Source organism: Neopusillimonas maritima (genome assembly GCF_003576595.1).
Taxonomy (GTDB): Bacteria; Pseudomonadota; Gammaproteobacteria; order Burkholderiales; family Burkholderiaceae_B; genus Neopusillimonas; species Neopusillimonas maritima.
In genome coordinates this window covers 230,687-346,029 of record NZ_NQOU01000002.1, presented here as the reverse complement: position 1 = coordinate 346,029, position 115,343 = coordinate 230,687, and the positions used below count along the sequence as shown (strand labels likewise).

106 protein-coding genes and 3 pseudogenes (2 of these 109 running past the window's edge) are annotated in these 115,343 nt (G+C 53.4%); 76 read left to right on the top strand and 33 right to left on the bottom strand.

Annotated elements, in window-relative coordinates:
- Positions 1-1,716, top strand: partial view of a glutamine--fructose-6-phosphate transaminase (isomerizing) gene (glmS, locus tag CJO09_RS06650; protein WP_119441663.1) — the 3' portion only. The gene continues 117 nt to the left of window position 1, outside the view; the window shows 1,716 of its 1,833 coding nt (coding positions 118-1,833); its start codon lies beyond the left edge, outside the window; it ends in the stop codon at positions 1,714-1,716.
- A 1,108-nt stretch (positions 1,717-2,824) separates the two neighbouring features.
- Here glmS and CJO09_RS06640 read toward each other — a convergent pair.
- Positions 2,825-3,526, bottom strand: coding sequence for a TetR/AcrR family transcriptional regulator (locus tag CJO09_RS06640; protein ID WP_119441661.1), 702 nt, complete (start codon positions 3,524-3,526; stop codon positions 2,825-2,827).
- Between the two features lie 147 nt (positions 3,527-3,673).
- On the opposite strand from CJO09_RS06640, the gene CJO09_RS06635 reads away from it, so the two are divergent.
- The 13 genes from CJO09_RS06635 (at position 3,674) to CJO09_RS06575 (ending at position 21,864) form a co-directional block, all read left to right on the top strand.
- Complete coding sequence (locus tag CJO09_RS06635) at positions 3,674-4,957, top strand: alpha/beta hydrolase (RefSeq protein ID WP_119441660.1); 1,284 nt, start codon at positions 3,674-3,676, stop codon at positions 4,955-4,957.
- A gap of 53 nt (positions 4,958-5,010) precedes the next feature.
- Positions 5,011-5,877: a VOC family protein gene (locus CJO09_RS06630; protein ID WP_119441659.1), complete on the top strand. Its 867-nt coding sequence runs from the start codon at positions 5,011-5,013 to the stop codon at positions 5,875-5,877.
- 24 nt (positions 5,878-5,901) lie between these two features.
- The gene (locus CJO09_RS06625) at positions 5,902-7,569 is read left to right on the top strand and encodes an AMP-binding protein (protein WP_119441658.1); all 1,668 of its coding nucleotides are present in this window, start codon (positions 5,902-5,904) and stop codon (positions 7,567-7,569) included.
- A 31-nt stretch (positions 7,570-7,600) separates the two neighbouring features.
- A complete protein-coding gene (locus CJO09_RS06620; RefSeq protein WP_119441657.1) occupies positions 7,601-8,770 on the top strand; it encodes an ABC transporter substrate-binding protein in 1,170 nt (389 codons plus the stop codon).
- A 21-nt stretch (positions 8,771-8,791) separates the two neighbouring features.
- The gene (locus tag CJO09_RS06615) at positions 8,792-9,688 is read left to right on the top strand and encodes a branched-chain amino acid ABC transporter permease (protein WP_119441656.1); all 897 of its coding nucleotides are present in this window, start codon (positions 8,792-8,794) and stop codon (positions 9,686-9,688) included.
- Positions 9,688-10,668, top strand: a complete 981-nt coding sequence (locus tag CJO09_RS06610; RefSeq protein WP_119441655.1) for a branched-chain amino acid ABC transporter permease — start codon at positions 9,688-9,690, stop codon at positions 10,666-10,668. The genes CJO09_RS06615 and CJO09_RS06610 overlap by 1 nt, the downstream gene beginning before the upstream one ends.
- Positions 10,668-11,423 (top strand): ABC transporter ATP-binding protein, encoded by a 756-nt coding sequence (locus CJO09_RS06605; RefSeq protein WP_119441654.1) that lies wholly within the window; start codon positions 10,668-10,670, stop codon positions 11,421-11,423. Before CJO09_RS06610 ends, CJO09_RS06605 begins: the two co-directional genes overlap by 1 nt.
- 22 nt (positions 11,424-11,445) lie before the next feature.
- Positions 11,446-12,147: an ABC transporter ATP-binding protein gene (locus CJO09_RS06600; protein ID WP_119441975.1), complete on the top strand. Its 702-nt coding sequence runs from the start codon at positions 11,446-11,448 to the stop codon at positions 12,145-12,147.
- A gap of 9 nt (positions 12,148-12,156) precedes the next feature.
- A complete protein-coding gene (locus CJO09_RS06595; RefSeq protein WP_119441653.1) occupies positions 12,157-13,287 on the top strand; it encodes an FAD-dependent monooxygenase in 1,131 nt (376 codons plus the stop codon).
- A 1,058-nt stretch (positions 13,288-14,345) separates the two neighbouring features.
- Positions 14,346-16,322 (top strand): type I restriction-modification system subunit M, encoded by a 1,977-nt coding sequence (locus tag CJO09_RS06590; protein ID WP_119441652.1) that lies wholly within the window; start codon positions 14,346-14,348, stop codon positions 16,320-16,322.
- On the top strand, positions 16,319-17,680 hold the full coding sequence (locus CJO09_RS06585; RefSeq protein WP_119441651.1) for a restriction endonuclease subunit S: 1,362 nt from the start codon (positions 16,319-16,321) through the stop codon (positions 17,678-17,680). The genes CJO09_RS06590 and CJO09_RS06585 overlap by 4 nt, the downstream gene beginning before the upstream one ends.
- Complete coding sequence (locus CJO09_RS06580; RefSeq protein WP_119441650.1) at positions 17,677-18,633, top strand: GIY-YIG nuclease family protein; 957 nt, start codon at positions 17,677-17,679, stop codon at positions 18,631-18,633. Before CJO09_RS06585 ends, CJO09_RS06580 begins: the two co-directional genes overlap by 4 nt.
- A gap of 57 nt (positions 18,634-18,690) precedes the next feature.
- On the top strand, positions 18,691-21,864 hold the full coding sequence (locus CJO09_RS06575; RefSeq protein ID WP_119441649.1) for a type I restriction endonuclease subunit R: 3,174 nt from the start codon (positions 18,691-18,693) through the stop codon (positions 21,862-21,864).
- A 615-nt stretch (positions 21,865-22,479) separates the two neighbouring features.
- Here the strand turns inward: CJO09_RS06575 and CJO09_RS06570 are convergent.
- The 6 genes from CJO09_RS06570 to CJO09_RS06540 form a co-directional block, all read right to left on the bottom strand.
- The gene (locus CJO09_RS06570; protein ID WP_119441648.1) at positions 22,480-23,499 is read right to left on the bottom strand and encodes a TniQ family protein; all 1,020 of its coding nucleotides are present in this window, start codon (positions 23,497-23,499) and stop codon (positions 22,480-22,482) included.
- Complete coding sequence (locus CJO09_RS06565; RefSeq protein ID WP_119441647.1) at positions 23,493-25,229, bottom strand: TnsD family Tn7-like transposition protein; 1,737 nt, start codon at positions 25,227-25,229, stop codon at positions 23,493-23,495. The genes CJO09_RS06570 and CJO09_RS06565 overlap by 7 nt, the downstream gene beginning before the upstream one ends.
- A 12-nt stretch (positions 25,230-25,241) precedes the next feature.
- Positions 25,242-26,591, bottom strand: coding sequence for an ATP-binding protein (locus tag CJO09_RS06560; protein WP_119441646.1), 1,350 nt, complete (start codon positions 26,589-26,591; stop codon positions 25,242-25,244).
- Positions 26,584-28,617, bottom strand: a complete 2,034-nt coding sequence (locus CJO09_RS06555; RefSeq protein WP_119441645.1) for a hypothetical protein — start codon at positions 28,615-28,617, stop codon at positions 26,584-26,586. The genes CJO09_RS06560 and CJO09_RS06555 overlap by 8 nt, the downstream gene beginning before the upstream one ends.
- Before the next feature lies 1 nt (position 28,618).
- Entirely contained in the window at positions 28,619-29,506 is an 888-nt protein-coding gene (locus tag CJO09_RS06550) for a PDDEXK family nuclease (RefSeq protein WP_147404906.1), read from the bottom strand.
- A gap of 716 nt (positions 29,507-30,222) precedes the next feature.
- Complete coding sequence (locus tag CJO09_RS06540) at positions 30,223-30,633, bottom strand: hypothetical protein (RefSeq protein WP_119441642.1); 411 nt, start codon at positions 30,631-30,633, stop codon at positions 30,223-30,225.
- A 941-nt stretch (positions 30,634-31,574) separates the two neighbouring features.
- Here CJO09_RS06540 and CJO09_RS06535 point away from each other — a divergent pair.
- From CJO09_RS06535 to tnpC, 8 genes and pseudogenes are all read left to right on the top strand, one after another.
- Positions 31,575-33,329: an AAA family ATPase gene (locus tag CJO09_RS06535; RefSeq protein ID WP_158582725.1), complete on the top strand. Its 1,755-nt coding sequence runs from the start codon at positions 31,575-31,577 to the stop codon at positions 33,327-33,329.
- Positions 33,330-33,353: 24 nt separating this feature from the next.
- Positions 33,354-33,566, top strand: a complete 213-nt coding sequence (locus tag CJO09_RS06530; RefSeq protein WP_119441640.1) for a hypothetical protein — start codon at positions 33,354-33,356, stop codon at positions 33,564-33,566.
- A gap of 564 nt (positions 33,567-34,130) precedes the next feature.
- Complete coding sequence (locus tag CJO09_RS06520) at positions 34,131-36,113, top strand: ATP-binding protein (RefSeq protein ID WP_245961249.1); 1,983 nt, start codon at positions 34,131-34,133, stop codon at positions 36,111-36,113.
- 309 nt (positions 36,114-36,422) lie between these two features.
- Positions 36,423-37,112 carry a restriction endonuclease gene (locus CJO09_RS06515; RefSeq protein WP_158582724.1) on the top strand — a complete coding sequence of 230 codons (690 nt, stop codon included), beginning with the start codon at positions 36,423-36,425 and terminating at the stop codon, positions 37,110-37,112.
- A gap of 211 nt (positions 37,113-37,323) precedes the next feature.
- A pseudogene (locus CJO09_RS06510) lies at positions 37,324-37,704 on the top strand (site-specific integrase); the annotation flags it as partial.
- A gap of 114 nt (positions 37,705-37,818) precedes the next feature.
- Positions 37,819-38,196 (top strand): IS66-like element accessory protein TnpA, encoded by a 378-nt coding sequence (gene tnpA / locus CJO09_RS06505; protein WP_158582723.1) that lies wholly within the window; start codon positions 37,819-37,821, stop codon positions 38,194-38,196.
- Positions 38,193-38,537, top strand: coding sequence for an IS66 family insertion sequence element accessory protein TnpB (gene tnpB, locus CJO09_RS06500; protein ID WP_119441638.1), 345 nt, complete (start codon positions 38,193-38,195; stop codon positions 38,535-38,537). The genes tnpA and tnpB overlap by 4 nt, the downstream gene beginning before the upstream one ends.
- 91 nt (positions 38,538-38,628) lie before the next feature.
- Entirely contained in the window at positions 38,629-40,203 is a 1,575-nt protein-coding gene (gene tnpC, locus CJO09_RS06495; RefSeq protein WP_119441973.1) for an IS66 family transposase, read from the top strand.
- An 18-nt stretch (positions 40,204-40,221) separates the two neighbouring features.
- Here the strand turns inward: tnpC and CJO09_RS06490 are convergent, their stop codons facing one another.
- Positions 40,222-40,593, bottom strand: a complete 372-nt coding sequence (locus CJO09_RS06490; RefSeq protein WP_013741951.1) for a hypothetical protein — start codon at positions 40,591-40,593, stop codon at positions 40,222-40,224.
- Positions 40,594-40,727: 134 nt separating this feature from the next.
- Between CJO09_RS06490 and CJO09_RS15695 the strand changes: the two genes are divergently transcribed.
- The gene (locus CJO09_RS15695) at positions 40,728-41,102 is read left to right on the top strand and encodes a hypothetical protein (RefSeq protein WP_218961037.1); all 375 of its coding nucleotides are present in this window, start codon (positions 40,728-40,730) and stop codon (positions 41,100-41,102) included.
- 102 nt (positions 41,103-41,204) lie between these two features.
- Here the strand turns inward: CJO09_RS15695 and CJO09_RS06475 are convergent, their stop codons facing one another.
- A complete protein-coding gene (locus CJO09_RS06475) occupies positions 41,205-42,257 on the bottom strand; it encodes a LysR substrate-binding domain-containing protein (RefSeq protein WP_245961248.1) in 1,053 nt (350 codons plus the stop codon).
- Positions 42,258-42,371: 114 nt separating this feature from the next.
- Here CJO09_RS06475 and ligA point away from each other — a divergent pair, with 114 nt between their 5' ends.
- The 9 genes from ligA to CJO09_RS06430 all read left to right on the top strand — a co-directional run bounded on the left by ligA (position 42,372) and on the right by CJO09_RS06430 (position 51,585).
- Positions 42,372-42,764 carry a protocatechuate 4,5-dioxygenase subunit alpha gene (ligA, locus tag CJO09_RS06470; protein WP_119441635.1) on the top strand — a complete coding sequence of 131 codons (393 nt, stop codon included), beginning with the start codon at positions 42,372-42,374 and terminating at the stop codon, positions 42,762-42,764.
- A 3-nt stretch (positions 42,765-42,767) separates the two neighbouring features.
- Positions 42,768-43,607, top strand: coding sequence for a class III extradiol dioxygenase subunit beta (locus CJO09_RS06465; RefSeq protein WP_119441634.1), 840 nt, complete (start codon positions 42,768-42,770; stop codon positions 43,605-43,607).
- Between the two features lie 104 nt (positions 43,608-43,711).
- The gene (locus CJO09_RS06460) at positions 43,712-44,944 is read left to right on the top strand and encodes a Rieske 2Fe-2S domain-containing protein (RefSeq protein WP_245961247.1); all 1,233 of its coding nucleotides are present in this window, start codon (positions 43,712-43,714) and stop codon (positions 44,942-44,944) included.
- Positions 44,941-46,275: a peptidase dimerization domain-containing protein gene (locus CJO09_RS06455; protein WP_119441633.1), complete on the top strand. Its 1,335-nt coding sequence runs from the start codon at positions 44,941-44,943 to the stop codon at positions 46,273-46,275. Before CJO09_RS06460 ends, CJO09_RS06455 begins: the two co-directional genes overlap by 4 nt.
- Before the next feature lie 185 nt (positions 46,276-46,460).
- Positions 46,461-47,963 carry a carboxylesterase/lipase family protein gene (locus CJO09_RS06450; protein WP_119441632.1) on the top strand — a complete coding sequence of 501 codons (1,503 nt, stop codon included), beginning with the start codon at positions 46,461-46,463 and terminating at the stop codon, positions 47,961-47,963.
- Positions 47,964-48,023: 60 nt separating this feature from the next.
- The gene (locus tag CJO09_RS06445; protein ID WP_119441631.1) at positions 48,024-49,190 is read left to right on the top strand and encodes an ABC transporter substrate-binding protein; all 1,167 of its coding nucleotides are present in this window, start codon (positions 48,024-48,026) and stop codon (positions 49,188-49,190) included.
- A gap of 34 nt (positions 49,191-49,224) precedes the next feature.
- Complete coding sequence (locus CJO09_RS06440; RefSeq protein WP_119441630.1) at positions 49,225-50,214, top strand: PDR/VanB family oxidoreductase; 990 nt, start codon at positions 49,225-49,227, stop codon at positions 50,212-50,214.
- Positions 50,215-50,250: 36 nt separating this feature from the next.
- Entirely contained in the window at positions 50,251-50,652 is a 402-nt protein-coding gene (locus CJO09_RS06435) for a RidA family protein (RefSeq protein ID WP_119441629.1), read from the top strand.
- 66 nt (positions 50,653-50,718) lie between these two features.
- Complete coding sequence (locus CJO09_RS06430) at positions 50,719-51,585, top strand: branched-chain amino acid ABC transporter permease (RefSeq protein ID WP_119441628.1); 867 nt, start codon at positions 50,719-50,721, stop codon at positions 51,583-51,585.
- A gap of 8 nt (positions 51,586-51,593) precedes the next feature.
- Here CJO09_RS06430 and CJO09_RS06425 read toward each other — a convergent pair whose 3' ends face one another.
- Entirely contained in the window at positions 51,594-52,490 is an 897-nt protein-coding gene (locus CJO09_RS06425) for a transposase (protein WP_158582721.1), read from the bottom strand.
- 96 nt (positions 52,491-52,586) lie between these two features.
- Here CJO09_RS06425 and CJO09_RS06420 point away from each other — a divergent pair, with 96 nt between their 5' ends.
- Positions 52,587-52,859 (top strand): HIT family protein, encoded by a 273-nt coding sequence (locus CJO09_RS06420; RefSeq protein ID WP_119441626.1) that lies wholly within the window; start codon positions 52,587-52,589, stop codon positions 52,857-52,859.
- A 25-nt stretch (positions 52,860-52,884) separates the two neighbouring features.
- Here CJO09_RS06420 and CJO09_RS06415 read toward each other — a convergent pair whose 3' ends face one another.
- Positions 52,885-53,712, bottom strand: a complete 828-nt coding sequence (locus tag CJO09_RS06415) for an SDR family NAD(P)-dependent oxidoreductase (protein ID WP_119441625.1) — start codon at positions 53,710-53,712, stop codon at positions 52,885-52,887.
- A 360-nt stretch (positions 53,713-54,072) separates the two neighbouring features.
- On the opposite strand from CJO09_RS06415, the gene CJO09_RS06410 reads away from it, so the two are divergent.
- Together CJO09_RS06410 and CJO09_RS06405 are read left to right on the top strand one after the other, a co-directional pair.
- Positions 54,073-55,278, top strand: a complete 1,206-nt coding sequence (locus tag CJO09_RS06410) for a thiolase family protein (protein ID WP_119441624.1) — start codon at positions 54,073-54,075, stop codon at positions 55,276-55,278.
- An 83-nt stretch (positions 55,279-55,361) separates the two neighbouring features.
- Positions 55,362-56,036, top strand: a complete 675-nt coding sequence (locus tag CJO09_RS06405) for a TetR/AcrR family transcriptional regulator (protein WP_119441623.1) — start codon at positions 55,362-55,364, stop codon at positions 56,034-56,036.
- Positions 56,037-56,135: 99 nt separating this feature from the next.
- Here the strand turns inward: CJO09_RS06405 and CJO09_RS06400 are convergent.
- Positions 56,136-56,468: pseudogene (locus CJO09_RS06400) on the bottom strand (ABC transporter substrate-binding protein); the annotation flags it as partial.
- On the opposite strand from CJO09_RS06400, the pseudogene metK reads away from it, so the two are divergent.
- From metK to CJO09_RS06325, 15 genes and pseudogenes are all read left to right on the top strand, one after another.
- Positions 56,463-57,068, top strand: a pseudogene (gene metK / locus CJO09_RS06395) (methionine adenosyltransferase); the annotation flags it as partial. The pseudogenes CJO09_RS06400 and metK sit on opposite strands and share 6 nt — an antisense overlap.
- Positions 57,069-57,315: 247 nt before the next feature.
- Positions 57,316-57,549, top strand: coding sequence for a DUF1289 domain-containing protein (locus tag CJO09_RS06390; RefSeq protein ID WP_119441622.1), 234 nt, complete (start codon positions 57,316-57,318; stop codon positions 57,547-57,549).
- A gap of 205 nt (positions 57,550-57,754) precedes the next feature.
- Positions 57,755-58,294: an MFS transporter gene (locus tag CJO09_RS15635; RefSeq protein ID WP_179950518.1), complete on the top strand. Its 540-nt coding sequence runs from the start codon at positions 57,755-57,757 to the stop codon at positions 58,292-58,294.
- Between the two features lie 193 nt (positions 58,295-58,487).
- Positions 58,488-58,889, top strand: coding sequence for an FAS1-like dehydratase domain-containing protein (locus CJO09_RS06380; RefSeq protein ID WP_119441621.1), 402 nt, complete (start codon positions 58,488-58,490; stop codon positions 58,887-58,889).
- 2 nt (positions 58,890-58,891) lie between these two features.
- Positions 58,892-59,290, top strand: a complete 399-nt coding sequence (locus tag CJO09_RS06375) for a MaoC family dehydratase (protein ID WP_119441620.1) — start codon at positions 58,892-58,894, stop codon at positions 59,288-59,290.
- Positions 59,287-60,453: a thiolase family protein gene (locus tag CJO09_RS06370; RefSeq protein ID WP_119441619.1), complete on the top strand. Its 1,167-nt coding sequence runs from the start codon at positions 59,287-59,289 to the stop codon at positions 60,451-60,453. Before CJO09_RS06375 ends, CJO09_RS06370 begins: the two co-directional genes overlap by 4 nt.
- Before the next feature lie 10 nt (positions 60,454-60,463).
- Positions 60,464-61,960 (top strand): aldehyde dehydrogenase family protein, encoded by a 1,497-nt coding sequence (locus CJO09_RS06365; protein ID WP_119441618.1) that lies wholly within the window; start codon positions 60,464-60,466, stop codon positions 61,958-61,960.
- Positions 61,961-62,001: 41 nt separating this feature from the next.
- Positions 62,002-62,754: a Phenylacetic acid catabolic protein gene (locus CJO09_RS06360; RefSeq protein WP_119441617.1), complete on the top strand. Its 753-nt coding sequence runs from the start codon at positions 62,002-62,004 to the stop codon at positions 62,752-62,754.
- 28 nt (positions 62,755-62,782) lie between these two features.
- A complete protein-coding gene (locus tag CJO09_RS06355) occupies positions 62,783-63,793 on the top strand; it encodes a 2Fe-2S iron-sulfur cluster-binding protein (RefSeq protein WP_158582719.1) in 1,011 nt (336 codons plus the stop codon).
- A gap of 15 nt (positions 63,794-63,808) precedes the next feature.
- A complete protein-coding gene (locus CJO09_RS06350; RefSeq protein ID WP_119441615.1) occupies positions 63,809-65,419 on the top strand; it encodes a benzoate-CoA ligase family protein in 1,611 nt (536 codons plus the stop codon).
- Between the two features lie 83 nt (positions 65,420-65,502).
- Positions 65,503-66,711 (top strand): ABC transporter substrate-binding protein, encoded by a 1,209-nt coding sequence (locus CJO09_RS06345; protein ID WP_119441614.1) that lies wholly within the window; start codon positions 65,503-65,505, stop codon positions 66,709-66,711.
- A 68-nt stretch (positions 66,712-66,779) separates the two neighbouring features.
- A complete protein-coding gene (locus CJO09_RS06340; RefSeq protein ID WP_119441613.1) occupies positions 66,780-67,658 on the top strand; it encodes a branched-chain amino acid ABC transporter permease in 879 nt (292 codons plus the stop codon).
- Positions 67,659-67,672: 14 nt separating this feature from the next.
- Positions 67,673-68,671, top strand: a complete 999-nt coding sequence (locus CJO09_RS06335) for a branched-chain amino acid ABC transporter permease (protein WP_119441612.1) — start codon at positions 67,673-67,675, stop codon at positions 68,669-68,671.
- A 10-nt stretch (positions 68,672-68,681) separates the two neighbouring features.
- Positions 68,682-69,428 carry an ABC transporter ATP-binding protein gene (locus CJO09_RS06330; protein WP_119441611.1) on the top strand — a complete coding sequence of 249 codons (747 nt, stop codon included), beginning with the start codon at positions 68,682-68,684 and terminating at the stop codon, positions 69,426-69,428.
- The gene (locus CJO09_RS06325) at positions 69,425-70,135 is read left to right on the top strand and encodes an ABC transporter ATP-binding protein (protein ID WP_119441610.1); all 711 of its coding nucleotides are present in this window, start codon (positions 69,425-69,427) and stop codon (positions 70,133-70,135) included. Before CJO09_RS06330 ends, CJO09_RS06325 begins: the two co-directional genes overlap by 4 nt.
- A 741-nt stretch (positions 70,136-70,876) precedes the next feature.
- Here the strand turns inward: CJO09_RS06325 and merR are convergent.
- Entirely contained in the window at positions 70,877-71,332 is a 456-nt protein-coding gene (gene merR / locus CJO09_RS06315) for a mercury resistance transcriptional regulator MerR (protein WP_001166628.1), read from the bottom strand.
- Between the two features lie 71 nt (positions 71,333-71,403).
- On the opposite strand from merR, the gene CJO09_RS06310 reads away from it, so the two are divergent.
- The 9 genes from CJO09_RS06310 to CJO09_RS06260 all read left to right on the top strand — a co-directional run bounded on the left by CJO09_RS06310 (position 71,404) and on the right by CJO09_RS06260 (position 78,757).
- Entirely contained in the window at positions 71,404-71,754 is a 351-nt protein-coding gene (locus CJO09_RS06310) for a mercuric transport protein MerT (protein WP_001294660.1), read from the top strand.
- Positions 71,755-71,769: 15 nt separating this feature from the next.
- The gene (gene merP / locus CJO09_RS06305; RefSeq protein WP_000732276.1) at positions 71,770-72,045 is read left to right on the top strand and encodes a mercury resistance system periplasmic binding protein MerP; all 276 of its coding nucleotides are present in this window, start codon (positions 71,770-71,772) and stop codon (positions 72,043-72,045) included.
- 27 nt (positions 72,046-72,072) lie between these two features.
- Positions 72,073-72,480 carry an organomercurial transporter MerC gene (gene merC / locus CJO09_RS06300; protein ID WP_000522993.1) on the top strand — a complete coding sequence of 136 codons (408 nt, stop codon included), beginning with the start codon at positions 72,073-72,075 and terminating at the stop codon, positions 72,478-72,480.
- A gap of 38 nt (positions 72,481-72,518) precedes the next feature.
- Entirely contained in the window at positions 72,519-74,201 is a 1,683-nt protein-coding gene (gene merA, locus CJO09_RS06295) for a mercury(II) reductase (RefSeq protein WP_003055149.1), read from the top strand.
- Positions 74,202-74,218: 17 nt separating this feature from the next.
- The gene (gene merD, locus CJO09_RS06290; protein WP_001277463.1) at positions 74,219-74,584 is read left to right on the top strand and encodes a mercury resistance co-regulator MerD; all 366 of its coding nucleotides are present in this window, start codon (positions 74,219-74,221) and stop codon (positions 74,582-74,584) included.
- Positions 74,581-74,817, top strand: a complete 237-nt coding sequence (merE, locus tag CJO09_RS06285) for a broad-spectrum mercury transporter MerE (protein WP_001087807.1) — start codon at positions 74,581-74,583, stop codon at positions 74,815-74,817. The genes merD and merE overlap by 4 nt, the downstream gene beginning before the upstream one ends.
- Positions 74,818-74,882: 65 nt before the next feature.
- Positions 74,883-75,095 carry a DUF3330 domain-containing protein gene (locus CJO09_RS06275; RefSeq protein ID WP_000993245.1) on the top strand — a complete coding sequence of 71 codons (213 nt, stop codon included), beginning with the start codon at positions 74,883-74,885 and terminating at the stop codon, positions 75,093-75,095.
- A 129-nt stretch (positions 75,096-75,224) separates the two neighbouring features.
- Positions 75,225-75,782, top strand: coding sequence for a recombinase family protein (locus CJO09_RS06265; RefSeq protein WP_001162012.1), 558 nt, complete (start codon positions 75,225-75,227; stop codon positions 75,780-75,782).
- A gap of 2 nt (positions 75,783-75,784) precedes the next feature.
- On the top strand, positions 75,785-78,757 hold the full coding sequence (locus CJO09_RS06260; protein WP_119441608.1) for a Tn3 family transposase: 2,973 nt from the start codon (positions 75,785-75,787) through the stop codon (positions 78,755-78,757).
- A gap of 127 nt (positions 78,758-78,884) precedes the next feature.
- Here the strand turns inward: CJO09_RS06260 and CJO09_RS06255 are convergent, their stop codons facing one another.
- The 6 genes from CJO09_RS06255 to CJO09_RS06230 all read right to left on the bottom strand — a co-directional run bounded on the left by CJO09_RS06255 (position 78,885) and on the right by CJO09_RS06230 (position 83,218).
- Positions 78,885-79,109 carry a hypothetical protein gene (locus CJO09_RS06255; protein WP_245961246.1) on the bottom strand — a complete coding sequence of 75 codons (225 nt, stop codon included), beginning with the start codon at positions 79,107-79,109 and terminating at the stop codon, positions 78,885-78,887.
- A 68-nt stretch (positions 79,110-79,177) separates the two neighbouring features.
- Positions 79,178-79,819 carry a purine nucleoside phosphorylase YfiH/LACC1 family protein gene (locus CJO09_RS06250; protein WP_119441606.1) on the bottom strand — a complete coding sequence of 214 codons (642 nt, stop codon included), beginning with the start codon at positions 79,817-79,819 and terminating at the stop codon, positions 79,178-79,180.
- Complete coding sequence (locus tag CJO09_RS06245; RefSeq protein WP_119441605.1) at positions 79,816-80,508, bottom strand: HNH endonuclease; 693 nt, start codon at positions 80,506-80,508, stop codon at positions 79,816-79,818. Before CJO09_RS06245 ends, CJO09_RS06250 begins: the two co-directional genes overlap by 4 nt.
- 241 nt (positions 80,509-80,749) lie before the next feature.
- Positions 80,750-81,256 carry a hypothetical protein gene (locus tag CJO09_RS06240; protein WP_119441604.1) on the bottom strand — a complete coding sequence of 169 codons (507 nt, stop codon included), beginning with the start codon at positions 81,254-81,256 and terminating at the stop codon, positions 80,750-80,752.
- 239 nt (positions 81,257-81,495) lie between these two features.
- Positions 81,496-82,008 carry a hypothetical protein gene (locus CJO09_RS06235; protein ID WP_119441603.1) on the bottom strand — a complete coding sequence of 171 codons (513 nt, stop codon included), beginning with the start codon at positions 82,006-82,008 and terminating at the stop codon, positions 81,496-81,498.
- A 694-nt stretch (positions 82,009-82,702) separates the two neighbouring features.
- A complete protein-coding gene (locus tag CJO09_RS06230) occupies positions 82,703-83,218 on the bottom strand; it encodes a MarR family winged helix-turn-helix transcriptional regulator (RefSeq protein WP_119441602.1) in 516 nt (171 codons plus the stop codon).
- 199 nt (positions 83,219-83,417) lie between these two features.
- Here CJO09_RS06230 and CJO09_RS06225 point away from each other — a divergent pair, with 199 nt between their 5' ends.
- Entirely contained in the window at positions 83,418-83,708 is a 291-nt protein-coding gene (locus CJO09_RS06225; RefSeq protein ID WP_119441601.1) for a YciI family protein, read from the top strand.
- A gap of 22 nt (positions 83,709-83,730) precedes the next feature.
- Complete coding sequence (locus CJO09_RS06220) at positions 83,731-84,171, top strand: cupin domain-containing protein (protein ID WP_218961036.1); 441 nt, start codon at positions 83,731-83,733, stop codon at positions 84,169-84,171.
- Positions 84,172-84,276: 105 nt separating this feature from the next.
- Here the strand turns inward: CJO09_RS06220 and CJO09_RS06215 are convergent, their stop codons facing one another.
- Positions 84,277-84,579 carry a monooxygenase gene (locus CJO09_RS06215; RefSeq protein WP_119441599.1) on the bottom strand — a complete coding sequence of 101 codons (303 nt, stop codon included), beginning with the start codon at positions 84,577-84,579 and terminating at the stop codon, positions 84,277-84,279.
- Positions 84,580-84,664: 85 nt separating this feature from the next.
- Complete coding sequence (locus CJO09_RS06210; protein ID WP_119441598.1) at positions 84,665-85,213, bottom strand: DUF1003 domain-containing protein; 549 nt, start codon at positions 85,211-85,213, stop codon at positions 84,665-84,667.
- A 303-nt stretch (positions 85,214-85,516) separates the two neighbouring features.
- Between CJO09_RS06210 and CJO09_RS06205 the strand changes: the two genes are divergently transcribed.
- Entirely contained in the window at positions 85,517-85,984 is a 468-nt protein-coding gene (locus CJO09_RS06205; RefSeq protein WP_119441597.1) for a host attachment protein, read from the top strand.
- Positions 85,985-86,015: 31 nt separating this feature from the next.
- Here CJO09_RS06205 and CJO09_RS06200 read toward each other — a convergent pair whose 3' ends face one another.
- Both CJO09_RS06200 and CJO09_RS06195 read right to left on the bottom strand, forming a co-directional pair.
- Positions 86,016-87,278: a flavin-dependent oxidoreductase gene (locus CJO09_RS06200; RefSeq protein ID WP_119441596.1), complete on the bottom strand. Its 1,263-nt coding sequence runs from the start codon at positions 87,276-87,278 to the stop codon at positions 86,016-86,018.
- Positions 87,279-87,411: 133 nt separating this feature from the next.
- Positions 87,412-87,777, bottom strand: coding sequence for a 5-carboxymethyl-2-hydroxymuconate Delta-isomerase (locus tag CJO09_RS06195; protein WP_119441595.1), 366 nt, complete (start codon positions 87,775-87,777; stop codon positions 87,412-87,414).
- A 78-nt stretch (positions 87,778-87,855) separates the two neighbouring features.
- On the opposite strand from CJO09_RS06195, the gene CJO09_RS06190 reads away from it, so the two are divergent.
- The 4 genes from CJO09_RS06190 to CJO09_RS06175 all read left to right on the top strand — a co-directional run bounded on the left by CJO09_RS06190 (position 87,856) and on the right by CJO09_RS06175 (position 91,027).
- Positions 87,856-88,605, top strand: a complete 750-nt coding sequence (locus CJO09_RS06190; RefSeq protein WP_119441594.1) for a sulfite exporter TauE/SafE family protein — start codon at positions 87,856-87,858, stop codon at positions 88,603-88,605.
- Positions 88,606-88,758: 153 nt separating this feature from the next.
- Positions 88,759-89,991: an aromatic ring-hydroxylating oxygenase subunit alpha gene (locus CJO09_RS06185; protein ID WP_119441593.1), complete on the top strand. Its 1,233-nt coding sequence runs from the start codon at positions 88,759-88,761 to the stop codon at positions 89,989-89,991.
- A complete protein-coding gene (locus CJO09_RS06180) occupies positions 89,981-90,439 on the top strand; it encodes a nuclear transport factor 2 family protein (RefSeq protein ID WP_158582718.1) in 459 nt (152 codons plus the stop codon). Before CJO09_RS06185 ends, CJO09_RS06180 begins: the two co-directional genes overlap by 11 nt.
- 42 nt (positions 90,440-90,481) lie before the next feature.
- Positions 90,482-91,027 (top strand): VOC family protein, encoded by a 546-nt coding sequence (locus CJO09_RS06175; protein ID WP_119441591.1) that lies wholly within the window; start codon positions 90,482-90,484, stop codon positions 91,025-91,027.
- Positions 91,028-91,031: 4 nt separating this feature from the next.
- Here CJO09_RS06175 and CJO09_RS06170 read toward each other — a convergent pair whose 3' ends face one another.
- Positions 91,032-92,090, bottom strand: a complete 1,059-nt coding sequence (locus CJO09_RS06170) for a YeiH family protein (protein WP_119441590.1) — start codon at positions 92,088-92,090, stop codon at positions 91,032-91,034.
- 97 nt (positions 92,091-92,187) lie between these two features.
- On the opposite strand from CJO09_RS06170, the gene CJO09_RS06165 reads away from it, so the two are divergent.
- The gene (locus CJO09_RS06165) at positions 92,188-93,117 is read left to right on the top strand and encodes a LysR family transcriptional regulator (RefSeq protein WP_119441589.1); all 930 of its coding nucleotides are present in this window, start codon (positions 92,188-92,190) and stop codon (positions 93,115-93,117) included.
- Positions 93,118-93,142: 25 nt separating this feature from the next.
- Positions 93,143-93,895, top strand: a complete 753-nt coding sequence (locus CJO09_RS06160; RefSeq protein WP_119441588.1) for an IclR family transcriptional regulator — start codon at positions 93,143-93,145, stop codon at positions 93,893-93,895.
- A 63-nt stretch (positions 93,896-93,958) separates the two neighbouring features.
- On the opposite strand, the gene CJO09_RS06155 is transcribed toward CJO09_RS06160, so the two are convergent.
- The 3 genes from CJO09_RS06155 to CJO09_RS06145 are packed head-to-tail and all read right to left on the bottom strand — an operon-like array spanning position 93,959 to position 96,813.
- On the bottom strand, positions 93,959-95,260 hold the full coding sequence (locus CJO09_RS06155) for a TRAP transporter large permease (RefSeq protein ID WP_119441587.1): 1,302 nt from the start codon (positions 95,258-95,260) through the stop codon (positions 93,959-93,961).
- A gap of 27 nt (positions 95,261-95,287) precedes the next feature.
- Positions 95,288-95,803, bottom strand: a complete 516-nt coding sequence (locus tag CJO09_RS06150) for a TRAP transporter small permease subunit (protein WP_158582717.1) — start codon at positions 95,801-95,803, stop codon at positions 95,288-95,290.
- Positions 95,803-96,813 carry a TRAP transporter substrate-binding protein gene (locus tag CJO09_RS06145; protein ID WP_119441586.1) on the bottom strand — a complete coding sequence of 337 codons (1,011 nt, stop codon included), beginning with the start codon at positions 96,811-96,813 and terminating at the stop codon, positions 95,803-95,805. Before CJO09_RS06145 ends, CJO09_RS06150 begins: the two co-directional genes overlap by 1 nt.
- A gap of 314 nt (positions 96,814-97,127) precedes the next feature.
- Between CJO09_RS06145 and CJO09_RS06140 the strand changes: the two genes are divergently transcribed.
- Positions 97,128-98,219 (top strand): linear amide C-N hydrolase, encoded by a 1,092-nt coding sequence (locus CJO09_RS06140; RefSeq protein WP_119441585.1) that lies wholly within the window; start codon positions 97,128-97,130, stop codon positions 98,217-98,219.
- On the opposite strand, the gene CJO09_RS06135 is transcribed toward CJO09_RS06140, so the two are convergent.
- The gene (locus CJO09_RS06135; RefSeq protein WP_114419362.1) at positions 98,216-98,512 is read right to left on the bottom strand and encodes an acylphosphatase; all 297 of its coding nucleotides are present in this window, start codon (positions 98,510-98,512) and stop codon (positions 98,216-98,218) included. The two genes, CJO09_RS06140 and CJO09_RS06135, sit on opposite strands and share 4 nt — an antisense overlap.
- Before the next feature lie 158 nt (positions 98,513-98,670).
- Here CJO09_RS06135 and CJO09_RS06130 point away from each other — a divergent pair, with 158 nt between their 5' ends.
- Positions 98,671-101,025, top strand: a complete 2,355-nt coding sequence (locus CJO09_RS06130) for a mechanosensitive ion channel domain-containing protein (protein ID WP_119441584.1) — start codon at positions 98,671-98,673, stop codon at positions 101,023-101,025.
- Positions 101,026-101,078: 53 nt separating this feature from the next.
- Here the strand turns inward: CJO09_RS06130 and CJO09_RS06125 are convergent, their stop codons facing one another.
- Positions 101,079-102,086: an AraC family transcriptional regulator gene (locus CJO09_RS06125; RefSeq protein WP_218961035.1), complete on the bottom strand. Its 1,008-nt coding sequence runs from the start codon at positions 102,084-102,086 to the stop codon at positions 101,079-101,081.
- 195 nt (positions 102,087-102,281) lie between these two features.
- Here CJO09_RS06125 and CJO09_RS06120 point away from each other — a divergent pair, with 195 nt between their 5' ends.
- From CJO09_RS06120 to CJO09_RS06095, 6 genes are all read left to right on the top strand, one after another.
- Complete coding sequence (locus tag CJO09_RS06120) at positions 102,282-102,878, top strand: cysteine hydrolase family protein (RefSeq protein ID WP_119441582.1); 597 nt, start codon at positions 102,282-102,284, stop codon at positions 102,876-102,878.
- Positions 102,879-102,981: 103 nt separating this feature from the next.
- Entirely contained in the window at positions 102,982-104,307 is a 1,326-nt protein-coding gene (locus tag CJO09_RS06115) for an aromatic ring-hydroxylating dioxygenase subunit alpha (RefSeq protein ID WP_119441581.1), read from the top strand.
- Position 104,308: 1 nt separating this feature from the next.
- Positions 104,309-104,842: an aromatic-ring-hydroxylating dioxygenase subunit beta gene (locus CJO09_RS06110; RefSeq protein WP_119441580.1), complete on the top strand. Its 534-nt coding sequence runs from the start codon at positions 104,309-104,311 to the stop codon at positions 104,840-104,842.
- A gap of 32 nt (positions 104,843-104,874) precedes the next feature.
- Positions 104,875-105,699 carry an SDR family oxidoreductase gene (locus tag CJO09_RS06105; RefSeq protein ID WP_119441579.1) on the top strand — a complete coding sequence of 275 codons (825 nt, stop codon included), beginning with the start codon at positions 104,875-104,877 and terminating at the stop codon, positions 105,697-105,699.
- 250 nt (positions 105,700-105,949) lie between these two features.
- Positions 105,950-107,269: an MFS transporter gene (locus CJO09_RS06100; protein WP_119441578.1), complete on the top strand. Its 1,320-nt coding sequence runs from the start codon at positions 105,950-105,952 to the stop codon at positions 107,267-107,269.
- A 37-nt stretch (positions 107,270-107,306) separates the two neighbouring features.
- Positions 107,307-111,422 carry a bifunctional nitrate reductase/sulfite reductase flavoprotein subunit alpha gene (locus CJO09_RS06095; protein WP_119441577.1) on the top strand — a complete coding sequence of 1,372 codons (4,116 nt, stop codon included), beginning with the start codon at positions 107,307-107,309 and terminating at the stop codon, positions 111,420-111,422.
- Positions 111,423-111,441: 19 nt separating this feature from the next.
- On the opposite strand, the gene CJO09_RS06090 is transcribed toward CJO09_RS06095, so the two are convergent.
- The 4 genes in view from CJO09_RS06090 to nirB are tightly spaced (at most 10 nt apart) and all read right to left on the bottom strand, a layout consistent with a single transcriptional unit that may run on beyond the window.
- Complete coding sequence (locus CJO09_RS06090; RefSeq protein WP_119441576.1) at positions 111,442-112,449, bottom strand: siroheme synthase; 1,008 nt, start codon at positions 112,447-112,449, stop codon at positions 111,442-111,444.
- Entirely contained in the window at positions 112,437-113,270 is an 834-nt protein-coding gene (gene cobA / locus CJO09_RS06085; RefSeq protein WP_228276165.1) for a uroporphyrinogen-III C-methyltransferase, read from the bottom strand. The genes CJO09_RS06090 and cobA overlap by 13 nt, the downstream gene beginning before the upstream one ends.
- Entirely contained in the window at positions 113,251-113,640 is a 390-nt protein-coding gene (gene nirD / locus CJO09_RS06080; RefSeq protein WP_119441574.1) for a nitrite reductase small subunit NirD, read from the bottom strand. The genes cobA and nirD overlap by 20 nt, the downstream gene beginning before the upstream one ends.
- A 10-nt stretch (positions 113,641-113,650) precedes the next feature.
- On the bottom strand, positions 113,651-115,343 hold the 3' portion of the coding sequence (nirB, locus tag CJO09_RS06075; RefSeq protein ID WP_119441573.1) for a nitrite reductase large subunit NirB. 872 nt of this gene lie beyond the right edge of the window; only the last 1,693 of its 2,565 coding nucleotides appear in the window; its start codon lies off the right edge, out of view; its stop codon occupies positions 113,651-113,653.

The following is a 115,343-nucleotide window of genomic DNA, read 5'->3' as shown; positions in this document are numbered from 1 at the left end:
GGCGACTTGCAGCGCGCCCGCAGCACGCATCGTGTGGCGGAACTGGAGCGCGAGGTGCAAGACACCGCGCTGGCCGGCTTTACCGGAATTGCGCATACGCGCTGGGCAACGCACGGTGCACCCGCCACCCACAACGCCCACCCGCATTTTTCCGGCCAAAGTCGTGGAAAAGCCCGCATTGCCCTGGTGCATAACGGCATTATTGAAAACCACGACGAACTGCGCGAAGAGCTGGAAGCGGCCGGTTATGTGTTCGAAAGCCAGACCGACACCGAGGTGATTGCGCATTTAATCGATCATCTGTATTCGGCCGACTTGTTCGAAGCCGTGCAAGCGGCGGTACGCCGTTTGGAAGGCGCCTACGCCATTGCTGTGTTCTGCCAAGACGAGCCGCACCGCGTGGTGGGTGCACGGCAAGGCTCGCCGCTGGTGGTGGGGTGTGGTCAGAATGAAAACTTTCTGGCGTCGGATGCGCTGGCGCTGGCCGGCACCACCGACCAGATCATTTACCTGGAAGACGGCGACGTAGTGGATTTGCAGTTGTCGCGTGTATGGATTGTGGATGCGCAGGGCAATGAGGTGAAGCGCGAAGTGCACACCGTACAAATTCATACCGGCGCGGCTGAGTTGGGCCCTTACCGCCATTACATGCAGAAGGAAATTTTCGAGCAGCCGCGCGCGGTGGGCGACACCCTGCAAGACATTCAAAGCATTACGCCGGAATTGTTCGGTGACGGCGCCTACGACGTATTCAAAACCATTGACCGCGTGTTGATTCTGGCGTGCGGCACCAGTTACTACGCCGGGATGACCGCGCGTTACTGGATTGAATCGGTGGCCAAGATTCCCGTAAACGTGGAAATTGCCAGCGAATATCGCTATCGCGACAGTGTGCCCGACCCGCGTACGTTGGTGGTGACCATTTCACAATCGGGCGAAACGGCCGATACCCTGGCGGCGTTGAAGCACGCGCAAAGCCAGGGTATGGAACATACGCTGACGATTTGCAATGTGGGTACCAGCGCCATGGTGCGCGAGTGCAAGTTGTCGTACCTGACGCGTGCGGGGGTTGAGATTGGCGTGGCGTCGACCAAGGCGTTTACCACGCAACTTACCGGCTTGTTTCTGCTGACGCTTGCTCTGGCGCAGGTGAAGGGCCGCATTAACGAAACCCAGGAGCACGATTACCTGAAAGCGTTGCGGCATTTGCCCGTGGCTATTACTGCCGTGCTGGCGCTAGAGCCGCAAATTATGGCGTGGGCCGACCGTTTTGCCAGTAAAGAGAATGCGCTGTTCCTGGGCCGTGGTATGCATTACCCCATTGCTATGGAGGGGGCGCTGAAGCTGAAAGAGATCAGCTATATTCACGCGGAAGCGTATCCGGCCGGGGAGTTGAAGCACGGGCCGCTGGCGCTGGTGACCGACCAGATGCCGGTGGTAACGATTGCGCCGCGCGATGAGTTGCTGGAGAAGTTGAAGTCGAATATGCAGGAGGTGCGTGCGCGTGGCGGTGAGTTGTATGTGTTTGCGGATGCGGATACGCGGATTACGGCCAGCCCTGGGATGCATGTGATTCGGATGCCGGAGAACTATGGGAAGTTGTCACCGATTCTGCATACGATTCCGTTGCAGTTGCTGGCGTATCATGCGGCGTGTGCGCGGGGGACGGATGTGGATAAGCCGCGGAATTTGGCTAAGAGTGTGACGGTGGAGTGATTGGTTGCTTGCTTGTCGCTGGTGAAGATTGAAAATAAAGTCTGTCGGAAGGGAATAAAGTCTGTCGATCTTTGGGTGGGCTCAACTTCTTCCAAAACCGGCTATCTTTCAATTATCTTCGGTCTTTTTTTTGTTCTTAAGGCGATGCAGCCATAGTAAAATAGCAGGCAATTTGAGAACGATTGGAAGGTCCGGACGATGTTTTCGTTTTCGGTAGTATTTGTGTCGGCTCTCGTTCACTGAACAAGGGGGGTTGGAAGCACGTTTATAGTATTCTGAGTGAAATAACCCAACAGAAGCAAAGCAAGGCTGGACGCGCGAAGTAATCATTGAACTTTACCCCTGTTAGGGCGCGTTTACATTTATGGTTGTTTGTCGCGGACGTAATAAAAGTGATTGGAAACCTTCTCGTCCCAGCCATAATTGCATTGCACCTCGATGCGGCTAAGCCATAGGGCTCCGAGTGTCCGTGGTTGTAGCACCGTCTGATGCCAGTAGAACGAGATTTGCTAAAGCTCGTCCGATCTGCATTGTTTCCGGACTGACAGTAATCACTCGCCAGAACAGCTCCAGGGGGGCTTAGGGTGTTTCATTGTATCAATGGTCCGATCGCTGTCATCATTGACGATATCGCTCGTTTTGTCCGTTTTGATGCATTGTCGTTCAATCACTCAGTTGAGTCCCAGTTTGCCGTTTACCGCATATTCATAGGCTTAGAGCGGAATGTCCTTGACGTTGATTTTGCTGTTGTAATGCAGGGTAGTCAGATCTTTCTTGGCACCATGCTTTATCTTCCTAACGTGATAATCATCATCAGTCTTGACGGTACTGATGACCGTAGCGAGGTAGGTGGGTAGCAGCAAGGATCTCCCGTGGAGTTGACCCACCAGCGTGGCTTGCTGCTTATCGTTTAGCGTGACTGCGACCTCAGGTAAGTTTCACTTCTTTTCAAGGTCTTTGGTTACGCCTTTAATCAAGAAGGGTGAGTGCTTAGGTCCTGATACAGGAAAATGTACGGGCCTAAGTTGCGCACACCTATTTTTTCTGGTCGTGCTGCATGCGTTTTTTGTAGGTATTGACGGTTTCGAGCATTGTCTTTCCTAACCGTTTATTTCTTCTGCAGCCGCATTTCCAACAAGTTTATATCCTCGCGCAGTTGACGCATCGTTTCGTCGATACTGCCAGTGTGTAGTCGTCTGTTCTCCTCTCGCACGACAGCGTTTAAAGCCAAGTCGGCAATTGAATCCACCACTTGTTCAAGCGGGATTTTACCCTTTGGGTTGAACCACCAAGCACACCAGTTGCACATGCCCAGTAAGGCAAAGGCTGTCACCTTTGGCTCGGAGTCTCGAAACTGACCGGCAGCAATGCCTGCCTCAATAACCGTAACGAAGCGGTCAAGTACCAGTCGTCGGGAGTCTCTTGATTTCTTTCGCAAAATTGGCGCTAGAAGCTCTTCGTTGCGTTCGACAACTCTGAACTGCAGCGGGAGGCTCAAGACTAGCCTGGCATGCTTGCGAACCAATCCTTCTAGCGCTTCAATTGGCTCAGGTGTTTGCTCAAGCGTGTCGGAGGCAATTCTCCCCGCCATACCGGTAATTTCGGATGTTAACTCACGAAGTATGTCGTCTTTGTTTCGGAAATAGTAGTAAATGGCCGTTCGCGTTACACCCATGGCTTTAGCGATATCACCCATGCTCGTACCTTGAAACCCCAATTGTATGAATAGCGTTGATGCTACTTCTAGAATTGATTCTTTCAGCAGTTCTCGGCGAGTAGATTTTGTGCTTACTGATGAGTTTCTGACCATGCCCGACGTGCGTCTTTAGTTTTAGCTAGTAGCCAATTATATGAGTTAGCCCCGTTTTCCTGCCTAGGTGTTTATACTATATAGACAATTTTTTAACATAAGTGTCAAAATATATATTAGAAGTAATCTATTAAAGGAGATCAAGGCATGAGTGTGGGTATAGCGGGTCGAAATGGGTCTAAAGGCGAGCAAGTAACGGCGGGCTTTCTCAACACCGATTGGACGCCACGCGATCTTCCTATGGGCGCAACCACGCGCAATGTCGTGCTGCGAACCAAAGATAACGCCGCGACAGGCGGTGCGTTGTATTGCCCTGAAGCTGGTTCGGAAACCGTCATTTGCATTATGCACCCACGAGAGTTTATGGCGTGTCATTATTTAATTCCCGATATTGTCGAGGCGGGTTATGCGGCATGGTCTCAGTGGCCGCGCTCCGTCGGCAACGACTTAAGGTTGGAGCATGAAATTGCGTTATACGATGTCGCGGCTTCAATGTCGTATTTGCGGGCTGTAGGTTTTCGGAATGTCATCGTGTTAGGCAATTCGGGTGGAACCGGTTTGTATAGTTTGTATGTCGAGCAGGCGGCATTGCCGCCTTCCGAGAGAATTGCGAAAACGCCGGGTGGCCGGCCGACTGGTTTGGCTGAGCTTGAGATGCCGCAAGTCGATGGTTCGATATTGGTGGCGCCTCATCCAGGTCAGGGGGCCTTGTTGCTTAAGTGCATCGACCCTTCCGTCCTTAATGAGAACGATGCGCTTTCTACTGATCCAGAACTAGATCCTTTCTCAACTAAAAATGGTTACATCTCGCGTAAAGATGGCGCAAAGTATTCAGCTGAGTTCGTGGAACGATATCGACTGGCGCAGCATGAGCGTGTCGAACGGCTTGACGCGGTTGCTCATAAATTAATTGCGCAGCGTATGGAAGCTAGAGCCAAATTGAAAGCCGGGAACGCCAATGAGTACGAGAAGAGGATGGCAACACACACTCCTATCATGACTGTTTGGCGAACCGACGCTGACCTTGATTGTTTTGATCGCTCGCTCGACCCGTCGGATCGGGAGCTTGGGTCGGTTTGGGGAAATAATCCGTTCGCATCTAATTACGGTTCAGTTGGGTTTGCGCGGATGTGTTCTCCTGAGAGCTGGTTGTCCACATGGTCAGGGCTGTCGTCCAATGCATTATTCAAAAAGACTGCATCTGCCTTAAAACAGCCAACGCTGCTTATCGAGTACACCGGAGACCAAGCATGCATGCCGTCCACAATACGGACAATTTTTAATGACATTGCGGCAGAAGACAAGCATCACGAACGCGTAAAAGGCGACCATCATGGCCGAGCGCTTGCAGCCGATGAGGAGGCTGGCCGATACCTTGCAGGACGCTTAATTCAAAAATGGCTAAGAGAACGATTCCCAAGCTCTGCGTGAAGCGTCGTCTTTTTGTGCCTATTCACAGGTTAAACCTTTCAAGGAGGTGGAATATGACTGCTTCATCAGGCCGTCTTGTATTAAAGGGCGTAGACCATACCGCGCGCCCCACATGGAAGCTCAAAGAAACTATTGAGTTTTATCGCGACATATTGGGTTTAGATCTCGTTCACGCTATATCGGCGCGAGGGTGGGGGCCGGCAACGCACCCCGACTTTCTTCATTTTTTCTTCGATAGCGGACGGGCAAGCACGATTGCGTTTTTCTACTATCTTGGAACGAAAGCACCAGATGAAATGACAGGGCGTGAAGCGACTAAACCGTGGCCAGAGGATTTTGTAACGGACGCGAATCACACAGCTTGGCAGGTTGATAGCGAGGAAGAGCTACATTCTTGGAAAGAGCGGTTGCAGGATAAGGGTGTAGATGTGTCAGTCGAAACGCGTCATGAGGTGATTGAGTCTATTTATTTTCGTGATCCTAACGGGTACTTCTTAGAGATTACACGTAAATTGAGAGCATTAAACCCGAGTGATTATCATGATGCCGAGCGCACCGTTGAGGCCGCGATTTCTCTGGAGAGTGAACGCGAAGGAGGAGTTGCCGGTATTGCATCAATAGATGAGATATGGCGTCGAAAAGCGAACAAGCTATTGCCAGACCTTCCCTCGGGCAGTGTTGGTCTGCCTGTATTGAAGGTGCCAGAATTCCAAGCGTTGGTTGATGCTGCCGCTGAAAATAGCGATTGTCGAGTTAGTGACCTAAATAACGATTACTGGCTTGTTCAGGCGTCGGTTCCCCTTGAGTTTAAACGCAAGGCGTTAGGTTTAAAGCCAGCGATTTGGTACGGCTTATTTACGGGCGGAGTCGCTGGAACTATTTCCGTTTTTGACAGAGATACCGTACGTATTGAACCGTGAGTGAACAGACAGGAGGAGACAGGCGTGTCTAGAATAGAAAACCCCATTGAAGGGGTTGTTTACCAGACTGAAGATAAAGCTGATTTTTACCTGAGCACAGGCGCTTGGGTTAATAGTACGGTTGGCGAAACTTTGCGCTCAACCGCAGCCAAGTTTCCAGATCGGTCCGCGTTTGTCAGTGACGAACGAACGCTTACATTTAGAGAGCTGGATGAACAGACAGACCTCATTGCGGGAGGGTTGCTTGATATCGGGTTAATGTCCGGTGATCGCGTGCTTTTTCAACTGGGCACGACTATTGAAACGGTTCTTGTGGCTTTTAGTTGCTACAAAGCGGGCATTGTTCCCGTGTGTACTATCCCGCAATACAGAGAAGTTGAAATAGATGCTTTAGGGAAAACTAGCAAAGCGAAAGCACATTTCGTACAAGCGGATTTTAGTGGATTCGACTTAATCAAATTCGCGCAAGAAGTACAGCAGAAGAATTCGAATATTGAACACATCATCGTCGTTAGGGGCAAGGCGCCAGATGGTACTCATGCCCTTGACGCATTAAGCAGTCGTTTGTCCTTAGCCGCCGCGCGGGAACGCTTAACATCGGTTTCTATCAGTCCGCGCGATGTATTGAGCTTTCAATTGTCAGGAGGCTCTACCGGTTTACCAAAAATCATCCCTCGATTTCATGCAGAGTACATAGGGCATGCTGTTGGGTGGTCAACGCGATATCAAATAGACTGTTCATCATGCATTATTTGGTCGCTCCCGTTGATCCACAATGCTGGTCAGTCATATGCATTATTGCCGCCCATTATTTTTGGTCTTACGGCGGTGTTGATGCCCAAGGTCGACATTCAGCGGATGCTGGAGTTAATCGAAATACATAAAGTGACACATGGGCTATCGATTGGCCCCATTGCGCCACAACTTATTGCGTACACCGGCATTAATAAACATGATCTTTCATCGTTGAAATTGTTTTCGACAATGAGTCGAGCCGATAAGCTCGAAGCTCACTTGGGTGTGCCTTGTTCGAACCTATATGGCATTACAGAAGGGTTGGTACTGGGCTCGCCGGCCGATGATCCTGATTTTGTTCGCCATCATACGCAAGGTGCAACGGGCACGCCGTGTAACGAGATTCGTGTGCTGGATCCAGATAGCGAGGACGTCATTACACTGGGGAATGTTGGCGAACTTTGTTTCCGCGGCCCGTATAGTCTTCTGGCCTATTACGGCGATGAGGTAGCAACGAAAAAAGCCTTAACTTCCGACGGTTTTTTTCGCTCAGGTGACATGGTGATTGAGCATGTTATTGATGGACGTTCTTATTTTGCTTTTCAGGGGCGCTTGCGTGACAACATAAATCGTGGTGGCGAAAAAATTGGGTGTGAAGAAGTCGAAGAGTATGTCTGCCGGCACCCGGCTATCGCTGATGCAAAGCTTGTTGCAATGCCTGATCCTTTCTATGGCGAAAAAGGTTGTATTTATTTAATTTTAAGAAAAGGTTTTGAGGCACCGAATCTTAAAGCGCTTGCCGATTTTCTTGCTGCTCAAGGGTTGGCCAAGTTCAAGTGCCCAGAGCGCATAGAAATTGTTGATGCTTTCCCGGTAACGCGGGTTGGGAAAGTGGATAAAGCATTGATGCGGCAGGATATTGCGCAAAAGTTGGAGCGCGAAAACAGCGACGCTTAACGCGTTGAAATTCTACATTCAGGAGATACAGATGAAAAAAAATTTAAAAGCACTAATTGCAGTTGCGCTGACGACTTTTGCGTTTCAGGTCCATGCCGAGGATAAGGTTAGGTTAGGTTTTATTGCTGCACTAAGCGGTCCGTTGGGGGTGCTCGGAGCTGAGCAGCAACGTGGTTTAGACCTGGCGCTTGAACACCTTAATAATCGCTTAGGTAATCGAACGGTTGAGCTTTACACGGCAGACTCTCGGGGTAACCCTGGCGTTGCTGTGCAAGAGGTGTCCAAGCTAATCGACCGAGATGACGTTGATATTGTTACTGGCGCTACAGCCTCAAATGAAGTTGTGGCGTTAGTAAAACCGATCGCTGCTGCTGGCTTAACTCTGGTTGGGTCCAATGGTGGACCCTCTCCGCTGGCTGGAAAAAATTGTAGTCCCGCTTATTTTAGTGTGGCCTTTCAGAACGATCAATGGAGTGAGGGGATGGGCAAGTACATGAATGAGCAGGGTATTAAGCGTGCTTACTTCATCGGCATGGACTATCAGGCGGGCTGGGATCACGTAGGGGGTGCAGAGCGCACTTTTGAGGGTGAGAGGTTGGCCAAAGTGTTTACCCCGCAATCTCAACTGGACTTTTCAGCCGAGCTTGCGCAGATTCGTGCCGCTAAGCCCGATGGGGTTTTTGCGTTTTATCCTGGCGGGGCTGCTATTGCTTTCGTGAAGCAGTATGCGCAGTCTGGTTTGGATATACCGCTATTTTCTAACGCAGGGTTGGTCGATACGTTGTTTCTGGACGCCTTTGGCGAAGATGCTCTGGGTGTCACTGTTACATCCAACTATAGCGCGAAGTTGAATAATTCGGCGAATAAGAAATTTGTCGAAGACTTTAGTAAGAAATATGGTAGGGATCCGTCGTTTTATGCCGCTCAACAGTACGATGCGGTGATGTTACTTAACCAAGCAATAGCGAAGCTTCCTGAGGGTAAATTTGACCGTGAAAAAGCTCAAGATCTGATCGGCACTACATCCTTTGACAGCGTTCGCGGCAATTTTGAGTTCAATCGTAACCATATGCCTATTCAAACCGTTTATGCACTAAAGGTGGTTAAAGGAGATGACGGAAAGCTGGCGCTTAACCTTGAAGGGGTTGCAACAGAGAGCGCTGAGGATCCTTACGTGGCCGAATGCCAAATGGGCAAGTAGCAGTAGCACAAGGGGGCGGCAATGAGTTTCTCGATACTGCTTGAGCAGTTGTTCAATGGCTTTCAATACGGCATGTTGCTGTTCTTGATGGCCATTGGGGTTACGCTGGTATTTGGCGTGATGCGGCTGGTGAATCTGGCCCATGGTTCCATGTTCATGGTGGGGGGTTACCTTGCCAGCGCAGCGGCGCAGGCCACGGGGTCGTTTTGGCTCGCGGCATTATGTGCGCTGGTGGGGGCCGCCATTATGGCGGCTGTAATCGAGATCCTTATTGTTCGCTCGCTGTATCGGCGGGGCCATATGGATCAATTGCTGGCCACGTTTGGCGTGACGCTCACGTTAAACGAACTGATTGTGGTGATCTGGGGGCGTGAGCCTGTATTTGTGAACGTGCCGGCCATGCTAAGTGGGCATACCGACATTCTGGGCTTCCCCTATCCGGTTTACCGCCTGGCCATCACAGGTGTCGCTATTCTGGCGGGCCTGGTATTGATGTGGGTAGTTACTAAAACCCGCTTCGGCATGTTGGTGCGCGCGGGGGCCGATAATCGAACCATGGTCGCAGGGCTGGGCGTGAACGTAACCGTACTGTATACCCTGGTGTTCGCGCTGGCGGCGTTTCTGGCGGCGCTGGCGGGCATGATGTCCGGCCCGCTGATTGCCATGCAGCCAGGGGTAGGCGACCCCATTCTCATCCTTACCCTGACGGTGGTGTGTATTGGCGGATTTGGTTCGTTAAAGGGCGCGCTGGCGGCTTCCCTGCTGGTTGGTTTGCTGGATACGTTTGGTCGTATTTTTGCGCCGCAATGGTTTGGTGCCGCCGGTAATGCCCTGGCCAGCATGCTGGTTTATGTATTAATGGCCGCGGTGTTGTATTACCGCCCTGCCGGACTATTTGCTACGCGGGGAGGTCACTAATGCGTACCTTATTTAGCGCTTCTTCCAGCCGAAGCTGGATTCTATGGTTGCTGTTGTTTCTAGTGTTGTTGCTTCCGTTCTCGGGGGAAACGTATTACATCAAGCTGGTGACTCGCATCATTATTTTCGCAATTGCCGCCTTAAGTCTGGACCTGTTGGTGGGGTATCTGGGCCTGGTCAGTTTTGGGCATGCGGCGTTTATGGCTATTGGCGCCTACACCGTTGGCATTATGGCATCCATGGGGTTCTCATCCGCGTGGATTGTGTGGCCGCTGGCCATGCTGCTGGGCGGCCTGTTCGGCCTGGTGGTGGGGTTCATTTCCTTACGCTGCAGCGGGCTGTATTTTATTTTCATTACGCTGGCCTTTGCGCAAATGGTGTTTTACGGTGCACAAAGCTTGCGCGCTTATGGCGGTGACGATGGCTTTGCGTTGCAGGTCGCCAGCGTTGTGGCGCCTAATGTTGTGCTGTCGAACCCGGTTACCTTGTTCTACGTTAGCTTGTTCATCTTGCTGGCCTTTCTCTACATCAGTTATCGCCTGGTGAATTCGCCTTTTGGCAAAATCGCCGTAGCGACGCGCGACAATGAAACGCGGGTTCATGCGGTGGGGGTCGACCCTTACCCCTACAAACTCGTCATGTTTGTCGTGTCCGGCGTAATGGCGACGGTATCGGGGGCGCTGATGGCGAATCTCACTTCGTATATTGCGCCGGCTTACGTGAACTGGCTGGTGTCCGGAGAGCTATTGGTAATGGTGATTCTGGGGTCGGTGGGCACCTTGGTGGGGCCAATTCTGGGTGCGGCCGTATTTGTTGGCCTGGAGCATTGGCTGTCTGATATTACTGAACACTGGATGCTGATTCTGGGGCCCCTCATTGTGATTCGGGTGCTTTTCCTGAAGAACGGTATCTATGGTTTGTTTTCTCGCACTCGCAGTGCCGATCTGTCGGCCGATCGCGCCGCCTCGGGAGGTCACTGATGGAAGCGACGCCTTTACTTGAACTACAAGGTCTGAAGAAGTCGTATGGCGCTTTGTGCGTAACAGACGATGTGTCTTTAACGGTTGAAAAAGGGGGAGTGTATGCCCTGATCGGGCCCAATGGGGCGGGCAAAACAACGTTGGTTGGGCAGTTGTCAGGCCTGGTTTCTTCCGATGCGGGACGCATTCATTTTATGGGTCGGGATATCACCGGCCTGAGTACCGCCGAACGTGCCCAGTTGGGAATGGGGCGTTCATTCCAGATTACCAGTGTGTTTCCCACCTTAAGTGCCCTGGAAAACGTAGCCCTGGTAGTTAGAGCGCACGCCGGGTTGGGTTTTCATTTCTGGAAAGCGGCGCACCACTACACGCAGGCGCAGCAAAAAGCAGCGCATTGGCTGGAAACGGTTGGCTTGCCTCACGCGGGTGACGGGCCTTGTGCCGAGCTGGCGCATGGTGAGCTCAGGCAGCTTGAGTTAGCAATGGCGTTGGCGGCCAACCCCCATTTGCTGGTGCTGGATGAGCCCATGGCAGGGCTGGGGCCAGCCGAATCCCGGCAAATGATTCAGCTGTTAGCCGAACTCAAAAAAGACTATGGCATCTTGTTGATTGAGCATGATATGGACGCCGTATTTTCATTGGCAGACCGCATTTCTGTGCTGGTTTCAGGGCGTGTTGTTTTTAGTGGGTCTGTTGACGAAGTCCGCGAAAGCGAAGTGGTGCAACGGGCATACCTGGGAGGTGACGATGAGTAATCCGCAAGCGCACGCAAATCCCATGTTGACCGTCAGCGAGGTTGACAGCGGCTACGGACGCGGGCAGGTGCTGTTCGACGTTTCTCTGTCTATTGGCGAGGGCGAAGTGGTGTCACTCATGGGCAAGAACGGCATGGGTAAAACTACCCTCATCCGCACCATTATGGGCATGTTGCCCTTGCGTAAAGGCGATATTCAATTTAACGCGCGGTCCACACGCGGCATGGCGATGCATCGCATTGCTGCAATGGGCTTGGGCTGGGTGCCCGAGGGGCGCTTGATTTTTCCTAGCCTGAGTGTTGAGGAAAACTTGGTGGCGACCGCCTGCAAACGCAAGGGGCTGTGCCATAGCTGGACACTGGAGCAGGTTTATGCGTTATTTCCCCGGCTGCAGGAGCGTCGTGATAACGGTGGCGGGCAGTTGTCAGGCGGTGAACAACAAATGCTGGCCATTGGCCGTGCGCTCATGACCAACCCCAAACTGTTGATTCTGGATGAAGCCACTGAAGGGCTGGCGCCCAAGATCCGACAGGAAATCTGGCAAACCCTGTCGCGAGTTAAAGAAACCGGGCAATCCATTCTGGTAGTAGATAAGGATGTTAAAGCCTTGTCGAAACTGGCAGATCGACATTACATGATTGAAAAGGGTCGTATTGCCTGGAAGGGCAATACTGAGATGTTAATGGCTGACACGCAGCGCGTGCAGCAATATGTTGGTGTTTAAGAGGATCTAATGAAAATTGCAATTGTAGGCGGTGGGCCCGCTGGTATGTATTTCGCGTTGTTGATGAAAAAGCGAGATGCGAGTTACGAAATTACTGTGCACGAGCAAAATCCGGCAGGAGCAACTTACGGTTGGGGAGTTGTTTTTTCTAATGTTGCGTTAAGTTTTTTGGAACAAGCTGATGCTGAGTTCTACCGGAAATTTATCGCTAGTCACGAACGTTGTGATTACATGGAGGTAATTCACAAAGACGTGCGCGTGCAGTTACGAAACAATCATTTTTCGCGTGTTTCACGCATTAATCTGCTCAAAGTTTTGCAAGATGAATGCAAGTCGGTGGGTGTTAAGTTTAATTTTGACAGGCGAGTAGATGACGTTAGTGTATTAGGTGACTCCGATCTGATTGTGGGCGCTGACGGCGGTAATAGTTTAGTCCGTACGCAGTTTGAAGATCATTTTAAGCCGCATTTCGAAAAGCGAAGAAACAAATTCGCCTGGTACGGCACACATCAACTGTTCCACGCGGTGTCCCTAATTTTCCGTGAAACCGAGTACGGGGTATTTATTGCGCACAGCTACCAGTACAGCAAAGATCTCAGCACGTTTTTAGTGGAAGTCGACCCAGACACTTGGCAGCGTGCTGGCCTTGATCGTATGTCGGATGAAGAAAGTCAGCGTTTTTGTGAACAGGTTTTTGCTAAAGACCTCGGCAGCAACGGTTTGTTATCCAACCGTTCATTTTGGTTTTCTCCGAATATTGTTAGCAACGAGAATTGGTCGTACAAGAATATTGTATTGTTGGGAGATGCGCTGCGCACGGTGCATTTTTCATTGGGGTCGGGTACGCGTATGGCCATGCAAGATGCCATTGCCCTGTATGAGGCGATAAGTGAGCATGGAAACGACTTACCTGCCGCGTTTATACATTTCGAGAAGTTACGTCGCACGTCGTCAGCTGACTTTCAGGTTGCTGCTGCCAAGAGCTTAGATTGGTATGAGTCAGTAGATAAAAAAATGCACCTGAACCCCGTGATGTTCGCTTATGACTACATGCGCCGTACTGGGCGAGTGAGCCATGAGGCTCTAAGTGAGCGTGACCCATACTTTATTGCATGTTACGAGGCGCTAACAGCCGCCTGATTGCGGGGGCAATGTTTATAACCCTGGAAAGAGGTCTATTTTTGAATAGTAGAGCATTTGTATCGAAAATTTTGAAGTATAAGTTGTGCACGGCTACGTTTTCCCACTTTGTTGCTTGCATTTCTTTGCGGGCTTTGAGCGTTTCGAGGCTTTCGGGTATCCCCCCGAACAAGGCAATGGCAAGTCGACAGACTTCGAGTTAGTTTTCAATAATAGCTTGTCGCAAGGGAATAAAGTCTGTCGATCGTTTGTTGAGACTAACGTCAGGCAAAGTCAATGAAATACCAGCCATCTTCGCTCCTCTGTTGTTTTTGAGTGATGCGGCCGTAGTGAGATCGCCCAGTTATTATGTAAAAGGCTGAAAATCCGGGCGACCCTGCCATTCTCGCGTCTTGCTAATGCGCTGTGCCAAACTCTCAAGTTGCATATCGCTAGATCGCGCATATCCTGACATTGGTTGATCAATCTAGTGCTGAGACCCGTCGTTGTGCGTAGCTGTTCTTGGAGGCGGTAGTAACGTAGTGGTTCAATCTGGAAGGTTCCGGAATACCTAGAGTCAGACGTGGCCACTATTTTTACACCAATAATCGTGGCCTTACTGGATGTTGCCCGGTAGGCTTTCTGCCCTCCCGTTCAGCATTATTTCAGTTGCGATGCACCTGCCTGCGCGATGCAGGAGACTCCATTTTCGGGAACATCCGCGGGAAAGATGCCGGTCCTCTTGATGTGGCTAACTCTGGGTTAGTGATTGTTGACGGTCTATGGACCGTGTCGTGGCGGATATGCCATAGCTGAAAAGTGATTGGATTTGGACTCAAAGGTGGTAGGTTTTGGGCCGTCATCAAGCTGAAGCGCGCGTATCGCCCCCATCAAGAACGTCTCGAATCAATTGTGAGCTGAAAGGCGAGAGCGTCCTATGCAGCGGTTCCAGAGACTTTTCTGCGGATCCACTTTCTACCCTGTTCAGTTACATAATCCAGCTAAGTATCGTATTAGTTTTTACATCAAGGGTGTCAGGCGTATATCATTGCGGGAACTACCATAAGGATTTTTTTGCGGTGAACACTGAAACTCATTCCCAGACTGCGGCCTTTATCTGGTCTGTGGCGGATCTGCTGCGCGGGGACTTCAAGCAGTCCCAGTATGGACGTGTGATTCTGCCGTTTACCTTGCTCAGGCGAATGGAGTGCGTGCTTGAACCTACCAAAGAGGCTGTGCTAATTGAAGCAAATCGCCAGCAGAACCTTCCTGACGAAGTTCGAGACCGGCTGTTGCTGCGCGCGACTGGAAAAGACTTCTTCAATGCTTCGCCACTGAGCTTAGCCACGTTGTCTGACACTCAGACCGCCGATGACTTGATGAGCTACGTCAATTCATTCAGCAAGCATGCGCGCGAGATATTCGAGCATTTCCACTTCGAGGATTACGTTCAGCAGTTATCTGCGGCAAACCTGCTGTATCAGGTGGTGCAGCGGTTTGCGAACTTTGATCTCAATCCAGCATCCGTCACCAACTTTGGAATGGGTGTGATCTTCGAAGAGCTCATCCGGCGCTTTGCAGAAAGCTCAAACGAAACGGCCGGGGAACACTTCACCCCGCGCGACATCGTGCACCTGACCACTTCTCTGGTGCTGACCAACCAGGACGACAAGCTCAAACCCAACAGCATCGTGACCGTGTACGATCCGACTGCTGGCACGGGTGGCTTTTTGTCGGAAGGGGATGCCTACATCCAGTCAGTAAGTGAGAAAGTAACAGTATCGCTCTACGGACAGGAGCTCAATGCCGAGTCTTATGCCATCTGTAAAGCTGACATGCTGATCAAGGGCCAGGACGTTGCCAATATCAAGCTAGGCAATACCTTGTCAGATGATCAACTCGCCGGGCAGCGGTTTGACTACATGCTGAGCAATCCGCCATTCGGGGTGGACTGGAAGAAAGTACAGAAGCAGATCCAGGACGAAAGCACCCAGAAGGGCTATGACGGGCGTTTCGGCCCAGGGTTGCCCAGAGTGTCTGATGGCTCCTTGCTGTTTCTCCTGCATCTGGTCAGCAAGATGCACCCGGTCAAAGGTCGCGGATCTCGGATCGGTATCATTCTGAATGGCTCACCGCTCTTTACGGGCGGGGCCGGTAGCGGTGAATCGGAGATCCGGCGCTATCTTCTTGAGAATGATCTGGTCGAGGCGATCGTGGCGTTGCCCACCGACATGTTCTACAACACGGGTATTGCGACCTATGTATGGGTGCTGAGCAACCAAAAGGAAGACAAACGCCGCGGCAAGGTCCAGTTGATTGACGCCACCGATCAGTACGCCAAGATGCGCAAGTCTCTGGGCAGCAAGCGGCAGTACATCACGGATGAGCAGATCACCGAAGTCGTGCGTCTGTACGGAGCCTTTGAGGAAGGTCCCAAGAGCAAGATTTTCTCGAACCAGGCCTTTGGCTATCGTCGTATCACGATTGAACGCCCGTTACGCCTGGCATTTCCGATGACGCCAGAGCGCATTGAAGCCGCGCTCGAAGAGAAGGCCCTGCAAAAGCTGGATGCACCCCGAATGGCGGCTTTGCACACAGCGCTGAAAACACTAAATGACGATACTGTCCTCAGGAACAGGGACCAGTTCACCAAGCGGCTCAAAAAAGCACTGGCAGCACATGACATCACCCTGAGCACGCCCGAACAGAAGGCGCTACTCAATGCACTGGGAGAGCGTGACCCTGAAGCGGACATCTGCATGGTCAAGGGTCAGCCTGAAGCAGACACGTCCTTGCGCGACTATGAAAACGTCCCGCTCGGTGAGTCCGTGCATGCGTACTTCGAGCGCGAGGTCAAACCCCACGTGCCGGATGCCTGGATCGATGAGTCCAAAGCCGATGCCCAGGATGGCGAGATCGGCATTGTGGGCTACGAGATTCCGTTCAACCGCCACTTCTACGTATTCACACCACCGCGCCCCCTGGAAGAAATTGACCGGGACCTCAAAGCTTGCACCGATCGCATCAAGCAGATGATCGAGGAGCTTTCAGCATGAGCGGATTCAAGCCCTATCCAGAGTACAAGGACTCAGGTGTGGAGTGGCTGGGGGAAGTGCCGGCGCATTGGGCCACGCACGCATTCTGCCATCTCTTTGCTGAAAGGTCAGACTCTAATGTGGGTTTGAAGTGCACAAACTTGCTGTCACTCAGCTTTGGGAGAATAGTCAGAAAAGACATCGACTCGTTAGACGGGCTGTTACCTGCATCATTTGAGACTTATCAAATAGTTCAGCCTGGAGACATTATCTTTCGGCTCACAGACTTGCAGAATGATAAAAGAAGCCTGAGGACTGCGATAGTTTCTGAGTGGGGAATAATAACCTCAGCTTACCTATCGGCTTATTCCAGCCGTGTTAATGCAGCCTACTCCAGTTATCTCTTCCGATCATATGATCTGAGGAAGGTTTTTTACTCCATGGGCGGTGGACTAAGGCAGTCAATGAAATTCGAGGATCTTCGACGCTTATCGATACTGTCCCCTCCTGCTGAGGAGCAAGCCCAGATCGCCCGCTTCCTCGACCACGAGACCGCGAAAATAGACGCTCTCATTGCCGAGCAACTGCGGCTCATTGAGCTTCTTCAAGAAAAGCGCCAGGCCGTGATCTCACATGCTGTGACCAAGGGCCTGAACCCGGATGCACCGATGAAAGACTCCGGGGTGGAGTGGTTGGGTGAGGTGCCGGCGCATTGGCAGATTAAGGCCTTGCGTTTTCTAGGTACATGCCAAAACGGGATCAATATTGGAGGTGAGGCTTTCGGCACTGGTTACCCATTTGTAAGTTACGGAAACGTGTACAAGAACAACCTACTCCCGGAAGCAATTACAGGACTCGTTCAATCAACTTTCCTAGATCGCGAGCGCTACTCGGTAAAAACAGGTGATGTTTTTTTTACCCGAACATCGGAGACAGTGGATGAGATTGGTTTTAGCTCCACCTGCATACAAGATGTCCCTAATGCTGTATTCGCAGGTTTTCTTATCCGATTTAGACCCTCTCGTGGTTGGATAGAGCCCACATTCTCTAAGTATTATTTTCGAAATCAACACCTAAGAATCTTCTTCAACAAAGAGATGAATTTGGTGACTCGAGCCTCCCTGAGCCAGGACTTATTGAAGCAACTGCCTGTACCACTTCCTCCTCTACCTGAGCAGTTAGAGATCTCCGAGTATCTGGACGATGTTTCTAAGCAGATTTCATCGCTGCTGGATCTTGCGCAAGAGACTATTTCCTTGTTAACTGAACGCCGCTCCGCCCTCATCTCTGCTGCCGTCACCGGCAAGATTGACGTCCGTGACTGGCAACCACCTGAAGGTGATTCTGTCGAGTTGAATGTTGATACGGAGGCCGCATGATCCAGGGCCGCAGCGTCCGTCTGTTTCTGGTCGATGGCACCCCGAACGGGTTGATCACGGCCGAGATCATGAACTGGACCGGCCATGTGTTAACCGGGCCTCGCACCAAACTGGCTGAACTGGTCCAGCGCCCTGAGAGTGGCCGCACCGGTGTGTATTTCCTGGTGGGCAGTGATCCCGACGGTGGTCCCTTGCCCATGGTCTATGTCGGTGAAAGCGATGACGTAGGCAATCGGCTCAAACAGCACAATCGCTCTGAGACCAGTGGCGGCAAGGATTTCTGGGAGCGCGTGTGTCTGATCACCAGCAAGGACCAGAACCTGACCAAAGCCCATGTGAAGTATCTGGAAAGCCAGTTGATCCGCAGCGTGACCGAGACAGGACGCTGCAAGGTGGTCAATGGCACGGCGCACGAGTATGTCAGTCTGCCCGAATCCGATCAGGCAGACATGGCGTTCTTTGTCGAACAGCTGCGCACCATCCTGCCCGTGCTCGGGTTTGATTTCCTGAAGACCGAACCCATACGGCAGGCCAGGGATCAGCAAGACGAACAGACGGATGAGTCACCCCGCTTTGTGTTTCGCCTGCCCACAAAAGGCATCGTGGCCCATGCCATCGAGCGTGATGGCGAGTTCATTGTCCTGGAAGGCTCCGCTGTTCGTGGTGAATGGGAGGGCGTGCTGGGTGGCTATCAGAGCCTGTATGACCAGTTGTGTGTAACGGGTGTGCTGGTCTCTGCGGGCGACGGTAAGCGTCGCTTTGCCAAGAATGCACCATTTACCAGTCCGAGTGCCGCAGCTGCTGTTGTGGCCGGTCGTACCGCGAATGGTCGAGTCTCCTGGCTGGTCGAAGCAAGTGGCATGACTTACGGGCAGTGGCAAGAGCAGCAAGTCAACGAAGCCAGCCAGATCCGAAACGACAACCTCGATACCTTACAGGCGCCTGAGCCCTAGCAACCCTAGAACCAAGGAGGCGGGGCCGGGTGAGCCGGACTCGCAAAGAGACCCGGCATGGCAGACAGCAAAGAGCACCAGTTTCAACACGACATCGTCCAGGCGCTTCAAACGCAAGGATGGCTGGTGGGCACCTCTGCCGGGTATGACCGCACCCATGCGCTCTACACCGAGGACCTGCTGGCGTTCTTCCAGGAGGCTTACCCGGATCGCTGGGAGAAACTGTGCAAGCTCAACCCCCAGAACCCGGCCAAGATCCTCGTTCAAAAGACTGTACGTGAACTGGAGCGCCAGGGCACATTGGAAGTGCTGCGTCACGGGTTCAAGATTCCGGGCGTCAAGATCGACCTGTGCAGCTTCAAACCTGACCACGGCATGAATCCGGAATCTCTGGCTCGTTATCAGGCCAATCGCCTACGCGTGGTGCCCGAGGTGTCCTACTCACCCTATGCCAAAGAGGGTCGGGATGGGAACTACAACCCGCGCCTGGATCTGGTGTTGTTTGTCAACGGCATTCCCACCGCCACCCTGGAGCTTAAAAGCGAGTTCAAGCAGTCGGTCGAAAACGCCAAGCGCCAGTACAAATACGATCGGCCGATCAAAGATCCAGTCACCCGCAAGGAAGAGCCGTTACTGACGTTCAAGCGAGGGGCTCTGGTCCATTTCGCCGTCAGTCAGTTTGAAGTGGCCATGACTACCCGGCTCGCTGGCAAAGACACTTTCTTCCTCCCCTTTAACCGGGGCACCGAGGATGGCGGTGCTGGCAACCCGTCTCCTGCGAGCGATTCAGACTACGCCACGGGCTATCTGTGGGAACAGGTCTTTGCACCCGATGCGTGGTTGCACGCACTCTCGCGCTTTCTGCACCTGGAGCGCGTGCGCGTGGAAGCCTTTGACGGCACTGTCTCGTACAAAGAGACGATGATCTTTCCGCGCTACCATCAGCTCGATGTGGTCAATCAGTTGCTCTCCGCCACGCGCGCCGAAGGTGCAGGTCAGCGGTATCTGGTTCAGCATAGTGCGGGTTCGGGCAAGTCCAACTCGATCGCATGGCTGGCCCACCAGTTGGCCTCTCTTTACGACGCGCAAGGACAAAAGCTCTTTCAGTCGGTGATCGTGGTGACAGACCGCACCGTGCTTGATAGCCAGCTTCAGAACACCATTTACCAGTTTGATCATGCGCAAGGCGTGGTGCGTCCCATCACGCGAGACATGGGTAACCAGAGCAAGTCTGAGCAACTGGCTGAGGCGCTGTCTGAGCAGACCCGCATTATTATTGTCACCATCCAAACTTTCCCGGCACTCTTTGATGCCCTGGACAAGTATCCCAAGCTGGCGCAGGGTCGATACGCCGTCATTGCTGATGAGGCGCACTCCTCCCAGACCGGAAGCTCCGCCAGCAAACTCAAGGCGATTCTGGCCGGGGCTGTCGCTGAGAGTGATGAAGACGGCGAGATTAGCGCAGAAGACATGCTCGATGCTGCGGTGACAGCCAGAAGTACTACCGAAAAGATCAGCTATTACGCGTTCACCGCTACGCCCAAGGCGCGCACCATTGAACTCTTTGGTCGTGTGCCTGATCCCTCACAACCCGCAAGTGCCGAGAACAAGCCGCAGGCGTTTCATGTCTACTCCATGCGCCAGGCCATCGAGGAAGGGTTCATTCTGGATGTTCTCAGGAACTACACCACCTATGACACCGCCTGGCGGATCGCGCATGCGGATGGGCCGGATGACGAGGTCGACAGCAAACAGGCCCGTATCCGGCTCGCCCGGTGGGTGCGGCTGCATCCTTACAACATCAGTCAGAAGGTGCAGGTGATCGTGGAGCACTTCCGGGCGACCGTACGACACCTGCTCGATGGTCAGGCCAAAGCCATGGTGGTCACCGGCAGTCGCCAGGAAGCCGTGCGCTATCAGTTAGCGATGAGAAACTATATTCAAGAGCAGGGTTATACAGACGTTCATCCGCTGGTGGCCTTCTCGGGTTCGGTCCTGCCAGACGAGGCGATACCAGAAGAGGTCAGTGAAACCAGCAAGTTGCTCAACCCCGGGTTGAATGGCCGCGAACATGCCAAGGCATTTGCCACCGAAGACTTCAATGTCATGATCGTGGCCAACAAGTTCCAGACCGGGTTTGATCAGCCCAAGCTCTGTGCCATGTACGTCGACAAAAAGCTCCAGGGCGTGGACTGTGTGCAGACACTCTCCAGGCTGAACCGCACCTTCCCAGGAAAAGAAAACACCTACATCCTGGACTTTGTGAACAATCCCCAGGAGGTGCTCGACTCGTTTCTGCCGTACTACAACAAGGCAGAACTGGCTGACGTCTCTGATCCACAAATTGTGTATGACATCCAGCGCAAGTTGGATGATGAGCAGATCTATCACTGGGAAGAGGTGGCTGCCTTCGCACAGGCTTTCTTTGATCCCAAGGCCCAGGCTAGTGCGCTTGCCTACCACTGCAAGCCCGCGCGGGACCGGTTCAGCAAGCGGTACACCCATGCCGTAGAAACTGAGCGCGAGGCCCGTCAACTGCTCGATCAAGTTCGCCAGCGCAATGACAAAGCAGGCGTCCAGAAGGCTGAAGTCAGCCTCAAGGAAGCGGGTGAGGCCGTCGATCGCCTGGAGCTGTTTCGCAAGAACCTGATCAGCTTTGTGCGGCTCTACGAGTTCCTGTCACAGATCGTGCCCTACGAAGACCGGGAGCTTGAGCAACTCAATGTGTACGCCCGGCATTTGTACCCACTGCTGCAAACCCATCGCCTGAGCTCGGAAGACCTGGAGCTCAATGACCTGGAACTCACTCACTACCGATTGACCAAGCGAGCCGAGCAGGACATGAAGCTCGAAGAATCCCCGGATGGCGATGGCCTGGAACCAGCCAATGCGGTGGGCAGTGGCAAACCCCATGACCCCGAGAAAAAGCGGCTTTCAGAGATTATCGAGGCCTTGAACGAGCTTTTTGGGGCTCAGGTAACCAATGAGGATCAACTGCACTTTGCCAAGGGCGTGGCTGATCGCGTGCAGCGAGATTCGGATGTGATGGCCCAGATCAGTCAACACAGCCCCGATCAGGTGATGCACGGGGCTTTCCCGAAAAGAGTGGAAGACATTGTGCTCGATGCCATGAACGACAATCAGTCCATGGCGCTTGAGGTGTTGGCCAACGATCAGAAGATGCGCAGCTTCGCCCGGACCATCCTGACGCTGCTGGTTCAACGATTGTAGGGGTATTGCCAGCGTCTTCCTATATTTTTGCAGATCAACAAACTTTGAAATCCCAAATTTTTTTGGTCGTGATTAAGCTTATGGCAACCGGAAGTCGGTTCACTGTTAGCGGCTGGCCGCAAGCTTAAGACGGGCTTTGATGAGCGCGGAGTTGTCATCCTCATTAGGGGACATCACTAAGCGGCAGGGGAGCAACATTCTTTAACAGGCAAGCACAAAAAAATGTGCCCAGTGAGAAAACTCACCGGGCACATTACCTTTCTAATCGCAGAGGGAAAAACAAATATAGCCAACCTGGGCTTCGAAAAACTTCTTTTAACCCCCAGCTTGCACTGGGAAAGGCGCTTTCGATAAGCAACTCCACAAGGGAATCACTAGGCTGCTATTTCATTAACCCCCAATCATCAAGCTGACGCCTTCAAATCGGGAAAGGCCGTAAACCAATACAAAATTAATTGCATCTGATACTTTAACCCCCAACCGCTCATAGATAGGTAACGCATCAGGCTAGCTGAAGCGTTATTTGATTTATAACACGGTTTCAGAGGTGATTGCAATTTTTCATCGTCCTTGACCCTGGTTTTAAAGGAATAAACGGGAAGAAACGAGCCGGGATCACTTTTCTTGCTTGAAAATTTTGGCGTTTGGTTGCCCAAGCCTAAGACTGTTAATCGCCGTTTTTGGGTTATGCCCTAACAGGATCTCGGCCGCTTTGGGTGTAGTGAACATTGCTGCCATGACAAGCAATAGGTACCCAGGATGAAAGAGATGGACATCTGGCAAGCGCCTTAGTTCTCTGGCATGCTCTTTGACTCCGGGGTTTTTCCATGCGTTCGATTGAACATCTGTCTTTGGGTCAATGTGGTGTCCCAGCCAGGCCGGTGGTAACTGTTTGTCCGCTAGATAGTGTGCCAAGTAGCTTGTGTTTGGGTGGTACCATGCAACGCCGATGATCGTACCACGCTCACGCGCGATGTCACGCACGTGATTGCGCACCCCAAATAGTTCGATTCCTTCGCCAAAAGTCAATGTAAGCGCGGCTAGGGTTCGGTAGCGTTCCAATATGGGGTGATGTGCTGCCTGCACGAGCTCTGCGGCTACAAGTGGCCCATTAAGCGCGAAGGGGTTGGGATTGTTGATGACATCGCTTTCGGTGTGGTGTTGAAGGGGGGTCAAGTGGTGTGGGCATATGTCGATGCCTGGCACTTGGTGTATTCGATGCCAGTAGGTCATGCCGTAGGCAATTGTGTCCTCTTGACGACACAGACGACAAAGTTTGTAGGGGCTTTCATTGTTCGGTGCCACTTTAGTAAATGCGGGTGGCGAAAAGGCCCCCAATTTGATATCAACTGTGGGGTCTTGACTGGAGAGGTGTCTCCATCTTTTATCGAAAAAACACAATGAGTGATTGTATCGGTATGAGGCGACGCTGACGCCCAGTGAGTTGGCCAACATATGATTAATTGGAACTCTTCGGTGGTGGGCAGGTGTTACTGTTGGCCTCATATTTGCTATCCAGTTTGCAAGTTGGCTCTGGTTTGTGCTTTTGTTTGCCTGGTAGGTGTCGTTCAGCCTAATTAAGCGATAAAGGTGACCTAGTGCCAGTTCGTCAGGGAAGGGCGAAGATATCAACATTTGGATGTCCGGTAGGAGCGTTTTCGAATTTGAGTGAGTAATTCACGAGTTTGGGGGAGGCGATTCAGGCTTGAAAGAGCGGGCTTGATGTTTGGAGTGCTTTTGTAAATTTGCTGCACGGTGATGGGAAATAGTTCGCCATCACGTTGAAGCTGCTGATAAAGTTGCTGTACTTGTCCATGTAGCTTCTCATCGCGTTTTGCCCAATCGACGCTTGTGCTGCGGTCGACGCTATGCTTTGCGAGCTTTCTCAATTTACTTTGTAGCCACGCGCGATCATTTCTATAGAGCCAGGCGTAACTTGCTGGCTCGATCTCACGAAGCTGCTTTGCGGTCGCGTTTGGGTGCTTAGTCATGGCACGTAACCAGCGTGACTGAGCCCGCTTTTGTGCTAGGGCGCGGCGCGCTTTTTCCCAGCGTATGTGTAATCCCGGCTCGGTGAGTAACAGTCTGGAAATAGTCGAGCTGGACACCCCATGTTTGTGTGCAGTGGCTTTTTGCTCCATGCCTTGACGAAGGTCTTTCAGGATAGCTGCGATGCGCTCGAGGTTACTTTTTGGACGTTTTTGTAAGCGGATACCGCAAGCAGCAGCCCAAGACTGACATGTTTGAACGGCTATGCCCAGTTGCTGCGCTGCTGCGCTGACCGACAGGCCTTGAACCACAACGAGTTGAGTAAGGCGTTGCGCTTGAGTGTCGGGTATGTCTGACGATGTCCGGGGGTGAACAGGTGTCACACTCGCGGGTGCTTGGGCGTGCTTATAGGCCGCCCAGAACGTAGGCCAGTCACCGAAAAGCCACAAAATCAGTGGCAGGTGATGAAGTGGGTTTGTGCTGCATGGCTGACGCGTCAGCAAACGACTGAGCATGAAGGTCGTACTGCGCTCCTGGGCTGGCGGCATGATCCCTAATTCTTGCCAGCGGCAGGATCGAGTAAACGCAAGGTACCGCTGACAGACGGTACCTAACGCTATCTGGTGGCGGCCACGCAACATCGCTTGCTCGTCAAGGGCGGTGCGGTAGGCGGTTTGTACCGTATTAAGGTCAATATGTATGTTGGGCGCCAGCTTGAAGATCTCGATCGCGGCTTGAGCCAGTCTATCGAGCCAAAGTTGGCAGTGTGTAGTCAGTGTGTACGCTACAGGATAGAAAGCATCATTGCGAGGCAGGAGCCAATCGAACCGGCGCACGGCATTGGTTTTCTCATTAAACTGCCAAAGTAGCACCTTGTGAGTTGGGCAGACTCTTACGCCTGGTAGCTGATGTGTCAGGCGCCAATAGGCGGTACCCGTCCGTTGCTTGTCTTCATGCATACATTCCGGGCATGCGCGAAGCGGGTGGTTGGCTCGCAGACGGCTTGAGGGTAGACCCAAAAGGCTTTTGATTCGCGCAGCCTGGCCACGACTTAATAGGTCAAGAAGCTCCGTGCCTAGCGAGCAACTAACCCAGGGTAAGTAGAACGGCAAGATCGTGTGCTGCAAAATGATGTGCTCTGGGGTATCTCCAAACACGCCACTTGTGCGTTGCACAAAGGTATCCAGGTTGGATGGAAAATCGTGCTGTGTGCCGTGCCGCGCGTGACCAAAAAGTTGTTTGGCAGTGTGGCCAGAGAGTCGATTACCTGCGATGTAATGAAAACGACAGCAAAGACTATAGAACAGCTCGTCGTCAAACCACTGGGTGATGGGTAAAGGCCAGTTATGACCGAGATTTCCGTTACTAAGGCGCATTCTTAACTCCCCTCATTTGCTTGGTATCTGGCCAGTATTAAGTCGATACTCGTGTGTTTTTCTCAGTTCTTGAGCGGAAAGCTTGGGCCGTTTTGGGCGGGAAGGCTTTGCCTGGCGCGGAGTCGTTAACTCAGTTGGAAGGTTTTCTCGTTCTGTTGTCGTCAGAGCACTGACTTGAATGTCGTTTAGAATTTTTATTCTCTTACGCTCTTCCTGCTGTTGCGCCAGTGCTTGTGCCGCTACTCTGGGAAGAGGAAACGGGCATACATATTCGCTGGATCGCTTGGAGTGCGGCGAAAGCATGGCTTCCACTTGCTGGCGGCTGATGGCATAGGGTGTGTCGTTGTATGCATCATGCAGATCAGCGATGGTGACGTAACGCCTGCCAGTGTGCCAGGCAAGTTCGTAGGCACGTCTGAGTAACTGTTTCACCAGGCGTTTCAGCCCGGCGCTCAGGTAATAAATTGTTCCACGCTCTTTTAGCACATCGATTTGTAGCGTTGTGCCAAGTACCTTTTGAATTGCACGCAGGTACGCCATCCAGTCCTGTGAGTCGGGCTGCGTGGGTAGCATAACAATTGGGTTTGCCAACAATCTTTGGCGGTCTTGTTCTGGACGCTTTTGCAACAACCTGCACATGCTGTAGTTCGCTACGTACACCAAGGGGATCCCGACATAACTGAGCTCGTACAATAGTTTTGTGATCAAGGTATTGGCTGTGCCGCTTTGAGTAAGAAACTGCAGCTCGTCTACCAGAAAGAGGGCAACGCCGGCGCGGTGGGCCAATTTTGCAGCCAAAGCGCCAAGGTTGCGCGGTCTCGCACTTCGCTCCTCTAAGGGGAGAACAAGTTGTTGTAATAACGAATTTGCGTTGACACGTTGACGTACTTCAATGGACCAGTGAGATGTGAAGAGGACCGGCCCATGATTGGGAGCGGGTTCAAGCTCGATCGGGGGCGGCAACAATCGTCCAAGTGCTTGCAAAAGCGATGTTTTTCCGATCCCGGCTGGACCTGTCAAACAAGTTGGCGTTTGGACAGGAGGGGAAAAGGACTCCTGGTGTGTATACAAAGTCTGCAAGTATGAGTGATCGCTAGGGTAGTTTGTCTCGTAGTGCGCAATGCCGGTTTGCACAAATCTCTCAAGAATGTCCAGATCTTGGCTTGTAGGCATATACAGTTGGTGCAGCAGCGCCTCGATGGTCGGGCCGATTTGGTGAGTTTGCACTTGTTCAATAGGCGACGATGGTCTAGGAAGTTGTGTCACGCGATTTGCGATCAGATCTCGATTGTTAAGCTCGCGCATTTGGCGCGTGAGCGTTTGGGTAATTTTGTTACCTGGTCGTATGTCCGCCTTATCCATCAACGCGCTCCATTTTGCGATCGTATGTTTCCAACACGACGGCTTGTTCTGCTTTGGCCTCTGGTGTCCGTTTACGCTTACCCCGTAACCGTTTCGCTGCGTTCCAGTCGCCACCGTGCTCTGATAGCAGAAGGTTCTGCTGGGCTACGGCAAGACTTTGTTTATCTTGACGTAGCTTGGATTTTTGCTTGCTCAGTTCCCGATTCTCATCATTGAGCTCATTGAAGGTGCGGTAGAGCATTTGCGTGTCGTCACGAAGTGACAGCTGGGCATCCAACTGAAGCAATTTGCCGTCGATTTCCACCCATATATGTCTGACACATGCTGCTAGTACATACGCTTTGATTCTTATTGTGGTGCCGCCAAGCTGTTGTATGAGTTTTGTGTTCCGTAGGGCCGCCGACGAGTAAGCCTGGCTTTTAAGCATTACTCCAGCTCGGCTCAAGCTGACTTCAGTTGACATGAGAAAGCTCCTTACAGCTTGGTCAAACGTAGGGGTAGTGCCATCGTTTCTTGCACGCGCATCCAAGAAGCGCCAGACCCCGAGCGGGGTCGCAGCTGTGTGCTGTTGGAGCATCTCCGGGGTGAGTCTGCTGGTGGTGTCTGCTGTTTTGTTTTCCAGGAGCACGCGACGAATTTCGCGCACCATCATTTGGTGAAAAGTTAAGTTGCTTTCTGAGTGTTGATTTGGACCCTCAAGCTTTGTTCGTCTGCGTTGACTTGACTCGACCAACGCCTTGCTCTGGCCCTGGCCCGAGGGGGTGAATTCGTGGATAGCTGGCCCATGCAGCAAGCCGCTTGGATCGATGCGGGCGCGTTTAATGCCAGGCCCGCGGTCAGTGATTAATGTTGTAGGCAAGCCTTGACTGGGCCACTCGGCCTCGTTGATATCGATACCAAAAAGTTTGCAGAACACTGTTTTGGGGATCGCAGCACAAAACATGGCTGCGTTGTAAGACTCACTGCTTTCTGAACCAATCGCAAACCCGATGCCCAAGCGCATGCCTGAAGCCACATCAACAAGACGGGTTACACACAAGGGGTCTAGATGGCCCTCGCCCCAATTGGACCTGGGTCTTTCGTCCGTGTAGTAGGCATCGGCTTCGACTGACTCATACAAGTTGCTGACGTTGGTGGTGAATTTGCCCCGATGGGGTTGTTTGCTGCGTCGGAACCGCGCCTGGCCCCAACGTAACGCTTGCACTTTGTCCTGTCCGACTGCCTTGTGTATCTGGTATCTGAACTGATCGAACGTAGGGAGAATCGAACCCGTGGTTGAAATTAACCGTGGTATTCCAATGTCATCGTTAACTAGCGTGGCGCCAAAGTCTTTGCGCATGGCTTCTTGATAAATGGATGTCAATGTAGAACCCTCTTTGGCATACTTGTAGTAGGCTTTAACTAAACGCTCGATGGTTTCACTATTTAGTCGTTGGCCAGAGAGCGCGCCCTTGGATATTGAGTGGCGCCCAAACTTTGGGCCGTTGGGTTTTTGTAGGCGATCCCATTTACCGCATTCGAAGTAGTGTGGAACGAGCACCCGCATATCGCGAGAAAAACAAAGGTACGCAAAGAACCAGAATCGCGTCCGTTGTTCATTTAGATTGTGTTTGCGTGCAAAAGCGTTAATTACTGCTTCGGGGTTTGCGCTGCACAGGATGTCATTTTCCTGGTTCAAAAGTGGAGAGATCTTTGTTAACCGCTCGGTAGCCCGATCAAAATCTGATACTCGTTTTCGGGTTTGCCTTTCCAAGTCCAAGCTCAAAGGGTCTTTGCCGTCAAGAGTCCTCAGAAACGGGGCGCCGTTGTCATAAGGTGCTTTAGTGATCAAGCCCCTAACCAAAGCATCTTCGAATGTGGCGCTTTCCAGCGAGTACAGATGGGCTAACCACCGATGTTTGGTCTGTGTGAAGAGCACAAGCTGAACTGTTCGAATGACGCGGTTGTGGCGAAGCAAGTGATACGTCAAACCTGCTTCCAATGGGCCAAGCCCCTGAGGGACAATGAGTGCGCTGCCTCTTTGCATGCTATTGCCCCCGAGAGAAAAGATGTGCATAGTCCAGCAGCACATCACGACGCTCGGCTTTGAGTGGTTTATCCACCAGAACGGGTTGGTAAAGATCGACCCGTACTCTTCGATTCCAGATGGCCGAGTACAAGGTCGCGACAAAGTCCTGACGGCTGCAGCCTATTTGCCTCATCGCAGGCTCCATAATTGCCAGTGGCGTGGTGCGGGTGCCTACAATTTTTTGAAACTTTACAATCAGCTCTTCCTGTCTCTGCCAATCGAGAATAATTGGCTGCTGGGCTTTGGCACAAAGCGCGTTCAGGTTAGCGATGAGGTGACTATCAAACTCGTCCGCTGCGATGAAGTGTGATGCAATGCCAGCATCGGCAAAATAGCGCTGTTCGATCAGGTGGCGGTCGCTCAAAGCGCAGTCATGGAGTCGACTTTTGGCGTTTCTTGTCGCTACCTTTTTGTCATAAAACGCTGTGCGTGTCGTTTTAATGCTCCAATTTACACAGTATGGTTCGATGTCATCGACCATAAACAGTAAGAGATCGCCAATAAAGGGAAATGCGGCACGCAGTGTATTGTTTGAGTTGGATTTGTCTGGGATGTTGACAACTGGATGCGCTGATGGAATGCCCATTTCTTCCGTGATCGAGACCGTACCGCGTAAAGGTGGCAGGCGCAGATGACGAGCGCGAGGGTGATCGGCTAAAGGGTGTGGGGCATCGAATCGCTCAAGGGCATGTTGCTCGTGTACGTCAATTAGCCCTGGGTGATATAGTGCCAGGATGCAAACGTGGCGCTCGGCCAATGACATAAAATGTAAGTCGCGGCCAATCTTTGACCAAAACAAGGTGGATGGGCGGCTGATGCTCGGAGCCTCATCGCGGGTAGCCTTCATGGCTGGTTCGTACTCGTTTTGCCAACGTGGGATGCTCTGGCGCTTTTCGATTCTAAATAGCCGCTCAGGGCTAATAAGGGGTACTCTAGACATAGTCTCCATATCCATAAGGTGCTTGTCGGATACGGAACTGCGCTGCATTTTTTGGGCAATAAAAAGCCCCATTGGCACTTGACAGTGCCAACCTCTCGATGCACTATGCACGAAGGGTTGCTCAACCTCGTGCGCACTCAGTAAGATCTGCAGCCTTTGCCCAGGTTGCTGGTCTTACCGCGCAGTTCTCGCGTTATTCAAATATTGTTTGGGTGTCTCTGCGCTCGCTCTGTTGTCGTTTCTCCCTATTTCAGACGTTTCCTGTCTACTCATCACTTTGTCGCTTGAGTTTGTCTGCTTCCGCGTTGTCTGAGACAGTCTGCGGATGCCCCTATCCTACAATAAAAGTCTTGATCTTAAAACAACAAAATCAATGTAAGTCATTGATTTATATGAAAAAAATTAAAGCTGTTTTATATGTATATTTCGCTGCGAATTATTCCTTAAGGTCGTGACTGGCGGTTTGGGTACGGTAAAAAGCACTAAGCCGCTGTGTCGTTTAGGTTTAACCATACCCACTCTTGCGGCTAATCCAAAGGCGATATGGCGTTGGTTTTAACAAATCGATGGTACTTAACTTGGAATTTTGTTTTTTAGGTTGTTAGTCCTACCTATTAGCCCTCTTAACCTGGCTGTGACAGTCTCTTGAGTTGCCTTGCGATGGGCGCCAAACGTTCATTTAGGTGTTCTAGCCCTGCTTCGATTTTTGGGGAAGAGTACTTGTTAAACCAACTGGCTTGTGTAGGAGGCAAGTTATGAACGCGATAGGTCATCAGAAAATAGTTCATGAGCAAAAAGCGCCTGTCCTGCTCATCTAATCTTGATACGTCGGTTGAGGCGACTGGCAACAGTTTTTCGAAACGCTCATCCATGTCGTGAATTAAGCGTACAAGCCGGGCTAAAGATTTTTCCGTCAACTCTAGCTCCAGTGACAAATGAAAGGCTGTGGGCCTTTTGGTGAGGGAATGCCATTGTGGTAGCACAAGGGCCAGGGCGCGCTCCCAAACTGAAAGTGCAATATGTGAGCGCTGCATGATGGTTCCCGTGCGCACGGTAAAGACGTAGGGTTTGTGAAGAGGCTTTTCTTGGCTATGGGTGTCGTTCGGTTGACCACGACATCGATAGTAGCCTGGCACGCCCTTGCGATACTCATGATAAATAGGTTCGACTGACCAACAGAGAGGGCAGCGTATCGTTTGACCCCAGCGCCGTTGTTCCAGACGGGTGCGCGCGGTCTCGTGTTGATGATCATGTGGGCGTCCTGGAGCTAAAGACATAAATTGGTTAGCCAAGAAAGTGTGGATGTAAGACCGGATTGGAACTCATATATATCCGATGTTTTGTCATGTTTTCCATTTGAGGTTAGGCGCGGCCACCTGTGGATGACCATTTTTTGGATTCAAGCCCATTCGCACACTCACCCCGCTCCCCATACTTGCGCAATACACAAAGACAAGTCCTCCATCTAGTTTAGGACTTCACCGTTGGGATTGAACAACACCTCCGAAGGTGAGCACTCACAGGATATGCTCACCACTCGATGACCGCTCTAAAGGTGAGAACTTACAGGGTCAGCCTCTATGAGTCACCCTTGCGAAAGGTGAGAACTTACGGGATAGGCTGATTGAATTCAAAAAGTATCATAATGCGCATCAAAAAATAACGTTGCGAAAAAACAAACGCTCACAATCAAAATTCGCTTGCGGGCCTGCTGATCCCTTGATAGTCTGAATATACCGTTTGGGATTATTAACGCTCACCCAATCACTTGAGGCGCAACGCCGCAACGTTAATACCCCTGCTCTTCCGGAGTCTTTTTATGCCTGCCGCAACACTCTTAAGTCAGCGAATACACACGCGAACCAGCTAACCCGCCACACTCGCGCGGGTCATCTTAATTCCCCTATTTTTATCAGCTGTATGCATGAGCAGGGCCAGCGCTCGCCTGTTGGTTGTGCTCGCGTGGAGAAAACACATGAGTTTCAGAGTATTTGTTGACCGAGTCCATCAAGCACCCGAACTAGACGTGGAAAGAGACGATTCATCGCTGATCGACCAAATTCCCTTTAATGGCTTTTTTGGTGATGATTTCTTGACGTTAATTTATTTGAGTCCACCAGATGCGCCTATTTTCCATGACGCAATGCGCGAAACGCTGCATGTTCTCGTAGATGAAAAAGAGTCAAACCACCGTCGCGCGCAAGCGGCTGTCGAGGTTGGTCGTTTTGTAAAACATAATGCGCCGGCTGCGCCAGCACAGCTTGGTCGAAGTGAGTCACTTGCCTGGTTTGAGTTGGCGCAACAATTAGGCAGTATTGTCGGCGTATGGGAACTTGCCAATGAGATGCTCAAGCAATGCGATTTAAAAGTTTCAATTGACTTGAACACAAACCCGTTGCCGGAGTTAAGGGCGAGAAAAGACAATGCACGATTTCGCATTGATGTCCGGGTCGCGCAGGCCTGGTATGAAGGCATCCGTTTAACACTCACTGCCTCTCAAAACAATTTTGAGCACTGGGATCTGCAAGCGCATCAGTGCGCCGTGAGCTGTATTGTTAATTACTTGCTGCTTTTACCTGACGAGCCGCCAAAGAGCATTCGTAAGTACAACGGTGATGAGCCACTGATCGTCAAGCGATTCAAAACACTTCAATGGTTTGCGCCGTTTTGGGATCGCCTGATTGAGTCAATGAGTAACGATATTTCAGACGAAGTAAAACAATTGCTCATCGAACAAAAATACATCGTTTCTTCTTATATCCCCCAACTTGTAAAGCAATGTACAGAGACTCAGCCGGGCAGTTCTGATGATCGTAATGTGTCCCAGGCCAACCATCAGGCACAGACCAACGCTGTTGATCAGCTGGTTGTGATTAAAGGTCAAATTCCTGCCTCCAGTGATCGAGATGACCTACTTGTTTTAAAGCAGTATGCCTCATTGCAAAAGCCAGTGCGGTTTAAAACTTTTCCGGTTTTAGAGGAGCTGCTGCGCATGCGCGAACAGCTATTCAGCGAGTTTCCTTGGGCGCAAGACGCTATTCGCGTCGTAATGAATGATTTGATCGCCCGCCGGCGCCACGGTGTGACACGACTGGGTATGGCACCGGTACTGTTGGTGGGTAAACCTGGGACAGGCAAAACGCGTTTTGCGCAGCGCTTAAGCGAGCTATTGGAGACGCCAAGCTCGGTTATCAACCTTGCGGGTATGTGCGATACAAAAGTGCTGAAAGGCGTTACTCGTGGGTGGGCAGGCCAGCGCCCGTCAAAGATTGTTGAGTTCATTCATCAAACGCAGGTACCCAACCCTTTATTCGTTCTCGATGAAATTGATAAAGCGCATGCTGGGTACAGTAACGGCGGCGATCCGCAGGAAGCATTATTGGATTTGCTCGAACCCGGAAACGCAAAACGTTATCACGATATTTATTTGATGGCCGAGTGCGACTTATCGCACTGTATTTACATCACCACCGCTAATTCGCTGGAGACAATTTCTGAACCCTTAATGTCGCGCCTTCGGCCCGTACACTTTCCGCCACCAGGAGAGGATCATGCGCCCGTCCTGATCAGCGGCGTAGTCAGAAACCTGGAAAAAATGTGGAACTTGCCCGAAGGGGCCGTGACGCTAACAGATGAACAGCGAGCAAAACTGGTCGGCCTATCTCCCCGGGAGATGCGGGCCGCTATCTTGGATTTGCTTGGTAATGAGCAAACACATAAAGTGCATTAACTCTCATCAAAAGGGAAACCGAATATGGAAGCAAAACCTAAAAAAAAAGGACAGTTCTCTGTGCCTGTGGATAACTACGATTTACTGACAGCAAAGGCCTCTCAACTGCGTGCTTTACTGATTTTGATATCAGGGCCTGGGTATGAGAACTTCACCGAACTTTCGCCTGAAGATCAAGACCGAATACTCTGGCTGGCAACGGAACTAAGCAATGAAGTTCACACATTGCTTAAATAAGCACAAAAAGAAATAATGGTGGCATCAAAGTATATTGGGATGTGCTCAATCTCAGAAAGAAGACTCCTTCAGCACCGCGCCTTGCCGCTGGCGCACGTCAGCCTTCGGCCAGGAGCGGACGGTTTACGGAACGCAAACAATGACAATGCAAAGGACAAAGGCATCCCTAATCTACTGCCGCATGCAAAGTCTGAGAGCAATTTAATCGCTTCTCAGTCACACCAAGCTCGACAGCATGATGCGATACCTTGGTATTGAAGTTGATGCCGCACAGGAATGGCAAGCAGACAGAAGTGTGATATTTGCTTACAATCAGACTGTACCATAGTAAAAATAGCCGCTGTCCGGCCGAGAGCAGTCAGTCAATGGCGATGCCAAAGCGGGTATAGGTAGAGTGTCGCGGGAGATGGCGGAGCGAACCGGAATTGCTTCCGCTGGAGTGATATTGGCACGCTCATTGAGTCTCTATAAGTTGTACCGATATTTCAGACTGCGCCGCACGCATCACTGAAAAGATGGGATGAGGATGCTGACGATACACTAGACGATGATTTGGGAGACACGGTGGCTGATTCTTCAAATACTAAAAATTTGCAGCAAGAAGACCTCTTTTATGAAGACAGGTTTCTTGAGAGTTGGGCCGGTTCTATCATCACCAATCCCAGTACGGCCATTGTTGAGCTTGTTGCCAACTGCTGGGATGCATACGCCACTGAAGTGAACATAACTTGGCCCGATCCGAAGAAGAACCAGCAGTTTTCCATCTCTGATAATGGGAAGGGTATGACCCTCGCAGAGTTTGATTACATCTGGCGAGCCCTATCCTATAACCGTATCGCCAAAGGTGGTGACACAACGGCACCACCTTCAGGTGTCGAAGGTATTCCGCGCGTCGTATTTGGCAAGAATGGCAAAGGTCGATTCGCCAGTTTTTGCCTCACCAAAAGCTACCAGATCACGTCAATCAAAGATGGTCAGAAGTTCGTCTGCAAGGTCAGCAGGACACCCAGCAAGCCGCTTGTCATAGAACTCGTGGAGTTCGTTGACAAGGATGCGGTGGGACATGGTACGGCAATCACAGGTGAAGGTGAAATCCGACAGATCAACCTGTCCGTAGAACAGCTACGTGAGCTTCTAGGGGGCCGGTTTCTTGCAAACCCTTCGTTCAAGGTGATTTTAAATGGTACCCCCATTTCGTTTGCCGACATCGGTCAGTCGTCCCTTTCTATCGTGGACGTTGAAGTGCCTAATTATGGCACGGTCAAGATCTATCACATCGATACCCGCAAAGCCGACAAGACGACGAAGCAGCATGGCATCGCGTGGTGGGTCATGAACCGAGCTGTGGGTGAATGTCGTTGGCGTGGTGATGACGTTGAGCGAATTCTTGACGGCAGGACTGAGAAGGCTAAGCGCTTCACCTTTATCGTTCAAGCTGACTTTCTCAACAAGGAAAATGCCGTCAAGGAAGATTGGTCAGGCTTTGTTGAAAAAAACGTAGCATGGGAAGTGACCAGACCAATCGTCCAAGAAAAGATTCGGGAGATCATTGACAACACCAGTGCCGCCGAACGGGAAGACAAGCGTAGCGCCGTCCTTGAGCGAGTGGGGCACTCCGTCAACGCCCTGCCTCTTTTGAGCAAGGATCGTGTCACAACATTCGTTAATGAGGTGGTGGATACCTGCCCAAACTTCGGTGAACAGGAGATCGTGCAACTGACCAGTATTCTGGCGAAGCTGGAGAAGAGCAAATCGCAGTATGGTTTGCTAGAAATCCTGCACAATCAAGACCCGCATGATCTAGATGCCCTTCATGAAGTCCTGAGCCAGTGGACCATTGGCATGGCAAAGATTGTCCTTGACGAAATTCAGAGCCGCTTGAGGGTCATCAACGAACTTCGCATCAAGATACAAGTTACAGGTATCGATGAAGTCAAGGAACTCCAGCCGCTCTTTGCAAAAGGCCTTTGGATGTTTGGAGATAAGTTTGAATCCATTCACTTTACGTCCAACAAAGGCATGACGACAGTCATCCGCGAGTTGTTTGATGGTAAGGCCGACAAGGCTTCATTAAATAGACCAGACTTTGTGATCCGCGGTGATGGCAGCACTGGCTTCTACTCCCTTCCATCCTATAACGAAGATCACGAAGAGACGGGCGTGGGCCATCTTGTCATTGTTGACCTGAAGACCACCAAGCTCTCACTCGGGTCTAAGGAAAAGGAACAAATTTGGAAGTATGTGAAAGAGTTGAAGAAAAAGGGGTATATCCAGCCTGAGACGCGGGTGGATGGCTTTGTTCTGGGAGATCAGATTGAGAGTGGTGAGGGTGGCACCCGCACCGAAGACAACGACAAGGTGAAGATTCAGCCATTGCTGTATAGCATTATCTTGAGCCGGGCTGAACAACGCCTTCTGAAGCTCTATGACAAGGTCAAAGAAGCCCCATTCCTTTTGTCGCAGCAGGAAGATTTGGAAAAATTCTTTGAGCCCATCGCCGTGCAGCAGCCTGATCTGGTGGAGACGGAATCAGCGGTGGCAAAATGACTTCTGCTGTCAACTGGATCGCAGCCTACAACTACCTCTTTGCGGCATTCAACAGCGAGAACAGGGCATTGTATGTCAGCGGTGCCACGTTCTGCCGTATGCCAATGAAAATCGACAAGTTATCTCTTACAAATCCAAGAAACCCTGCAAAATTGACGTCGATTTTGCGTTAGCCTTTATCGTCGGAATTCGATACCTATGTGGCAACTGAGTGGTAATGTTGATTTCAATTGCACGAAATGCGGAACACCCAATTTTGTACCATCAAGCTGGTTCGACCTCGAACCCATTTCTGGCACGGAGCGAGGTATGGGTCCAGAAACCTACTATTTCGGTGAGCTAGAGGTCGACTGTGATAATTGCGAATCCAATATATCAATTGAGTTGCACGTAGTTGAATATCCACAAGGTGTACTCAATAATTTATCCATGAACGCTACCGGGGCAACCATCACTCAAGTTGCCGAAGTGGAGTTTGTGGACGAGAGTCCAATCTGGCTTCCGCCTGCCAAACAAATATACGTCCCTGAAAGCAGGTTGATAACCGATATTTCAGAGATCCAAAATACCATCCCGCAACTCATAAATCTTATACAAGAGGACAGCAGCCACATCTATCGAATAACAACAAGGGAGTTCGAGGAAATAGTTGCTGAAATATTTAGAGCTCAGGGCTATAAGGTGACTTTGACAAAGAGAACTCGCGATGGAGGTAAGGACGTCATCGCGATTCATCGGAACGTTCTAGGGCTTGAAACCTGTTATTTCATCGAGTGCAAAAGGCATGCCTTAGACAGCAAGGTCGATGTGGGTATCGTCAGGGAAGTTTACGGCGTCCATTCAACTAGAAATGGTCCGAACAAGTCAGTCATTGCTACGACGTCAACCTTTACGCCAGACGCCATTCGATATGTTAATGATGAAGTCCGCAGTAGATGGGATATGGAGCTAAAAGACATTCAGGATGTCCTGCAATGGATTAGAAATTACAAACTTTAGGCTGACAGGCATTCCAGCGGACCGCTCCGGCCTCCGCTGGTCCTCCTGCAAGCGGGCCGCCCCTTACCCACAACATTTAAGACCGCTTTTTCAACAGGCAATTACCGCTTTGGGTCGAATAGCGTCTGATCATATTTTCACTCGACGACCTATCGGGTTTTCGTGATTATCAGCAAACTAAAACTCCTTTCCCTACAAAAAGGAGTTTGTCATGAAACCGAATATGCACACTGCTTTAACGCACGAGCCCTGGAACAAGGGTAAACTCGTTGGGCAAAAAGCGCCATTAAAACTCAAGGACATCTGGGCTATCCGTGTCCGGCTACAGCTGTCGAATAATATCCGTAATCTTGCTCTTTTCAATCTCGCGATTGACAGCAAGCTACGAGGATGCGACTTGGTGAAACTACGAGTCCGAGATATCGCACACGGAGAGCAGGTGGCACCTCGTGCGATTGTTATGCAGCAAAAAACCCAACGCCCTGTGCAATTTGAAATTACTGAGCAAACGCGCGAATCGTTGGCAACATGGATACGCTACAAACAGCTGCGCGCTGATGATTTCATTTTCTCAAGCAGGATCCACGCGTCTTTGGTAACGGCCCGCCCTGTACCGTCTAGAAGTCTCGGTTAAATCTCATCAAGATACGTGTCCATGTATTTTTTGAGATGTACACGTATTTTCATGAGCGATTCTCTTTGTGTAGTGAGTTCCTCGCAGAGCCCCCGACGCCGCTATCCGGTCGAGTACAAACGTCAGGTCGTGCAGGAATCGATGTCCGCTGGCGCGTCGATCGCACGGGTTGCGTTGGCGCACGGCATCAATGCCAACCAATTGCACAATTGGCGCTGGCAGTATCGGCGTGGCGACTTCGGCCCAATTAGCCAAGGGCCGTTGCTGCTGCCGGTGCAGATAGCGGCGCCACCGGTATCCACACCGCGCCAACCGGCCAAGATAATTGACGGGCAAGATAGGCCGGCGATCTCTGGCGTCGAACTGATCTTCCCAGCCGCGCGTGTCGTGATCCATGGCGCAGCAGACTTGCCTACGTTACGCTGCCTCATTCAGGCGCTACGAGAATGATCGGCTTACCGGCAGGAACCCGGGTCTGGCTGGCAGCCGGTGCAACCGATATGCGTCGTGGCTTCGATGGCCTGGCGGCAACGGTGCAGGCCACGCTGCTTGAGGATCCCTTTAGCGGTCATGTGTTTGTCTTTCGTGGGCGCAAGGGCGATCGCATCAAGGTGCTGTGGTGGAGTGGCGACGGCATGTGTCTGCTGGCAAAGCGCTTGGAGCGCGGTCATTTCGTGTGGCCCAGCGCCGAATCAGGAGCCGTGCATCTGACCCCCGCGCAGCTATCGATGCTGCTCGAGGGGATCGACTGGCGTCGGCCCGCTCGCACGCATAAACCGACTCAGGTCTAGTGTTAATAAAACGCTTGAGAGCCGCATTTTTATTGGTCTTCCAGCCTTTTATTCATAGAGGAAACAGTCGTTATTTAGTATAATGACGGCCATGCTCAACCGCACCCAACTGCCCGACAATATCGACGCCCTGAAGGCGTTGCTGTCGGCCAAATCCGCCCAGATCGACGCCTTCGAGCAAGAGCGCGCGGCGTGGCAGGTAGAGCGCGAAGCCCTGCGTCAGGATAAGCAGGGCGATCAACAAGAAATTGCCCGTCTGACGCTGTTGCTCGATAAACTACGGCGCGCCTTGTTCGGCCAGAAGTCTGAGAAGCTTGCGGGCCAAATCGATCAATTGCAGCTCGAACTCGAAGAGCTGCACATTAACCAGGGCGAACGCGCGCAAAGCATTGAATCGGCCCAAGCGCCTGCCTCGCGCCCCGCGCCGCAGCGTCGGCCATTACCCGAGCACTTGCCGTGCGACGTGCATGAACATCTTCCCAAGGAGTCTGCCTGCCCCGACTGCGGCGGCGCGTGGACGCGCCTGGGCGAGGACGTGAGCAATGTGCTGGAACACGTGCCGGCCAGCTTTAGAATCGTTCGCCATGTGCGCCCACGCCTGGCGTGCAGTTGTTGCGAGCGGATGGCGCAAGCGCCCGCGCCCAGCCGCCCCATTGCCCGCAGCTTCGCGGGGCCGGGGCTATTGAGCCATGTCATGGTCAGCAAATATCTGGACCATCAACCGCTGTACCGCCAGTGCCAGATCTACGAGCGCGAGAACGTGAGTTTAAGTGAGAGCACCGTCGGTGACTGGGTCGGTGGGGTGCACCAATTGCTGCGCCCTTTACTGGAGGCGCTACGCCGCCACGTCTTTAGCGCCGACAAACTGCATACGGACGATACCCCGATCAACGTACTTGCGCCGGGCACTGGCAAGACACGCCAGGCGCGCCTGTGGGTCTATGCTCGTGATGATCGGCCCAGTGGCGATACGACAGCGCCGGCCATGTGGATACGTTACTCGCCCGATCGGCGCGGCATCCACCCGCAAACGCACCTGAAGGATTACATCGGTATCCTACAGGCCGATGCGTTTGCCGGGTACGACAAGATTTATGAATCAGGCCGTGTGCTAGAGGCCGGATGCTGGGCGCACGCCCGACGTAAGTTCTACGACATCCACGTTAAAAGTGCCACGCCCATTACGACGCACGTGCTTGATCGGATCGCCGCCCTCTACAAGATTGAGTCCAGCATCCGCGGTAGCCCAGCGGACGTACGGCGAAGGGTTCGCCAGGAACACGCCAAGCCCCTCGCCATCGCGCTGCATGCCTGGCTGCGCGAACAGTTGACGACCATCTCGCGCAAATCGAATACGGCCGACGCCATCGCTTATGCCATGAATCAGTGGCAGGCACTGGTGCGTTATCTGGACGATGGGCGCATTGAGATCGACAACAATACCGCCGAGCGAGCGTTGCGCGGGGTAGCCCTGGGCAGGAAAAACTACCTGTTTCTGGGATCCGACGCGGGCGGTGAACGCGCGGCCACGATGTACAGCCTACTTGGCACCGCCAAGCTGAACGACATCAATCCCCAAGCGTATCTGCGTCATGTCTTGAGCGTGATCGCCGACCATCCGGTGAACCGGGTTGACCAGCTGCTGCCCTGGAACGTCGCGCTTTAAGTACCGGACAGCGGTTGCTCAATTCCACTCTTCGTGCTCAAGAGGGGCTGTTGAAAGATCCCAGATGGTCGAGTGGTATTGCACTTCAAACCACTCTAGGAACATCTTGCGAGTGCGACGCTTGGGCCAAAGTGCCTGGTCAGTGAACCAGCTGTCCAAAAAAGACGCAAACAATACGCTAAAGCGCTGGAGCGCCCATTGCTCGGCCTGCTCAGGCGTGTTAATGATGTCCGGCGATATAAGGTAGACCTCTTGTTCTTGGCGCAGCTCGTCCAAGGTAAGCCCCTCAATCGGTTGTGAATCAACACTCCTGATCCAGTCCAGCGCCGCTTGCTTGGGCACGATGAGAATCAAGTTGCGATTGATGGTGGCGTGATCAACTTCGGGCATGACTATTCAACGAAAAACACTGAGGAGTGGATTTTACTCATTGAGCAGCCTCACGCCCAAGTCAAGACGGTGTTCGCCGGGCGCTTACCGTCTTTGCACTTGTCGACTAGGCAATACGCTCGGATAGTCGACTCATGGGTGACTGCCATTGGGTTGCCAATAAGCGAAATGACTATTTGATAGATCGTGAAGCTCAGCGTGAACGGCGCTCGTTTAGCGGCGTGGAGGGTTTTTCGATGCAAGATGCTTCGCTGCAAGAAAGTATGGGACCCATACAAAATCGCGCTAAAGAAAACTTGGTTCCGACTGATAAGGCGATCTCCATGGCTAGGCGCATGCTTCTGCGTCATGCCAACAATTTGGATCAAGGTGTTTCTCCACCTGGTCTGGACCCTGACTCTCAGTATGTGCGGGCAGCTTCTGTGTTATTAAAACACGAGTTAAACGCAGCCGATTGGGCCCGAGAGTCACTTCAGGTGGGTCCGAATCATCCGGTATTCAGTCTTTAATACAAAGACCACCGTTGGGTCATGGCTCTGCCGGGGGGGCGATGGCGCGTTGCCCGTTAGAACGCACGCGCCATGGACTCCCCGGGCAACTCTCGGTGGAATTCATGCGTTAGCGGTTGAGTTCGTTATAGTTCGTAACTCTGTCGTTAAGTCTTTCATTTCTCTTTCGATCGCTGGCACGAGGGTATCGTGGCATATTTCAAGGACAATTTCTTCAACCGCTTTTTGGGTGGAAGTCAATTGGCGTTTGGATGAGGTCGCAAGCGATAAAGTACTTTCTAGCGCGGGTGAAATGATAGGTTGAAAGTGGTAGCGACTGAGTTTCGAATAGATGGCGACAGCGTAAAGCGGCAAGATTGCATACCCAGGGCCTGTTGCCAAAACATCCAATATGGCGGACACGCCGTCGACCTCTAGCATTATGTTGGGTTTACATCCAACCTCAGTCATTTTCGTTTCGACCACGTTACGGATTTCATGTGGTCGTTGCGGAATAATTAAAGGTAATTTCGAAACATCCCTTAACGTGATAGGGGAATTTTTGCCGGCGTTACAGCTACCGTAAACGAGATAAAGCTCCTCTTTCATAATCGGGGTAGTGTCGATATCTGGCGAAGGTTGGGGCCGGTATAGCAAAGCCATGTCCAGTCGACCATTAAGAATGGATTCTTGCATTGAAACCGATAGACCGTCACTGACTGACAGCTGTGCGTTAGGTAAACGTGTTCGCACTTCGGATATAAGTTTCACCGCTAGTAATTTGGACAACCCTGTTGGAAGCCCGACGGTGACATGCCCGCCTGTATTTCCCCGTAACTTATCCAGCTCTTCGTGAGCAATATCAACTTGATGCATGATTAGATGGCCATGCTGCGCAAGTAGTTTCCCGGCTTCGGTTGCAACAACGCCACGCCCTGTTCTTGTTAACAGGTTTTGTCTAAGCTCCACTTCCAAAAGGCGAACTTGGCGGCTAAGTGCGGGTTGAGCAACATCCAGCATCCTGGCTGCTTTGGTGAAACTGCCTTGATCTACAACGCATAAAAAATACTGAAGTTGTTTGAGGTCCATTTCAAAGCGGCGTAAACCGCCTCCTGATGCTATTCCGAAATTAGATATCTGATAGATATCAACCGATCTTGTCCAGCCAACGAGCATAGCTGAGAATTCATCATCGGTTGTCGGACTGGCGCGAACAATTGGTGGAAATACTTAGCGTGTTGTTTAGAATCGGATGCCCCGGCTACGGGTCACTTCTCGTGGAAAGCAAATATGAATGCCCTGAAAGAAGCCCTAAGAAAAATACCAGGCACGACGGTTTTTGACGCCGATCATTCGCGTCGTGGTTATGCCTTAAATATGTGGTGCATGACGTTGCAGTTTGAGGCGAATCGTACGGCTTTTAAAACGGACGAGCGAGGCTACATAGAAAAACATTCGCTTGAAGATGGCCAGTGTCAAGCCATCTTGGATCGTGACTATAACCGGCTACTTGAGCTGGGCGGGAATATATATTTTCTAAGTAAGCTTGCGGCGGTGGATGGGCATTCTTTCCAACAGATTGCCGCTCGTATGTGCGGGGTACCTGTTGAAGAGTTTCAACAGATGATGATTAAGGGCGGGCGAAAGCCGGACGTTTCTGTAAAGCAGGACAAGGAACAATAGTTTATGGCGAAGATCATTGGAGGAGTGGCAACATCGCATGTCGGGGCTTTGGGTGTCGCGATAGATAATGGTTTAACGGGTAATGACTACTGGCGGCCGGCTTTTTCAGGTTTTGAGTTTTCCAAAAAGTGGATTTCGGAACAGCGACCAGACGTGGTCGTGCTTGTTTATAACGACCACGCGGCGGCATTTTCATTAGATATTATCCCCACCTTTGCAATTGGCTGTGCAGAGCGCTTTCAGCCAGCTGATGAGGGTTGGGGGCGACGGCCCGTACCCACAATTGAAGGCCATTCCGAACTGGCCTGGCATATCGCGGAGTCTGTCATTCTGGATGAGTTCGATATCACGATTGTCAACAAATTGGATGTGGATCACGGATTAACCGTCCCGTTGTCGATGATGTTTGGCCAACCTTCCGCTTGGCCATGTCGGGTTATTCCACTTGCCGTTAATGTAGTTCAGTTTCCACCGCCTACGGGCAATCGCTGTTACAGCCTTGGTAAAGCAATTCGCCGAGCGGTTGAGTCTTTTGATCAGGACTTGAAGGTCATGGTTTGGGGTACAGGCGGTATGTCGCATCAATTGCAGGGGACTCGAGCAGGATTAATTAATAAGGAATTTGACAACGGGTTCATGGATCTGCTCACAGATAGCCCGGAAGAGGCTGCAAAAATTCAGCACATTGATTACCTTCGCGAAGCGGGTTCTGAAGGAATTGAACTGGTGATGTGGTTGGTTATGCGGGGCGCACTGAGTTCAACCGCTCGGGCTGTTCATCGTTTCTACCATGTGCCCGCCTCAAATACGGCCCTCGGGCACATGATTTTTGAAGACCGTTAAGCATTAGTTTCTATCACGTAAACACGTTTTGAGCTGAGAAATAAAAGTCGGCGAACTGTGTGCGTCTGAATGCCTATCGTTTCCCATTGTTAATGGAGCCATACATGAAAGTAGCAAACATCAAATCACATCCAGAAGGGAATGCCTATGGACGGCCGACTCAAACGTACGACAGTGAATTGGTTTTTGTGGGTCCGGGGACGCCTGGTGGAGAATATTTAAGACGTTATTGGCATCCCGTTGCTGTGTCGAAAAATGTGACGACACGACCGCAGGAGGTACGGATTCTTGGTGAAGACCTGATTCTTTTCAGAGATGGCAGGGGGCGTCCTGGGTTGCTACTGCCCCGTTGTGCTCACCGAGGTACCTCGTTGTTCTATGGCAAGGTTGATGATGAAGGAATTCGATGCTGTTATCACGGTTGGCAATTCGATGTTCAAGGGCGTTGTATTGATCAGCCCTGCGAACCGGAACGAGGCCTTCATAGGGATAAAGTGCGTCAGCCCTGGTATCCCGTTGAAGAGCGCTATGGGCTTGTATTCGCATATATGGGGCCGCCGGACAAAACGCCCGATTTACCGCGTTGGGATATTTTTGAGGACTTGCCGGCTGAGGTAAAGCTTTTTGCCACTGATTCGAGTTTCAGTGTGGGCGGGGACGATTCCGTAAAGATACTTCCGTGGAACTGGTTGCAAGATTGGGAAAACACGTTGGATCCGTTTCACGTTCAAGTGCTGCACTCTACGTTTACCGCCACTCAGTTTGCAAAGGAAATGGCGGTAATGCCAAAAGTTAGCTACGAAATGACGGAGCATGGCATACGGTATACGGCTTATCGACAGTTGCCGGATGGTCGTGAGTTGGATCGTCGCTCCCCCGCGATATTTCCAAACATCATTAGTACACCAGATGTTCATCTTCAGGCTGGGTTGTCTACGACCATGGGCTGGGTGGTACCCGTTGATGATACGCATCATAGGCGGTTTCATGTGATGCGCGTGCCCGCTGACTCCGATCCGAGTGTGACGCGGCCTCGTCAAATGTACACGGAGCAAAATCGCCCCAAACGCTGGATTGATATGACCGAGGAGGAGCGTCAGCAGTGGCCCAGTGACTGGGAGGCTCAGTGCGGCCAGGGCCCAATAACGCTGCATAGCGAAGAACATCTGGGTACTACTGATCAAGGGATTGCTATGTTGCGTCGCCTCATGAGAAAACAGATTCGGCTTGTTCAGGAAGGTAAAGATCCTATCGGGGTGAGTTTTGGCGATGAGTCGCCCCGGGTTGTCGGATCAGGCAACTTTTTTCGTGCAGCCGAATCTGAAGTTGAAAAATGATGGGCATACGCATCGATCAAACTACGGCAGATATTGAAGCGGCGGAACGCGAGGCGTATATCTTGCGTGCTCTTGAAGAGCTTGACCCCGAATGGATGTTAAGTACGCTAATCTCGTTGGTAAATATTCCGAGCCCCACCGGGGAGGAAGGGGTTATCGCCGAGCATTTGGCGTCGCTCATGGAAGAGGCTGAAATCACGTCTCGTTTGCAAGTTTTGGATACGAAGTCCGCAAACGTTATCGGAGAGCTTGGTCAACAAGCGGGGCCTTCAGTTTTAATTTTTGCCCCTCTTGATAGTGCCACGACTGGCGTTGTCGACGAAGAGGTGCCTTGGGTCGGACCATCCTTGCCTCCAGAGCATAAGCCTGAGGCGCTCATTGAGGGTACAAGGGTCGTTGGGCTGGCTTCAAACAATTCCAAAGCGCATATCGTTGCTGCGCTCGCGGCTGCTCGTGCTATTAAGAAAGCGTGTGTGCCTTTGTCTGGGCGAATTCTGCTTGGTTTTGGTGCGGGAGGGGCTCCAGTTAGCGGAAGGCCTTCATTGTCACGTAGAAACGTAGGGTTGGGGGTTGGTTGCCAGTACATGCTTCAGCAGGGCGTGAGAGCTGACTTTGCCATAGTGACTAAGCCGGGGTACTCCGTTCAATGGGAGGAGGTCGGTTTATGTTGGTTCCGAATCCGTGTACATGGCGTGCAAAGCTATGCAGGTCGGAAACATCTCGTACCCGAAAATAATCCCATTTTGCATGCAGCGAAGGTCATACCGTTGCTCGAGCGTTGGTTGCAAGATTACTCAATCCGCCACTCAAGCGGGTTAGTGCAGCCCCAGGGTGTAATAGGTGCTGTGCAGGGAGGGTGGCCGAATAAGCCGGCATTTACACCAGCCGCTTGCGATATTTATGTCGATATCAGGATTAGTCCGCGATCCGACCCCATGGGGGTTTGGCGAGAACTGTGCGAGTGTTTGAGTGTAATTAAGCGTTCGATTGGGTTGCCCGAATTGAATTTGGACTGTGAACTCGTCGCTGCCGTCGATGGCCCCGCAACCTCTGAACATAACTGGATTATTCAATCGTGCATTAAAGCCTGGACTGATACAGAGCATAAAAAGCACGAGAGCATGACAAATACAAGCGGACAAACAGAAGCTGTGATCTTGCGTCGGTATGGCATTCCTACTGCTCGAATTGGGCTGCCGCCAGAGGTGTTGCCTAATGGCGAACACACCATGGGAAGTGCAAGCGTTGAGGGGATGTCAAAGCTTGCCGAGGTCCTTTTGCGCACTCTCGTAGACACCTGTACTCGAAACTTGGCGGACGTCGGATTGTGATGGTGATTCGCCACATTGAAGGTGTACAGGGTTGTTATCGCATTTTGTTATAGCAGCTAGCTGATCGGGCTACTGGGCAGTTCAGTTCGTATCCTTTAGATTGCTGTGGGTGAGTTGACCGTTAAGCAGGAAGGTTTTCTTTATTTCATCGTTGGTTTGTATCGCTACCCTTTTCGGAGCCGGCATTGAAACAAGTACAAGGATTGGAGGTCTTGACGGAATCGGGCTATGTGCGTGGCACGATGGCAAGTGAAAGCGTCCAGGTTTTCAAGGGTATCCCATACGCCAGTCCACCTGTTGGTCAGTTGCGGTGGCGCCCTCCTGTTCCGTCGCAACCGTGGCCTGGCGTGCTTGAGGTAGTGGAGTTTGGCCCAGACTGTCCTCAACAAATGGATGTTGGGTCACGCGCTCCCAGGCAAAGTGAAGATTGCCTTTATTTGAATATTTGGCGTCCCCATGAGGATAAAAACTCCAGGCTGCCCGTTATGATTTGGATTCATGGTGGTAGCTATATTTCTGGGAGCGGCTCTGAGGAACGTTTGGATGGTACCAATCTGGCACAAAAAGGGGTCATTGTCATTACCATCAATTACCGGGTGGGATTATTTGGTTTCCTTGCTCATCCCCAGTTAACTCAGGAGTCGCCTCAGCATTCTTCTGGTAACTACGGTTTGCTAGATCAGATCTGCGCGCTGAGATGGGTCAAGAATAATATCGCTGCGTTCGGTGGCGACCCCGATCGTGTAACGGCATTCGGGGTTTCGGCAGGGTCTGCCTCTATATCGCTTTTGTTAGCTTCGCCCATGGGAGAACATCTTTTTGATCAGGCGATTCTTGAGAGTCCAGGGACGGCCCGTCCGCTCGCCTCGTTGGCGACCGCGGAAAGCGTGGGGTTGGTGTTAGGTGATGACATTGAAAGCTTGCGTGAGTTGTCAGATATGCAGATCCTGGAACGTACTTCCCTACTTGCTCCAAAAGTACGAGGGCTAACCACTCCAAGAATATTACGTCCAATTCGTGATGGTTGGGTGATTCCCGAGGACGAACGACCAGTGCTTAAGAGCGGTCGTTTACATCGGATGCCCATTATCGTCGGAACTAACGCGGACGAGGGATCTGAGGCAACCGCGACTTGGCCAATAAAAACAGTTACCGACTATCTGAGTTTTATTGACAGTAATTTTTCTGTGGACGATGCAAAACAGAAAGTGCTTTCCTTGTATTCGGTGGAGAGTGATGCCCAGGTGCCTGGGCGAGTAGCCGAGCTGTTTGGAGACACCCAGTTTGATTACGGGGCAAGATTGCTTGCGCAATCAATGGTTGAAAAAGAGCCTCGCACCTGGCGTTATCTTTTTACGCGACGTCGTGCACATCGTCGCGATGGCCCTCACCACGGCCAAGAAGTTCATTATGTGTTCGGCAATCTTGCTGCCCGATACCCGGGAGAACTTCCTGATTATGACCACGCCGATGTGTTTATTTCCAAGGCCATGATGAGCGCCTGGGTGGCATTCGCGAAGAGTGGCAATCCGAACTGTGTAGAGATTCCAGATTGGCCGTCCTATGTCGTGGCCGAAGATAACTATTTTGAGTTTGGAAATGGTGTCCGGAAGGGGCGGCAGTGGAGAAAGGAACAGTTGGATTTTCTGGATCGTTTTTTTGAAGGATCCTTTGACAGGGGGCGTTAAGAGAACGCACATCAACATCAACGAAGTACGACATTCCATATGGGATATAGGAGAAGCAACATGAAGGCGAAATTACTGATTCAGGCTACGGCTGTTGTCGCCGCAGTTGTTTTTGGTGGGGCGGCATTTGCCAAGGACACTTTTAAAATCGGGCTTGTGCTTCCCATGACGGGGCACTTCGGACCTAGTGGGCAGCAAGTAACGGCAGGCGCAAAACTTTATATGGCGCAGCATGGCGACACGCTAAATGGCAAAAAAGTTGAGTTGATTATTAAAGATGATACTGCGTTGCCTGAAGCTGCAAAGCGACTTAGCCAAGAACTGGTCGTCAAGGATAAAGTAGATGTATTGGCGGGTTTCGGTTTAACCCCTCTTGCATTCGCCGCGGCGCCCATTGCGACACAGTCCAAAACCCCGATGGTTGTGATGGTTGCGGCCACATCTCGAGTTATCGACGCTTCGCCCTATATCGTGCGAACCAGTTTCACGATGCCGCAAGTTGCAATGGGTGTTGCAAAGTGGGCGCCTTCCAACGATATCAAAAGAGTCATGACTTTGGTTACTGATTATGGTCCGGGGCATGATACCGAAGCAGCCTTCAAGAAATTCTTTACGGAGTCGGGCGGCGAAGTAATCGATTCGCTGAGAATTCCCATGACGAACCCAGATTTCGGTCCTGCATTGCAACGCGTGCGAGACCAAAAGCCTGATGCACTGTTTGTCTTTGTTGCTGAGTCTGCGGGTTTAGCCTTGATGAAAGAGTTTTCAAATCGAGAGCTGGGTAAAGCCGGCATACAACTGATTGGCACAGGGGATATGGTGGGTGACGACATCCTGAATGATATGGGCGATGTTGCTCTTGGGATCATTACCTCCCATCATTATTCAGTGGCTCACCCCACCGAGACAAATAAGGATTTTGTCGAGGCCTACAAAAAAGCAACGGGAGACAGGCCTAACTTTATGACTATTGCCGGCTACGACGGGATGCATGTGATTTATGAAGCATTTCGGAAAACAAACGGTGAAGGTGATGGAGACGCGTTGCTCGCTGCGATGAAAGGGTTGGAGTTCGAGAGTCCCCGTGGTCCTGTGATGATCGACGCTGAAACCCGGGATATTGTTCAGAACGTCTATCTTCGGGAAGTTAAGTCTGTGGATGGCGAACTTTACAACGTTGAGTTCGACGTGCTTGAGGCCGTTAATAATCCGGTAGATGGAAAGTGATCTGTCTTGCTCCTGACTTTCGATGAGATGAAGAATGAGTGAATACAGTGTTGTAGAGGAAACGCACGCGATTCAACAAGTGCTGGATGTGCGTATTCACTCCATTACTTACTCCGCAGAGGATGTTTTGCTTTTTGACCTCAGGCCTGAGCGCGGCGAGAGTATGCCGCCGTTCAGCCCAGGTGCGCATATAGATATTCGTATGCCGAATGGGCTTAGCCGTAGCTACTCTTTGCTTAACAACTCTGAGGAGCGGCATCGTTATGTTGTGGGTATTCGTAAAGACGCGAAAAGCCGGGGCGGTTCAGTATGGATGCATGATTATGCTCGTGCTGGTGGCTTGCTTACTGTTAGCTGTCCACGTAATCACTTTGAGCTGTTTGAAGAGGCGGATCATAGTATTTTTATAGCAGGTGGAATCGGGATTACGCCGCTGTGGTCAATGATTCAGAGGCTAAGCGCGCTTAAGCGCTCATGGTTTCTGTATTACGGCGCTCGCAGTCGTGGTGCAGCGGCGCTACTCCCCGAAATTACAAGCAGCGGATGGATGAGTCATGTATGCCTCAGTTTTGATGACGAAACGAACGGCAGGTTCATTGATTTTGACCACATCATTACATCGGCGCCCGAGAATACGCATTTTTATTGTTGTGGTCCGGAGCCGATGTTACAAGCTTATCAACGCGCGTGCGCTGCAATTGACCCAGGCCGCGTGCATTTAGAATACTTCAGCCCACCTGAAAGCCCTGCTTTGAAAGGGGGTTATGTTGTTCGCCTTGCACGCAGTGGTGTTTGTGTTGAGGTCCAAGAGGGTCGAAGCATACTCGAGTCGCTGGAAAGCGCGGGTGTAAGCGTTCCGTCGTCTTGTCAGCAAGGCATCTGTGGCGTTTGTGAAACGCGAATTATTAGCGGAACGCCTGATCATCGTGACTTGGTACTAACCGAGGAAGAACGTGCTTCAGGGGAAACGATGATGATCTGTTGCTCTGGTTCGCTTGGTTCCGAACTGGTTCTTGACTTGTGATTTATTTCAAAACTCATTAAACACTCAAAACACATAATGAAGACAACCAAAGAAGGTCGTTCAATCGAAGTGCCCGGAGTGACTCATGGGAGTGTGCCTATTCCTATGGGAGCCAGGGTAGGCAACATTATCTTCTCTTCCGGAATTATGGGTAAAGATCCGGTGAGTGACACCTTGCCTTCAGACGGTTTAAAGCAGGTCTATTTTGTATTTGAGAACCTTCGAAGCTTATTGATGCATGGCGGCGCATCGTTACGTGACGTTGTTCATGTAAAGGTGTTTATTAAAGATAACACCTTAAGGGATGCCATCAATAAAGAATGGGTAAGGGCTTTTCCGAATCACCATGACCGTCCTGCCCGACATACTTTGATTTATGAATTACAAGGCGGCATGCTTGTTCAGTTGGAGGTCGTTGCCGTTATCACAGAAAAATAGTCTAAGCCTGCTGCTGGATTTGCGGAGCAAATATTTTAGATCCCAAGTTATCTTCAGGAGACGGGCATGCTGGGCAATTTAATCGGTGTGGTATTCGACGGCGTGGCCTTCGGGGCGTTGTTGTTTCTGATCAGTGTGGGTTTGTCGGTCACCATGGGGCTGATGAACTTCGTGAACCTGGCGCACGGTGCGTTTGCCATGCTGGGTGGCTATGTCAGCGTCGAGTTAATGCAACGTCTGGGTGTGCCTTTTCTGGCCACCTTACCCATTGCGTTTTTGGCTGCGGCGCTAGCCGGCTTCATTCTTGAACGTAGCCTTTACCAACGACTTTACGAAGCCGACCCACTTGACCAGGTCTTGTTTTCAATTGGTCTGGTGTTCATGGTTATTGCCACCTTCACTTTCTTTTGGGGGCCAACGATTCAACCAGTGAATTTACCCGATTGGTTGCGCGGGCAAATTCGGGTTTTCGATATTGGCTTCGGCGTTTATCGTTTGTTCCTTATTGGTGTGGTGATTCTGGTAACGATAGCGTTGGGTTTAATTATTGAACGCACTCGTTTTGGCGCGCAAATTCGCGCCTCGGTAGATAACCAGCAAGCTTCTAAAGGCTTGGGTATCAATGTGAACCGTGTCTTTAGTTTGACCTTTGCGCTGGGCTCTGGCTTGGCCGGCCTGGGTGGCGTACTGGGTATCGATGTGCTGGGCCTGGATCCAACCTTTCCGCTGAAATGGATGGTGTATTTCCTGATTGTGGTGGCAGTAGGGGGGGCCGGTACCATTCGTGGGCCGCTTGTGGCAGCCATTGTGTTGGGTATTTTCGATGTGGCAGGCAAGTATTACGTACCTGAAATTGGCGCATTTGTCATTTATGTCTTAATGGTTGTATTGCTGCTGTTTTTCCCTAACGGTCTAATCACGAGGCGCGCATGAACTTGCAATCACTTTCCATTGTCCGACCGTAGCAGGAATGGCTCAGCAACACGGCCCAGGGTGCCGAAGCGGGCGATCAAGGCGTGTTCCAGCGCGCTGCCAGCGGTCGTGGCTTTGCCGCTGCGCGACAGGTGCCAGCCGAGCAGTTCACGCGTGTGGCAGTTGATGACTAGCGCCAGGGTCGCCCAACCATCCCGGCCAGCCCAGATCCGGCACAAATCAGTCGACCAGCGCTCATTCGGCGCACTCGCCACTGAAGGCAAGGCTTGAATACGTGGCCGGAATCCAATGGCACGCTTCTTCACCTGCCAACCCTTGAGCTGGAAGATGCGCTGCACCGTGTTCTTGTTCATGCCTAGCAGATAGGCGACCGTCCGATACCCAAACGACGGCGATTCTTCGATCATCGCTTTGATGGGTTCTGCCAGTTCAGGCTTAACTTTCGGCGCGGCCTTCGTAGGCTTGTAGTACGCCGTTTCAGCCAACGCAGCCTCCTTGCGGCGCAGCTCCCGTTCCAGCTCTCGAATCCGTTTACGTTCCGCCTTGGTTGATTCTGATTGTCGTTCTGCCGCCAGGTCCGCCCGCTCATTGGCCTGCTCGCAACTGGCGCGCCAACGACGAATCTGTTCGGGATACAAACCACGACGCCGACAGTATTCCGCTAACTCTTCCTCGGTCAATGCGGCCGTCTCCAGCACGGCATTGAACTTGTGCCGGGAGCTCCAGCCTTCTGTGCTCGTTGATGCGTTCGGCAGTAAACGTCCCGTACGACGGGCTTGTTTGCGCCAGTTATACAGCGTGGCGGCCGAAATCCCTTCTTCAGTCGCCAGCTCGCTGACCGTACGGTTGTAAGGCGCCTCCAGCTTGGCCAAGATGGCCTCACGGCGCTCAGGGGAATACTTCATGGGAACCTTCTCACCGCCCCGGGTTGGACATTCAAACTCTAACATCAGTAGAGGTTCCAACTATTCTGACAGCGGGGGCCGGCGCGTGAGCATTTAATGAATGCGGTGTGGTTGGTGGAAACAGTAATGCGCAAAGAGCTGGTGCCGCTCAAGGTGAACCTGGCGCAATTCGGCAACCAGGTGCCGCACTTGCATTGGCATGTCATTCCTCGCTGGTCGCTAGATACTCATTTTCCGGATGCGGTCTGGGCCGAGCCTCAGCAGCGCAGCGCCGAGCAGCAGCTTGCCTGGCAAAACTTTACAGAGCAGCAACAGCGCTTACTGCCTACTTATCATGCCGCCTTGCGACTTGCGTTGGATGCCTTGTGAACTGAGCGGCTGCCGCTTCTCGAACCTAGCCCGTATAGCCGCCGGAGCACAAGACAGTCTCGCCCGAAATATAGTTTGATTCCGGAAGGCACAACAGGTACACCGCGTTAGCCGCGTCTTCCGGAGAGCCGGCGTATCCAAGCGGGATCCCGCTTTGCAGTTTGTCGAGGTAGTCGGGGTGAATGCCTACCGAAATGCGTTGCTGCCCCACTTGTATGCTTGCGTCTGCCTCGCTGCTTGTAGCCGTAAGGCGGGTTTCGATCAGACCGAATACCACACAGTTGACGTTGGTCTTCAAGCGCCCCCACTCCTTCGCCAGCGACTTGGTCAGCCCGATGATGCCGGCCTTGGCAGCGCCATAATTGACTTGTCCGGCCTGGCCAGACAGTGCAGTAATGGACGAAATATTGACCACCTTACGGTGGTGGCCTTTGCCTTCGTCTTGGTCCGCTCGCACCAGCCCCTTGATCACCGGCTGAGCCGCACGAAGAATACGAAACGGTGCAGTCAAGTGACAGTCAATAATGGCATACCACTGTTCGTCACTCATATTCTGGATGACACTGTCCCAGGTATAGCCGGCGTTATTAATAATAATGTCCAGCCCTGCGTAGTTATCGATTGCAACCCGTACGAAGCGCTCTCCAAAGTCGGCAGCGGTAACGTCCCCGTCACAAACTACTGCTTGGCCTCCTAGCCCTTCAATCTCTTTTCTTACCGCTTCGGCCTCTTCCTGATCGAGGTCGTTTACTACGAGCCGTGCGCCAGCGCTTGCCAGTTTCAACGCTATGGCTCTACCTATTCCGCGTCCCGCCCCTGATACGAGGGCAACCTGTCCAGACAAGGTCTTCATGCGTGCTTCCTTCTTTTACGTAGACTGATTCGATAAAGACAATCGGTTCTCAAGGCAACCGGCTTTCAAGGTAACCAGTTTCCAGAGCAATCGATTCGTACGGCAAGCGATTTTCAGAACAAGCGATTCGTGACGCGACCGGTTCACCGAGAACTGCTGAAACTCCCGCCCGCTTTTTAAAAAGGCGAAATGTATTGCGCCGTTTTTTACTTTACTGTAAATTTACACCAATGTAAAAACTAAATCAGGAGTAAGCATGGAGTTGCAGGGACAATCTGTTGTAGTCAGTGGTGGAGCCTCTGGGCTGGGCGCAGAAACGGTGCGCCACCAGACTGAGCTTAGCACCGGAGCCCAAGCCTCGTGACAAACATCGCAATTCCTTACGGAGCCTATTGGTCCACGCCGTTTACACGTTGGCAGGGCAGCTTTTCGCATTTGCACAGTCTGCGTTTTGCCGCTCATGTCGCCAGGAATGAGCTTCAGCGTCGCAGTATAGACGTCGGGTCATTCGACCATGCGGCGCTTGGCGTATCGGTGCCGCAAAAAGGCTCATTCTATGGTTTGCCCTGGTTGATGGGCTTGATGGGTTCCGAGCAGGTTGGCGGTCCCACCATCAGTCAGGCATGTGCCACCAGTGCGCGGCTTCTTCAGTCGGTGGCATCCTCGCTACGCGAGGGCGACGCCACGGTTGCGCTGGCAATTGCGGCAGACCGCGTCTCGAACGGGCCCCATATTTACTATCCGGCGCCCCATGGGCCTGGCGGTACCCGCGAGCATGAAAACTGGGTAATGGACAACTTCGACTGCGACCCGTACACAGGCGTCAACATGTTGAAAACGGCCGAGAATGTTGCGGCCGAATACGGCCTGACTACCGCGCAACAGAACGAGCTCACGCTGGTGCGTTATCAGCAATATGAAGAAGCGCTCAAGAACGATAGCGCCTTTCTGCGGCGCTTCATGACGCTTCCCTTTAGTGTTCCCGATGCACGCTTCAAGCGAGAGCAGTCGGTATTGCAAGGCGATGAGGGCATCTTCCCCACCACAGAAGCGGGCTTGGCGAAGTTGAAGCCTCTGCTTGACGGCGGCACGGTCACGTTCGGCGGACAAACACACCCCGCCGACGGCAATGCCGCCATAGTGGTAACCACAGCAGAGCGGGCCGCCGAGCTATCTCAAGACCCGAAGATTGATATCCGGCTCGTGTCTTTCGGCCAATCTCGAGTCAAGCCGGCATTTATGCCGGCCGCTCCCGCTCCTGCTGCGCGTAAGGCGCTGCAGGCTGCGGGTTTGAAGGCCAGCGACTTGTCAGCTGTAAAGACGCACAATCCATTCATCGTGAATGATCTGGTGCTGGCTAAAGAGCTGGGGCTTGATCCTTTAACTATGAATCGCTTCGGTTGTTCACTAGTGTGGGGGCATCCGCAGGCGCCCATGGGTTTGCGCGCAATCATAGAATTGATCGAGCAGCTGGTAATTACCGGAGGTGGTTATGGCTTGTTTGTGGGATGCGCTGCGGGCGACTCAGCTATGGCAGTCATCATTAAAGTTGATGACGGCACCTGAACAGGTCTTTAAGGTAAGATAAAAGTATTAAAAATCTACTGAAACAAGTCGTGAATCTCCCAACCGCTCCTCTGTCGAAGTCCATGCGCAGACGTGAAGAAATCATTCAGACTGCGACCGAGCTTTTTGATAGACAAGGCTTCTTCAATACGTCTTTGGACGATGTCGCACAAGCCATTGGACTCAAGCGCGAAGCCTTATATTATTATTTCAAGAACCGCGCAGAGCTCCTTCTGGCCATTATCGAGCCGCAAGCCATCGGCCTTATTGCGGGGCTTGAAGAAATCGTCAGCAGCGATCTGCCATCGGAACAAAAGCTGCATCGTGCGATGGAAAACCACCTCGATCGTTTCGACCGTCACTGCCTTGAAATGACAATCACCTTGCGTGATGGAATCATGGGCAGCAGCGATCCGGTCCAGTCATCCATGACTCGCGTGTGGAAAACCTACGAAAAACTCTGGACTGCGCTCATCAAAGAAGGTCAAGATTCCGGCCAGTTCCAGAATATTGGCGACCCGAAGATGATCGCCTTCGGCATTCTGGGAATGTGCAACTGGCTGGCCCGTTGGTATAAGCCCGACAAAGAAGTGTCTATCGAACAACTTATCGATACCTACTTCAACCTGGTCAGCCAGGGGTTAAGCCAAAATACCGGCGATGCTTTGGCCGTTGCAGCATCAGCGCAGGCGCTGCCTCCCTCCGAATCACCCGCCGCCAAGGCCAAAGCCCCACGCAAAACGGCAAAGCGCCGTTGACGCTTTGCCGTTGGGTGCCGCCACTTACTTAAAGCGGCGAACGCTTTTTAGTGCGGCTCGCCGTCCCTTAGTGCACTTATTTCGTGCACGACCTGTGAATTACAGCTTGCAGCCGCGAGCTGGGTCGGCCAGTTTTTCGACGGCAACTTTCACAACTTTGTTTTCGTCGCCTTCGACTTTACGCAAGTAGATGTCTTGCACAGGGTTGCCCGCCTTGGACAAGGTGAACTCGCCGCGTGGGCTGTCGATCTTGGCAGTGCGGATTGCGTCGCGCATAGCGTCTTTCTTGCTGACGTCGCCGTTGACGGCTTTCAGGCCGGCGTCGAGCATCTGAGCGGCATCGTAGCCCTGCACGGCGTAGACGTCAAGTGACCAGTTAGGGAAGTTCTCTTTATAGTTAGCACGGAACGCGTTATCTCGCGGCGTATTGACACGGTGGTGCTTTCCACTCAGCATTCGCCCGATATTTCGCAAGCAGATATTCGCGAAGCGGTTATCGAAGAGATCATCAAGCCCAGCTTTGCTCCTGGTCTGCTTACCGCCAAGACCAAGTACATGATCAACCCAACGGGCATCTTTGTAATTGGCGGCCCTCAGGGTGATTGCGGGCTTACGGGCCGTAAGATCATCGTCGATACCTACGGCGGCGCTTGCCCGCACGGTGGCGGTGCCTTCTCGGGTAAAGATCCGTCCAAGGTCGACCGTTCGGCTGCCTATGCCGCACGTTACGTGGCCAAGAACATTGTGGCTGCCGGCCTGGCCAGCCAGTGCCAGGTGCAGATCAGCTATGCTATTGGTGTCGCCGAGCCGATCAACATCACGGTCAATACCTATGGGTCCGGCGTCATCAGTGACGAGCAAATTTCTATGCTGGTGCGCGAGCACTTCGATCTGCGGCCGAAAGGCATTATCAATATGCTCGACCTTCTGCGCCCCATTTACGCCAAGACGGCAGCCTACGGCCACTTCGGTCGTGCCGAACCCGAGTTCTCATGGGAAGCCACCGATAAGGTGCATGCTGAAGAAGGCGGCCTAATCGCGAAGGCGCTGCTTGCGAAGGCGTCTGATCGCAAAAGCGGTAAAGCGCCGGCGGCTTTCTCGTGCAGATCTTCGGTGGGCCGTCCCTGGTTGGGGCGGCCTTGTTATTGTTAGAAGCGCCAAAGTGTGTGCGCTCGCAGGGTTGACCGTGATTGCGCATGAGTGTCGAAGCTTCCGACGGTAGGCGCGCGGCAGGTACGGCTCAGGCGCCCCTTTGCACTTGCATGGATTAGGAGTTTTTATGGCCGACAACGGCAAGTGGACGCCCGACGAAACGGGACGCGATCCCTCTTATAACCCCGACGAGCGCGATTCGCCATGCGTGGCGGTGTGCTCAACGCTTTACGACGACATCTGCCGCGGCTGCGGCCGCACCGTTATGGAAGTGGCGAACTGGGTGTTTTTCACCGAAGAAGAAAAAAGGGCCGTGTGGAAGCGGATTCTCAATGAAGGGTATCCGCGTCGGAATAACTGACACCATCTAGAAGGGTGCGCACGCAGACTTAAAACCTCTATTGAGAAGGAGCAGAGACGGTCGGCCGAGGAGGTGCCGCAGATCGCGGTTGCGCCATGTTGTGGCAAACTGCGGTTGGGAGAAGTTGATGAGTATTGAAAGAGACACCACGAAAAGCATACCTGGGTCGACTGGCCGGTCGTCGGAGCCTGTTTCCGGATCTGCTATGGCATCTGGGCGTGAAACCGAGTTTGCGAAGCGCGCAGCGGATGCGGTCGGTGATGACGTTACAGAGGGTCGAGGTAAAAATCGCCTGGATGGCCGGGGCGCCGGTGCTCCGAACGATGCCGGCACGAGCACCAGCACCAGCAACCGCACCAACAAGGGTCAATGGCGCGCGGCGCAATTGTTGCTGCTGTTCACCATTTTGTACGTATCGGTGAACCTGCGAGCCCCGCTGGTTGGTGTTGGCCCGGTGATTGATTCCATCAGGGTGGGTCTGGGCTTATCGGGCACCGAGTTAGGTGTGCTCTTTACTCTACCGGTACTGTGCTTTGGCGTCTTTGCGCCGTTTGCACCGCGCTTGCTGCGGCTACTTCCGCCCGAGCCCCTAATCTTCTACAGCCTTATCGCCCTCACGCTGGGCATCGCACTTCGCAGCGTGCTCGGCTCGTTCGGCCTGTTCGTAGGTACCTTTTTGTTGGGTTTGGCGATCAGCCGTTGTTGCACAGCGACGCGACGCCGTCCTGATTCACGAGGCGTGTGACGCACGCCCACACGAGGCGCTTGCGGCACAACTCTATCGCCTGTCCGTCCTGCATTTCCTTGCAGGACTGGCTCCCCGATCCGCCGTCGTTTTCCCACGGTTCATTTCTTTTTACACATTCATAAAAAACTGGTTGATTTATTTTTTACCTTCGTGTAAATTTACATCAACGTAAAAACTTTTGGAGCGTGTGATGAGAATGGAAATGCAGGGGCATGTCTACCCTCCCTATCCATTGAAAATCGATAAAGGCCTGGCGGAGAAGTTCTTGCGCTCAATGGGCCTGCAGTCGGAATCGGAAAATGTTCCGCCAACCTATCTGATCTTTCTGCGCGGGGAAGCACACGGTGTGAACTTGTTCACCGACCTCGATATCCCGCGTAATCGCGCGCTGCATGGTGGCCAGAAGTACGAATGGTTCAGCCCCATTCAGTGGGACGACAGCATGGAAGTCACGGCCAGGGTTGTCACGATCACAGAAAAAACCACTAAGTCTGGCCCGTTATGGATTGCTGACGTCGAGTACGACTACAAGCGCGCCGCCGATGGTCAGCTGGTGTTGCGCGAGCTGACCCGAATAATCAAAAGGAGCTGAGCATGAACGCTACCGTAGGCAATTCCGTTTTCAAGGTGCAAATGCCAGGGTCTTCACGCGAATCCATCGCCATGTTTTCCGAGGCTACCGAAGACCCCAATCCCATTCACGTGGATCTGGATTTCGCCAAAGAGTGCGGCTTTAACCAAGTGATTCAGCAAGGGCCCATGACAACGGCGTACTTCGCCCAATTGCTTGCGCGCGAGTACGGCGCCGAGCGGCTGAAATCGCTTGACATCACGTTCACTGCTCCGGTGTATCCGGAAGAGCCCTTGACGCTAACGTGCGAGATTGCGGCGTTCGACGATGTCATCCATCTTGAACTGAAAGCCGAGAAGGCTGACGGCACACAAACCGCGAAGGGCACTGCAGCCATTCGCCATGAGGCTAACGCGAAATGAAGGCTTTGCAATCCGTACTGGTGTGCGGCGGGCAGGTCGGAAAATTCGGCCGGCAGCCCGAGTCCACTTTGGCCAGCCTGGCCGCGCCGGTTCTAAAAGGAACGTTGGCTGCCACCGGCATCAAGCCTACCGATATCGAGGCCGCCTTTGTCGGCAACGGTTTTGGAGGCCTGCTGCAGAATCAGGAAACGATCTTGGGGCAAGTCTTGCTAGGCGGAGCAGGCTTGGGGCCCATTCGAATTCACAACGTCAAAAACGCGTGTTCCAGCGGCTCAGATGCGGTGCATCTGGCGTGGTCTTCCATCGCTTACGGCCAGTACGACTGTGTGCTGGTTCTAGGCGTCGAAAAAATGACCCACGATGACCCCAAGGCGACGATGAGCGCGCTGGCTTCCGCGTCCGATCGGCAGCCAACCAGCGCCGGCCGCTCTGTCTTTATGGATCTCAACTCCGAGCGCGCCATGCGTTACATGGAGCGCTATGGTGCCACGCCAAAGCACTTTGCCATGTGTGTGGTGAAGAACCGTGCTCACGCGTTAATGAATGAAATGGCCGCCGTGCACCAGGCGCTAACGGTTGATGAGGTACTTGCCGACCGCACGGTGGTGGCTCCCTTAACGCGCGCCATGTGCGGCGGCATCGCAGACGGTGCTGCGTCGCTTCTGTTGGTCAGCGAAAGCTTTGCAAGACGTCATGGTCTTAAGGGCGCCCGGCTAGCGGCCTCAGCCGTGGAAGGTGGCGACGCCCAGCGCGGCGACGGGCCGTCCGTTACCGCACGGTGTGCGCAAACGGCATTCGAACAAGCGGGGCTCGGCCCTAACGACGTGTCGCTTGCCGAGGTGCACGACCCCACCGCACCCCAAGAATTGCTCGATATCGAGGACATTGGCTTGTGCGGGCCGGGCGAAGCTTTCAAGTTGCTCGAGCAGCAGGCGACATCATTGGGTGGTCGTATACCGGTCAACGTCTCGGGCGGTTTGACGGCACGAGGCCATCCTGTCGGCGCCACGGGCGTTGCCCAGATTGTCGAGATCGCCGAGCAGGTCGAAGGGCGTGCTGGTAAGCGTCAGGTGACGGGCGCAAAAGTGGGTCTTGCGCAGATGGCCGGTGGCCTGTTGGGCGACGACTCGGCAGTGGCCACCATACATATTTTGACGAATTAGAGGAATAGGCATGAACGCAGTAGGAAACCCCATAAGCGAAGTCATCCCGGAAAGCTACAAGCTGTTCATTGGCGGCAAATGGCAAGAGTCGGGCTCTAAAGAGCGCCTGGCGTGTTATAGCCCGGTCAGCGGGGAGCAAATTACGACGGTGCCCGTTGCCAATGCGGCTGACGTCGATGCCGCCGTTAAAAATAGCGCGCAAGCGTTTCCGAAATGGTCGGAGACCACAGCAAAGAAACGCCAGCAGATGCTGCTTGATCTGGCCGACAAACTTGTAGAACAGGCCGATCGCATCGCATGGATGGAAACGGCCAACACCGGTAAGCCCATGCGCGAAAGTATCGCCAACGTGCATACCGCTGTTGATCGCCTGCGTTACTACGCCGGCGCGGTTCGAGCTCTCGAAGGCCGGGTGCTGCCCGTAACGGCCAACATCACAAGCTACGACCACCGCGTTCCTTTGGGTGTGGTCGGCATTATCGGTGCCTGGAATTTCCCGTTGAATATGTTCCTGGGCAAAATCGCTCCGGTTATCGCCGCTGGCAATTGCGTGGTGTACAAACCCGCTGACGCCACGCCGGTTACCACGTTGGAAATTGCGGCAATCATCAGCGAAGTGCTCCCCCCGGGTGTGGTGAACGTGGTAACCGGCACCGGCGCCGTAACCGGCGAAGCCATGCTGGCTCATCCGGCCATTCGCATGATTTCGGTAACGGGCTCATCGGAAACCGGTCGGAAGGTCATGAAAGGCGTGGCCAACACCATGAAGCGGGTCACGCTAGAGCTTGGCGGAAAGAACGCGCAGGTCGTGTTTCCTGACGCAGACCTCGATCGAGCCGCTCAGGGGATTTTATTGGGCGCGTTTCTGAATCAGGGGCAGGTTTGTACTGCGGGTTCACGAATCTTTGCCCACAAAGACATCGCCGACGAGCTCAAGGCAAAGATCATTGCGCTGATCCCTGAATTGGCCATGGGCGATCCGTTCAATGACCAGACGCGAATGGGCACCCTCGTATCTAAAGAGCATTTGGCCAGGGTTCGCGAGTACATCGAAATCGGCAAGAAAGAAGGCGCACGCCTGGTGTGTGGCGGCGATATGGCCAAGATTGCGGGCTTGCCCAACGGCCTGTTCTTGCAAGCCACAATCTTCGACCAGGTTACGCAAGACATGCGCATTGCGAACGAAGAAATCTTCGGCCCGGTCGCCACCATACACGAGTGGAGCGACTACGAGCAGATGCTTGCCGAAGTCGGTTCCGTAGAACAGGGTCTTGCAGCCGGCATCTGGACCGCAAGCCTTAGCCAGGCCCACACCACTGCCAAGCGCATTCAGGCCGGACGCGTGTGGGTGAATTGCTACAACCTTTTCCCTTCCGGAGCGTCATTCGGAGGCATGAAAGCCAGTGGTTTCGGGCGCGAGGACGCGTTCGAAACCTTATTCGAGTTCACCGAGGTGAAGAACGTAATTATTGATTCGGCAGATTCCTACCGCCGATTCTACGGCTGATCTAAGCACAGATCACTTAACGCATTTATAGCGAGGACACTATGCAAAACGTAGCTGAAAAACTCGAGGCAGGTTCGGTTTCACTGCAGGATTTCCGCCAGCAAGACCCCGAGTTCCAAGAGCTGATGCTCAATATCATCAGTATTCATGTGGCCAGTGAGATGTACGGCGCCGACTGCTTCGAACCCAGCATCCTGAAGGCCCCTACGGCCGAGTTCAAGATGCGTATGGCCAAAACGGTGATGGAAGAGTATGGCCATCACTTGCGCTTTCGCCAGCTGATGGAAGAGCTCGACCTTGATTGGGAAGAGTACGCACGCCGCAAAGGCCACCTCACCACCTTCGATACACCGGTTGACACCTGGGCGGATCAGGTCGTGTTCTTGGCCTTGGTCGACCGCGCAGCGGCACACCAGTTCCGACATTTCGTCAACTCGCCTTATCAGCCGTTCCAAAAAGCATGTCAGGAAACGCTCAAGGAAGAGTATGGCCACGTTGGCCTTGGCATGGACGGCGTAAAACACCTTCTACAAACAGAAGAAGGACGCGCCCAGGTGGAAGCGGCGGTCAAAATATGGTTGCCTGTGGGGCTGCAATCTTTTGGTGGTGACGGCTCAAAGCGCAACGAGGCTTATCGACGCTGGTGCATTAAACAAGACACCAACGAAAACATGAGGCTTGCGTACTTCCAGCAAGTTCGCAACATCATCACCCAAGATTGGGGCATAGATATCCCCGAAGACATGAATGAAGTGTGGCGTTCTGATGGCGACGATACCGAGCGCGCATACTGATTCTCGCTTCGATGTAAGGAGGGCTGCGATGAGCCGCTATCAAATCAAAGTCTCTGAGACCGACATCTCGACAATTGCAGCGGAAGGGGTGTCGGTGCTGGATGCTTGTCTTGAGGGCGGGGTGGCTCTTGAATACAACTGCCGTTCTGGCGAGTGTGGCGAATGTATCGCCACGCTGGTCAGCGGCACGGTCAAAGAGCTTCCGGGCGCCGACCCCGCTATTTTTAACGACGGGCATCGCGCCGAAGGAAAGATCTTGGCCTGCATGTGTTATCCGCAGTCCGATCTGGTGTTGTCGACGCGTCTTTCGGCCAGGCCGCAGGCGGCGATAGGGCACCATCACGTGCATGTTACGCAAGTCATCCCGCATGGGCCCTCCATATACGAGGTAAGGATGCTGTCCGACCAGCCCATTGACTATGAAGCTGGACAGTATTTTGAATGGGTAGTGCCCGGTGTATCAAGCAATCGCTCTTACTCGGTCGCCAACCGTCCGGGCAGCTGCGAGCTGATCTTCCATGTAAAGGCGTATGAACACGGCGAAGTCAGCCAGTATCTGAAGCAAGGTCGGCTTCGGGAAGGCGACATGTTCGAGCTTGTCGGCCCTTATGGAACCTTTGGCTTGGGTTCGCAGGCCGAAGCACCCGCCGTGATGGTGGCCGGTGGAACCGGCCTAGCGCCTTTATGCGCACTTCTGGAAGAAGAGTTTGCCAGCGGACGCAAGCGGCAGATTCGGCTGTTCTTTGGGGCACGTGCATCGTGCGAACTTTACTGGCTGGATCGCTTGCAGCAATGGGCGCAAAAGCATCCACAGTTTCAATATTTTCCGGTAATCGCCGACCCGGATAGCAGCCCCGACTGGCAAGGCGAGCTTGGACTTGTCACAGATTTGATGCAGCGCAAATTGACGGATGCCATGGGCTACGAGGCCTATCTGTGCGGCCCGCCGGCAATGATAGACGCTGTTGAAGACTTACTGATTTGTAAAGGCATCGACGAAAGCGATCTGCACGCGGACCGATTTCTTGCGATGGTTTAACCATGGAGACACCTTATGAGTTCCGAATTACCGCCGCTGCGCGGAAATATAGTCGACTACCTGTTCGAGCCATCGCTGGGTTCAGATCTGGCTTCGCGCGCCTGCCTGACCACGCCTGAAGGCGACACGTCATTTCAAGAGTTGCATGAGCGGTGCTGCCAGGTCGGAAACCTGTTGGGCAGCCTTGGCATAAAGCCTGGTGAGCGGGTGATGTTCAGCGTGCTCGATGGCGTGGACTTCATGTCTTTGTTCCTGGGCGTTATGAAGGTCGGCGCGGTCAGCTTGCCAATTAACACCTTTCTTACCGCCAAAGACTATGGCTACTACTTGCGCGATAGCCAAGCACGTATGCTTGTCATTGACGAGAGCTTGGTCCCATTGATTCAGCAGGTCAGCCATACCCAGGAGCTTCCAGAGCACGTGTTTGTCACTGGCAAAGAAACCGGTGGCTTTCGTTCGCTTGAAGACGCGCTACGCGACCTGCCAATTCATGTGCCCACCTGTGAGTGCGAGCCAGACGACGTGGCATTCTGGCTTTACAGTTCGGGCAGTACAGGAGACCCGAAAGGTGTGTTGCACACGCATGCGCATATTCATGCGTCGTGTGAACTATTTGGCAAGAACACACTGGGCATAAAGGAGGACGATGTCATTGTGTGTCCGCCCAAGATGTTCTTTGCGTATGGGCTTGGCTTCAAAGTGTATATGCCGTTGCGGGCGTGCGCGCGCGTGGTGGCCGATGCCCAGCCGGGACGCCCACAGCGGGTCTGGGAAATCATTGAGCAACATCGACCCACGTTGTTGGTGGCTGTACCTACGATTTTCTCAGGCCTTTTTGAAACCTTGAAGCACGTCGACAAGGAAACCATACAGCATGTTTTTGAACCGCTACGCTTTTGCGTAAGCGGTGGCGAGGTTCTGGCTCCGTCGCTGGTACGCGCCTGGAAAGAACTTACTGGCACCGACATTCTAGACGGGGTCGGCACCACTGAAATGACTCATATGTTTGTCATTAACCGCCCGGGGAAGGTGGTGCCCGGCAGTTCGGGCAAGGTCGTGGATGGATACCAGGTAAGGCTGGTGGATGAGAACTGGAAAGACGTTCCCTGCGGCGAAATCGGCAATATGTACGCCATCGGCCCTTCGGCGGCTCAACAATACTGGAACAAGGCCGAGAAAACCGCCGCAACGATGCGGGATGGTGGTGTCCTGACCGGAGACAAGTTCTATCAAGACCAGGATGGAAACTATTTTTACGTCGGACGCAACGATGACATGTTGCGCGCTGGTGGAATTTGGGTGTCGCCGGCTGAAATTGAAAGCACCATGCTCGAGCACCCCGACATTGCCGAGTGTGCCGTAGTTGGAGTCGAAGACGAGCATCGGCTTGTCAAGCCAAGAGCGTATGTGGTGCTACGCGACAACGTCGTTCCCACATCTGAGCTGGAGCAGTCCATTAAAGAGGCTGTGCGCTCAAAACTGGCTCATTACAAATGCCCACGGTGGATTGAGTTCGTCGATAGCTTGCCCAAAACGGCGACAGGAAAAATACAGCGCTTCAAACTGCGCGAGCTGGCACACAGCACCAAACATGGCGCCGCGGCTGACGCTCGGCAAAGTGCATAAATAAGTTCGGCGTTTCAAGCAAGCGGCCAATCAGGCGCGCTTACGAAAGTGCATTACACAAGAATCAACCAAAGGAGAGCAACATGAAAAGAGAAAGGAAGGAAGACGCCCGCCGTACCGGGCGTTTGAAACGCGGTCTAGGTCTGGTCTATGCGGCTGCTTTGCTTGCCGCAGCCCCCGTGATGGCGGCAAGCGACGCCGATCGCCCGGTTAAGGTTGGCTTCATGCTGCCCTATTCGGGAACCTATGCGGCGTTGGGAGACGGCATTACCAACGCGTTCAAGATGGCTATTGACCAGCAAGGAGGCAAGCTGGGCGGCCGCGACATTGAGTACTACTCGGTCGATGATGCTTCTGACCCATCGAAAGCAGTAGAAAATGCCAATCGCCTGGTAAAGCGTGATGATGTAGACGTAATCATCGGCACGGTGCACAGCGGCGTATCGATGGCCTTGTCGAAAGTGGCGCGCGACAGCAACACCTTGCTTATAGTACCCAACGCCGGCGCGGACGAAGTTACCGGCGTGATGTGTGCGCCGAATATATTCCGCACCTCATTTTCGAACTGGCAGCCCTCGTATGCCATGGGGGGCGTGGTAGCCGACCAGGGTCATAAAAAGGTGGTGACGCTAACCTGGAAATACGCCGGCGGCGAGCAAATGGTGGCGGGCTTCAAAGAGTCTTTCGAAGCCAAGGACGGTGAAATCGTCAAAGAGCTTTATATCCCGTTTCCGAGCGTTGAGTTCCAGCCCTTCCTGACCGAAATTGCAAGCATCAAGCCCGATGCCGTGTATGTGTTCTTTGCTGGTGGCGGAGCGGTGAAGTTCGTGCAAGATTACGCAGCGGCCGGCTTGAACCGCAACGTTCCGCTATATGCCACAGGCTTCCTTACCGAAGGCACGCTTGAAGCCCAAGGGGCGGCCGCCGAAGGCATACACACCACCCTGCACTACGCCGATGGGCTTGATACGCCGCGCGATAACGCTTTCCGTGAGGCGTACAAAAAGACTTATAAGCTTGAGCCGGATGTCTATACCGTACAGGGTTACGATGCGGCGCAGCTTCTAATTGCCGGACTCAACGGCGTGAAAGGTGACATCAGCGACCAGAAAGGCGTTATAGCGGCGATGGAAAGCGCCAAAATAGATAGCCCGCGTGGCTCATTCACAATGTCCAAGGCGCATAACCCGGTGCAAGATATCTATCTGCGTAAGGTGCAAGACAAGCAGAACGTGGTCGTGGGCATTGCAAGCAAGGCGCTTGAAGACCCAGCACGTGGATGCAAGCTGTAAATCCGTACCCATCCGGTGCGCGCGTCTGTTGCGCGTACCGGATGTTCCGTTGAATAAAAGGAATCCTCGTGGACCCGGCCATCTTCCTGATCCAGTGCCTTAACGCCGTGCAATACGGTTTGTTGCTTTTTCTGGTCGCCAGCGGCCTGACCCTCATTTTCGGCATCATGGGCATTATCAACCTTGCTCATGGCGCCTTCTACATGATCGGGGCCTACATGGCCTTTGCCTTGCAGCCCGTCGTAGCACAGTACTTGGGCGGCGGCTTCGTCGTGACCGTACTGGTGTGCGTGCTGCTGGCCACCCTATTGGGCTATTTTCTTGAATGGGCCTTTTACAGCTACCTGTACAACCGCGAGCACTTGCAGCAAGTGCTCATGACCTACGGGCTCATCCTGGTCTTTGAGGAACTTCGCAGCATCATTGTGGGCAACGACGTGCATGGCGTGCCGGTGCCTTCCTGGCTGGCCGGTTCCGTCCAGTTGGGCGACGTCATGACCTATCCGGTGTACCGCTTGTTCATCTCGGCAATGTGTATTGTTGTGGGCTTGCTGATGTTCTGGGTCCTTACCCGAACCCGCCTGGGCATGATGATTCGCGCCGGCGCCAGCAACCGCGAAATGATCAACTCCTTGGGCATTGACATCAATCGGCTGTTTCGCATCGTGTTCGCCATCGGCGTAGCGTTGGCAGCATTTGCCGGAGCCATCGCCGCCCCCGTGTCGTCGGTATATCCCGGCATGGGCAATGCGGTAATTATTATCTGCTTCGTGGTGGTGGTCATCGGGGGCATCGGCTCAATCAAGGGCGCCTTCCTGGCCGCCATGTTGGTGGGCTTTGTCGATACGTTCGGGCAAGTGTTCTTCCCAGCCGCCGCCGGCGTCATGGTGTACCTGTTAATGGCCGCCATCCTACTGTTCAAGCCCGAAGGGCTCTTCAAACACTAATCAAGGCTCCACGCATGCGTTTCGTTCTTCGTGCCATTTTGTTGCTGGTGCTGCTGGCGGTGGTGCTGGCCTTGCCCTCATTCGCCTCCACCTACTATCTGAGCCTGGTCATCAAGATCATGATCTACGCTCTGTTCGCGCTAAGCCTGCAGTTGCTGGTGGGATGCACAGGCTTGGTCAGTCTGGGCCATTCCGCCTTCTTCGGCATTGCCGCGTACTTCGTCACCCTGCTGTCGCCCGAGTCGGGCGCGGGCAATATGCTGTGGCTGCTGCCCGGCGCTGTGGTCGCCACCATGGTGTATGCGGCCGTGACCGGCGCGCTGGCACTGCGCACCAAGGGGGTGTATTTCATTATGGTCACGCTGGCGTTCGCGCAGATGGCCTACTACGTATTCCACGATACCGCGCTGGGCGGCGGCACTGACGGCATCTATTTGTATTTCCGTCCTGAAATCCGCCTGGGCGACTGGGTCGTGCTGAATATCGACGACCAGTTCGTGTTCTATGTGTTCACGCTGGCCTGCATGCTGCTTACCTGGCTGTTCCTGTCGCTGCTGATGCGCTCGCGCTTTGGCGCCGCGCTTACCGGCATCCGCGTGAACGAACAGCGCATGCGTGCGGCCGGGTTTTCCACCTTCAAGTACAAGCTTACGGCCTATGTCATCGGCTGCGGCCTGGCCGGCGTGGCGGGGTTTTTGTACGCGGCCAAAGACGGCTACGTCAACCCCGAGCTGCTGGCCTGGGAGCAATCGGGTCTGGTGCTGCTAATGGTTATTCTGGGTGGCATGGGCCGCCTGTGGGGCGCCATTCTCGGCGCCATCGCGCTGACGCTGTTGCAAGAGGTCTTTCAATCGCACGCGCTATTTGGCGATTTTGCCAGCCGCTGGCATCTAACCTTCGGCCTGGCCATTATCGCCCTGGTCGCTGTGCTGCCCCAAGGCTTGGCAGGGCTTCCAGAACAGCTGCGCAACCGTCGTCGCGCCAAGTCCATCGTGCCGGCTTCGGCCCAGTAAAGGCAGTACCATGACGCAAACATTACTCTCGGCCAAGAACATCACACGCCGTTTCGGCGGCCTGACCGCCATCGACAACGTCTCGCTTGAACTCAAGCGCGGCGCCGTGCACGCCGTGATCGGCACCAACGGCGCCGGCAAATCCACTCTTGTCAGCGTGCTGGCGGGCGAATTGGCGCCCAACGAAGGCACCATTTTCATGAACCAGGAAAACATCACCACCTGGCCGCAGCCCCGTCGCGCGCGCGCAGGCATGGGGCGCAGCTATCAGCGCACCACGATTTTTCCTTCGCTGACCGTGCACGAAAACTGCCGCCTGACCGCCCAGGCCAACCATCAGCACTTCTGGAGCTGGCTGCCTTCCAGCCGTTGCAAGCAAAGCAACGAGGCCGCCGATCGCGCGCTGGAACTGGCCGGCCTGTCGGGCTTCAGCAACCAGGTCGCGGGGCTGCTCTCGCATGGGGGCAAGCGCCAACTGGAAATTGCCATGAGCCTGTCCACGCACCCCGCGGTGCTGTTGCTGGACGAGCCTTTGGCCGGCATGGGTTCAGAAGAAACCGACCGCATGCTGAACCTGCTCGACTCGCTCAAGGCCCAGCACGCCATCCTTCTGGTAGAGCACGACATGGATGCCGTGTTCCGCATCTCGGACGAGATCACCGTGATGGTTAACGGCGCCGTCATCGCGCATGGCGATCCGGCCGGCATCAAGGCCGATCCACTGGTGCAAACCGCCTATCTCGGAGACGACGAATGAGCGCGCTGATCGAAGCCTCTGGGCTGCATACTTACTACGGCGCCAGCCACATCCTGCATGGTATAGACATGCGCATCGAGGCCGGCGAGTCCATCGGGCTGCTGGGCCGCAACGGCATGGGCAAAACCACGCTGATCCGCACGGTCATGGGCCACCTTCCACCCGCACAGGGCAAAATTGTGATTCGGGGCCGGGACAACACCCGCACCCAGCCCCACCAGGTGGCTCGCCTTGGGGTGGCATATGTGCCCGAAGGGCGCGGCATCTTCCCCAACCTTGATGTGCGCGAAAACCTGCTCGTGGCGGCCCGCCCCGGCTACAAAGGACGCAAAGACTGGTCTTACGAGCGCGTGCTGGAAACCTTCCCCCGGCTCACCGAAAGACTGGGCCACGGGGGGCAGCAGCTTTCGGGCGGCGAACAACAGATGCTGGCTATTGGTCGCGCCTTAATGACCAACCCCGACGTGCTCATTCTGGACGAGGCAACCGAAGGGCTGGCGCCGCTCATTATTGCCGAGATCTGGCGCATTATCGAATCCATTCGTGAAACCGGGGTGGCAACCCTAATCGTCGACCGCAACTACCGCAAGGTATTGGCGCACACCGATCGCTGCATCGTGCTGGAAAAAGGCAAGGTGGTCGAGCAGCGTGATAGCGCCACGCTGTCTAGCCAGGCCGAGTTGCTGACGCGGTACCTGGGGGTGTAGTCACTGTGCTCCTAAAGTCGAGCTGTATGCCGCTTCCAGCTGCTCGCTGTCAGCCCATGGCTGTAAGGACCCACTGAAATCCTGCTCAGTGGGGATGCGGGGGATGTAAGAGGCCCATTACTGCGACCTCATCGAGCTCCAATGGCGTTCAATGTCTGCTTCACGATCAGGTCCCCTTGAGCGGTCGACGGACTTTCGTTCAATTTCACATTAAGGTGTCACCAAATTGGTACAGGGCGACAGACTGTGCGTCAATTTTCCGAAGTGTCAGTTGGTAGAGCAAAAATCGACAGACTTTATTTCCACGCTTCAGGGGGGCGTCGATGTCGCGGTGTTTAATTACGCGGGCGATCGCACGACCCCTTCGGGGCTTCCCGCCGTCCGAACGCCGCACGGGGCGGTCGCGGAACTCGCGGGCGTTGCCCGCTCAAACAGCCGCTCCCTGATTTCCCCGTGCAACGCCCGGCCGGCGGCGTGCTCAAAGCCCGCGGAATTAAACACCGCGACATCGACTTGGGTGCCGCTCACCAACATATATCCCTTGTCGTCATTGTCAGGGAAGCTGCATACTTACTGGAAGCCAGGAGTATAGATACTGTCTTTGACGGGCGATAAGGAATAGACATTGTCTGTTTGCGACCCATAGCGGGCATTCAAATGTTTCACGTCAGGGGCAGATGATGTCGGCGTTCAACGGCACACGAGGTTGGGGTCGTCTCAGAATTCGGAAAATAAAGCACGCTAAGGTGTAGTCACCCCGTGACTCCCCCGCGCCGATGCAGCGAGCTTCGTTCCGTCTTGCAGTGACGCAATCAGCGGGCAGGAAACGTTCCCTTTCCGCGCATGGCAGGCGCACACCAGTTCAGACAGCACGGCCTCCATGCGTGCCAAGTCGGCCATCTTCTCGCGCACATCCTTGAGCTTGTGCTCGGCCAGGCCGCTGGCTTCCTCGCAATGGGTGCCATCCTCCAGCCGCAGTAGCTCGGCGATTTCGTCCAGGCTAAAGCCCAGCCGCTGGGCCGATTTCACGAACCGCACTCGTGTTACATCCGCCTCGCCATAGCGGCGAATGCTGCCATAGGGCTTGTCTGGCTCCGGCAGCAGGCCCTTGCGCTGGTAGAACCGGATGGTCTCCACATTGACCCCGGCCGCCTTGGCAAAAACGCCAATGGTCAGATTCTCAAAATTAATTTGCATATCGCTTGACTCCGTACATAACTACGGAAGTAAGCTTAAGCTATCCAAACCAAATTTGAAAGGACAAGCGTATGTCTGAACCACAAAACGGGCGCGGCGCGCTCTTCGCCGGTGGGCTGGCCGCCATTCTTGCGTCGGCCTGCTGCCTGGGGCCGCTGGTTTTGATCGCCTTGGGGTTCAGCGGGGCATGGATCGGCAACCTGACGGTGCTGGAACCCTATCGCCCGATCTTCATCGGCGCAGCGCTGGTCGCGCTGTTTTTCGCCTGGCGGCGCATCTACCGCCCGGCGCAAGCCTGCAAACCGGGTGAGGTCTGCGCGATTCCCCAAGTGCGAGCTACTTACAAGCTCATTTTCTGGATCGTGGCCGCGCTGGTCCTGGTCGCGCTCGGATTTCCCTACGTCATGCCATTTTTCTATTAATCACAGGAGTTCATCATGAAAAAACTGTTTGCCGCCCTCGCCCTCGCTGCCGTTGTTGCCCCCGTGTGGGCCGCCACCCAGACCGTCACGCTGTCCGTACCGGGCATGACCTGCTCCACCTGCCCGATCACCGTCAAGAAGGCGATTTCCAAGGTCGAAGGCGTCAGCAAAATTGACGTGACCTTCGAGACACGCGAAGCGGTTGTCACGTTCGATGATGCCAAGACCAGCGTGCAGAAGCTGACCAAGGCAACCGGAGACGCGGGCTATCCGTCCAGCGTCAAGCAGTGAGCCACTGAACCCGAACCTGGGGCGATCATGGGACTGATTACACGCATTGCCGACAAGGCTGGCGCGCTTGGCAGCGTTGTTTCCGCGATGGGATGCGCTGCCTGTTTCCCGGCTATCGCCAGCCTGGGCGCGGCCATCGGCCTTGGCTTTCTACAGGAATACGAAGGGTTGTTTATCTCCAAGCTGCTGCCGCTGTTCGCAGTCGTGGCTTTGCTGGCGAATGCACTGGGCTGGCTGAGTCATCGGCAATGGTACCGCAGCCTGCTCGGGATGGTCGGCCCAGCCATCGTGCTGGCGGCCATGCTCTTGTTTTTTGGCAATTGGTGGACGGCGAACCTCCTCTATGTCGGTCTGGCCTTGATGATCGGGGTGTCGATCTGGGATCTGCTCTCACCGGCCAACCGCCGCTGCGAACTACCACCCAAACACGGCTAACTGCATTGGCAGTTGCCGAAACGAAAAGGAACGATGCAATGTATTTGAATATCACCGGAATGACCTGCGACTCGTGCGCGACACATGTCAAGGACGCCCTGGAGAAAGTGCCGGGCGTGCTGTCGGCGCTCGTGTCCTACCCGAAAGGCTCCGCGCAACTCGCCACCGATCCCGGCACCTCGCCAGAGGCGCTGACCGCCGCTGTGGCCGGCCTCGGCTACAAGGCCACACCCGCCGATGCCCCATCCACTTCAGCGCGGGGCAGACTGCTTGGCAAGGCGCTGGGATGGCTGGGCGGTGGCGACAAGGCTGGTGGTGATGGGGACGGACTGCACGTCGCCGTTATTGGCAGCGGCGGAGCCGCGATGGCGGCGGCGCTGAAGGCCGTCGAGCAAGGTGCGAACGTCACGCTGATCGAGCGCGGCACCATCGGCGGTACTTGCGTCAATGTCGGCTGCGTGCCGTCCAAGATCATGATCCGCGCTGCCCATATCGCCCATTTGCGCCGTGAAAGCCCATTCGACAGTGGCATCGCGGCGACTGTGCCTGCGATTGATCGCAGCAAACTACTGGCCCAGCAGCAGGCGCGCGTCGATGAGCTGCGCCACGCCAAGTACGAAGGCATCCTGGACAGCAACCCGGCCATCACCGTGCTGCATGGTGAAGCGCGTTTCAAGGACGACCAGAGCCTTGCCGTCCGTTTAAACGATGGCGGCGAGCGTGTGGTGGCGTTCGACCGCTGCCTGGTCGCCACGGGTGCCAGCCCGGCCGTGCCGCCGATTCCGGGCCTGAAAGAGTCACCCTACTGGACTTCCACCGAGGCCCTGGTCAGCGACACCATTCCCGAGCGCCTGGCCGTGATCGGCTCGTCTGTGGTGGCGCTGGAACTGGCGCAAGCCTTTGCCCGGCTGGGCAGCAAAGTGACGATCCTGGCACGCAGCACGCTGTTCTTCCGCGAAGACCCGGCCATCGGCGAGGCCGTTACAGCCGCGTTCCGTGCCGAAGGGATCAAGGTATTGGAACACACGCAAGCCAGCCAGGTCGCGCATGTGGACGGCGAATTCGTGCTGACCACCGGGTACGGTGAAATACGCGCCGACCAGCTGCTGGTCGCCACTGGCAGGGCACCGAACACGCGCAGCCTGGCATTGGAAGCGGCGGGAGTCGCTGCCAATGCGCAGGGGGCCATCGTCATCGACAAGGGCATGCGCACCAGTACGCCACACATTTATGCGGCTGGCGACTGCACCGACCAGCCTCAGTTCGTCTATGTGGCGGCAGCGGCCGGCACCCGTGCTGCGATCAACATGACTGGCGGCGATGCGGCCCTGGACCTGACCGCAATGCCGGCCGTGGTGTTCACCGACCCGCAGGTCGCCACCGTGGGCTACAGCGAGGCGGAAGCACATCACGACGGGATCGAGACCGACAGTCGCACCTTGACCTTGGACAACGTGCCGCGTGCGCTTGCCAACTTCGACACACGCGGCTTCATCAAGCTGGTCATCGAGGAAGGTAGCGGACGGCTCATCGGCGTGCAAGCGGTGGCCCCGGAAGCGGGTGAACTGATCCAGACGGCGGTGCTCGCCATTCGCAACCGTATGACCGTGCAGGAACTGGCCGACCAATTGTTCCCCTACCTGACCATGGTCGAAGGGCTGAAGCTCGCGGCGCAGACCTTCAGCAAGGACGTGAAGCAGCTTTCGTGCTGCGCCGGATGAGGAAAAGGAGGTGTTCAATGAGCGCCTACACAGTGTCCCGGCTGGCCCTTGATGCCGGGGTGAGCGTGCATATCGTGCGCGACTACCTGCTGCGCGGATTGCTACGGCCGGTCGCGTGCACCACGGGCGGCTACGGCTTGTTCGATGACACCGCGTTGCAACGGCTGCGCTTTGTACGGGCTGCCTTCGAAGCGGGTATCGGCCTGGACGCACTGGCGCGGCTGTGCCGGGCGCTGGATGCTGCGGACGGTGACGGTGCGTCTGCGCAGCTTGCCGTGTTGCGGCAACTCGTCGAGCGTCGGCGCGAGGCCCTGGCCAGCCTCGAAATGCAACTGGCCGCCATGCCAACCGAACCGGCACAGCACGCGGAGAGTCTGCCATGAACAGCCCAGAGCACTTGCCGTCTGAGACGCACAAACCGATCACCGGCTACTTGTGGGGCGCGCTGGCCGTGCTCACCTGTCCCTGCCATTTGCCGATTCTCGCCATTGTGCTAGCCGGCACGACGGCCGGCGCGTTCATCGGGGAGCACTGGGGTATTGCAGCCCTCACGCTGACCGGCTTGTTTGTCCTGTCTGTGACGCGGCTGCTGCGGGCCTTCAAGGGAAGATCATGACCGCTTCCCAGCCAGCCGAGAGTGGGCAGCTTTGAGCTTCGCTACCAATCTGGAGGAGTACCACCATGAACGCAAACGCCCCGAACACTGCCAGTTGCACCACCTGCTGCGTATGCTGCAAAGAAATTCCGCTCGATGCCGCCTTCACCCCGGAAGGCGCGGAATACGTCGAACATTTCTGCGGGCTGGATTGCTATGAACGCTTCCAGGCACGCGCCAAGGCCGCGACAGAATCTGACATTGCGCCTGTCCCTGGCGGTTCGCAGCCGTCAGATTGAGGCATACCCTAACTTGATGTCAGATGCCATGTGCAAACGATGTCAGAATAGAGTTAAATTTCCTATTGATTGACATATTCCGTCAAAGGTAATAGATTTCATCCTGACACTTTTGCCTTTGGAGGCATCTTGCAAGGTCAACGCATCGGCTATGTCCGCGTCAGCAGCTTCGACCAGAACCCGGAACGGCAATTGGAGGGTGTTCAGGTGGCGCGGGTGTTCACCGACAAGGCTTCTGGCAAGGACACCCAGCGTCCCGAGCTGGAAAGGCTGCTGGCCTTCGTCCGCGAGGGCGACACCGTGGTGGTGCATAGCATGGACAGGCTGGCACGCAACCTTGATGACCTGCGCCGCATCGTCCAAGGGCTGACACAACGGGGCGTGCGCATGGAGTTCGTCAAAGAAGGGCTGAAGTTCACCGGCGAGGACTCACCGATGGCCAATCTGATGCTGTCGGTCATGGGAGCCTTCGCTGAGTTCGAGCGCGCCCTGATCCGGGAACGTCAGCGCGAGGGAATCGTGCTGGCCAAGCAGCGCGGTGCCTACCGGGGACGAAAGAAATCGCTGAACAGCGAACAAATTGCCGAGTTGAAACGGCGAGTTGCGGCAGGCGACCAAAAAACCTTGGTGGCCCGTGACTTCGGCATCAGCCGCGAAACCTTGTACCAGTACCTGCGGGAAGACTGACCATGCCACGCCGCTCAATCCTGTCCGCCACCGAGCGCGAAAGCCTGCTGGCACTGCCAGATGCCAAAGACGAACTGATACGGCACTACACGTTCAACGAAACCGACCTGTCGGTGATCCGTCAGCGTCGCGGCGCCGCGAATCGATTGGGCTTCGCTGTGCAGCTTTGCTACTTGCGATTCCCTGGCACCTTTTTGGGCGTCGATGAGCCTCCGTTTCCGCCCCTGTTGCGCATGGTGGCCGCGCAACTCAAGATGCCAGTGGAAAGTTGGAGCGAGTACGGCCAGCGCGAACAGACACGGCGGGAGCACTTGGTCGAGCTGCAAACGGTTTTTGGGTTCAAGCCCTTCACCATGAGCCACTATCGGCAAGCCGTGCATACATTGACCGAGCTGGCCTTGCAGACCGACAAAGGCATCGTGCTGGCGAGCGCACTTGTCGAGAATCTGCGGCGGCAGAGCATTATCCTGCCCGCCATGAATGCCATCGAGCGCGCAAGCGCCGAGGCCATCACCCGTGCCAACCGACGCATTTACGCGGCGCTGACCGATTCTTTGTTATCACCCCACCGTCAGCGCCTGGACGAACTTCTCAAGCGCAAGGACGGCAGTAAAGTGACGTGGCTGGCATGGCTGCGCCAGTCGCCTGCCAAACCGAACTCTCGCCACATGCTCGAACATATTGAGCGCCTGAAATCCTGGCAAGCACTTGATCTGCCCGCAGGCATCGAGCGGCAGGTTCACCAGAACCGCCTGCTCAAAATCGCTCGTGAAGGTGGCCAGATGACGCCTGCTGATCTGGCAAAGTTCGAGGTGCAACGACGCTATGCCACGCTGGTAGCGCTGGCCATCGAAGGCATGGCCACCGTCACCGATGAAATCATCGACCTTCACGATCGCATCATCGGCAAGCTGTTCAACGCGGTCAAGAACAAGCATCAGCAGCAGTTCCAGGCTTCCGGCAAGGCGATCAACGACAAGGTGCGGATGTATGGGCGCATCGGTCAAGCGTTGATTGAGGCCAAGCAAAGCGGCAGCGATCCGTTCGCCGCCATCGAGGCCGTTATGCCCTGGGACACCTTCGCCGCCAGCGTCACCGAAGCGCAAACATTGGCGCGGCCTGCCGACTTTGATTTCCTGCACCACATCGGTGAAAGCTATGCCACGCTACGCCGCTACGCGCCGCAGTTCCTGGGCGTGCTCAAATTGCGGGCTGCGCCCGCCGCCAAGGGTGTGCTCGATGCCATCGACATGCTGCGCGGCATGAACAGCGACAGCGCGCGCAAGGTGCCCGCCGATGCGCCAACCGCATTCATCAAGCCGCGCTGGGCAAAGCTGGTTCTGACCGACGACGGCATCGACCGGCGTTACTACGAGTTATGCGCCCTGTCGGAGCTGAAGAACGCGCTGCGCTCCGGTGATGTCTGGGTGCAGGGTTCTCGCCAGTTCAAGGACTTCGACGAATACCTGGTGCCGGTCGAGAAGTTCGCCACTTTGAAGCTGGCCAGCGAATTGCCGCTGGCAGTGGCCACCGACTGCGACCAATACCTGCATGACCGGTTGGAATTGTTGGAGGCGCAACTCGCCACAGTCAACCGCATGGCTGCGGCCAACGACTTACCGGATGCCATCATCACCACCGCGTCAGGCCTGAAGATCACGCCGCTGGACGCGGCAGTACCAGACGCCGCGCAAGCCATGATCGACCAGACAGCTATGCTGCTGCCGCACCTCAAAATCACCGAGTTGCTGATGGAGGTCGATGAATGGACGGGCTTCACCCGCCACTTCACACACCTGAAGACCAGCGACACGGCCAAGGACAAAACCTTGCTGTTGACGACGATCCTGGCCGACGCGATCAACCTGGGTCTGACCAAAATGGCCGAGTCCTGCCCTGGCACCACCTACGCCAAGCTGTCTTGGCTGCAAGCCTGGCACATCCGCGATGAAACCTATTCGACGGCGCTGGCCGAGCTGGTGAATGCGCAGTTTCGGCAACCCTTCGCCGGCAACTGGGGTGACGGCACCACGTCATCGTCGGACGGCCAGAACTTCAGAACCGGCAGCAAAGCAGAAAGCACTGGTCATATCAACCCGAAGTATGGAAGCAGTCCAGGACGGACTTTCTACACCCATATCTCCGACCAGTACGCGCCCTTCAGTGCCAAGGTGGTCAACGTGGGCATTCGTGATTCAACTTACGTGCTTGATGGCCTGCTGTACCACGAGTCGGACTTGCGCATCGAGGAACACTACACCGACACGGCAGGCTTCACCGATCACGTGTTTGGCTTGATGCATTTGCTGGGATTTCGCTTCGCGCCGCGTATCCGTGACTTGGGCGAAACCAAGCTATTCATCCCCAAGGGCGATGCCGCCTATGACGCGCTCAAGCCGATGATTAGCAGCGACAGGCTGAACATCAAGCAAATACGCGCCCATTGGGATGAAATTCTGCGGCTGGCCACCTCCATCAAGCAAGGCACGGTAACGGCTTCGCTGATGCTGCGCAAACTCGGCAGCTACCCGCGCCAGAACGGCTTGGCCGTGGCGTTGCGCGAGCTGGGGCGCATCGAGCGCACGCTGTTCATTTTGGATTGGCTGCAAAGCGTGGAGCTGCGCCGCCGCGTCCATGCGGGGCTGAATAAGGGCGAGGCGCGCAACGCGCTGGCCAGGGCGGTCTTCTTCTACCGATTGGGTGAAATCCGCGACCGCAGTTTTGAGCAGCAGCGCTACCGGGCCAGCGGCCTCAATCTGGTGACGGCGGCCATCGTGTTGTGGAACACGGTATATCTGGAGCGTGCCACCAGTGCTTTGCGTGGCAACGGCACGGCGCTGGACGACACATTGTTGCAATATCTGTCGCCGCTGGGGTGGGAGCACATCAACCTGACCGGCGATTACCTATGGCGCAGCAGCGCCAAGGTCGGTGCGGGGAAGTTTAGGCCATTGCGACCGCTGCCACCGGCTTAGCGTGCTTTATTTTCCGTTTTCTGAGACGACCCCAGGTTAAGCTAGCGCCGCCGACGGGTCCGCAAGTCGGCTCATAAGGTTTAAGCAATCAGAAGCAGCAGGTTGGTACCCGTCCGTATAGCAGAAGTCAGCGCTTTTCGGAGTCGGCCAATTGCGCGAGAGCTATGCATTCTTCGCGCCTGACAAATTCCGTCTCCTCCGCCTCCGCTGGCAGCATATATAGAACATCAAGCGGCAATTCCTTACCCGCAAGTCTTAATTCCGCCTTCAGTCGGGACAGAGGTTCGCCAGACGGACCGATGATCAAAATGTCAAAATCGCTGCCGACACCGAACAGCGAAGAGCCAAACATGAAAGATTCGAACCCCCGCAAGGACTCGCAGGACTTAAGTAGGTACCTTGCGACTTCACTTGCCGTCATCAACGGTTCCGCAACAGCACTCTTAACTGGTCCCACTTCATTACCTCACATCCAAGGCTTTTCCCTGCTTCTATGGCATTCTGCGTGGGATTCCCGTTGGGATTGATGTTCCAAGCAATATCGATGGGGCCGAACCGATCCCAGAAGGTGCGAATGGCATCGGCTGTCGGCTCGTACTCCATAATCATGCCTACTCGGAAAGTACGCCCACTGACGAGCGTCATTGTGAAGACGCGATCAAACTCTCTATCGAGGTTCGTAACGGATTTAATCTGCCTAATGAGGCGGTACGAGAAGAAGTAGTCCTTATGGGCAGAAGTCTTTACGTCTCCTCTGTAAATGGCGGACCCGAGTGTTCCGGCGCTTCCCCAGCCTATTGGGCTGCTTTCTAAATATCTGATCGCACCGCCTTCCCACACACACTCCTTTCGATATCCGCATAGGAAATCCATATCAGGAAAATCCGCATGGTATTGCATCGCTAATTCGGCGTTGATCGTGTAGGCGGCCGAGATAACCGCAACCACGTCGGCCCGGTCAGGCATCATGATCCTGATAGCATCATCGCGGAGATGCTGGGCCGACGCCGCTCCGTGAGCTTCCCAAATGTTTTTAAGCGCGTAGTTCACCTGCCAGTTCATGCGAACATTCCATCCATTTCTTCGGGATATCGGATAGCACCGCCGGCGACACCACAAACGTGACGTTCTGAGAGACCTCGAACATGTTCTTGGTATCGGGCGAATGTCTGTCGCTCAGCTTCTGTCATATGGTGCCGGTTTGCCTTGATGATGGCTAGGATGCGGAAATGGTTAGGCAGAATGACACCTCGCATCCTCTGTATCCATGTCTTAGCCGTTTCAGATTCCGGATCGTATTCGAAGCTCGATCCATCGGAGGGCGCGAACTCCTTCCATACGGCCTTGTTCTCGACCATGGCGGCGACCACGGCGTCTCTAACTTGGTCGCGTTCATCGTAGGCACGAATTCCTTGCTTGTGTGCCAAGGCAGCAAGGTGGTCACTTTTCCAACCTAGCAACGTGCCCCGACTATATCCGTCGGGATCTTTGTCGATGATCGTATGGCAGGTCGGGCACAACAAGATGAGGTTTTCAAAGGAGTCAGCCTCGAACTCTCCGGCGGGCCTTTCTTCGTGGCGCGGCCCCGTTTCTCCGTGCGGAATCACATGAGCCATTTCGGCTATATGCTTGTCTCCGCCCATTTCAGCAGGGAAAAGAGGCTGGAGGCACTCGGGGCGTTGGCAGTGACCTGCGGCCTCCGAAAACAGCCGCAGTTTCGTTTCTGTAGGTATATGTTTACGATCTGCCATGGTTGGGAGCCTAAAAGCCGGCGCGATTAGAAGTGGTGTAGAAGGCACATGCCAAATAGATCAATAACGACACATTCTGACGACGAGAGCTGACGAAGAAAACATGCATCACCATTTTAGTAGGAGGTAACCTTGGATCGAGCGACCACTTCTGGCCGATTTCAGCCGATGGATAATGGCTGTAGCCAACGCGGAGCGGTCAGCGAAGAGCTGGTTCGGAAACAAGCATAAGTTGTCGACTTTAGGCCGCGTGATTGTCGAGGTGTTGACAACTAGCCGTGTTTCCGCGCAGAGCATGGCTATAAATCCTAGCAGCAGCTTCACGGTGCCATGGACTTGATGGATAAAAGTGTATTTCGTGCTGAAACGCAGGCCATTGACCTGAATCTTGTCGGCACAAGAACGCGACTTCAGCCTCTATGCTCTCCAGTTCACGCAGTGGAACGTATTCTCCGTTGGATTGGGCTGTCCATACAGACAGACGAAGAGTGCCCTCGTGGGCTTTCCATTTGTAACCGTAATATCCGGACTTCCCGTCGGCACGAAAGCCGTAATTCAGGCGGGATGACATGGGCTGTTGAGAGATGCCGACGTACAAAAGCAAATCGCCATCGGAGACTGTGTACAGCTTTGCAATGCCGCGAGTGCTCAATGGCGTCGCAAACTTAGTAACCAAAGAGTCGCGAAGCAAACGATAGGCACCGCCGCTGAGTGAAAGATGAAAGTCTGATGGATCATCTAATGTCATAAGCGGCTAGCCCAGATATCCTTCGGCTTTATTGATGCCTTTTTGCCTAACATGTTTACCCTTGTTTCACGGCTCATGCGTTAATGCAGTTCGCATGATAGCTCTTCGAGCCGTGTCTGGATCAGGCGCAGTTCGAGCCTAAGCGGAAATTCGCCTGCTAGAAAAGCGACCGTTCAGAAACGTGCCAGCTCAGGCCGCTAAGCCAGCTTGCTAGTGTAACGTCCTTCTGGAGCGGCTGATTAGCTTTCAACATGGGTTTTGACTACCTTCGATACCTCAGCGAGGGCGGTCTCAAATTCTGCTAGATACAGGCGATACATTTCTTGGTAAGGCGATACATCAAAGGTTTTGACCCAGGAGTTGTAGTCCTTTAGCTGAGCAATTCGTTGGGCAAAATTGAATTGCACCATTGGGACTGCTGCGGCCATTACACGGGCAAGAGACTTTTCTAGCTCGGGAAAGTAAAGCCTCTGAATCATCCAAGCCCTATCTAATGGGGAAGGAACATCGTAGGGTTCTTTGGAAAAAACTAGCTTGCTATTCTGTTCATTCAACCAATTGGAGTACGTATACAAGATTTCGACTAGGGCCTCAGCTTTCTCCCGCAGAAGCTTTTTGCGCTCGCGTTTTCCGGAGAGTAGATGAGTAAGATACTGCGTAATCGCTCCACCCAAAACAGCGAGTAAAGCGCCCGTGATAACAGGGAGAAGCTGCATGGTCTCAACAACGATTGAAGGCTGGTCAGGTGTCATGGCTGTTGAAAGCTAACGTTAAGCAGACGACAAATGCGTCCAATAAGCTGAAACACAGGACAGGCTGCATGCGCTTTGAGAGCAGGAGTTCCGTGTTTCATCGGGTTGTTACGCCTCCGTACGATAGGTGCAATGCGGACACCCTTCGCCATTGTACTAATTGTCGAGGATTTGTCTGCTTTGAAGCGGCATGTTCAATGGCCGCTTGTGGCCGAATTCCGCCTTTCGCTGTCACTAACCACCACAATCTCTAAACCACTCAGCCTTCTCTTTCCTTCGGTTAGGTGGAATGTTATTTTTTGTAGCACAAACCTATAGCGTCATCAATACAAATCAATGACCCAACCCATTACCCTGCCGCAGCTTGAGCCTTTCTGTTTGGGCGCTGCCAATATTCTTCGGGGCAATATGAGTGCATCCGAATGCAAAGACTTAATCTTGGCATGATGTTTTTGAAACGGCTGTTGCCGGAGTGCCGAGAATGCAGGCAATGGTTGAAGGTGAATAAATTGGGGCGAGTTGCTGGTTTGATGCACAGATATTTAGTTAAATATGTGTATTTATTAATATACAAATTATGATGAAATGTATATTAATGGATATGCAGTGAGCGTTAAAAGCACTGCTAGGAGGCAATAGGTGCAGATCGTCGATTGCGCGGCGGGCTGGTCAGGGATATGCCATCGATGACGGCTCAATCAGTAGGATTGCTGATGAGTCGATCAACCTCAGCGGCGGCGGGGTCCGTCTCTTGCGCTAGCGGCAGCAGATTATCCTGCACGGTGCGTAGCACTCGCAGGCAGGTTGCCACGTCTTTGGATGAGATGCCTTGGAGCGCCAACTCATTGACTTCCACCGCTTTGGCGAGTGCAGGGGTTTGCAACGCCCATCCTTCGTCGGTCAGGCTGATGACGTATTTGCGCTTGTCGCCCGTAGGGCGCTTTCTTTTAACGAGCCCCATCGCCAATAGGTTGCGCACCGCAGTGACCATGGCTGGTCCGGCAATACCGGATTTTTGCGCGAGTTCTATTTGGGTGATCCCGTCGTTCTCCCACAGTGTACGTAGTGCGTACCACTGACCAATGCTTAAACCAAGCCGTGCCACGCGTTTGCTTAGTTCACGCTGAAGCAATCTGTTCGTGGTCCGCATATTGTGGCCGAAACTTTCAGCCGAAGTAAGAATCGGCGGTTTGCTTGGTGCGTGGGTCATTTAAGGTCCGTTTTGTTGAATTGATACCGACTTTCTGGGCGAAAACTGCGAGGATACAGGTGTTTTATTCTATTGCATTAACTTTGCTCCAATAATATTATTCGTTAATAAGTTAATGATTTTTTATGCGGTGGAGCGGTCGTTAAGTCGCTAATCCTTTCGCTTATGGCGTTAGCACTTGTGACAGGAGAACACAGCCATGCGGTTTGTCGCCATGTTTTTCGATGCATTAAATCCTTCGGACCTTGATCCTGATTTAACGAGAGCGCATTTCGAGTATTTGGCTGCGCATTCAGATCGCATCACCTCGGCAGGCGGCCTTCGCCCCCCCGAAGGAGGCGCGTTTTGCGGGACGCTTTGGGTCATCGAGGCTGAAACTGCCGCCGACGCTATCGAGCTGGTTGAAAACGACCCTTATTGTTTAGCGGGGCTTCGGCCAGACCGTCGAGTTTTCTTTTGGAATGCCGCGCCGATTCCGGCCAAGGCCTAATCTTAAATTAGGAGTATGAACCGTGAGTAATACCGCTATGCGAAAAGTTGTGACCTTACATTCTGACAACACCGATGCCGCTGTGCAGGGTGTTCCGCAGTATGTGGGAATTACGGGGAACAGCGCAGGTTCCACTGGCATCGCTATGAACCTGACAGCCTTTGGCCCCGGTGGCAAAGCCAAAGTGCATTATCACCGCGATTTCGAAACGGCTATTTATGGCATATCGGGCCGAATCGGGCTCTATCATGGCGCCCAATTAGAGGATTACTGCCTGATAGAGTCGGGTACCTTCTGTTTTATTCCTCCAGGTGTGCCGCATATCGCCTTTAACTTATCCGACTCTGAACCTGCTACTGCCATTTCCTCACGGAATGATGCGGCAGAACAAGAGAATGTGGCGCTGGTCCCAGAGTTGGAGGGCCTGCGCGATAAGGATATTGAAGAAATCAAACGTCGCTGACCAGACCTAAACTTCTCAAGATTAGGTGGCTCGGGCGCTGCAGCGCTTATCCAAGAAAGGTGTTCGTAGGGGCTTAAGGCTGCGAGAACTTGGTATATGATGTACTCACAACCCCGGAAAGCGGTCGATTTTGGAAAGCGCCACATTTGCATCGAAAATTTTGAAGCGCAGGTCGCGCACGCCCATTTTTTCCAGCCGTGCTGCATGCATTTCTTTGTAGGCGTTAAGGGTTTCGAGGTTCTCGAAGCAGTAGATACCACCTGCTTCGCCGGTTTCCGCGTTTTCAGTCCAAAGTTTCCAGATCAGGCCGGGTTCTTTGGCAATACTTTCAGCCAGCCCTTGCATCATTTCAGTCATTTCAGCGCCAAATGGGCCGGGTGAGGGGAAGTCGACTTGCAGAATTTTCATGGGTGGCTCCTTTTTGCTATCACCTATTCTAAGGAGAATCGCATGGCATGGGTAGCGGAAAAAGTAGCTTTAGTAATGGGTAGCGCTATTCGCGCTTACTCGGACTCTGATCTATACGTCGGATGTCTTCGCTTAACGCTTCAATGCGGCTCAGAATCGTAACCAATTGATCGTTTCGCAATTGGTCAAGCTTATCGTGTAGTGCCATGATCTCGATTTCCGCCTTCAGGTTGATTTCGTAGTCATGGCCGGCATCGATGCGATCATGGTGTAACTGACGGTTCTGAGCCATCATGATGATTGGCGCCTGGATGGCCGCCAGCATCGACATCACTAAATTAAGAAAAATAAACGGGTATGGATCATAAGCATTGGTGCCCATCCACAAATTCCCAACAGTCCATAGGCACAGGAAGACGCAGAATCCAATGATAAAGCGCCATGATCCGCCAATGCTTGCCATGACGTCCGACAGTTTTTCACCAAACGTCAGGTGCTCTTCGTAAACCTCAATGGTGTTTCGCGTGACCGGTTGTCGCTCGACCGTGCTTTTCATTACTCGTCGTTGAGCATCTGTAAGCGCCTCGTCATTGCGGCCAAACCATCGCTCAGCGAATTCGCGTTCCGTTTTCATTTTGATCGCCTCCTTAGTTTAATGACAATGCTTTCCTGGCCCGAAAGGTGACTGCTCCCATGCCTTGAACGACAGCGTATCCATATTGGAAAGGGAAAAAGGAGAATGGTCTAGCTTTCTCGGATGTCGATGGTACAAATCGTAGCTACTAAGTCCCAGCCGAGTTTGATCGCTCTAGCGCGGATTACGCCAATTAGCTAAGTGTTTGGAAGAAAGGTTCGCGATTACAGTGGTCATGCAAAGTGTGGGCCATAGAAAGGGGGCCTGCTGAAAACACAACCATTCACATCGGGGTCAGCCAAAATGGAAAAGACCTGGGTTTTGATCGCTAATTCTGAACGCGCTTATTGTTTTGAGCGTGCTGGCTCTAATCACTCTCTTACTCAACTGGCTGATTTCACTCATCGGCATCAACGTCTTTCTGATAAGGCCCGTGAAGGTGATTTAACAGGAGCCGCAGGTAAAGGGCATGGACGCACTGCTCATGCGGGTACGCAATTTGAACCGCATACAGAGACGCATGCGAAAGAGCGCGCCGCTTTCGCCAGGCAAATTGCAAGCTATATTAATGACGGCGTTGCGCAGAAACTTTGCACATCTATAGTGTTAATTGTTACGAGTCCTATGCTGGGTGAGCTTCGATCTTGTCTGGACGTGGCTGCCAAGAAATTGCTGCATGCCAGTGCTGTGGGAGATCTGACTGGCTTTGCGGGGGCTGAGCTGAAGTCGCGCGTGGACAGTGCTATTCAATCTTCCGGGGGTAAATCATGAAGTCGCAGTTGCACTGTGTTTAATTGTGGCGCTAGTGTGTTTTCCCCGAACCCGATGAGGATCCGGCCGCCACTTGTTCGTTCGAAAATCCAGCCAGCTTGGCATAACCATGCACAATGGCTTTTCGTTCGGCAAACGGCAGAATGGCCTCAAGATCATTAAAAGGTTCTGGAGAGAGCTTTTCTACCGCGTTGATGACATGCTCGGGTCCACCGCTGCGGTTGGTCGCTACAATTTCATTGACGATCGGCAAGCGCTCGTTTTCGTAACCTTTGAACGCCTTGGCCACAGACGATTCCTTGCTTAACCATTCCGAGAGCACTTTGCTGTCGAGAATGGCTTGCGCTGCGCCGTTCGCGCCAAATGGATACATGGAATGCGCTGCATCGCCCATCAGTGTGACACGGCCGAAACTCCAGCGCGGGAGCGGGTCGCGATCGCACATGGGGAATTCCCAGAACATGGGCGTGGCGGCCACCAGCGCTTCGATATCCACTTCGGGAATCGTAAACACTTTCAGAAGCTCTTGAACGTCGGCCAGGCGCGCTTGCCGATCCCATTCTTCGCGAGCAGGAGGCGGCCCGCCGGGCTCTGCCCGACGTACGACGGTGGCCCAGTTTGTCAGTTGTATGCCGGGTTTCGATCCCGATGCCATCGGGTAGCACACAAACTTGGCATCCATACCTCCCGTGTTCAAGTAAGTACGGCCGTCCAGGAAGGTGGGCCATTCCGCCGAGCCGCGCCACAGCATCAGGCCGCTCCAGCGCGGCGTACCTTCTTCTGGGTAGAAATGATGCCTTACAGCAGAGTGAATGCCGTCTGCGCCGATCAAGGCGTCTGCGTTGGCTTTGATGATGCTGCCATCAGCACGGCGGAATTGCGCAACGACCCCGTCGGCGGTCTCTTCCACGTTTTCGAATGCAGCATCAAGATGCAGTGCGCCCGGTAGGCGTTCCTCGACCGCATCTACCAGAACACGCTGAAGGTATCCGCGATGAAGAGCAAATTGTGGCACGTCGTAACCTGCCGCCAGCCCGCGGGGCTCGTCCCATACATTTTGCCCATGTCGCGTACGAAAATAAGTGTGCTCGATACGCACACCTACCTCATCCAGTGCGGGCAATACACCCAGTTCCTCCATTACCTTGGATGCATGTGGAAGCAGCATCAGGCCTACGCCCTGTTGCAACAGGGTCGGAACCTTCTCATAAATTTCGCAATCTACGCCTTGGCGATGCAGCGCGAGGGCTGTCGATAATCCACCGATCCCAGCTCCAACGATAATGACTTTCATCGGACACTTCCTTTGATAAGGCCAACCATAGCTATTAACGATTTATATTCGTTATTGGTTTTTCGTGTCAATACCGAATTCAGTTCGATTGCAGCTAAACCACTTTGGGGTTCAGGTGGACGAGTGCTGATTGTTACGTCAACTTAACCTTCCGATAACTCTCTCGCTCAATATCCACCACCTCAACACTTAGGTGCACGGTCATGCCATCCCCAAACTTGGGCATGTGTTCCAGCATGCCGTCGGTAACACGTTGACTGAAGTCTTGCTTGGCTTGCGCGTTACGGCCGGCCATAATTCGAATCGTGACGTGAATGAATCCGCGCCCGCTGTCTTCCAGCCCAACGCGAAAGTGGTCGGCGCGCACCACACGTGCTTTTAAATCGGCTTCGTCTTGAACTTCGGTGCTTTCAGCCAAACGTCGTGTAACGGCGTCCAGCATGGCGTTAAAGGGCAGGTCTGTTAAGTTTGGGGTGTATTCAATAACGATATGGGGCATTTGGGTTAGGAAGGGCAGTTGGTTGAAACGAAAGTTTAACGTTAGAGAGCACGATATGCCGAAACAGGTTGAAGCAATATGATTTGGGAATGGGGTTTATTGTTTGTGGCCGCCTTTTTTGCCGGGGCGTTGAATTCGGTGGCGGGGGGCGGCAGTTTCTTAACCTTGCCGGCTCTGGTGTTGGTGGGCGTGCCGCCGGTTGCGGCTAATGCAACGGGCACGCTGGCTTTGCTGCCTGGTTATATTGCGGGTGCCTGGGCGTTGCGGCACGAAGTTAAGAATTTAAAGCATGTGTCCATTAAGTTGCTTACGATGACGTCGGTTGTGGGCGGGGTTATCGGGGCATTACTGCTTTTATGGACACCTTCCGCCGTCTTCGATGTTTTGATTCCCTGGTTGCTGCTTGCGGCCACACTATTGTTTATTTTGGCGCCGCGTCTGGTTTCCAAAAGAAGGGCGGGGCCGGTGGGGCCGATCATCACTGCACCGGTGATTTTGGCTGTGGCGGTTTATGGTGGTTATTTCAATGGTGGGCTGGGTATCTTGTTGCTGGCCGTCTTCGGTGTGTTGGGGGTGGGTAGCCTGCACGTGGCGAATTGCCTGAAGAACGTGGTTTCGGCGTTGTTAACCGCTATTGCGGTCATCATTTACATAGCGGGTGGTCTTATTTATTGGCCGCAAGCAATTTGGATGATGGTGGCGGGAACGCTGGGTGGCTATGTGGGTGCGCGCGCTTCGCGTCATGTGCCGGTGCAATATTTGCGATGGGGCATTATTGCGATTGGGTTGTTAATGACCGCGTTTTTCTTTATGCGTTACGGGGTCTAAGTACAACGCGCCGTCGATATCAGTACTTTCACTTATTGTTGAGTCTGGGCCGAAGGCATACATTAACGGTGAAACAGCGTTTCTACATGTGAAACGCCTTTAAAGGTGATGGTCTGTAATCCATGCCTCTTGTTTAGCCATTAAGGAAATTTCATGGGCACTTTAAGTTCGCCTGCCTCCAAGCTCGGCTGGGATTGGGAACGTGTTCCAGGGTTGCCGCGTACGCATTACCTCGACAACCGTATGTACACAGACGAGGCCCTTTTCAACGATGAAAAGGAAAAGATTTTCAAAGCGCAGTGGAAGTTTGCGTGCCATGAAAGCGAAGTTCCGGAACCCGGAGGCTACCGTGTCATCAACGTTGCCGATACGGCGGTTGCCATTATTCGGGGCGCCGACAATATCCTGCGTGCGTTCTTGAATATCTGCCCACACCGGGGTGCAAAATTATTGCGCGATGTACAAGGCACCATTAAAGGTGATCGCACTACGTGTTTTTATCATCACTGGACGTTCACCACGGCGGGTCAGTGCACCACCATACCGCTGCCTCAGGGGTACTCAAATGAGGAAATTAATGCAGATAATGTGCATTTAAAAGCGGTGAATCTTGAGTCCCTTCACGGCCTGGTTTTTGTCAATCTATCCAGTAGCCCAAGTCAAACACTGAAAGACTTTCTGGGTTCGGCGATGGAGCAAATCGAGGCGCCGCTGAGCGACCTTGAGGTTTTTCATTACCATCGAGTGGTGGTTAAAGCGAACTGGAAGCTTTTCGTTGAAACGAATTGCGAGGGCTATCACGAACTGCTGCACTTGCTTAACCGAACGACCGCTTTGTCACAGCCGTCTTACTTGCAACGCAAGTGGTTGCTTCATCCTAATGGGCACCACACCTTTCAGCCTGCCAATATTGCGTACAACAAGCTGAAATTGGGCGATCGGGGTACCGACACACTGAACGGCATGACACCGAATATGCACGTCGTTACCGACCTTTTCCCAGACGTCATGATCAACGTGCGGTCGACTGTTGTACGAATCGACTCGCTGATTCCGGTCGAGCCGGGGCTGACGATTCTGGAGTGTCGTGGTTTGGGGCCTAAATCAGATACAGAAACCCAGCGCCGTGCCCGGGTCAAGCAGCACAACCAGGTTTGGGGACCAATGGGGCGCAACCTTCCCGAGGACATTTGGGCCATTGAGACGCAATGGGCGAACATGACGGCGCACGAGTATCCGTACTCCCTGGTTGCTCGTGAAGACAACGACCAGGCGACAGACGACTCGCCCGTTCGCAGTTTCTATGCCAAATGGCAGGAACTTACAGGCGTTTCGTCTTTTGATATTCATGCACCATTCAAAAACGGAGTCGCACATGAACAATGAGCAACGCGCTGCAATAACCGAAAGCTTGTTGGCCTCCGGACGTTATTTGGACCAGGGTGATTTCGCCTCTTACTTGTCACTTTTTACCGACGACGGGGAATACCAGCTTGTTTCCAAAGTGCCCGAAATAGATGGCATGGCAACCTGGATTGATCTGGACAAAACCGAGCTTCAGAACTTGCTGGATATGGCGCCGCGCCATTTGTGGAATAACGGGTTGCGCACTCATCAAATTAGCCCACCCTCGTTTCGTTTCTCGGAATGGGAAACACATACGATTGCGACCGTTTCAGTGTTCCGGACATGTTCAGAGGGTCTGACCTCGGTGTATGCGGTCGGTCATTATCATGACTGCTGGACACTCAGGTCTTCAGGTTGGCGTTTGAAGAAACGTGTCATGCAATTGGCTACGCGCAATCTCGCACCCCCATCGGCTCTCCCATTATGATGCGCTGCCCCTCACAGGGGTTTATTAACGTTAGGAGAAGTAATGAATACATCTGACAAACCCGGTATTCCGGGCCTGCTTCATGTAGACCACGTCGCATTGACCGTTCCCGATCTTGATGCGGCGGTTGCCTTCTATACCGATGTGATTGGGGGTGTTGAGCTATACCGTTTGGGGCCGTTCGACGCGCGTGAAATGCCGCTCATGCCCGATGGAAAAGACTGGTGCGAGGCGCACGTGAACGTGGCAGACGCCCGCCTGATGATTGCGATGTTGCAGATCGGTCCAACGATTATGTTGGAGCTGTTTCAGTATGATCGTCCCACCACGCGTAACACGACGCCGCCTCAGAATTGTGATCTTGGCGGCCATCATATTGCATTCAAAGTGGCAAATTTGGAGGCGGCTGTTGAATACCTCGTCAAGCACGATGTGCGTGTCATGAGCGGCCCTATCCAAATGGACGACGGTCCATGCGCCGGATTGCAAGTCAGGTATTTTCTTGACCCTTGGGGTAATCAGCTGGAGTTGGTGCAGTACGAGCGCCAGGCTTTCGAGGCCAATAGTCCTGTGTCAATTTACCGTTAACGAATCACAGCAGTTTTGTAAGGCTCAGGTTAATTAGGTAACCACCGAGGGATAGGAAAAGAAACAACAAGCCGGCGAGCCCGAAAGGTTTGAGCCCAACGTGGCGCAAGGATTTCAGGTTCGTGCTCAGGCCCAGTGCCGTCATGGCCATCGCCAGTATGAAATCGTCGATCTTGATGACGGTGGCGGTGAGCTCAACGGAAATGGGCCACGTTGAATTGATGGCAATCACCAAAACAAACAGAACCGCAAACCAGGGTACGGTAACGTTCTGAACGCCGGTTCTCTGTTTGTTTGCTTCAGTTTTCTTTCCCAATATAAGCAACAGGAATAAAAAAGGAACAAGCAACATGACCCGAAACATCTTTTCGACCACGGCTGTTTCAGTGGATTGATCGCCTATCGCATTAGCCGCCGCTACAACTTGAGCCACCTCGTGCACGGTTGATCCAACATAAATGCCGTATTCGTTGGGGCTCATTTCCAGGTAAGGAAATAGTTGTGGATAGACAAACATGGAAATGGTACCGAAGATGACGACGGTCGCCACAGCGACAGAGACTTTTTCAGCTTTTGCCTTGGTGATGGACTCCGTTGCCAGGATGGCAGCCGCGCCGCAAATCGCACTGCCTGCACCAATAAGCAGGCATGTTTCATTATCGAGTTTGAAGAGTTTCTTACCCAAAAACAGGGCGATTGTTAACGTGAGTACGACGATAGAGAGGCCAATTGCGATTCCCGAAAGTCCCAAATCGTACACCTGCTGCACGCTCACGCGAAAACCGTAAAGAATGATGCCGAGTCTCAACAAAGTTGATTTCGAAAAAACAACGCCTTGGATGAATCGATGAGCGTAAGGCGGGAACAGGGAGTTCCCTGCCAATAGTCCAATGACCATGGCGATCGTCAAGGGGCCAAGCCCCATATTTTGTACCCATGTGTTTTCGGCGATATAGAGGCCCAGAAGGGCAAGGAGCGTGACGAACAGTAACCCGCTTATGAGTCCGGCAAAACCGGGGGTGAAAAATTCTTCTAGTTTTTTACAGGCGGCTGATGCGTTCACTGACGTGGCTTTAACAGAGTTTTAATATCTGCAAAGTCTATAATTTTGAAAGAGATATTTCTATTGGTTATATCTCATGGGGCGATAAGTTTTAGTTATGAAGTTAAATTTGCATCTAACGCGCATCTTTTTTACTGTCGTTCGTGAAAATAGCTTTTCCAAGGCCGCTAAAGTTCTTTTCGTAAGTCAGCCGGCCGTTTCCAAAGCCGTGCGTGAACTGGAAAGCCAGTTGGGGCTGGATTTGCTAGAAAGAACTACGGGTGGACAATCAAAAACGGGAAGGCTTCGGCTTACGGACAGTGGACGCGCGCTTTACGCTCGCGCCGATGAAATATTCGCGCTTGAGCAGTTGGCGATCAACGACCTGGAGGAGCACCTGTCTGCTTCTCAAGGCAGGTTGACCATTGGCGCCAGCACTACCGTTGCAAGCTATTGGCTGCCCCCTTTATTGGCGCGCTACAGGGAAGGACACGAGGAAGTTGCGCTACGCGTTGTTGTCGGGAACACCGAGTCAATATGTCATGATCTGAAGGAATATCGTATAGACTTGGCGATTATTGAAGGGACAACGGAAGATCCGCTCATTCTGGCTAAAGACGTGTTAACCGAGAAGCTCAACTTAATTGCGCCGGTGAGCTTTCAACTTTCGTCCAATCAACATGATGCGATGACACAATTGAATAGTGCTGTATGGCTGGTTAGGGAGCGGGGCTCTGGAACGCGTACCGTGACGGAAAGTCTATTGCGAACGAATGATATTGTGCCGTCCAAAATAATTGAATTCGGTAGCAGCGAGGGGATTGCGAGGGCCGTATCCCATGGGCTGGGAATATCAATGTTGCCCAATGTGGTCACCAAAGAGCTTGCCGAACTGGGTCGAGTAAAGGTGATGGCGCCTGCTTTTCTGCCGGAGTTTCAACGTAAGCTGAAACTATTGACCAGGGTGAACAGTACGCTTTCGCCCGTGGCCGAAGATTTTGCGTGCCAGATCATTAGCGCGCTTCCCGAGAAGCAAAGCGCGTCTTAGTTATTTTCAACGGAAATTGGGTTATATGACGAAAATGGGCCGCCAGTCAGCCATTGATAAAGCGCTTGAAATTCTTTTTTGTGTTGCCGACCAACCCCGCGATGTCGGGATTTCGGAGGTTGCCGACATACTCGGGTCCGACAAGGCGACTGTTTTCAGGGCGTTAAAGGCGCTTGAAAAGCACGGCCTGATCGAGCAAAACGAAGAGACAAAAAAATATCGGTTGGGACTGAGAACGGTCAATCTTGCCGGCCAGAAACTGCGTGGTATGTCAGTTGCCTCAAGGGCGCAGCCCTTTCTTAGCCGGCTCGCTCAGGACACACAGGAAACAGTTCAATTGTCAGTGCGTAGTGGCGACAATGTTCTGTATCTTTCGGTTTTCGAGACGCCACAGCCCATGCGGGTGGCATCGGAGGTAGGAACCCTTGCACCGCTGCATTGTACGGCGGCAGGCAAGCTTTTTTTAGCATTCGACGAGACTAACCTTCACGAATTCGCTGCGCGCGCCCCGCTGGAAAAGCGCACTGACAAAACCATGACAGACATCCGTACGCTTCAAAAAGACATCGAACTGATACGCAGTCGAGGATGGAGTATGGATGATGAAGAGTTGCTGGCCCACTTGCGTGTGGTGGCCGCGCCTATCCGGGATTTTTCCGGGAAAATGACCGCCGCCATTGCGGTAGGCGGCCCCACCCCACGTGTTTCTCCGGAAAAAATAGATGAGATGGTGAAGGCTGTTTTGGAAACAGCCCACCAGATTTCAGGACATCTTTAGCACCGTGAGAATGCGTGATGATCTTCCGTTAAACAGCCTTAAACGCGCTTGTAAAAATGCCTGTTATTGCAGCATTCTTGGAAGATACAGAACCGTGTCCGGATAAAGCCATATCAAGGCAATGCAAAGAACAAAGCTAAAGAAAAAGTAGAAAACGTTTTTAAAGATGGCGCCTATTTTTATGTCTGGCGCAAGCGCACTGACCACAAACACGTTTACTCCAACGGGTGGGCTAACAGACCCGATAGTGGTCACAATGACCAGCATCATGCTGAACCAAATCGGATCAAAGCCCAATGCAGCCGAAAGCGGGAAAAATATGGGTAGTGTGACCACCAGAAAACCCAGTGCATCAACAAACGCCCCGCCAATAAGGTAGATAAGCAAAATCGCCACCAGGATGATATCGGGCGATACCGGCAAGCTTGTGACCCAGGCTGCGAGCTCAGACGGTAGGCGTGTGAGCGTTAAAAACCGCCCAAATACAACGGCCGCCGTGATGAGCATAATCACCATTGCAGAGATACGCAACGACTCCAATACTGCTTCAATAATACGAGGGATCGTCAGGCCCCGCCGAACTAAACCAATGACGAGCGCACCGAAGGCACCTGTTGCGCCTGCCTCGGTTGGGGTGAAAAGCCCTGCGTAGAGCCCCCCGATTACAAAGCTGAATAGGGCTAGAGTCTCCAGCACACTCAGCCCGGCGATGAGTTTTTCTTTTAACGTGGTGGCCGGGCCTTTCGGGGCTGCCGAAGGGTGGCGCCAGCAGATGAAGGCGATCGTAGCGATAAAGAGTAGCGTGAGCAAAATGCCCGGAACAATGCCGGCAAGGAATAGCGCCAGGATAGATTGTTCTGTTTGAATGCCGATGACAATCATGACCACACTGGGCGGTATGACAGCCCCTAGTGTGCCCCCAACCGCGACTGCGCCGGCGCTGAGTGCGCGCGAATAGCCATAGCGTTTCATTTCCGGCAGCGCGATCATGCCCATCGTGGCGCTGGCCGCCGCATTGGACCCGCATATGGTCGAGAAGCCGGCAGACGCGACGATGGTAGAAGAGGCGAGCCCACCGGGTGCACGACCCAGCCAACTATAGGCGGCGGCATAAAGTCGTTCGGTGATCCCGGAACGAAAAGCAAGTTGACCCATTAAAACAAACAGTGGAATCACACTTAAGCTATAGGAAGAAAATTGGTCCCATACGGTTGTTGAAACCAGATGTGTAGCGGCGGAAAAAGACAATATCGAGGCGATGCCTGCGGCACCGGCCAATAACATCGCGAAGGCGATTGGCATGCCAATCGCCATCAGCACAAACATACCTACGAGACCTAGCAAGGCCATGTGAATCGTTTCCATTCAGTTACCGATCCCTTGACGAGAGTTTTAAGTTTTTTGGGGTTGAATAATCGTTGTGAATGAACGAACACAATCTGCCAGCAACGCAAGGCCAAGCGCTCCCATACCCGCAGACAGGACGAGAACCCATGGGTAAATCAAGAGGCGTAACGTTTCGGAAAGCGAGCCGGAGGCTTTCTGAATGATCCCCAGCCTGAAGGTGTAGTACGTTAGCAATACAACAAGGAGGAGTGAAAGGATTGAGCTAATGAACTCAGCCGTTGCGGCCGTTCTTCCTCGAAACCGTTCGCTGATTGCCGTGATGGCAACGTGCCCTTTGTGGAGTTGTACATACCCCAGGGAAAGGCCCATTGCCATAGCGGATAACCAGCCGATAAATTCGAACGAGCCAGCTATTTGCATGCCCATTTTGCGAAGGACGACATCGACGACGGTTAGAAACATTAAGCCCAGCATTGCCGTTGCAGCAAGGGCAGCGAACCCTTTGTTGATAATCTGGTTAAGCTGCCCTAGGAGAGACTGATGAGGATCGACGAGTTTCATTATTGCTTCTGAAGCTCTTTTATACGTTCTATGTACTTCTTGCCTGGAAGGCCTTTTGCTTCCGTGGCAACGATCCATTCATCAACGATCGGAGCCATTTTTGCGTCCCATCGTGCGGTTTCTTCATCGGAGAGTGTCAGGATTGTTAAGCCTTGCTCTTTCTGGGCCCACTCCAACGCACCGTTCACGTTCTCTTCATCGTGATAGCGACCTGTCCATGCGTGCATTTCGTCGCCCAGTTCATTGAGCACTTTCTTAACATCGTCGGGCAGGGCGTCCCATTTTTTCTTATCCATGACGGCCGCGAAAGTGGACACAACCATGGGGTACTCGGTGACGTACTTCAAGTTTTCCGCCAAACGGAAATCACGAAGGACTTCCCTTGAGGTCATTGTGCCGTCGATGACACCCGTTTGAACGGCCTGGGGAACGTCGGGCATGCTCATGCCGACAGCAGAGCCACCCAGGGCCTCGATAACCGGCACACCGCTACCCGTTGCACGTAATCGCATGTTGGCAAGGTCTTCGAGGTTGCGCACTGGCTCCTTCGATTGAATATGCCCTGGTTCCGACGTAAACATCGCAAGTACTTTAAAGTTTTCGAACTCTTTGGGTTGAAACTCGTTAGTGACTTCCCATAGAACACGGCTGGCCTCTGTGGCGTTTTCAAAGCCTAGGGGAAGCGCCATGCCGGAGGTGAGCGGAAAGCGGCCCGGATCATAGGAAGGCGCGGACAAGCCGATATCGGTTACCCCCATGGTCACGCCGTCCCACATTTCACGCGCTCCCAATAGGCTGCCACCTGGGAATGTTTCAACTTTGACTTTGCCGTTGGTGCGTTTGTTAACCTCTTCGGCCCAATGCGTCATCTGTTTGCCGGGGAAAGTGCCTGCCGGCGCAAAGAAAGCGTATTTAAGCGTTATTTCCTCTGACAAGGCAGGGAGTGATACGGTGGCAGCGACACCAAGAACCAGACCGCGTAAAAGTCGAGATATTGAGAAAGTGGACATGGGGAAACCTCGAAAAAGTGACTACGTTAAGCACGACTGAATGACACATGCTTCGAAAGCGAAACGGCGTCTTGCATTGGCAAACGCCGCTTTCAATTACTTTAAAGTTAAACCTTTGTCCAAATAGTTAACAATCGGTGTTTTTACTTATGAAGCAGAAGTGTGCATAGAAAGGTCGCGACGTTGTGAATTGGAGGATTCATTTGCAGGCCTCCCATTTTCCCGTTCGGTGTGATGCAGGTTAAAGTGGCGGCGTTGTATGTGTTTTTTTACGTTATTTGCCGGTTGGGCGTACTCGTCAGGAACAGGAATTTATGTGTACATCGCTTATTTATCGCGACGCCAGTGATCGCCCATACTTGGGTCGAACGCTTGAACTGAGTATGAATTTACCGTATCAGGTGTCTTTCATGCCGCGGCAAATAACAATGACATCCAAGGTTGATACGCAACCGGCGCTAACCTGGACGACCAACCATGCGTTTATCGCAGTAACCATGCCGGAGGTCGTACCGCAAGCGGGGTCGGCAATAGATGCTTCAATACTCAAAGTGGTGGAAGGCGTAAACGATGCCGGCCTCACTTTTAGTGTGCAAGCCTATGCTCAGGCAGGTGGGCCCCAAGCCGCACTCGACGGCGATCAACCCGCGCTATCGGCGGCGGATCTGGGCGCTTATGTGTTGGGTCAGTACACCACCGTGGCCGATGTTAAAAGCGCATTGGCAAGTTTACCGGTGGTGCTTGAGCGCGTACCGATTCTGGGTGGTCTTGAAATGCCGTTTCATTACGTTGTGCACGATACGACCGGCGCCAGTCTGGTCATTGAGTTTGATCACGGGGTTCGTACCTTGTACGATAACCCGGTGGGTGTCATGACGAATGCGCCGCCTTTTTCGTGGCACCTTACGAACCTGAATAATTACACTTTTCTTTCAAACGTTGATCGTTCGAAATCGCAGTTTATGGACTACCAGGCCGTTGCGCCGGGTGCCGGGATTGCAAAAGCAGGGCTGCCGGCTTCAGACACGTCTGTTGATCGTTTGATTCGTGCCGCGTTTTATGCTCACTACGCTGAAAAACAGTCTGATCCCGATAAGGCCGTGCAAATGGTGGCCCATATCATGAACAATTTCGACCGACCTCGCGGCATTACCATTGACCCACCCGAGGTGGGAAGTGGCCATATGCACTTCGAAGGGCAGGCGGTTGAAGCTGTACCAACGGAATTTACCAGTTGGACCAGCATTACCGATCTTACGCGGCACCAACTGTTTTTGCGTGATAGTGGCGGAATGAGTTATGTGCGTCTGGATCTAAAAAACCTGGAAGACAACACGGAATTTATGTCGGTGCCGATGGCTAAATTGATGTCCCCCGTGCCCGATGCGACGGTGGTGTTCGCCTAAATTTGCTCGAACCGGTCGAAACGTCGCTCAGTAACAACTTCATTTGTGTCGATTTGATCGACACGCGCCGGGGGCGGGCCCATTAACAACCACGACAACATTTGGTCGATGACGTCGTGTGGCCCTTGCAGCAACGCTTCAACTGAACCGTCGTGATTATTGCGAACCCAGCCGGTTAGCTTCAAGAGGTGCGCTTGACGCACGGTGGCAGCCCTGAAGCCCACACCTTGTACGCGGCCGGTTACCGTTACGCTAACTGTTTCAACGTTGTCGAAGGAATGAAGTTTTTGCATGGCCGCCATTATATATAGCCTGTGCTGCATTTCACGCTTCGCCTCGTGTAGCACATCTGGCGTGGGTTTTACCGTATAAGCGACGATGTTACCCTGTAAAGCGATAACCGCAGCGGCTTGACCGTTGCGGGTGTTCGAACCAAACAAGGGGATGGGTAGTGAATTGTCGCAACGGTGAGGGCGTTTTCGTCGTCCAGGTGCAGGCTTTATTGGTTTGTGTTTTTTTTCTAGGTCTTTTTGCGTTGGCGCCTATTGCAGCGGCCCAACCTTCAAATCCTTCCAGTGTGTCCACTTCCGCCGAAAAGTCGGTGTCGTCTGACGGCGAGCCTGCGTCATCGGTCGATACCACGCTTTCGTACGCTGTGTTGGCCGATTTGCTTGCAGATGAAAAGTCACGCAATGCCTTGATAACACAGCTTCGGCAATTGGCAGACGAGCAACCGGGGAATAAGCCCGGGGCTGATCAAGAAAACGCAAAGAATCAAGACGACGGGGCGGCCCAAGCCGATTCTGATTCTTCCGGCGCGTCAACTGAGGCTGAAGCACAATCGATGGAAGGCGCTGCCGGTTCTCTGCAGACATTTGCCGCCGATATGGCCAATGACTTTTCCCAAACGGCCGCCATGCTTCGTGGGTTATTTGCCGGCGAAGGCATTCATGAGATGAGTGCTGCGCAATGGAAATCGCGTTGGTTGAGTTTGGTGCTGGTGATCGTGAGTACCTTGGTGGCCTTTGCTGTGTTTCGCTTGGCCGCGTTGTTTTTTTTCCGCCGGCTGGACGCATGGGTTAAGCGTAACCAGGCGTCCAAGCCAAATAAACGCTCAGCTCAGCTCATACCACGTATTGGTGCCGCTGCAGGTGCGCTGGCTATCGACGCCGTGACGATCTTGTTGGCAGCTTTGGCAGGTTATGGACTCTCTTTGTTCATCCAAGAGAAATGGCAAATACCTTCCTTATTGGGCTTGCTCTTTGTCAGCGCCTTCGTGGCCATTGAAATTGCACGGTCGCTATGCCGCGTGGTGTTTGCCGAAAGGCATCCCCATTTGCGTCTGTGGCGCATGAGCGATACCCAGGCCAAATACTGGAGCGGATGGCTGCAACGCATTATTGGCCTTACCGGTTACGGCATGCTGGTGGCGGTGCCGGTTGTGCAGCAAATGTTAACGCCGTCCATGGGCCGAATTGTTGGCCTGTTTATTATGCTTGGTGTTTACGTTTATGCCGTGCGTGTTATTTGGCGCAACCGGTACGATGTGCGCGCGCGGATCGAAGGGTGCGCCGAGACGGCTTCTAATGCGTTTTTTGCAACGCTGTATCGCATTGCGGGTCGATTATGGCACTGGGTTGGGTTGGCGTACTTTACCGCCTTGCTGGTTGCCACGCAGGCCGACCAACAAAATGCATTGCCTTTCATTACCGAGGCGACATTGCGCACTTTGGTGGTGGCGGGGGTCGCCACTTTGATTGCTGCAATGCTTTCATCATTGTTGGCCCGCAAAATCAAGCTTTCAGATGACATTCGAAGTCGGCTTCCCTTGCTTGAGTCGCGTCTGAATTCTTATGTGCCCGGCGCGATTCGCCTATTGCGAGGCGTGATTCTGGTGATTGCCATTTTGTTGATTCTCGACGCCTGGCGCGCCTTTAGCCTTTCTGAATGGTTGTATTCCGCGCAAGGGAGGGCTGCCATCGCGGGCATCGTGCATGTGGCAGTGATTTTGCTGTTTGCCATGGGGATCTGGACGGTTGTTGCCAGCATTATTGAAAGTAAGCTGAATGATGATCCGTCTAACGGGACGACTGAACGACAAAAGACGTTGCTCCTATTGTTCCGAAGCGCGGCCCTGGCTGTGATCGTGACCATGACGGTGCTCATTGTGTTGTCGCAAATTGGTGTGGATATTGGTCCACTAATTGCCGGTGCCGGGGTGATTGGTTTGGCAGTCGGTTTTGGTGCGCAAAAGCTCGTGCAAGACATTATTACCGGGGTGTTCATCCAGCTTGAGAATGGCATGAACCACAATGATGTGGTTGAAGTGGCGGGTATTTTCGGTACGGTCGAGAAAATTACCGTGCGTACGGTGGGTATTCGTACGTTGGATGGCGGCTACCACTTGATTCCTTTCTCGGCCATCGACAAAGTGTCTAACCATATGCGTGATTTTGGCTACCATTATGGCGAATACATTATTGCCTATGGTGCCGACGTGGATGAAGCGATTGGCTTGTTGCACGAGGCGTTTGACGAGCTTATGCAAGACCCCGAGCTAGCCGGCATGGTGCTCGACAAGATCGACATTCCCGGCGTGACCTCTTTGCACGAACGTGGTTACAACATCCGTGTGTTGATCAAGACCATTCCAGGTATGCAATGGGCGGTGCAACGTGGCTTCAACAGGCTGGTGCGTAAGCGTTTCGCTGAGGCCGGTATTGATCTTCCCTATCCGCAAACAGTATTGCACTTCGGTAAACCGCAACCGGGCGATATTGATCCGCGTAGTCTTGGGCAAGCATAGTTTGGGCCAGATATTGCAGCTAATTCCGGCTCTGGTCGCTGATCACCCCATTGTCACATACAAGGCAAAAACTGATTGCTCGTCGTGTCACGGGGCAGTTCCCCAAACCGTTCCCGATAATATGCCGAGAAGCGCCCCAAATGCCCGAAGCCATGATCCAGTGCAACGCGAGTAACATTGGCGCCTGGGCAGCTTTGCAACTTTTCACGTACGGCATCAAGCCGCATATTGCGCAGCAGCACCATGGGCGATACACCATAATATTTGTGGCACAAAGCATTGAGCGATCGGGGGCTTAGGCCCGCTGCCAGCGACAGGTCGACCAGCGAAATGGGTGCACACAAGCGTTGCTGAATATAGGTTTCCATGCGCTCAAGTGGGGCTGAGTTGCCCTTAAAGGGGCTGCTTGAGGCCGGAGTGTAGTGGGAGACCTCGGGCTTTCCGGCGTCGGCGGTTTGGTGGGTTAACAGGAACAGCGCAATGGTTTGTTCGAAGTGCGCGAGCCATAAATTATTCAGCTTACCGGCGCCATTGGGAAGGTCGATGGCTTGTTGAACCAGTGAGTGCCAGATCAGATTCAGGCTGCCATCGAGCTTGAAAGCAGGCGATGTAAAGCCGGCGACTGCCTGGGTGGTGCCTGATGGGGCTCCGTTGAAATGCCGGCACAGAAGGTGGTGGGGGACTTTAAGAATAAGCTGTTCGCTGCCCTCCTGCCAGTGAATACCGAAATGATGCTGTGGGGACAAAACGGCCACGTCCCCCTGGCCGAAGGTTTTTCTGCAGCCGCCGATTTCCACCTCGAATGAGCCGCTTAAAGGGGTTTGTACGAGCGAAAATCCTTTGAACGGGCTGGCCTCTATATTCACCTCTGCACCGTAGGTGAGTTTCATGACGCTGATGTCGTTCAATTTGCGTTGGAACAGCGTGGTATCTACCCGGCCCTTGCCCAGAGTCAGGTCGTGTTCGCTTAATATGCCGCCCAGCTTCGCCCGCACCTCAGATGGGGAGTCGGAGTGAAAAACAAGGTGGTCGTTAAGCTTGGAGAGATTGAGATGTTCCAAGTGTTGCACGGTATTGGCCCGGTGGTTTGAGACGGCAGGGTAAAGGTGGCGCCACTCTGCCACATTCGGTACTTTAGACGTAAAGGAATCGTGAGTGGAATCAGGGACTTCCCGTGGTCTAAAGGGCGTCCGGCACCGGGCAGGTAGAAATGGCGCTATCCTTTTCGGTAGTGCTAAAACCAACTGGGGGAAACCATGAGTGAGAGAGCGGCGGTGATCGCCCTGCATTATCAGAACGAAGTTTTGCACCCCGATGGCAAAATTCGTGTTGGCGTGGATGATGAAACCGTACGTGAACGCGTTATTGCCGGGGCCGCCGAAATGCTTGCCTTGGCAAGGGAACGGCAATGGCCGGTGATGCATGTGCGCATCGCGTTTCGCCCTGATTACGCCGACTGCCCGCGCAATACGCCCATTTTTCGCAAAACGGTTGAGTTGGGTGCGGTTAAGGAGGATGAGTGGGGTACTGAGTTCCTGGCGCAATTGCAACCGCTCGACAATGAACAAGAATTTATTGTTACGCATCAGCGTCTTAGCGCATTTGCCGGAACGCAGCTTGATCATCTGTTGCGCATGCTGGATGTGCGCCATCTCGTTATTGGCGGCGTTGCGACGCATTCTGTTGTTGAACATACCGTTCGGGACGCTGCTGATCGGGGTTACGAGGTAACCATTGTCGCCCAGGCATGTGCATCGGGGTCGCCCGAGTTGCACGACGCGGCGCTGCGTAGTTTGGCACTGGTTGCCCAGGTGACGGACGTGCAGAGTCTTGCGCGTGAAAAAGCCCTATAGTGAGCCATAAGCGGACAATGCCTGCCAGTTATGGCTATTGTGCGGTTTCGGGTCGTAATAAATTGATTCTGAGGAATGACTCTTGAACGGTTCGGAGGACAACATGAGCATTAGCAACGAAGAAATTGCGGGGCTGGTTCGCCCAGACAGCGTGCATAAGCGGGTTTATACCGACCCAGAAATTTTCAAGCTGGAAATGGACCGTATCTATGGCCAGGCGTGGATCTATGTGGGTCATGAAAGCCAGGTCAAGAATCCGGGTGACTATATTACAAGCCGTATCGGTGACCAGGACGTCATCATGACGCGCGACAGCGACGGCAAAATCAATGTGCTGTACAACCGCTGTGTACATAAAGGCGCCCAACTGGTGTCTCAGGGTAGTGGCAATGCGGGTAAATTTCTGCGCTGCCCTTATCATGCGTGGGCTTACAAATTAAGCGGGGAATTGCTGGCAGTGCCCTTGCGCAGGGGGATGGAAGGCACTTCGTTCGACAAATCCCATCCGGATTTTTCCATGCGCCCTCTGGCACGTGTCGACTCCTTCTGTGGCTTTGTGTTTGCCAGCCAGTCACCGGAAGGCCCCGATTTGCTTACGTTCCTCGACGGCGCTGCGTCATCTATTCAAAACTTGTGCGACCGTTCGCCCGAAGGCGAGGTTGAAGTGGTGGGCGGTGTATTCCAGGTAATGCAGGAGTCGAACTGGAAAGTGTTTTACGAGAATTTGCACGACACGATGCATGCACCGATTACGCACGAGTCGTCTTTTATGGCGGCGCGCGATGAGGCTGAGCATTTGGGCGAGAAGCCTTTCGAACTGTTGATTATGGACGGCAACGGCGAGCCTTATGAGTTTTGGGAAAAGCTCGAGTTGCGCGCATACAAGAATGGCCATGGTTACATGGAGGCCATTTTTGACCCGGCTGCGGCAACGCGCGACCCGGTTTCGCGCGCACACTTTGAATCGCTGGCCAAGGTACACGGCGAGGAAAAGGCCCGCGAGATTCTGGGCATGAATCGCCACAATACGGTTATTTACGGCAGCGGTTCACCGCATACGGTGTTCCAGCAGTTTCGCGTGATTCGCCCCATTAGTGCCAATCGAACGCTTATTGAAATACAAACGTTCCGTTTGAAAGGTGCGCCGGATGAGGTTTTTGATCGCGCCTTGACCTATACCAACATTATTAATTCCCCGTCGTCGAACGTCATGCCCGATGATATTGAAGTGTACCGACGTTGCCAGGACGGCAATATGACCCGCGGCGGCGACTGGGTGAGTCAGCATCGCTATGCCGGTACCGATAAAGAAACGCCGGAAGGAACGGTGTCGACCAACGGAACCAGCGAACTGCCGATGCGTAACCAGTTTGCGGCATGGAAACAGTACATGTTGTCGGGCGGTAACGCCCAGTCACAGGAGAAATAAAATGCTGCTTGATCGTACTTTCGATTTTTCCGTTGAGCCCGTTGCCACTATTTCGCCGTCGCTGGAAACTTATCACAGTATTCAGCAGTATCTCTATCACGAGGCCCGCTTGCTTGACGATCGCAAGCTAGACGAATGGCTGAAGCTCTGGACGCCTGAAGGGCGCTATTGGGTACCGCGCAAACAAGGCCAGGAAAGCCCGTTTGATCATGTTTCCTTGTTTTGGGAAGACGCGATGTTGCGCGAGGTTCGGGTGCGTCGTGTGAACCACGAGCGTAATTGGTCGCAGCACCCCCCAACGTACGGCAGCCGCCTGGTGGGTAATGTCATGATCGACGGCACCGACGCCGCCGGCCATATTATTGTGCGCTCCAGCTTGCAGCTCACCGAATATCGTTTGGAGGCGCGTCAATTAGGCGCAACGGTTTATCATAAATTGGCCGCCACAGATTCGGGCGGGTGGGCCATCCATTTGAAACGGGTCAACCTCACAAACTGTGAAGGTGTGTTCGGTATGCTGGACATGCATATCTAAAGTTTGGCTTTGGTGGCCTAAAGGAGAGCGCATTGGCGCAAGAGCAAGCTTCCCAATTAGCATTAGCCGGAAAAGTAGCCATTGTGACCGGCGCGTCTCAAGGTATTGGCAGTGATATTGCAAAGGTGCTGGCCAGCGACGGCGCGCAGGTTGTGTTGGTGGGCCTGGGTGCCGATGCAGGGCAAGCCGTGGCGCAAAGTATCGGTGATAGTGCTTGCTTCATCGAGGCTGATGTTACGTCCGACGAAGCAATTGACCGTTGCATTGATTTTGTTGCCGAAAAATTCGGGCGGCTCGATATTCTGGTGAATAACGCTTGCAGCTATGTTGACCAGGGTTTGGGTTCGTCGCGCGACCAGTGGTTTCAAACGCTGAATGTGAATTTGATTTCAGCCGCCATTTTTACCCAGAAGGCGGTGCCTCATATGGGTAAAGGCAGTGTTGTCGTTAATTTGGGCAGCACCGGCGGCAAGTTCGGTGCGGCGGGTCGTGCGATTTACCCGGCATCCAAGGCGGCCATGTTGCAAATTACCCGTAACTTTGCAGTTGATCTGGCGCCCAAGGGAATTCGTGTTTTGTCAGTTTCTCCGGCCTGGACCTGGTCGCCCGCAACGCAATCCATGAGTGCCGGCAATATAGAGGTGGCCGATGCCGTGGGAGCGCGTTTTCATCCTTTAGGTCGAGTGGGTCGTGGTGAGGAGGTGGGTAATGTGATTTCGTTCCTGGCCACCGACAAGGCTTCGTGGATGACAGGCGTGGATATTCCCGTTGACGGCGGGTTTTCCATGCTGGGACCCGACCAGGGTGTTTCACCGCGCGAATGGTTTGTGCGCTTGGGGCCGGACGCACTTGCATAGTGCGCTGTTGCACCGCACCAGTGCTTTCCAATTGAAGGCACGTCACTCGTTTTGGGCGCGGTCTGCGTTTTTCCCTATATATTCTGTTAGTTAAGAAGTTGGCATACATCTTGCTTGAACTGTTCTGAGAGCCGTCAATGACGACGCGCTTTGTGTTTACGGTTTAACGACCGTCCTCAGGACAATGACGCCCTAGACATCTGGTGATATCACCAGATGAATAGGGCTTTTTTCGTTTGATGGATTGACTATGCCTACTAAAGCGACTCGCATCACCTTGTTTAGTCTTGGTTCTGCGCAAATGCGCGTTTTCCATTTGACCTGGATGGCGTTCTTTGTTTGTTTTTTTGCCTGGTTTGCCAGCGCGCCCCTGATGCCGCTCATAGCAAAAGAATTTAGCTTAACGCCTGCACAGATAGCCAATATCAATATTGCAGCAGTCATGGCAACCATTATGGTTCGTCTCATTGTGGGCCCCTTATGTGATCGTTATGGGCCGCGTCGCGTGTATTCGGGCTTGCTGGCTTTTGGGGCTATACCGGTGATCGCGGTTTCATTTACACATGATTATCTGACCTTTCTGATTTGCCGTTTGGGTATTGGCGCAGTTGGTGCCAGTTTTGTAATTACGCAATATCACACCTCGGTGATGTTTGCCTCTAATGTGGTTGGTACGGCTAATGCCACCACGGCGGGATGGGGCAATGCAGGTGCCGGCGCTGCGCAAACGTTGGTTCCCCTTTTGCTGGCGGGCGCGTTGTTGCTTGGCTTTGATGACTCTCAGGCCTGGCGTCTGGCGTTGTTGGTGCCTGGTGTCGCTATGCTGGTGATGGCGGTGATGTACTGGCGCTATACGCAAGATTGCCCCAAGGGTAATTATGCCGAGTTGCGTTCCCGGGGTGATCTGGTTGAGGCCGGTAAACGGGGCGGGTGGTCCAGTTTTCGGGCGGCTTGCTCGAACTACCGGGTTTGGATGCTGTTCATAACCTATGGCGCTTGCTTTGGCGTTGAAGTGTTTATGCATAACATGGCTGCTTTGTATTACGTCGACCGTTTTCAATTAACACTGGGTCAGGCAGGCATGGCTGCCGGTGTATTCGGCCTGTTGGCGTTGTTTGCACGTGCTTTGGGTGGCTGGTTGTCGGATCGGGTTGCCTTACGCAAAGGTCTGGAATGGCGGGCCATTTTGCTGTTTTCTTTGATTCTAGGTGAAGGATTGGGCCTGTTGTGGTTCGCCTATTCAGATGTTGTGGCCATGGCGCTGGCGGCAATGGTGGTGTTTGGTTTGTTTACGCATATGGCGTGTGGGGCAACTTACGCGTTGGTGCCGTTTGTTGATTCGAAAGCATTGGGCGGCGTGGCGGGCATTGTGGGGGCGGGCGGTAATGTAGGCGCGGTGGGTGCCGCTTTTCTGATGAAGGGCGTGGGAGAAGCGCAGCAGACTTTGGTGTTGCTTGGTTTCGTTGTCATGGCATCGGCCGTCTGTGCGTTGGCCGTTCGCTTTGGTGTTCAGCACAAGAGGCAGACGCATGAGACGTCTTTGTCGACTCGTGCCCTCGCTGATGTTTAAGCCACTTGCTGCAAATGTACTTGAATAAAGAAGCGTCATGATTGATAAACAGGTCAAAACAGTATGCCCTTATTGTGGTGTTGGGTGCGGCATGGTGTTGCACGTTAAGGATAACGAGGTGGTAAAGCTGGAAGGTGACCCTGACCACCCCGCCAACCGTGGGCGCTTGTGTACCAAGGGAAAGACGGCACATCAGGTGTTGCGTCATTCCGCCCGCCTGGAAAGTGCTTATGTTCGCCAGGCGCGTGAAGCCGATCCAGTTCCGCTGCAAGTCTCTCAGGCAATTGAGCAAACGGCGGCCCGTTTACGCAGTGTGCTGGACACGCATGGCCCAGATGCGGTGTCGCTTTATGTGTCGGGACAAATGTCGATTGAGGCGCAATACCTGGCCAACAAGCTGGCTAAAGGCTTTATCCGCACCCGTCATATTGAGTCCAATTCCCGTTTGTGCATGGCCAGTGCCGCCAGTGGTTATAAGCTTTCATTGGGCGCCGATGGCCCCCCAGGGTCATATGATGATTTTGACCGGGCTGACGTGTTCCTGGTCATTGGTTCAAATATGGCCGACTGCCATCCTGTTTTGTTTTTACGCATGATGGAGCGCGTTAAAGCCGGCGCAAAATTGATTGTTGTGGACCCGCGCCGAACGGCTACTGCTGAAAAGGCAGATTTGTTTTTACAGGTGAAGTCCGGTAGCGACATTGCTTTGTTAAATGGCTTGCTGCATTTGTTGCAAGTGAGGGGCAAGCTTGATTTGGCGTTCATTGAGTCGTTTACTCAAGGTTGGGAGGCGATGTCTGATTTGTTGGCTGATTATCCGCCGTCAAAGGTCACCGAGTTAACTGGTTTAACCGAGAGGCAATTGGAGTTGGCTGCGCAGTGGATCGCCGATGCAGATGAGTTCATGAGTTGCTGGACCATGGGGTTAAACCAGAGTACACACGGCGTTTGGAATACCAACGCTTTGTGTAACTTGCATCTGGCTACCGGTAAGATTTGCCGACCTGGGAGTGGGCCGTTTTCGTTAACGGGACAGCCCAATGCCATGGGTGGGCGCGAAATGGGGTATATGGGCGCTGGTCTGCCGGGCCAGCGGTCGGCGTTGTCAGCGGTTGATCGGCATTTCGTTGAAGATGCCTGGGCGGTCCCAAGGGGGACGATCCCGGCGCAAGAAAGCGGTGGCACGATAGATTTATTTTCCAGTATGGCAATCGGAAAGATTAAGGCATGTTGGATTATGTGCAGTAACCCGGTGGCAACGGTGGCGAACCGTCGTTCCGTCATTGAAGGTCTCCAGAAGGCTGAGTTAGTGATTGTTCAGGACGCCTTCCTGGATACCGAAACGACGCGGTTTGCTGACATAGTGTTGCCGGCGGCCCTTTGGGCCGAAGGTGACGGTGTGATGGTTAACTCGGAGCGTAATCTTACATTGATGCGCCAAGCAGTCGATCCGCCCGGGCAGGCATTGCCGGATTGGCGCTTGATCGCTGAAGTAGCGAAAGCCTTGGGCTATGAGGCGGATTTCGATTATGCCTGCGCGGAAGAAGTGTTCGCCGAGTTGGCTCAGTTTGCGAACCCTGTCACTGGTTATGATATTCGGGGCGTAAACCATGCGCGGTTGCGTGAGTCGCCGATTCAGTGGCCTTGCGCTCCTCAATCAACGCAAACGCGTTACCCAATTCGCTATCTGCAACAAGAAGAGCAGTCTTGTTCAGTATCGGCGAGCTCCTCCGCAACTGGTCCTGTTTTTCCAACGGTGTCTGGTCGGGCAATGTTTTATGCCAGGCCTCATGTGGATCCTGTTGAGCTGTCGGACGTCGACTATCCTATGGTGTTGAACACGGGTCGGGTACAGCATCAATGGCATACCTTGACCAAGACGGGTAAGGTTTCCATGCTGAACAGAATGAATCCGGGCCCGTTTCTTGAGTTGCATCCAGACGATGCTGCCGCGCTGGAAGTCGTTGATCAGGATAGTGTTCAACTAACGTCTCGTCGAGGTACGGCGGTGTTACCGGCGCTCGTGACAGACCGGGTCATGCCGGGTAACTGCTTTGCTCCGATGCATTGGAATGATGCGTTTGGCGAAGACCTGTGTGTGAATGCGCTCACTCACGATGCGGTTGATCCGCTATCTCTTCAGCCGGGTTTCAAGATAAGTGCGGTCACTGTTTCACGTGTAGCACAGCACAATAAAGTTCAGGAAGGTCGTGTTGACGATCAACAGGCCCGTTTGGACGCTTTGGCAGCCTATGTCTGTGTAACTGATACTGAGCCCCCGCAGTTGAATGAAACCGAACAGGTTTATCTGGCTGGTTATTTGGGAGGGTTGCGCATGGATCAGTCTGCCCAAACAGAGGCGGTTCCTGTGTTGCCGGCCCATGCCCCCTTTTCAGAGCGTACGCGAACCTGGCTTGATGGTTTACTGGCGGGGCTGTACAGCCGCAGCAGGGAGGCGCTGCACGATGACGACACGAAAAGCCGCCATATTTCAGATACGGGGGCGGAAATTGTGGCCGCTGCTCGCACCGTAAGGGTACGTCCTAAAGTGCTGTTGCTGTGGGCTTCTCAAACTGGAAATGTTGAGTCGCTGACAGATCGCTATGCCACGCAATTAATGAATTCGGGATTCGAGATACGTATGGCCTGCATGTCGGATTACCCGGTGGCTGATTTGACCAAGGCGGAGTACGTTTTATTAATGAGCAGTACCTTCGGCGATGGTGAGCCGCCCGACAATGGCCGCGATTTCTGGCTGGGGCTTCAGGCTCCGGATGCACCGCGTCTGGAAGAGGTTTGTTACGCCGTACTTGCCTTCGGTGATCGGCTCTATGATGCGTTTTGTGGTCACGGCCGTCATCTTGACTCCCAGTTTGAAGTGCTGGGCGCGACACGCCTAATGGAACGTGTTGAGTGTGATGCCGATTATTTGAGCCGGTCGGATCGTTGGCTTGAGCAGACCATTGATTGCATCAAAGCGCACGACGATACGCGTCGTGCGAAAACTCCGAACGGTGGCCTGACCGGCCGCTCTCAGCCTACCAAAGTGCGCCCTGCGCCTGCAAGCCTGCAAACCAACATTTGCCTGAATGGAGAAGGGTCCGGGAAGGACACGCGCTTTTTGGCGTTGTCTACGCAGGATCTTGCATTGGATTATGAAGCGGGTGATGCGCTTGGCGTTTGGCCGAGTAATTGCCCGGAACTTGTGTGCGAATTGTTGCAGCAAACCTCACTAGATGGCAATGTTGCCGTTAACGTGCCAGGGGTTGGGGAATTGCCGCTTGCCGACGCATTAACCCGGCATTTCGATATGACCCGTGTGCACCCGGATAGCTTGAAGATTGTGGCTGAAATGAGCAAGAGCCGCACGCTTAAGGATTTATTGGCTGATGAGCATAAGCAGAAGCTCAAGCAGTGGTTGTGGGGGCGTCAACTGGTTGATGTGTTGCATGAGTTTCCTGTGTCGATTGATGCCGAAGGGCTGTTGGCAATGCTTAGGCCAATGACGCCACGACTGTATTCCATTGCGTCCAGTCCGTTGGTGCACCCTGGTGAGATTCACCTCACTGTCTCGACGGTACGTTATCGCAATGACCGAAAATGGCGTAAAGGTGTTGCGTCAACGTTTCTGGCTGATCGGGCGAGTGATGTAAGCGTACCTTCTTTCGTACAAAAATCGGCGCATTTTCATTTGCCTGTTGATGGCGATACGCCGATTATCATGGTGGGTCCTGGTACGGGCATTGCGCCATTTCGTGGATTTTTGCATGAACGCCGTGCCCGCGGGAGTAAGGGGTCGAATTGGCTTTTTTTCGGCGAGCGTTATGCTGCAACCGACTTTTATTACGAAAATGAGTTCAGGCAAATGGCTTCAGACGGGTTTCTGACGCGACTGGATGTAGCGTTTTCGCGCGATCAGTCGCAGAAAGTTTATGTGCAGGATCGGATGTTGGAGCAGGGCGCGCAATTGTGGGCATGGCTTCAGGACGGCGCCCGATTTTACGTGTGTGGAGACGCCATGCGTATGGCTAAAGACGTGGACACTGCATTGCGACGGATTGCTGCACAGTATGGCGGTTTATCTGATGAGCAGGTAGGTGAATTTATGAGTCGTCTGACGCGTGAGCGACGTTATATTCGTGATGTGTATTAATGTGAATGCAAAGTGTGTATCACGATTGAGCGCTCACGCCTCGTACTATGTTGGTTAGCACCCCACGATGGCTCAATTGCTCAGTCAGTTCGCGTTGTTCAACGCGAAGTAAAGCGCTGTTTGATATGACGAGGGCAACGCGTTGGTAGTCCTCGAAGAGTTTAAGCAGATATTCTTTTAGCATTTCCGTGTGGTGCAGCAGTTCGCCGCTAATGAGGCGTCGGTCGGCATCGCGTCGGGCCAATGAAAGTAAGGGCTCTTCAATGTGGCTATCATGCACTACGATGTCCGCTTCGTTTAATGCACGCAAGCCGTTTAGGGTCAATAGCCCAGGGTCTCCCGGCCCTGGGTCGATCCAGGTTACCACGCGGGCGGGCCAAGTGTCCGGGGTGGCAAGGTTTGAGATCAGGGCTTGCTCCGCTTCAAGGTGTTTCCCCTGGCGCAACAAAATTGGTATCGGTCCATCAAAAAGCCAGTCGTAAAAGCGTCGTCGTGCACCTGTGTTTGGGTATGCGTGGCGAATGGCAGCCCGATAATGACCTGCCAGTTTTGCCAGATCCGCCAACGCATGGTCGAACATTGCTTCCATGCATTCGCGTAAGCGCCGTGCCAGTACCGGGGCGACTCCGGCCGACGATATGGCGATTGTCAGTGGCGCGCGGTCGACCACAGAAGGGACCTGAAAAGACGAGAGCGCCGGGTCATCGACTACATTGCTCAGCAGGCCACGATCGTCTGCGGCTTGTTTCACTTTGGCGTTTACTTCGCGATGATTGGTGGCGGCGATGACCAGCCACATGTTGTCAAGCCATTGCGCCTGGAACATGCCGTCAATATGTTTTAGGCGTCTTTCATCCGCCCACCGAGCTAGTGTTTCAGTTAGCGCCGGTGCACCCACGTGTACCTCTGCCCCGGCATTCAGTAATGATCGTACTTTTCGTTCGGCAACGGCGCCGCCGCCGACAACCAGAACAGGACGTGCTGCAAGATCGGCGAAGATTGGGTAGAGCGGAGTTATTCGGGGCATACAGCCGTCGCCTGTTCGAAGTGTGTCAAGGATGCTGGGGTGATGCGGGCCGGATCAGCCAATTGCACGACGCTGCCCACCATGATGAGGCATGGCGACGTCAGCCCTTCTTGTGTTGCTGCCTTCGCCAGCGTTTCCACCGTGCAGCTAACGGCTTTTTGTTGTGTGGTTGATCCTTTAGAAATCAAGGCTGCCGGTGTGTTGCCTGGCAACCCATGCAAAATCAGCTCCATGCTGATGTGTTGGGCCTGAGCCAAGCCCATGTAAAACACGAGTGTGCGCTGCCGATCTGCAGTTAACGAGGCCCAATCGCAGTCCGTTGCGCCGTCGCAGCGGTGAGCCGTCATCAGGCTCACGGCGCCGGCGTGATCTCGGTGAGTTAAAGGAATACCGGTTGCTGCGGCGCATCCGGACGCCGCTGTGATGCCGGGAACGATGTCAACTTGTACACCATGCGCGCGTAGCGCCATCATTTCTTCTCCTCCGCGCCCAAAGATGAACGGATCACCTCCTTTAAGCCGAACTACTTTTTTTCCAGACTGTGCATATTCGACAAGCAATTGATTGATTTGTGATTGCGGAACGCTGTGTCGGCTGCGTTGTTTGCCTACATAAAGTTTGATGCTTTGTGGTGGACAGCAATTCAGCAAGTCGCCGGCGATGAGTCGGTCATAGATCACGACGTCTGCAGCACGTAACACTTTAAGGGCTTTTACCGTGATGAGGTCGGGATCCCCCGGTCCGGCGCCCACTAGCCATACTTGGCCGGGCCGGCTGGACGTGGTTGTGATTTTTTCATGTTCAAACGCGCTGTTGTGCATGATGGGCATCTTCCTGATTAGAGTTGTCGCAGGGGCCTATTTCGATTGAACCGTCCGGCCCGCGATGTACTGGCCACGGTCGCACTGACATGGTTTCGTCTTCAAGGCATTGTCCGGTCGTTAGGCAGAAGTGCTGTTTGTACATGGGTGAGGCAACGACGAGTCGGCCGTTTATATCTCCCACGATGCCGCGCGAAAGGACGGCTGCACTGCACGATGGATCGATGTTGTCGATCGCATACAGTGCGTTTTCTGTTAGGAAAATAGCAACCTGGGCGCCGTGCGCGCGCACGGCGACGCCGGCATTCAGTTGCAGGTCGTCTGCGTGGCATACAATTTGCCATGGGGGTGTTTGACTTGGTTTTGGCATGTGCGGGCTCCTATTCCGTCAAGGTGCTGGCTAGCTTTTCAGCCCGTTCCCGCAACGTTGCGGGTCGTGGCTGTCCGCGTTCGATTACATGAACGATCTGTTCGTCAGGAGTCGTATCGTTGATCAGCGAGCGGAACCGTTTTAACGCTTCTTTATCTTTAATTGTGGCCGCCCATTCGCATTCATAGCGATCTACTAATGCCTGCATTTGATTTTCCAGTTCGTTGGCCAGGCCAAGGCTGTCGTTCAATACAACATCTTTGATGTAGTCCAGGCCGCCCTCGAGATTTTCGCGCCAGGTTGACGTACGCTGCAGACGGTCCGCTGTTTGTATGTAGAACATTAAGAAACGATCGATGGTGCGGATCAGTTCCTGATCATTCAAGTCGGTGGCCAACAACTCGGCATGTCGCGGTCGCATTCCGCCGTTACCGCAAACGTAAAGATTCCAGCCGTTCTCGGTGGCAATAATGCCGACGTCTTTGCTTTGGGCTTCTGCGCATTCGCGCGTACATCCCGAGGCTGCCATCTTTATTTTGTGCGGAGCTCGTATGCCGCGGTAGCGCTCTTCGAGCCGGATTGCCATGCTGACCGAGTCCTGAACACCATAGCGGCACCATGTGCTTCCCACGCACGATTTGGCAGTGCGTAGCGCTTTGCCGTATGCGTGGCCCGACTCGAAGCCGGCATTGATCAATACTTCCCAGATTTCGGGTAGTTGTTCCAAGCGTGCGCCGAACAAGTCAATGCGTTGACCTCCGGTGATTTTCGTGTATAGCTTGTATCGACGTGCTACTTCACCAATCACGATCAGTTTTTCTGGGGTGATTTCGCCGCCGGGAATGCGCGGTACGACTGAATAGGTACCATCTTTTTGCAGATTTCCTAGGTATGCATCATTGGTGTCTTGTAGTGTTGCGTGTTCTTTCGCAAGAATATAGTCGTTCCAGCAGGAGGCCAGAATGGATGCAACAGTTGGTTTGCAGATATCGCAGCCGCGACCTTTGCCAAAGCGTTGTATCAGTGTGTTGAAGTCGCGGATTCCGTTGACACGAACAAGGTGGTAGATCTCCTGGCGGCTATAGGTAAAGTGTTCGCACAGGCTTTTGTCAACGGTCATTCCAAGCCGCGTCAGCTCCGAATCAAAGACTTGTTTGACCAGGGTTGCGCAGCCACCGCAAGAGGTGGCTGCGCGTGTACTTGCTTTCAGATCGTCAAGTTGTGTCGAACCGTTGGCAATGGCACTGCATAAGTCGGCTTTGTTTACGTTATTGCACGAACAGATTTGTGCGCTGTCTGGCAGGTTATCAATACCTGGTCCGGGTTCGTTTGCCGTTTTTGGACTGATGAGCGCGGCGGGTTTGGAAGGCATTGCAAGCGCATTGCTGAAATACTGATCCAGGATCGCAAATGATGACGTATCGCCAACCAGCACGGCGCCTAACAACCGTTTGCCGGAGGCATCAAGCACCAGTTTTTTGTAGACTCCTTCAAGGGCGTCTTCGAACACGCATTTCACACTGTTTGGCGTAGTACCGTGAGCATCTCCGATAGAACCTACTTCAACGCCCAGCAGTTTCAGTTTGGTGCTGGGTGTGGCGCCCTTGAAAAGGGTCGCATCATTGCCGCTCAGGTGTGCGGCACAAACGCGTGCCATTTCGTACCCGGGTGCCACAAGGCCGAATGTATTACCGTTCCAGCTG

What these genes read in the sequence shown, in the direction of transcription:
- CJO09_RS06350 (WP_119441615.1), top strand. Translation starts at nt 63,809, where the DNA reads ATGAGTTCCGAATTACCGCCGCTGCGCGGAAATATAGTCGACTACCTG.
- CJO09_RS06360 (WP_119441617.1), top strand. Translation starts at nt 62,002, where the DNA reads ATGCAAAACGTAGCTGAAAAACTCGAGGCAGGTTCGGTTTCACTGCAG.
- CJO09_RS06225 (WP_119441601.1), top strand. Translation starts at nt 83,418, where the DNA reads ATGCGGTTTGTCGCCATGTTTTTCGATGCATTAAATCCTTCGGACCTT.
- merP (WP_000732276.1), top strand. Translation starts at nt 71,770, where the DNA reads ATGAAAAAACTGTTTGCCGCCCTCGCCCTCGCTGCCGTTGTTGCCCCC.
- CJO09_RS06260 (WP_119441608.1), top strand. Translation starts at nt 75,785, where the DNA reads ATGCCACGCCGCTCAATCCTGTCCGCCACCGAGCGCGAAAGCCTGCTG.
- CJO09_RS06180 (WP_158582718.1), top strand. Translation starts at nt 89,981, where the DNA reads ATGAACAATGAGCAACGCGCTGCAATAACCGAAAGCTTGTTGGCCTCC.
- CJO09_RS06175 (WP_119441591.1), top strand. Translation starts at nt 90,482, where the DNA reads ATGAATACATCTGACAAACCCGGTATTCCGGGCCTGCTTCATGTAGAC.
- CJO09_RS06445 (WP_119441631.1), top strand. Translation starts at nt 48,024, where the DNA reads ATGAAGGCGAAATTACTGATTCAGGCTACGGCTGTTGTCGCCGCAGTT.
- CJO09_RS06335 (WP_119441612.1), top strand. Translation starts at nt 67,673, where the DNA reads ATGCGTTTCGTTCTTCGTGCCATTTTGTTGCTGGTGCTGCTGGCGGTG.
- CJO09_RS06235 (WP_119441603.1), bottom strand. Translation starts at nt 82,008, where the DNA reads ATGACACCTGACCAGCCTTCAATCGTTGTTGAGACCATGCAGCTTCTC.
- CJO09_RS06565 (WP_119441647.1), bottom strand. Translation starts at nt 25,229, where the DNA reads ATGCGCCTTAGTAACGGAAATCTCGGTCATAACTGGCCTTTACCCATC.
- CJO09_RS06135 (WP_114419362.1), bottom strand. Translation starts at nt 98,512, where the DNA reads ATGCAAAAACTTCATTCCTTCGACAACGTTGAAACAGTTAGCGTAACG.
- CJO09_RS06185 (WP_119441593.1), top strand. Translation starts at nt 88,759, where the DNA reads ATGGGCACTTTAAGTTCGCCTGCCTCCAAGCTCGGCTGGGATTGGGAA.
- CJO09_RS06435 (WP_119441629.1), top strand. Translation starts at nt 50,251, where the DNA reads ATGAAGACAACCAAAGAAGGTCGTTCAATCGAAGTGCCCGGAGTGACT.
- CJO09_RS06465 (WP_119441634.1), top strand. Translation starts at nt 42,768, where the DNA reads ATGGCGAAGATCATTGGAGGAGTGGCAACATCGCATGTCGGGGCTTTG.
- CJO09_RS06205 (WP_119441597.1), top strand. Translation starts at nt 85,517, where the DNA reads ATGGAAAAGACCTGGGTTTTGATCGCTAATTCTGAACGCGCTTATTGT.
- CJO09_RS06615 (WP_119441656.1), top strand. Translation starts at nt 8,792, where the DNA reads ATGAGTTTCTCGATACTGCTTGAGCAGTTGTTCAATGGCTTTCAATAC.
- cobA (WP_228276165.1), bottom strand. Translation starts at nt 113,270, where the DNA reads ATGCACAACAGCGCGTTTGAACATGAAAAAATCACAACCACGTCCAGC.
- CJO09_RS06150 (WP_158582717.1), bottom strand. Translation starts at nt 95,803, where the DNA reads ATGAAACTCGTCGATCCTCATCAGTCTCTCCTAGGGCAGCTTAACCAG.
- CJO09_RS06160 (WP_119441588.1), top strand. Translation starts at nt 93,143, where the DNA reads ATGACGAAAATGGGCCGCCAGTCAGCCATTGATAAAGCGCTTGAAATT.
- CJO09_RS06365 (WP_119441618.1), top strand. Translation starts at nt 60,464, where the DNA reads ATGAACGCAGTAGGAAACCCCATAAGCGAAGTCATCCCGGAAAGCTAC.
- CJO09_RS06515 (WP_158582724.1), top strand. Translation starts at nt 36,423, where the DNA reads ATGGGTCCAGAAACCTACTATTTCGGTGAGCTAGAGGTCGACTGTGAT.
- CJO09_RS06355 (WP_158582719.1), top strand. Translation starts at nt 62,783, where the DNA reads ATGAGCCGCTATCAAATCAAAGTCTCTGAGACCGACATCTCGACAATT.
- CJO09_RS06275 (WP_000993245.1), top strand. Translation starts at nt 74,883, where the DNA reads ATGAACGCAAACGCCCCGAACACTGCCAGTTGCACCACCTGCTGCGTA.
- CJO09_RS06405 (WP_119441623.1), top strand. Translation starts at nt 55,362, where the DNA reads ATGCGCAGACGTGAAGAAATCATTCAGACTGCGACCGAGCTTTTTGAT.
- CJO09_RS06580 (WP_119441650.1), top strand. Translation starts at nt 17,677, where the DNA reads ATGATCCAGGGCCGCAGCGTCCGTCTGTTTCTGGTCGATGGCACCCCG.
- CJO09_RS06310 (WP_001294660.1), top strand. Translation starts at nt 71,404, where the DNA reads ATGTCTGAACCACAAAACGGGCGCGGCGCGCTCTTCGCCGGTGGGCTG.
- CJO09_RS06630 (WP_119441659.1), top strand. Translation starts at nt 5,011, where the DNA reads ATGACTGCTTCATCAGGCCGTCTTGTATTAAAGGGCGTAGACCATACC.
- CJO09_RS06600 (WP_119441975.1), top strand. Translation starts at nt 11,446, where the DNA reads ATGTTGACCGTCAGCGAGGTTGACAGCGGCTACGGACGCGGGCAGGTG.
- tnpB (WP_119441638.1), top strand. Translation starts at nt 38,193, where the DNA reads ATGATCGGCTTACCGGCAGGAACCCGGGTCTGGCTGGCAGCCGGTGCA.
- CJO09_RS06255 (WP_245961246.1), bottom strand. Translation starts at nt 79,109, where the DNA reads ATGTTTGGCTCTTCGCTGTTCGGTGTCGGCAGCGATTTTGACATTTTG.
- CJO09_RS06415 (WP_119441625.1), bottom strand. Translation starts at nt 53,712, where the DNA reads ATGAAGACCTTGTCTGGACAGGTTGCCCTCGTATCAGGGGCGGGACGC.
- CJO09_RS06100 (WP_119441578.1), top strand. Translation starts at nt 105,950, where the DNA reads ATGCCTACTAAAGCGACTCGCATCACCTTGTTTAGTCTTGGTTCTGCG.
- CJO09_RS06635 (WP_119441660.1), top strand. Translation starts at nt 3,674, where the DNA reads ATGAGTGTGGGTATAGCGGGTCGAAATGGGTCTAAAGGCGAGCAAGTA.
- merC (WP_000522993.1), top strand. Translation starts at nt 72,073, where the DNA reads ATGGGACTGATTACACGCATTGCCGACAAGGCTGGCGCGCTTGGCAGC.
- CJO09_RS06230 (WP_119441602.1), bottom strand. Translation starts at nt 83,218, where the DNA reads ATGACCCACGCACCAAGCAAACCGCCGATTCTTACTTCGGCTGAAAGT.
- CJO09_RS06475 (WP_245961248.1), bottom strand. Translation starts at nt 42,257, where the DNA reads ATGCTCGTTGGCTGGACAAGATCGGTTGATATCTATCAGATATCTAAT.
- CJO09_RS06555 (WP_119441645.1), bottom strand. Translation starts at nt 28,617, where the DNA reads ATGCAAAGAGGCAGCGCACTCATTGTCCCTCAGGGGCTTGGCCCATTG.
- merR (WP_001166628.1), bottom strand. Translation starts at nt 71,332, where the DNA reads ATGCAAATTAATTTTGAGAATCTGACCATTGGCGTTTTTGCCAAGGCG.
- CJO09_RS06330 (WP_119441611.1), top strand. Translation starts at nt 68,682, where the DNA reads ATGACGCAAACATTACTCTCGGCCAAGAACATCACACGCCGTTTCGGC.
- CJO09_RS06425 (WP_158582721.1), bottom strand. Translation starts at nt 52,490, where the DNA reads ATGAAGTATTCCCCTGAGCGCCGTGAGGCCATCTTGGCCAAGCTGGAG.
- CJO09_RS06460 (WP_245961247.1), top strand. Translation starts at nt 43,712, where the DNA reads ATGAAAGTAGCAAACATCAAATCACATCCAGAAGGGAATGCCTATGGA.
- CJO09_RS06420 (WP_119441626.1), top strand. Translation starts at nt 52,587, where the DNA reads ATGAATGCGGTGTGGTTGGTGGAAACAGTAATGCGCAAAGAGCTGGTG.
- CJO09_RS06370 (WP_119441619.1), top strand. Translation starts at nt 59,287, where the DNA reads ATGAAGGCTTTGCAATCCGTACTGGTGTGCGGCGGGCAGGTCGGAAAA.
- CJO09_RS15695 (WP_218961037.1), top strand. Translation starts at nt 40,728, where the DNA reads ATGGGTGACTGCCATTGGGTTGCCAATAAGCGAAATGACTATTTGATA.
- CJO09_RS15635 (WP_179950518.1), top strand. Translation starts at nt 57,755, where the DNA reads ATGGCATCTGGGCGTGAAACCGAGTTTGCGAAGCGCGCAGCGGATGCG.
- CJO09_RS06245 (WP_119441605.1), bottom strand. Translation starts at nt 80,508, where the DNA reads ATGGCAGATCGTAAACATATACCTACAGAAACGAAACTGCGGCTGTTT.
- merA (WP_003055149.1), top strand. Translation starts at nt 72,519, where the DNA reads ATGTATTTGAATATCACCGGAATGACCTGCGACTCGTGCGCGACACAT.
- CJO09_RS06145 (WP_119441586.1), bottom strand. Translation starts at nt 96,813, where the DNA reads ATGTCCACTTTCTCAATATCTCGACTTTTACGCGGTCTGGTTCTTGGT.
- CJO09_RS06390 (WP_119441622.1), top strand. Translation starts at nt 57,316, where the DNA reads ATGGCCGACAACGGCAAGTGGACGCCCGACGAAACGGGACGCGATCCC.
- CJO09_RS06375 (WP_119441620.1), top strand. Translation starts at nt 58,892, where the DNA reads ATGAACGCTACCGTAGGCAATTCCGTTTTCAAGGTGCAAATGCCAGGG.
- ligA (WP_119441635.1), top strand. Translation starts at nt 42,372, where the DNA reads ATGAATGCCCTGAAAGAAGCCCTAAGAAAAATACCAGGCACGACGGTT.
- CJO09_RS06095 (WP_119441577.1), top strand. Translation starts at nt 107,307, where the DNA reads ATGATTGATAAACAGGTCAAAACAGTATGCCCTTATTGTGGTGTTGGG.
- CJO09_RS06560 (WP_119441646.1), bottom strand. Translation starts at nt 26,591, where the DNA reads ATGGATAAGGCGGACATACGACCAGGTAACAAAATTACCCAAACGCTC.
- CJO09_RS06380 (WP_119441621.1), top strand. Translation starts at nt 58,488, where the DNA reads ATGAGAATGGAAATGCAGGGGCATGTCTACCCTCCCTATCCATTGAAA.
- CJO09_RS06530 (WP_119441640.1), top strand. Translation starts at nt 33,354, where the DNA reads ATGGAAGCAAAACCTAAAAAAAAAGGACAGTTCTCTGTGCCTGTGGAT.
- CJO09_RS06090 (WP_119441576.1), bottom strand. Translation starts at nt 112,449, where the DNA reads ATGCCCCGAATAACTCCGCTCTACCCAATCTTCGCCGATCTTGCAGCA.
- CJO09_RS06540 (WP_119441642.1), bottom strand. Translation starts at nt 30,633, where the DNA reads ATGCAGCGCTCACATATTGCACTTTCAGTTTGGGAGCGCGCCCTGGCC.
- CJO09_RS06250 (WP_119441606.1), bottom strand. Translation starts at nt 79,819, where the DNA reads ATGAACTGGCAGGTGAACTACGCGCTTAAAAACATTTGGGAAGCTCAC.
- tnpC (WP_119441973.1), top strand. Translation starts at nt 38,629, where the DNA reads ATGCTCAACCGCACCCAACTGCCCGACAATATCGACGCCCTGAAGGCG.
- CJO09_RS06195 (WP_119441595.1), bottom strand. Translation starts at nt 87,777, where the DNA reads ATGCCCCATATCGTTATTGAATACACCCCAAACTTAACAGACCTGCCC.
- CJO09_RS06240 (WP_119441604.1), bottom strand. Translation starts at nt 81,256, where the DNA reads ATGACATTAGATGATCCATCAGACTTTCATCTTTCACTCAGCGGCGGT.
- CJO09_RS06120 (WP_119441582.1), top strand. Translation starts at nt 102,282, where the DNA reads ATGAGTGAGAGAGCGGCGGTGATCGCCCTGCATTATCAGAACGAAGTT.
- nirD (WP_119441574.1), bottom strand. Translation starts at nt 113,640, where the DNA reads ATGCCAAAACCAAGTCAAACACCCCCATGGCAAATTGTATGCCACGCA.
- CJO09_RS06115 (WP_119441581.1), top strand. Translation starts at nt 102,982, where the DNA reads ATGAGCATTAGCAACGAAGAAATTGCGGGGCTGGTTCGCCCAGACAGC.
- CJO09_RS06190 (WP_119441594.1), top strand. Translation starts at nt 87,856, where the DNA reads ATGATTTGGGAATGGGGTTTATTGTTTGTGGCCGCCTTTTTTGCCGGG.
- CJO09_RS06210 (WP_119441598.1), bottom strand. Translation starts at nt 85,213, where the DNA reads ATGAAAACGGAACGCGAATTCGCTGAGCGATGGTTTGGCCGCAATGAC.
- CJO09_RS06550 (WP_147404906.1), bottom strand. Translation starts at nt 29,506, where the DNA reads ATGAAGGCTACCCGCGATGAGGCTCCGAGCATCAGCCGCCCATCCACC.
- CJO09_RS06570 (WP_119441648.1), bottom strand. Translation starts at nt 23,499, where the DNA reads ATGTTGATATCTTCGCCCTTCCCTGACGAACTGGCACTAGGTCACCTT.
- CJO09_RS06215 (WP_119441599.1), bottom strand. Translation starts at nt 84,579, where the DNA reads ATGAAAATTCTGCAAGTCGACTTCCCCTCACCCGGCCCATTTGGCGCT.
- CJO09_RS06610 (WP_119441655.1), top strand. Translation starts at nt 9,688, where the DNA reads ATGCGTACCTTATTTAGCGCTTCTTCCAGCCGAAGCTGGATTCTATGG.
- CJO09_RS06595 (WP_119441653.1), top strand. Translation starts at nt 12,157, where the DNA reads ATGAAAATTGCAATTGTAGGCGGTGGGCCCGCTGGTATGTATTTCGCG.
- CJO09_RS06455 (WP_119441633.1), top strand. Translation starts at nt 44,941, where the DNA reads ATGATGGGCATACGCATCGATCAAACTACGGCAGATATTGAAGCGGCG.
- merD (WP_001277463.1), top strand. Translation starts at nt 74,219, where the DNA reads ATGAGCGCCTACACAGTGTCCCGGCTGGCCCTTGATGCCGGGGTGAGC.
- CJO09_RS06620 (WP_119441657.1), top strand. Translation starts at nt 7,601, where the DNA reads ATGAAAAAAAATTTAAAAGCACTAATTGCAGTTGCGCTGACGACTTTT.
- CJO09_RS06155 (WP_119441587.1), bottom strand. Translation starts at nt 95,260, where the DNA reads ATGGAAACGATTCACATGGCCTTGCTAGGTCTCGTAGGTATGTTTGTG.
- CJO09_RS06440 (WP_119441630.1), top strand. Translation starts at nt 49,225, where the DNA reads ATGAGTGAATACAGTGTTGTAGAGGAAACGCACGCGATTCAACAAGTG.
- CJO09_RS06605 (WP_119441654.1), top strand. Translation starts at nt 10,668, where the DNA reads ATGGAAGCGACGCCTTTACTTGAACTACAAGGTCTGAAGAAGTCGTAT.
- CJO09_RS06345 (WP_119441614.1), top strand. Translation starts at nt 65,503, where the DNA reads ATGAAAAGAGAAAGGAAGGAAGACGCCCGCCGTACCGGGCGTTTGAAA.
- CJO09_RS06200 (WP_119441596.1), bottom strand. Translation starts at nt 87,278, where the DNA reads ATGAAAGTCATTATCGTTGGAGCTGGGATCGGTGGATTATCGACAGCC.
- CJO09_RS06575 (WP_119441649.1), top strand. Translation starts at nt 18,691, where the DNA reads ATGGCAGACAGCAAAGAGCACCAGTTTCAACACGACATCGTCCAGGCG.
- CJO09_RS06165 (WP_119441589.1), top strand. Translation starts at nt 92,188, where the DNA reads ATGAAGTTAAATTTGCATCTAACGCGCATCTTTTTTACTGTCGTTCGT.
- CJO09_RS06490 (WP_013741951.1), bottom strand. Translation starts at nt 40,593, where the DNA reads ATGCCCGAAGTTGATCACGCCACCATCAATCGCAACTTGATTCTCATC.
- CJO09_RS06640 (WP_119441661.1), bottom strand. Translation starts at nt 3,526, where the DNA reads ATGGTCAGAAACTCATCAGTAAGCACAAAATCTACTCGCCGAGAACTG.
- merE (WP_001087807.1), top strand. Translation starts at nt 74,581, where the DNA reads ATGAACAGCCCAGAGCACTTGCCGTCTGAGACGCACAAACCGATCACC.
- CJO09_RS06140 (WP_119441585.1), top strand. Translation starts at nt 97,128, where the DNA reads ATGTGTACATCGCTTATTTATCGCGACGCCAGTGATCGCCCATACTTG.
- CJO09_RS06430 (WP_119441628.1), top strand. Translation starts at nt 50,719, where the DNA reads ATGCTGGGCAATTTAATCGGTGTGGTATTCGACGGCGTGGCCTTCGGG.
- CJO09_RS06535 (WP_158582725.1), top strand. Translation starts at nt 31,575, where the DNA reads ATGAGTTTCAGAGTATTTGTTGACCGAGTCCATCAAGCACCCGAACTA.
- CJO09_RS06110 (WP_119441580.1), top strand. Translation starts at nt 104,309, where the DNA reads ATGCTGCTTGATCGTACTTTCGATTTTTCCGTTGAGCCCGTTGCCACT.
- CJO09_RS06585 (WP_119441651.1), top strand. Translation starts at nt 16,319, where the DNA reads ATGAGCGGATTCAAGCCCTATCCAGAGTACAAGGACTCAGGTGTGGAG.
- CJO09_RS06325 (WP_119441610.1), top strand. Translation starts at nt 69,425, where the DNA reads ATGAGCGCGCTGATCGAAGCCTCTGGGCTGCATACTTACTACGGCGCC.